This window comes from Actinokineospora sp. NBRC 105648, assembly GCF_030269645.1.
Classification (GTDB): Bacteria; Actinomycetota; Actinomycetes; order Mycobacteriales; family Pseudonocardiaceae; genus Actinokineospora.
In genome coordinates, this window is the sequence record NZ_BSTR01000032.1 from 1 (window position 1) to 90,365 (window position 90,365).

76 protein-coding genes and 1 tRNA gene are annotated in these 90,365 nt (G+C 71.4%); 26 read left to right on the plus strand and 51 right to left on the minus strand.

All coding sequences use genetic code 11. From position 1 onward, the window contains the following. Positions 1-65: 65 nt before the first annotated feature. The 10 genes from QSK30_RS24375 to QSK30_RS24420 all read right to left on the minus strand — a co-directional run bounded on the left by QSK30_RS24375 (position 66) and on the right by QSK30_RS24420 (position 12,796). Positions 66-692 carry an IS5 family transposase gene (locus QSK30_RS24375; RefSeq protein ID WP_352231612.1) on the minus strand — a complete coding sequence of 209 codons (627 nt, stop codon included), beginning with the start codon at positions 690-692 and terminating at the stop codon, positions 66-68. A 25-nt stretch (positions 693-717) separates the two neighbouring features. Continuing rightward, a complete protein-coding gene (locus tag QSK30_RS24380; protein ID WP_285506112.1) occupies positions 718-1,662 on the minus strand; it encodes a type 2 periplasmic-binding domain-containing protein in 945 nt (314 codons plus the stop codon). 42 nt (positions 1,663-1,704) lie between these two features. Further along, positions 1,705-2,655 (minus strand): substrate-binding domain-containing protein, encoded by a 951-nt coding sequence (locus QSK30_RS24385; RefSeq protein ID WP_285506113.1) that lies wholly within the window; start codon positions 2,653-2,655, stop codon positions 1,705-1,707. A gap of 568 nt (positions 2,656-3,223) precedes the next feature. Beyond that, positions 3,224-4,462, minus strand: coding sequence for an aspartate kinase (locus QSK30_RS24390; RefSeq protein WP_285506115.1), 1,239 nt, complete (start codon positions 4,460-4,462; stop codon positions 3,224-3,226). A gap of 1 nt (position 4,463) precedes the next feature. Continuing rightward, complete coding sequence (locus QSK30_RS24395; protein ID WP_285506117.1) at positions 4,464-5,813, minus strand: aspartate aminotransferase family protein; 1,350 nt, start codon at positions 5,811-5,813, stop codon at positions 4,464-4,466. A gap of 17 nt (positions 5,814-5,830) precedes the next feature. Then, complete coding sequence (locus QSK30_RS24400) at positions 5,831-10,003, minus strand: Pls/PosA family non-ribosomal peptide synthetase (RefSeq protein ID WP_285506119.1); 4,173 nt, start codon at positions 10,001-10,003, stop codon at positions 5,831-5,833. Between the two features lie 528 nt (positions 10,004-10,531). Next, a complete protein-coding gene (locus tag QSK30_RS24405; protein ID WP_285506121.1) occupies positions 10,532-10,777 on the minus strand; it encodes a DUF2630 family protein in 246 nt (81 codons plus the stop codon). A 40-nt stretch (positions 10,778-10,817) separates the two neighbouring features. Next, entirely contained in the window at positions 10,818-11,714 is an 897-nt protein-coding gene (locus QSK30_RS24410) for a DUF3558 domain-containing protein (protein WP_285506123.1), read from the minus strand. Positions 11,715-11,928: 214 nt separating this feature from the next. After that, a complete protein-coding gene (locus tag QSK30_RS24415) occupies positions 11,929-12,324 on the minus strand; it encodes a hypothetical protein (RefSeq protein ID WP_285506125.1) in 396 nt (131 codons plus the stop codon). A 64-nt stretch (positions 12,325-12,388) separates the two neighbouring features. Further along, the gene (locus QSK30_RS24420; RefSeq protein ID WP_285506126.1) at positions 12,389-12,796 is read right to left on the minus strand and encodes a type III secretion system chaperone family protein; all 408 of its coding nucleotides are present in this window, start codon (positions 12,794-12,796) and stop codon (positions 12,389-12,391) included. Between the two features lie 124 nt (positions 12,797-12,920). On the opposite strand from QSK30_RS24420, the gene QSK30_RS24425 reads away from it, so the two are divergent. Next, entirely contained in the window at positions 12,921-13,304 is a 384-nt protein-coding gene (locus QSK30_RS24425; protein ID WP_285506128.1) for a hypothetical protein, read from the plus strand. Between the two features lie 10 nt (positions 13,305-13,314). On the opposite strand, the gene QSK30_RS24430 is transcribed toward QSK30_RS24425, so the two are convergent. The 7 genes from QSK30_RS24430 to hpaD form a co-directional block, all read right to left on the minus strand. Continuing rightward, positions 13,315-14,103, minus strand: a complete 789-nt coding sequence (locus QSK30_RS24430) for an SDR family NAD(P)-dependent oxidoreductase (RefSeq protein WP_285506130.1) — start codon at positions 14,101-14,103, stop codon at positions 13,315-13,317. Continuing rightward, positions 14,100-14,759 carry an SDR family NAD(P)-dependent oxidoreductase gene (locus QSK30_RS24435; RefSeq protein ID WP_285506132.1) on the minus strand — a complete coding sequence of 220 codons (660 nt, stop codon included), beginning with the start codon at positions 14,757-14,759 and terminating at the stop codon, positions 14,100-14,102. The genes QSK30_RS24430 and QSK30_RS24435 overlap by 4 nt, the downstream gene beginning before the upstream one ends. A 99-nt stretch (positions 14,760-14,858) precedes the next feature. Beyond that, the gene (gene hpaE, locus QSK30_RS24440; protein WP_285506134.1) at positions 14,859-16,358 is read right to left on the minus strand and encodes a 5-carboxymethyl-2-hydroxymuconate semialdehyde dehydrogenase; all 1,500 of its coding nucleotides are present in this window, start codon (positions 16,356-16,358) and stop codon (positions 14,859-14,861) included. 87 nt (positions 16,359-16,445) lie between these two features. Continuing rightward, positions 16,446-17,369 (minus strand): 4-hydroxy-tetrahydrodipicolinate synthase, encoded by a 924-nt coding sequence (gene dapA, locus QSK30_RS24445; RefSeq protein WP_285506135.1) that lies wholly within the window; start codon positions 17,367-17,369, stop codon positions 16,446-16,448. Positions 17,370-17,406: 37 nt separating this feature from the next. After that, complete coding sequence (locus tag QSK30_RS24450; protein ID WP_285506137.1) at positions 17,407-18,078, minus strand: GntR family transcriptional regulator; 672 nt, start codon at positions 18,076-18,078, stop codon at positions 17,407-17,409. Next, positions 18,075-19,472 carry a fumarylacetoacetate hydrolase family protein gene (locus tag QSK30_RS24455; RefSeq protein WP_285506138.1) on the minus strand — a complete coding sequence of 466 codons (1,398 nt, stop codon included), beginning with the start codon at positions 19,470-19,472 and terminating at the stop codon, positions 18,075-18,077. The genes QSK30_RS24450 and QSK30_RS24455 overlap by 4 nt, the downstream gene beginning before the upstream one ends. Further along, positions 19,469-20,335 (minus strand): 3,4-dihydroxyphenylacetate 2,3-dioxygenase, encoded by an 867-nt coding sequence (gene hpaD, locus QSK30_RS24460; RefSeq protein ID WP_285506139.1) that lies wholly within the window; start codon positions 20,333-20,335, stop codon positions 19,469-19,471. The genes QSK30_RS24455 and hpaD overlap by 4 nt, the downstream gene beginning before the upstream one ends. 264 nt (positions 20,336-20,599) lie before the next feature. On the opposite strand from hpaD, the gene QSK30_RS24465 reads away from it, so the two are divergent. From QSK30_RS24465 to QSK30_RS24480, 4 genes are all read left to right on the plus strand, one after another. Next, positions 20,600-21,565, plus strand: a complete 966-nt coding sequence (locus QSK30_RS24465) for an AraC-like ligand-binding domain-containing protein (protein ID WP_285506141.1) — start codon at positions 20,600-20,602, stop codon at positions 21,563-21,565. A gap of 152 nt (positions 21,566-21,717) precedes the next feature. After that, positions 21,718-22,488: a DUF1828 domain-containing protein gene (locus QSK30_RS24470; RefSeq protein ID WP_285506143.1), complete on the plus strand. Its 771-nt coding sequence runs from the start codon at positions 21,718-21,720 to the stop codon at positions 22,486-22,488. Positions 22,489-22,723: 235 nt separating this feature from the next. Further along, positions 22,724-24,172 (plus strand): aldehyde dehydrogenase family protein, encoded by a 1,449-nt coding sequence (locus QSK30_RS24475; protein ID WP_285506145.1) that lies wholly within the window; start codon positions 22,724-22,726, stop codon positions 24,170-24,172. Further along, positions 24,169-25,596 (plus strand): aldehyde dehydrogenase family protein, encoded by a 1,428-nt coding sequence (locus QSK30_RS24480; RefSeq protein WP_285506146.1) that lies wholly within the window; start codon positions 24,169-24,171, stop codon positions 25,594-25,596. Before QSK30_RS24475 ends, QSK30_RS24480 begins: the two co-directional genes overlap by 4 nt. Before the next feature lie 140 nt (positions 25,597-25,736). Here QSK30_RS24480 and QSK30_RS24485 read toward each other — a convergent pair whose 3' ends face one another. The 3 genes from QSK30_RS24485 to QSK30_RS24495 form a co-directional block, all read right to left on the minus strand. Next, entirely contained in the window at positions 25,737-26,447 is a 711-nt protein-coding gene (locus tag QSK30_RS24485) for a L,D-transpeptidase family protein (RefSeq protein ID WP_285506147.1), read from the minus strand. Between the two features lie 157 nt (positions 26,448-26,604). After that, positions 26,605-27,015 (minus strand): type II toxin-antitoxin system VapC family toxin, encoded by a 411-nt coding sequence (locus QSK30_RS24490; protein ID WP_285506149.1) that lies wholly within the window; start codon positions 27,013-27,015, stop codon positions 26,605-26,607. Continuing rightward, positions 27,008-27,871: a hypothetical protein gene (locus QSK30_RS24495; RefSeq protein ID WP_285506151.1), complete on the minus strand. Its 864-nt coding sequence runs from the start codon at positions 27,869-27,871 to the stop codon at positions 27,008-27,010. The genes QSK30_RS24490 and QSK30_RS24495 overlap by 8 nt, the downstream gene beginning before the upstream one ends. A 256-nt stretch (positions 27,872-28,127) precedes the next feature. Here QSK30_RS24495 and QSK30_RS24500 point away from each other — a divergent pair, with 256 nt between their 5' ends. Both QSK30_RS24500 and QSK30_RS24505 read left to right on the plus strand, forming a co-directional pair. Next, positions 28,128-28,898 (plus strand): MBL fold metallo-hydrolase, encoded by a 771-nt coding sequence (locus tag QSK30_RS24500; protein ID WP_285506153.1) that lies wholly within the window; start codon positions 28,128-28,130, stop codon positions 28,896-28,898. A gap of 10 nt (positions 28,899-28,908) precedes the next feature. Continuing rightward, the gene (locus QSK30_RS24505; protein WP_285506155.1) at positions 28,909-29,412 is read left to right on the plus strand and encodes an SET domain-containing protein; all 504 of its coding nucleotides are present in this window, start codon (positions 28,909-28,911) and stop codon (positions 29,410-29,412) included. 37 nt (positions 29,413-29,449) lie between these two features. On the opposite strand, the gene QSK30_RS24510 is transcribed toward QSK30_RS24505, so the two are convergent. The 12 genes from QSK30_RS24510 to QSK30_RS24565 form a co-directional block, all read right to left on the minus strand. Beyond that, a complete protein-coding gene (locus QSK30_RS24510) occupies positions 29,450-30,481 on the minus strand; it encodes a helix-turn-helix domain-containing protein (protein ID WP_285506156.1) in 1,032 nt (343 codons plus the stop codon). A gap of 152 nt (positions 30,482-30,633) precedes the next feature. Continuing rightward, complete coding sequence (locus tag QSK30_RS24515; RefSeq protein ID WP_285506157.1) at positions 30,634-31,602, minus strand: aldo/keto reductase; 969 nt, start codon at positions 31,600-31,602, stop codon at positions 30,634-30,636. Continuing rightward, positions 31,599-32,570: a LipP1 family hormone-sensitive lipase gene (gene lipP1, locus QSK30_RS24520; protein WP_285506158.1), complete on the minus strand. Its 972-nt coding sequence runs from the start codon at positions 32,568-32,570 to the stop codon at positions 31,599-31,601. Before lipP1 ends, QSK30_RS24515 begins: the two co-directional genes overlap by 4 nt. Continuing rightward, positions 32,571-34,727 carry a N,N-dimethylformamidase beta subunit family domain-containing protein gene (locus QSK30_RS24525; protein WP_285506160.1) on the minus strand — a complete coding sequence of 719 codons (2,157 nt, stop codon included), beginning with the start codon at positions 34,725-34,727 and terminating at the stop codon, positions 32,571-32,573. 7 nt (positions 34,728-34,734) lie between these two features. Beyond that, complete coding sequence (locus QSK30_RS24530) at positions 34,735-35,490, minus strand: SDR family NAD(P)-dependent oxidoreductase (RefSeq protein ID WP_285506162.1); 756 nt, start codon at positions 35,488-35,490, stop codon at positions 34,735-34,737. Then, the gene (locus tag QSK30_RS24535; RefSeq protein ID WP_285506164.1) at positions 35,487-36,467 is read right to left on the minus strand and encodes a methyltransferase; all 981 of its coding nucleotides are present in this window, start codon (positions 36,465-36,467) and stop codon (positions 35,487-35,489) included. The genes QSK30_RS24530 and QSK30_RS24535 overlap by 4 nt, the downstream gene beginning before the upstream one ends. Next, entirely contained in the window at positions 36,464-37,594 is a 1,131-nt protein-coding gene (locus tag QSK30_RS24540; RefSeq protein ID WP_285506167.1) for a zinc-binding dehydrogenase, read from the minus strand. Before QSK30_RS24540 ends, QSK30_RS24535 begins: the two co-directional genes overlap by 4 nt. Before the next feature lie 71 nt (positions 37,595-37,665). After that, positions 37,666-38,532, minus strand: a complete 867-nt coding sequence (locus QSK30_RS24545; RefSeq protein ID WP_285506169.1) for a branched-chain amino acid ABC transporter permease — start codon at positions 38,530-38,532, stop codon at positions 37,666-37,668. A gap of 42 nt (positions 38,533-38,574) precedes the next feature. Further along, on the minus strand, positions 38,575-39,735 hold the full coding sequence (locus QSK30_RS24550; RefSeq protein ID WP_285506171.1) for an ABC transporter substrate-binding protein: 1,161 nt from the start codon (positions 39,733-39,735) through the stop codon (positions 38,575-38,577). A gap of 71 nt (positions 39,736-39,806) precedes the next feature. Beyond that, positions 39,807-41,567 carry a branched-chain amino acid ABC transporter ATP-binding protein/permease gene (locus QSK30_RS24555; RefSeq protein ID WP_502871880.1) on the minus strand — a complete coding sequence of 587 codons (1,761 nt, stop codon included), beginning with the start codon at positions 41,565-41,567 and terminating at the stop codon, positions 39,807-39,809. A 30-nt stretch (positions 41,568-41,597) separates the two neighbouring features. Further along, entirely contained in the window at positions 41,598-42,299 is a 702-nt protein-coding gene (locus QSK30_RS24560) for an ABC transporter ATP-binding protein (protein WP_285506175.1), read from the minus strand. Between the two features lie 221 nt (positions 42,300-42,520). Next, a complete protein-coding gene (locus tag QSK30_RS24565) occupies positions 42,521-44,470 on the minus strand; it encodes a primary-amine oxidase (protein ID WP_285506177.1) in 1,950 nt (649 codons plus the stop codon). Positions 44,471-44,645: 175 nt separating this feature from the next. Here QSK30_RS24565 and QSK30_RS24570 point away from each other — a divergent pair, with 175 nt between their 5' ends. Beyond that, a complete protein-coding gene (locus QSK30_RS24570; protein ID WP_285506178.1) occupies positions 44,646-45,386 on the plus strand; it encodes a nucleotidyltransferase domain-containing protein in 741 nt (246 codons plus the stop codon). 314 nt (positions 45,387-45,700) lie between these two features. Here QSK30_RS24570 and QSK30_RS24575 read toward each other — a convergent pair whose 3' ends face one another. Continuing rightward, positions 45,701-46,777, minus strand: coding sequence for a glycosyltransferase family 2 protein (locus tag QSK30_RS24575; protein WP_285506179.1), 1,077 nt, complete (start codon positions 46,775-46,777; stop codon positions 45,701-45,703). Beyond that, positions 46,774-48,429, minus strand: coding sequence for a sugar nucleotide-binding protein (locus tag QSK30_RS24580; protein WP_285506180.1), 1,656 nt, complete (start codon positions 48,427-48,429; stop codon positions 46,774-46,776). Before QSK30_RS24580 ends, QSK30_RS24575 begins: the two co-directional genes overlap by 4 nt. Before the next feature lie 207 nt (positions 48,430-48,636). On the opposite strand from QSK30_RS24580, the gene QSK30_RS24585 reads away from it, so the two are divergent. After that, entirely contained in the window at positions 48,637-49,764 is a 1,128-nt protein-coding gene (locus QSK30_RS24585; RefSeq protein WP_285506182.1) for an MsnO8 family LLM class oxidoreductase, read from the plus strand. A gap of 373 nt (positions 49,765-50,137) precedes the next feature. Here QSK30_RS24585 and QSK30_RS24590 read toward each other — a convergent pair whose 3' ends face one another. After that, positions 50,138-50,785 (minus strand): serine/threonine protein phosphatase, encoded by a 648-nt coding sequence (locus QSK30_RS24590; RefSeq protein ID WP_285506184.1) that lies wholly within the window; start codon positions 50,783-50,785, stop codon positions 50,138-50,140. Between the two features lie 81 nt (positions 50,786-50,866). Further along, positions 50,867-52,606 carry a sensor histidine kinase gene (locus tag QSK30_RS24595; protein ID WP_285506186.1) on the minus strand — a complete coding sequence of 580 codons (1,740 nt, stop codon included), beginning with the start codon at positions 52,604-52,606 and terminating at the stop codon, positions 50,867-50,869. A gap of 215 nt (positions 52,607-52,821) precedes the next feature. Here QSK30_RS24595 and QSK30_RS24600 point away from each other — a divergent pair, with 215 nt between their 5' ends. The 7 genes from QSK30_RS24600 to QSK30_RS24630 all read left to right on the plus strand — a co-directional run bounded on the left by QSK30_RS24600 (position 52,822) and on the right by QSK30_RS24630 (position 63,831). Continuing rightward, positions 52,822-54,546, plus strand: coding sequence for a PAS domain-containing sensor histidine kinase (locus QSK30_RS24600; protein WP_285506188.1), 1,725 nt, complete (start codon positions 52,822-52,824; stop codon positions 54,544-54,546). Next, positions 54,543-55,235 carry a response regulator transcription factor gene (locus QSK30_RS24605; RefSeq protein ID WP_285506189.1) on the plus strand — a complete coding sequence of 231 codons (693 nt, stop codon included), beginning with the start codon at positions 54,543-54,545 and terminating at the stop codon, positions 55,233-55,235. The genes QSK30_RS24600 and QSK30_RS24605 overlap by 4 nt, the downstream gene beginning before the upstream one ends. Before the next feature lie 333 nt (positions 55,236-55,568). Then, entirely contained in the window at positions 55,569-56,942 is a 1,374-nt protein-coding gene (locus tag QSK30_RS24610; protein WP_285506190.1) for a helix-turn-helix domain-containing protein, read from the plus strand. Between the two features lie 267 nt (positions 56,943-57,209). Then, positions 57,210-60,722: a M20/M25/M40 family metallo-hydrolase gene (locus tag QSK30_RS24615; protein ID WP_285506192.1), complete on the plus strand. Its 3,513-nt coding sequence runs from the start codon at positions 57,210-57,212 to the stop codon at positions 60,720-60,722. A 187-nt stretch (positions 60,723-60,909) separates the two neighbouring features. Next, on the plus strand, positions 60,910-62,739 hold the full coding sequence (asnB, locus tag QSK30_RS24620) for an asparagine synthase (glutamine-hydrolyzing) (RefSeq protein WP_285506193.1): 1,830 nt from the start codon (positions 60,910-60,912) through the stop codon (positions 62,737-62,739). A gap of 51 nt (positions 62,740-62,790) precedes the next feature. Beyond that, positions 62,791-63,258 carry a MarR family winged helix-turn-helix transcriptional regulator gene (locus QSK30_RS24625; RefSeq protein WP_285506194.1) on the plus strand — a complete coding sequence of 156 codons (468 nt, stop codon included), beginning with the start codon at positions 62,791-62,793 and terminating at the stop codon, positions 63,256-63,258. A gap of 117 nt (positions 63,259-63,375) precedes the next feature. Beyond that, on the plus strand, positions 63,376-63,831 hold the full coding sequence (locus tag QSK30_RS24630) for an RICIN domain-containing protein (RefSeq protein WP_285506195.1): 456 nt from the start codon (positions 63,376-63,378) through the stop codon (positions 63,829-63,831). Between the two features lie 772 nt (positions 63,832-64,603). On the opposite strand, the gene QSK30_RS24635 is transcribed toward QSK30_RS24630, so the two are convergent. From QSK30_RS24635 to QSK30_RS24645, 3 genes are all read right to left on the minus strand, one after another. Then, positions 64,604-66,571: an APC family permease gene (locus QSK30_RS24635; RefSeq protein WP_285506196.1), complete on the minus strand. Its 1,968-nt coding sequence runs from the start codon at positions 66,569-66,571 to the stop codon at positions 64,604-64,606. Positions 66,572-66,737: 166 nt separating this feature from the next. Continuing rightward, positions 66,738-67,355 (minus strand): response regulator, encoded by a 618-nt coding sequence (locus QSK30_RS24640; protein WP_285506198.1) that lies wholly within the window; start codon positions 67,353-67,355, stop codon positions 66,738-66,740. Further along, on the minus strand, positions 67,352-68,440 hold the full coding sequence (locus QSK30_RS24645) for a sensor histidine kinase (protein ID WP_502871881.1): 1,089 nt from the start codon (positions 68,438-68,440) through the stop codon (positions 67,352-67,354). The genes QSK30_RS24640 and QSK30_RS24645 overlap by 4 nt, the downstream gene beginning before the upstream one ends. Positions 68,441-69,023: 583 nt before the next feature. Between QSK30_RS24645 and QSK30_RS24650 the strand changes: the two genes are divergently transcribed. Together QSK30_RS24650 and QSK30_RS24655 are read left to right on the plus strand one after the other, a co-directional pair. Beyond that, positions 69,024-69,968, plus strand: a complete 945-nt coding sequence (locus QSK30_RS24650) for an ABC transporter permease (protein ID WP_502871882.1) — start codon at positions 69,024-69,026, stop codon at positions 69,966-69,968. Continuing rightward, positions 69,965-70,636 (plus strand): ABC transporter ATP-binding protein, encoded by a 672-nt coding sequence (locus tag QSK30_RS24655; RefSeq protein ID WP_285506201.1) that lies wholly within the window; start codon positions 69,965-69,967, stop codon positions 70,634-70,636. Before QSK30_RS24650 ends, QSK30_RS24655 begins: the two co-directional genes overlap by 4 nt. A gap of 3 nt (positions 70,637-70,639) precedes the next feature. On the opposite strand, the gene QSK30_RS24660 is transcribed toward QSK30_RS24655, so the two are convergent. From QSK30_RS24660 to QSK30_RS24680, 5 genes are all read right to left on the minus strand, one after another. Next, positions 70,640-72,172 carry a substrate-binding domain-containing protein gene (locus QSK30_RS24660; protein WP_285506202.1) on the minus strand — a complete coding sequence of 511 codons (1,533 nt, stop codon included), beginning with the start codon at positions 72,170-72,172 and terminating at the stop codon, positions 70,640-70,642. A gap of 87 nt (positions 72,173-72,259) precedes the next feature. Next, the gene (locus QSK30_RS24665; RefSeq protein ID WP_285506205.1) at positions 72,260-72,805 is read right to left on the minus strand and encodes a hypothetical protein; all 546 of its coding nucleotides are present in this window, start codon (positions 72,803-72,805) and stop codon (positions 72,260-72,262) included. Between the two features lie 200 nt (positions 72,806-73,005). Further along, on the minus strand, positions 73,006-73,449 hold the full coding sequence (locus QSK30_RS24670) for a L,D-transpeptidase (protein WP_285506206.1): 444 nt from the start codon (positions 73,447-73,449) through the stop codon (positions 73,006-73,008). A 61-nt stretch (positions 73,450-73,510) separates the two neighbouring features. After that, positions 73,511-74,743 (minus strand): RNA polymerase sigma factor, encoded by a 1,233-nt coding sequence (locus tag QSK30_RS24675; RefSeq protein ID WP_285506208.1) that lies wholly within the window; start codon positions 74,741-74,743, stop codon positions 73,511-73,513. Beyond that, positions 74,740-75,081: a YciI family protein gene (locus tag QSK30_RS24680; protein ID WP_285506210.1), complete on the minus strand. Its 342-nt coding sequence runs from the start codon at positions 75,079-75,081 to the stop codon at positions 74,740-74,742. Before QSK30_RS24680 ends, QSK30_RS24675 begins: the two co-directional genes overlap by 4 nt. Positions 75,082-75,278: 197 nt before the next feature. Between QSK30_RS24680 and QSK30_RS24685 the strand changes: the two genes are divergently transcribed. Next, positions 75,279-75,911, plus strand: a complete 633-nt coding sequence (locus tag QSK30_RS24685) for a DUF998 domain-containing protein (RefSeq protein ID WP_285506212.1) — start codon at positions 75,279-75,281, stop codon at positions 75,909-75,911. 218 nt (positions 75,912-76,129) lie between these two features. Here QSK30_RS24685 and QSK30_RS24690 read toward each other — a convergent pair whose 3' ends face one another. The 3 genes from QSK30_RS24690 to QSK30_RS24700 all read right to left on the minus strand — a co-directional run bounded on the left by QSK30_RS24690 (position 76,130) and on the right by QSK30_RS24700 (position 79,253). Then, positions 76,130-76,870, minus strand: coding sequence for a S1 family peptidase (locus tag QSK30_RS24690; RefSeq protein WP_285506214.1), 741 nt, complete (start codon positions 76,868-76,870; stop codon positions 76,130-76,132). A 386-nt stretch (positions 76,871-77,256) separates the two neighbouring features. Then, positions 77,257-77,898 (minus strand): TNT domain-containing protein, encoded by a 642-nt coding sequence (locus QSK30_RS24695; protein ID WP_285506216.1) that lies wholly within the window; start codon positions 77,896-77,898, stop codon positions 77,257-77,259. Between the two features lie 161 nt (positions 77,899-78,059). Then, positions 78,060-79,253: an AGE family epimerase/isomerase gene (locus tag QSK30_RS24700; RefSeq protein WP_285506217.1), complete on the minus strand. Its 1,194-nt coding sequence runs from the start codon at positions 79,251-79,253 to the stop codon at positions 78,060-78,062. Between the two features lie 275 nt (positions 79,254-79,528). Here QSK30_RS24700 and cmk point away from each other — a divergent pair, with 275 nt between their 5' ends. The 3 genes from cmk to der are packed head-to-tail and all read left to right on the plus strand — an operon-like array spanning position 79,529 to position 82,258. Further along, positions 79,529-80,215, plus strand: coding sequence for a (d)CMP kinase (cmk, locus tag QSK30_RS24705; RefSeq protein WP_285506236.1), 687 nt, complete (start codon positions 79,529-79,531; stop codon positions 80,213-80,215). Next, positions 80,212-80,856: a lysophospholipid acyltransferase family protein gene (locus QSK30_RS24710; RefSeq protein WP_285506219.1), complete on the plus strand. Its 645-nt coding sequence runs from the start codon at positions 80,212-80,214 to the stop codon at positions 80,854-80,856. The genes cmk and QSK30_RS24710 overlap by 4 nt, the downstream gene beginning before the upstream one ends. Continuing rightward, positions 80,849-82,258 (plus strand): ribosome biogenesis GTPase Der, encoded by a 1,410-nt coding sequence (gene der / locus QSK30_RS24715; protein ID WP_285506221.1) that lies wholly within the window; start codon positions 80,849-80,851, stop codon positions 82,256-82,258. The genes QSK30_RS24710 and der overlap by 8 nt, the downstream gene beginning before the upstream one ends. Before the next feature lie 46 nt (positions 82,259-82,304). Here the strand turns inward: der and QSK30_RS24720 are convergent, their stop codons facing one another. Further along, on the minus strand, positions 82,305-82,946 hold the full coding sequence (locus QSK30_RS24720) for a hypothetical protein (protein WP_285506222.1): 642 nt from the start codon (positions 82,944-82,946) through the stop codon (positions 82,305-82,307). Positions 82,947-83,196: 250 nt separating this feature from the next. Between QSK30_RS24720 and QSK30_RS24725 the strand changes: the two genes are divergently transcribed. Then, entirely contained in the window at positions 83,197-85,281 is a 2,085-nt protein-coding gene (locus tag QSK30_RS24725) for a putative Ig domain-containing protein (RefSeq protein ID WP_285506224.1), read from the plus strand. 60 nt (positions 85,282-85,341) lie between these two features. Here QSK30_RS24725 and QSK30_RS24730 read toward each other — a convergent pair whose 3' ends face one another. After that, complete coding sequence (locus tag QSK30_RS24730) at positions 85,342-86,136, minus strand: alpha/beta fold hydrolase (protein ID WP_285506226.1); 795 nt, start codon at positions 86,134-86,136, stop codon at positions 85,342-85,344. 75 nt (positions 86,137-86,211) lie between these two features. Here QSK30_RS24730 and QSK30_RS24735 point away from each other — a divergent pair, with 75 nt between their 5' ends. The 3 genes from QSK30_RS24735 to QSK30_RS24745 all read left to right on the plus strand — a co-directional run bounded on the left by QSK30_RS24735 (position 86,212) and on the right by QSK30_RS24745 (position 88,228). Then, the gene (locus QSK30_RS24735) at positions 86,212-86,859 is read left to right on the plus strand and encodes a response regulator (protein WP_285506227.1); all 648 of its coding nucleotides are present in this window, start codon (positions 86,212-86,214) and stop codon (positions 86,857-86,859) included. 23 nt (positions 86,860-86,882) lie between these two features. Further along, complete coding sequence (locus QSK30_RS24740) at positions 86,883-88,001, plus strand: sensor histidine kinase (RefSeq protein ID WP_285506229.1); 1,119 nt, start codon at positions 86,883-86,885, stop codon at positions 87,999-88,001. 150 nt (positions 88,002-88,151) lie between these two features. Beyond that, positions 88,152-88,228 (plus strand) — tRNA-Pro (locus QSK30_RS24745). Here the strand turns inward: QSK30_RS24745 and QSK30_RS24750 are convergent. Both QSK30_RS24750 and QSK30_RS24755 read right to left on the minus strand, forming a co-directional pair. Then, positions 88,191-89,975 (minus strand): recombinase family protein, encoded by a 1,785-nt coding sequence (locus QSK30_RS24750; RefSeq protein ID WP_285506231.1) that lies wholly within the window; start codon positions 89,973-89,975, stop codon positions 88,191-88,193. The two genes, QSK30_RS24745 and QSK30_RS24750, sit on opposite strands and share 38 nt — an antisense overlap. A 51-nt stretch (positions 89,976-90,026) precedes the next feature. Further along, positions 90,027-90,188: a hypothetical protein gene (locus QSK30_RS24755; RefSeq protein ID WP_285506232.1), complete on the minus strand. Its 162-nt coding sequence runs from the start codon at positions 90,186-90,188 to the stop codon at positions 90,027-90,029. Positions 90,189-90,365 lie beyond the last annotated feature (177 nt).

A 90,365-nucleotide genomic window follows, 5' to 3' on the forward strand; every position in this document is an offset into this window, starting at 1 on the left:
CAGCACCCGGTCCGGTCGTGTCCGGGGGCGACCGCCGCCGGGGCGGGGCACCCGGATTCCCTCGATCACCGCCACGAACCGCGGACTGTCACCCCGCTGCCCCGCGGTGAGCAGCAACGACAACGGCCTGCGCCCCTGCTCGCACGCCAGATGCAGCTTGCTGGTCCACCCACCCCGCGACCGGCCCAGGCCATGATCGGCCGGCTCGTCCCCACCGGCCGGGGTATCGGGTGGTTCGACCCGCAGATCCCCCTTTTCCTGGCCCCCGCGGCATGCTGGTGGGCGCGGGTGATCGTGGAATCCACGCGGACGTCCCAGACAACCTGCCCGTCGGCGTCGGCACGGGCCTGCAACGCGGTCAGGATCACCCGCCACACCCCGGCCCGCTGCCACCGACGGAACAACCCGTAGACGGTCTGCCACGGGCCATACTCGGGCGGAACGTCCCGCCACGGGGCACCCACGCGGACCCGCCATCGGATCCCGTCGATCAACTGTCTTCTGCTCCACTTCGGCGGGCGCCCGGGCTTGCGACCGGCAGGCAGGAGTGGCTGCAGCACAGCCCACTGCGCGTCGGTCAGATCGGCCCGGCCCGTCGCCGCTACGCTGGCCACGAGGTCTCCGGTATTGGGGTTCGCTTGGTCGCTTACCCGTCTACCGGAGACCTCGCCACGTCCCGGGCACCGACACACCCAAGATCCACATCTGAAACACGGCCTAGACCGCCTTGCCGCATTGGCCGACGGGCAGTTGGTTGAGGCCCCGCGCGGTGATGGCGGGTCGGGCCTGGGGCCCGCAGACCCACCCGACGTCCGTGCCGTCCGGGCCCGGGATGCCGGTGCCGAAGAGCGGCTGGAGCGCCGCCGGGACGCCGCCGTTGCCGCGCGGTCCGCCGTTGGTGTCGCGGACGACCACGTAGACCCGAAGCGGTGCCCGCACCAGGTCCCACAGGCGGACCGGTTTCGCCGGGGGCAGCAGCTTGTACGCGCTCTGCGCGAACGGCCCTATCCGGTTGGGGGCGCCCGCGAACGGCGCCGGGTCGTTCTCCGCTACCTCGGTGACGCACGCGCCGGGCGTGGTCACGTTGATCTGGGCCAGGAACGCCCGCCTGGTCCCGGTGTCGGCGCGGGGCAGGACCGGTTCGATGGTCTGACCGGACTGCCCGGCCCGCAGCTGGTGCCAGGTGGTCGCCGTGCACTCGAAGACGCGTTTGAGGTCGGCGGCCAACAGCAGGCCCGGCGAGTTCGTGGTGGGGGCCGTCACGTAGCCCACCCAGTCGGAGGCGAACGGCAGGTGCAGCACGCCGAACCCCGGATCGGCCACGCTCAACGAGTCCACCCTGCGGACGAAGTCGACCGTGCTGCCTGCTCGGTTGAGCTCGGCGACCCCCGCCGCGGTGCCACCCGGGCGGTCGATCGGGTCGGCCCCGTCGCGCGGGACGATGGGCGAGGGCCCCGCGGCGTCCCAGTTGGCGAGGAGGGCGGCAGGCGCACCGCCGTTGTAGGCGAGGGCCAGCGCGTCGAACAGCGGTTGGGCCTGCCCACCCCCGACACCGACCACGTCGTCGGCGTCAGGGAGCGCGACCGGGTCAGCCGCGGCGGGGACGGCGAACGCGAACGCGCACACCGACAGCAAAGCGGCTCTGCGCAACAGGGAACGCACGGGGACGGCTCCTTCGTCAGAGGTTCACTGGTTCGTCAGGGTTCACTGGGCCCGGCCGCAGGACTGCGCGGCGGTCAGCTGGGTGAAGGCGTTGCTGGCGATGGGCGCGAGAGCGGTCGAACCGCAGATCCACCCCGCGCCCACGCCGGTGGGGGTGGGAAGACCGTTGCCGAGGAACGGTTGCAGGGAAGCCTCGACACCACCGTTGGTCGGGCCGCCGCCGTTGACGTCACGGACCACGGTGAAGACCTTGTACAGAGCGGAGAAACCCGTGGTGTTGAGCTGAACGGGTTTCGGTGACGGCAACAGCGCGTGGGCGTGCTCGGTGAACGGGCCGATGCGGTTGGGGTTGCCCGAGATCGGCGTCGGGTCGTCCGCGGCCACGTCGACCACGCACGCCCCCGGGGTGGTGAGGCCGATCGCGGTGAGGAAGACCGGGCGGGCGCTGTCCGAGCCCACCGGCAGCACCGGTGCGATGGTCGCCGACGACCCACCCGGGCGCACGGCGCTCCACGTCGTGGCCGTGCAGTTGTAGATCGAGAACAGCTCGGTGGAGCTGAGGTTCACCGGGGCGTTCGTGGTGTTGGCGACGGCGTACCGGACGACATCGCTCGCGAACGGCAGGTACAGCACCGGTTCGGCGGCGTCGACCCGCTTGCGCGACGACCGCGCGAAGTTCGTCGCGGTACCCGCGCGCTTGAGCTCGGCGATCCCCTGGTCGGAGTTCCGCGGCCGCGGAATCGGCGCGGCGCCCTGCCTCGGCGTGATGGGCGACGGACCATCGGCGTCCCACGAGGCGACCCGGACGACGGGATTGCCTGCGTTGTAAGCGATCGCGAGGGCGTTCAGCGCCCCCTGCGCGGACCGGGCACCGGTACCGACGGCGTCGTCCGCGTCGGGGAACGGACTCCCCGGCGGGTCGGCGCCCGCGGGTACGGCCATGAGCACGACCGCCGCCACGACGGCCAAGCCCCGGCGGAACGTTGCGCGCATCAGCGAACTCCTCGTCACCGGACCGCGTGCCGGGGGCAGATCGCCGCCGGACAGGTTGTCATTGCGGGACAGTTGTCATTGTGGGATAAGGGGAATCGCCCTTCCACCCCCGCACGGGTCAAGTTCGCGCACCGACCCGGTGAACCAGCACCCAACGGTCACCGCCGTTAGCCGCCGAACCCCGCTACCGTGGGCGACGGACCCAACGGGCAACCCGAGCGCCGCCCGGGGCCCGCGGCCAAGTGACTTCGTGGTCTTGTGCCGGGGGTGTCGCGGCCAGACCCGGGGAGTGGGCGGGCAGATGCGCGGACCGTCCTACTCGGACCAACAACGACCGACCGGTCGCACGGCGAGAGCGGCGGCACGCGGCTCGGTCTCGACGACCGCGCGCCGTGTACGCGCGCGGCCCGACGACGATCACGTCTTCGGCGCCACCGGCGCCGGGGAAGAGGGAGCGGCCCCGTCCAGCTGATCGGGGGGCTGTCAGAAGACTTGGCCGGGGCCGCTACCCAGCAGGTCGCACCACGCGGTCGTGCTGTTACACGCCCGTCTTAACCGGGATTTCCCATCACCACCCGCGGCCGCTGCCCGCGTACACCACGGCCGGGTCGGAGCTGCCCAGCTCGAACGCCTCGTGCAGGGCGCGGACCGCCCGGTCGAGGTCGACCTCGCGGCACAGCGCGGAGATCCGCAGCTCAGAGGTGGTGAGCAGGTCGATCGCCACGCCGTGGTCGGCGAGGACCGCGCAGAAGGTGGCCGCGACCCCCGCCTTGACGCCCGCGCCGACCACCGAGATCTTGCCTATCCCGGCGTCCGCCGTGACGCTGGTGAAACCGAGGTCGGCGCGGTGCGCGCGCAGGGCGGACACCGCCGCCTCCGCCATCGCCCTGGGCACGGTGAACGACAGGTCCGCGCCGCCGCGCACCGGCATGTCCACCTCGACCTCGGTGTCGGCGAGCACCCGCAGCACGCCCGCGACGTGCCCGGGCAGCCCGGCGACGGTGACCAGGGCGGCGCCGCGGTCGTGCGCGATGGCGGTGACGGCCGGCTTCTCCACTGTGGACTCCTCCGGGTCGCCGGCCACCAGGGTGCCGGGGTCGGTGGTGAACGACGAGCGCACGTGCAGCGCCACGCCGTGCCTGCGGGCGTACTCGACCGAGCGCGGCATCAGCACCTTGGCGCCGTTGGCCGCCAGCTCCAGCATCTCCGCGTAGGACACCCGCTCGAGCAGCCGCGCGGTGGGGACGATCCGCGGGTCGGCCGAGCAGACGCCGTCGACGTCGGTGTAAATCTCGCACACGTCGGCGCGCAGGGCGCAGGCCAGCGCCACCGCGGTGGTGTCCGAGCCGCCGCGGCCCAGCGTCGTGACGTCGTCGGTGTCCTTGGACAGGCCCTGGAAACCGGCGACCAGCACGACCTGGCCGCGGTCGAGCTCCTGGCGGACCCGGGTCGGCAGCACGTCGACGATGCGGGCCCGGCCGTGGTCACCGGTGGTGAACACCCCCGCCTGCGGGCCGGACAGCGAGCAGGCGGGCAGGCCGAGGTCGGTGAGCGCGATCGCCAGCAGGGCGTTGGCGACGCGCTCGCCCGAGGACAGCAGCATGTCCAGCTCGCGGGGCGGGCCGGGCGCGCGGGACACCCGGTTCGCCAGGTCGAGCAGCTCGTCGGTGGTGTCGCCGATGGCCGAGGCGACCACCACCACGTCGTGCCCGGCCGCCCGGGTCTCGGCGACCCGCCGGGCCACCCGCAGGATCCGCTCGGCGCCACCCACCGAGGACCCGCCGTACTTCTGCACCACGAGGGCCATGTCAACCGCGTCCCGGGTGCGGCAGCCGCTCGATCTCGGCCACGATGATGTCGCAGGCCAGGTCGACGACCTCGGCGGTGACGTTGAGCGGCGGCAGCAGCCGCACCACCCGGTCGTCGCGGCCACCGAGCTCGATGATGAGGCCCTGGCGCAGCGCGCGGTCGCGCACCGTGGCGGCGTCCGCGGGGTGCACCAGCTCCACCCCGCACATCAGGCCCAGCCCGCGCACGTCGTGCACCAGCGGGTGGCCGGCGACGACCGAGAGCCTGCGCGCGACCTGCTCGCCGCGCAGGCGGACGTTGGTGAGCACGTCGTCGCGGCGGATCACCCGGATCGCCTCGGTGCCCGCGGCGAAGGCGAGCTGGTTGCCGCGGAAGGTCCCGGTGTGCGCGCCGGGCTGCCAGGTGTCGAGTCTCTTGTCGTAGAGGATCAGCGCGACCGGCGCGCCGACGCCGCTGAGCGCCTTGGACGCGACGACGACGTCCGGCTCGATGCCGTACTGCTCGAAGGCGAACCAGGTGCCGGTGCGCCCGCAGCCGGTCTGCACCTCGTCGACGATCAGCGGGATGTCCAGCTCGGCGGTCACCGCCCGGATCCGGCGGACGAACTCCGGCCGGGCGGGCACCACGCCGCCCTCGCCCTGGACCAGCTCCATGATCACCGCGGCGGGCCTGGGCAGGCCGCCGTTGGGGTCGCGCAGCGAGCGCTCCAGGTACTCGACGCAGTTGGTCGAGCAGGTGTCCGGGCGCAGGCCCAGCGGGCAGGCGGCGCACGAGGAGAACGGGAAGAAGTGCACGCCGGGCATCGGGTTGGCCACCGGGGCCTTCTGCGACACCAGCCCGGTCAGCGCCATCGCGGCGTGCGTGGCGCCGTGGAAGCCGCCCTGGAACGAGACGATGTCGCCGCGCCCGGTGGCGGTCTTGCACAGCTTGATGGCCGCGTCCACGGCGTTGGCGCCGGTCGGGCCGCAGAAGTGCACCCGGGTCCGCTCGCGCATGGTGGCGGGCAGCATGGACAGCTGGGCCTCGAGGAAGGCGTCCTTGGCCGGGGTCGGGAAGTCCAGGCCGTGGGTGAGCACGCCGAGCTGCTCGACCACGGCCGCGACCAGCTCGGGGTGGTTGTGCCCCAGGGAGAGCACCCCGGCCCCGGCCAGGAAGTCGATGAAGACGTTGCCGTCGACGTCGCGGACGAAGCTGCCCTGGCCGCGCTCGATGGCGATCGGGAGGTTGCGCGGGTAGCTGCGGGCGTTGGACTCGGTGCGCTCCTGGCGGGCGAGGTAGCGCGCGGACTGCTCGCCGGGCAGGTTCCCGTCGACGTGCGGCCTGCTCAGCTCGACGATCATGTCGGACATGTGGTGGCTCCCGTGGGTCACGGCAGGGTGGACAGGGACGACGGGGACGCCGCGGGATCGACCGCGGTGGACCCGGTTGTGCGGTGCTCGGGTGGGACGGGACCGGGTGGCGCGGGCTCGGTCGAACCCGCGGGCTCGAGCGCCGGGGAGTCGGCCGGGGCGAGGGCGGCGTGGCCCGGGGTCAGCTCGACCGCCGGGTTGCCCGCCCAGCGGGCGCCCGGGTCGACCTCGCCGCCCTTCATCAGGAACGAGTCGGCCTCGAGCACCGCCCGGTCGCCCACCCGCACCCCGTAGTGGGCGAACGCGGCGACGCCGAGGGTCACCCCCGCGCCGACCTGGACGCGGTCGGACTTGAAGGTGCCGTCCTCCAGCGAGTGCCCCTGGATCACGCTGCTCGCGTTCAGGACGGCGTCGGCGCCGACGGCCACCAGGGACTTCTCCGGGATGCCGCAGCCGTCGTCGAAGACCCGCGGGCCCATCCGGACGCCGAGCAGCCGCCAGATCAGCACCTTGAACGGGGTCCCGTTGAACACCGCCAGGTAGCGGCCCGCGCTGAGCTTCCAGAAGCGCTCGTGCCGCCAGAACACCGGGTCGTAGATGGAGCAGAACCTCGGCCGCAGCGCGCGGAACCCGGTCACCGCGCGCTCGACGAACACGCCGAAGGCGACCACGAACAGGTAGGTGGCCAGCAGCCCGGCCGCCGTGGCGAGGGTGCCCAGCCGCGGGTACAGGCTCGCCGCGATCAGGTTGATCACCACGACCGCCCACAGGTCGACGCACCGGGTGAGCAGGAACAGCGCCACCGTGGCGGTGTTGTGCCGGTTCTTCGCCCGGAGCAGCCGCCGGAACTCCGCGCCGGTCTTGAGGTGGTCGAACGAGGCGTCGCGCCGCACCGAGCGCGGGATGGCGAACGCGGGCGAGCCGAGCAGACCGGTGTCGGCGCGCACCTCCCCGTCGAGCGGCACCATCACCTTGGTGGCCAGCAGAACGTTGTCGCCGGTGCGGCCGCCCGGCGGGTAGACGATGTTGTTGCCGAGGAAGTTGCGCGGGCCGAGTTCCGTGCGCCGCACCCGGAACGCGGTGCCGGAGTAGTCGGCGTTCACCGTGGACAGTCCGTCCGAGACCATGGTGCCGCTGCCGATCGTGGTGAGCAGCGGCGAGTCGTGCTTGACGTCGATGCCGAAGTTGGACCCGGTCTGCACGATGGTGCCCAGGTCGTACCCGAGCAGCCGCAGGTAGTGCACGATGTAGGAGCTGTCGCCGAAGAGCTGGGTGTAGGTCCGCAGGTTGCTCAGCCGGGTCACCGTGCGCTGCAACGAGTACCGAACGCCGTAGAGCGGGTACACCGCGTCGGGGACGAGGAAGGCGCTGAGCAGTCGCGGCACGGTGAACGCCAGCACGAGTCCGGCCAGCAGACCGCCGAGGTAGAGCACCGCCACCCCACCGAGCTGGACGGCGTAGAACAGCGGGCTGCCCGGGTCGACCGGCATCGCGCCGCGCAGCAGCTCGGTCACCACGTCGCCGACGAGCAGTCCCAGCGGGAGGTAGATCGCCGCCGTGTTGAGCAGTTGGGTGAGGCAGTAGACGAACCGCCGCCACCGGCTCGGCGGGGCCGAGATGTCCGCGCGGTAGTCCACTGTGGCCGGTTCGGCGGGCGAGCCGTGCCAGCTCTGCCCGGCGGGGACCGAGGCGCCCGCGGGCAGGCAGGACGCGTGCCCGAGCTGCGCGTGGTCACCCAGCTCGGTGTCGATGTCCAGGGTGCTCAGCTCACCGACGAACACCTCGCGGCCCAGGGTGACCGGACCGGTGACGACGCGACCGGCGTGCGCCCGGTAGCAGCTGAGGAGGGTGTCCTTGCGCACCACCGAGCCCGCGCCGATGGTGAGCAGGTCGGTGCACACCGGCACGTTCGACGACAGGACGATCACCCCCGGGCCGACCTTGGCGCCCAGTGAGCGCAGGTAGAGCACGTAGAGCGGCGAGCCGACGAACAGCCGGATCGGGTTGAACCGGGTGAGCGAGCGCACCACCCAGAACCGGAAGTAGGCCAGGCCCCACAGCGGGAACTCGGTCGCCCGCCACCGTCCTATCAGGACCCATTTGAGGATCACCGGCACCGTGCAGGCGACCAGGAAGCCCACGCCGCCGAAGGCCACGGCCCGCAGGTAGGTCGCCACGACGCCCGAGGCGCCGACCACCCACCCGATCCCGATGTCGAGCACCAGGGCCGAGAAGTACAGGTACGCCAGGAAGAACGCCGCCTGCGCCGCCCCGCACAACAGGTAGCGCCACCCGCGCACGGGCTCGACCTGTTCCACCGCAACCGTTTGCACCTGCTCGACGCGGGCGGGCAGCGCAGCGGCGAGCGACCGGACCGTCGGGTGGTCGTAGACCTGGCGCATCGACAGCGCGGGCAGGTCGTCGCGCCTGCGCACCCGGGCGCAGAACCGGGACATCAGCAGCGAGTCGACCGCGAGCTCGTCGAAGAAGTGCCCCTCGACCGACACCTGGTCCAGGCCCAGCACCCGCGCCAGCTCCGCCGCCAGTGCCTGTTCGGCGGGGGTCTCGGGCGCGACGTGGTGGGCGCTCGCGGCGCGGCGCGGACCGCTGGGCGCGGGCAGGTTCTTGCGGTCGGCCTTGTTGCTCGGCGTCATCGGGATCAGGTCGAGCCGCTCGAGGTAGGCCGGGACCATGTAGGCGGGCAAGCGTTCGCGCAGCACGCCCAGCAGCTCGTCGTGGTCGAGCGGATCGGCGTCCTCGCGCAGCGTGTAGAAGGCGACCAGCTCGACGGTGTCCGGGTCCGGGCGGTGGGTGTCCACCACCGCCTGGGCGATCCCGGGCACGCGCAGTAGCACCGACTCGATCTCGGTCAGCTCGATCCGGTAGCCGCGCACCTTGACCTGGGTGTCGATCCGGCCCAGGTAGTGGATGTTGCCGTCGACGCCGACCCGGCCCAGGTCGCCGGTGCGGTAGATCCGGCCCGACGGGTTGTTGTCCAGGCTGAGGAAGTCGTCGATGAACGCGCGCCCGGTGAGGTCGTCGCGGTTGAGGTAGCCGCGGGCCAGCCCGATGCCCGCGATGCCGATCTCCCCGGTCTCCCCGCGCGGCAGCGCGTGCGCCCGCTCGGGGTCGAGGATCACGACCGAGTAGGTCGGCAGCGGCAGGCCGATCGTCACCGGCCGGTCCGGGTCCAGTGTGGTCCAGGTGGCGGTGACGGTGGCCTCGGTGGGGCCGTAGACGTTGAGGAACCGCCTGCCCGGCCGGTGCCACCGGGAGATCAGGTCCTGCGGGCACGCCTCCCCCGAGACCAGCAGGAAGCGCAGGTCGGGCAGGTCGTCCTCGACGGTGGCCAGCAGGGTCGGCACGCAGCACAGCGCGGTGATCCCGTTGGTGTGCAAGAACTCCCAGAGCTCGTGCCCGACCAGCGCGGTCCCGCTGGGCCGCGGCACCAGGGTCGCGCCGACCAGCCACGGCACCCAGATCTCCTCGACGGAGAAGTCGAAGGCGATCGTCATGCCCTGGTAGACCCGGTCGTCCTGGTCGAGCCCGTAGACCTCGCCCGCGACCCGGACGAAGTTGCAGATGCCCGCGTGCTCGACCGCGACGCCCTTGGGGCGGCCGGTGGAGCCGGAGGTGTAGACGATGTAGCACAGGTCGTCCACCGGTTCGCCGCGCTCACCGGGGCTCAGCGGCAGCTCGCTGAGCTCGTCGACGGGTTCGGTGTCCACACTCGACGCGGCCAGCCCGGGCAGCCCGCCCGCCAGGTGCGCCTGGGTCAGCACCAGGCGCACGTCGGCGTCCTGGGCGATGTAGCCGATCCGGTCGGCCGGGAAGGCCACGTCCAGCGGCACGTAGGCGGCGTTGACCTTGAGCACCGCCAGCATCGCCACGTAGGACCGCCAGGCCTGGTCGAAGAGCAGGCCGACCCGGTCGCCGGACCGCACGCCGCGGCGCAGCAGGTGCCGCGCGAGCTGGTTGGCACGCGCGTCGAGCTGCGCGTAGGTCAGCCGGACCGGACCGGCGTCCACGGCGAGCCGGTCGCCCGCCGCGGCGCACCGGTCGCTGAATAAGTGCTCCAGCCGCTCCCCCGGCCGCCACCGGGCGCGGTGGCTGGCCCCCGGGTCGACCAGGACGGTCCCGGTGTCGTCGGCGCGGACCTGGGCGACCGCCACCGACTCCGGCTTGATCATGAATAATGTTCCCTTCCTCGACCGGGAATTACCAGGTTCACCACTCGACATTCACAGCGATTCACAGTTACGCGGATGTCGGCGATACCGGAAAGATAGCTGTTGTTAAGCAATGAGAGGTAGGCCAGTCGAGGTAGAAGAATTCACAACCGGACACCCGAAGGGAGTAGTCCAACCGGGAAGCGACCATTCCGGACCACCGGCACCAATGTCCGCATACGAAATCTTGTTCGTCGAATGGACAGCTACATAACATGGCGGCATAGCGCGCGGTGATACCCACGTCCGACCGGCCGGACGTATCGGCCCGAATGAACCAACTCGGTCAGCCGTCTGCCCATAATTCGGCGTATTAGCGGGTCGACACTAGAGGATCTGCCCGAATTGTGGACACCGCGCACCGTCGAAGTGCGCACCGGCACTGGATGCGCGAAGATGCCTCGGGCGCCGTGGGCGGGAAATTGTGCAGTCTCGCGAAAATGCGACGGGTCGACACCAGCAGGTGCCGACCCGTCGAATAGTGGACTACTACTGTCGGTATCCCTCGACCTCGGCCGCGGGCCGGGCACTGGCCTCATCGGGGTTCTGCCCGGCCTCCCGACGGGCCCGCCGCTGGCGCAGCAGGTCCCAGCACTGGTCCAGCGCGACCTCCAGGGCGTCGAGCCGGGCCTGCTCCTCCTGCGGGGTCACCGCGCCGTGCTGGGCGCGCTCGCGCAGGGAGTGCTCCTCGGCCACCAGGGCGCTGATTCGGGTGTGGATCTGCGTGTCGTCCATGCCCGCCACCATAGGCGCTGGGCACCGCGCTGGGCCGCGCCTAGCTGCCGGGCACCGCGATGGGCCGCTGCGGCGCCACCTGCGGCGGGTCGGTCCGGTAGGTGTCCAGCACCGCGGGCGCGAGCTCGGCGGCGGTGCCGCAGTCGGGGGCGCGCACGCGGATGACGAGGTCGCCGAGGTCGGGGAACGGCGAGCCGGACGGCCCGGCGGTCCACGCGTACTCGCAGTCGCGGGCCCTGGTGATCGTGACCTCCCGGCCGTTCAGCCGGTCCTGGCTGGGCGCGGGGCGGCCGTAGCGGAGCTGCACGAGGTAGACCTGCTCCCAACCGCCGGGGACCGCGCGGCGGGCTTGGCAGTTGTCCAGCCCGTAGTTGGCCTCGTCGAACCGCAGCTCGAGCCCGTCGAGCCGGTTGCCCGCGGCGCGGTGGAGCAGGTCGCAGGCGTCCCGGCGGGAGTCGGTGCTCACGCTCTCCGGCCGGGCGAGCCTGCCCACGACGGTCTTGGCCGCGGCGGTGGCGTCGTCGCAGCGGTTCCGCTGGGTGCGCTGCGACGTGCGACCGGTCTCGCTGGTAACGCGGATCGCCAGGTCGGCGCCGACCGGGATGGCGACCTGGCACCCGGTGTCGAGGGACCGGCGGTAGCCGCGGGCCCCGTCGAGCGCGATCTCCTCGTGGGCGTCGCGGGTGGCCTGGTCGAACTGGGCACCGACGACGAGGAAGAGGTAGTCGGCGCCGCCCTGGCCCTCGAACCGGCAGCGGTGCGGGCCGAGCGCGACCTGGTTCAGGCCCGCGGTGGCGCCGAGGAGGCACGGGTCGAGGGGCCGCAGGGCGGCGGTGACGGCGGAGAGCGGGCGGTCGTCGCTCGGCGCCCGCGGGCCCTCGGGCGCGGCGGTGCAGCCCGCGACGAGGGCCAGGGCGAGCAGCAGCGACGATCTCACCGGATCAGGGTAGTGGGAGCCGCCGGTGACCGGGAGCGGTCACGCGTTCCGACTACAGTGGACGGCGAGAACTGTTGGTACGGCGGCATTCCACGGCTCCGAGCGGCACTCCGACTGGCGCGTCCGACCGGCGGACGGGCGCGCCGCTGTGCTCAGTCGGGGAAAGCGGCGACGGAGACCTCCCGGCTCAGGGGCCGCGCGAGGTAGCCGCCCGTCACGGGGACGAAGACGCCGTGACGGGCGCCGGGGTCGCCCACTGGGTCTGCAGGTCGTCGTGCCGGATCGCGGTGATCGTGGCGTCGCTGGTGGCGTAGGCGAGCCCCGACGCGTGCTCGAAGTACTCCGAGGGCAGCGAATCGCGGTGGGCGGAGGGGGTGGGGTCGCGGGGTGAGTGCAGGGCGGCCGAGTGGCCCCAGGTGACGAGCATGTGCACCTCGCCGTTGAGGCGCACGGCCGTGCAGGTCCCGGTCCCGTCCCAGAGCACGGACCCGTCGCGGAGATCGATGACGTGGAACTCACCGCCGGTCTCGTTGTCCGCCACGACCACCGCGGTGGTGTCGTCGAGCCGGTCGCCGCCCTCCCGCACGAGGGTGCCCTCCTGGACGGTCACCGCCTCGGGGGACCGCCACAGCTCGGCGCCGGTTCCCCGCTCACCCGAACAAGGTCAACCCCGACTAGTACTGGTCCCCGCCGAAGAACATCTCCTCGATCTGGTCCGCCGTGCCCGCCAGCAGCTCCAGCGGGTCGGTGAACTCGTGGATGTCGAGGTCCTTGAGCGGCAGCGAGTGCCGCAGCACGACGTGCTCGCCCATGATCGCCGCGCCGCAGGCGATCGAGGACAGGCCGATCTCGGTGAGCAGCGCCTTGAGGTCGGCGCGCTCGACCAGGCCGACCGGGGTGGCCAGCTGCACCCACTCGTGCTTGGCGTCGAGGATCTCGCGGGCCAGGATGATGATCTGGGTGCGCTCGTCCTCCTCGTTGACGTCCTCGAAGTTGACCTGGATGCGGATCTCCTCGTCGTTCTCGGAGATCACCTCGTACTCGCCGCGCACGAACCGCGCGAGATCAGCCCACGTAGCCATGCGATGAGCGTATCGCCGAGTCGATCACCCACGATCGGGTGAAGGGACCCCGGGCGGACGTAACGCGGGTCACACCCATTCGGACGTCACTCGCAAGGGGCTGACCGAGCGAGCGGAGTGCGACATGGAATGGCTCAACACCGGCATCCGCGCCCTGATCACGCTGGCCCTGGTGGGCGTGGTGATGTGGTGCCTGATCCTGGTCTCCAACCAGCTGTTCGCGGGCGCGTTCACCGACAGCGCGGGCAACACCGTCGATCCCCACCAACGGGCGAAGGACCTGCTGCTGGTGGTGATGCCGCTGGTGACCACCGTGCTCGGCTTCTGGTTCGGCACCCGGGACCAGGACCGGGTGCGCGCCTCGGCGGCCGTCCAGGTGGAGCAGGCCGAGAACCGGGCCGCGGCGGCCATCGACAAGCTGACCACCGTGACCGCCGTGTCCACCGAACCCGACCTGCTCCCCAGGGCGCGGACCCTGCGCCCGGACCTGTTCGCGCCGAACAGCTAGTCCAAGGCGATCAGTCGAAGGCGATGGTGGGCAGGTCGACCGCGCTGGCGCCCGCGTCCGCGGTCACCACCGCGCCGCTGACGATCGCGGCGTCGGAGGAGGCCAGGAAGGCGATCACCGAGGCGATCTCCTCGGGCTCGGCCGGGCGGCCCAGCGGGGTGTTCTCGGTGACGAGCTCGTAGGCGGCCGCCCGGTCGATGCCCTTGCCCGAGCCGAGCTCGTCCATCTGCTCGTCGGCCATCGGGGTGCGCACCCAGCCCGGGCACACCGCGTTCGCGCGCACGCCGTGCTTGCCGTAGTCGCGGGCGATCGAGCGGGTGAGGCCGATCAGCCCGTGCTTGGTGGTCACGTAGCCCGCCACCGCGGGCCCGGAGAACAGGCCGGCGAGCGAGGACACCAGCACCACCGAGCCGCCGCGCACCGACAGCGCGGGCAGCGACTCGCGGATGGTGACGAACGCGCTGGTCAGGTTGACCTCGATGGCCTTCTGCCAGCCCGCGTCGTCAGTGTCGGTAGCTGTGCCCAGGCCGTGGCCGCCCGCGTTGGCGACCACGTTGTCCAGCCTGCCGAACCGCTCCAGCAGCGCCGCCACGATCCCGCGCACCGCGGTCGAGTCCGCTGCGTCGCCGGGGAGCACCAGGGCCAACTCGCCCAGTGACTCGGCCACCTCGCGCAGCGGGGCCTCGCGCCTCCCGGTGAGCACGACCCGGCCGCCCTCGGCGACCAGCCGACGGGCCGTGGCCGCGCCGATTCCCGTGCCCGCCCCGGTGATCAGGGTGACCGTGTCCGCGAACCTCATGCGCCAGTTCCTCTCGTCTTGATCGTCTGTCCACTCAGGTGGGCGCCCTCCGGACCCGCCAGCCAGTGCACGGCCGCGGCGATGTCCTCGGGCACCAGGAAGTCCGCGCACTCCGGGGCGACCGCACCGACCACGATCCCCAACGGCGCGACGTCGCGCGCCACCGACGCGGTGAACGCGCGCATCGCGCCCTCGACCGCGCTGTGGTGGGCCAGGTGCGCGCAGTCGGCCGAGATCGACACGATGACCCCGCTCCGCTGGCCGCGCATCGCCCGCAGCGCGGCCCGGGTGCCGTAGAAGGTCCCGTCCAGCCGCAGCCCGAGCGCCGAGTGCCACTGCTCGTCCGTGATGTCCATTGTGGACCCCGGGGCGGCCGGACCGCAGTCCCAGCCGCCCGCGTTGTTCACCAGCACGTCCAACCGCCCGAAGTGCTCGACCACCGCGGCGACCGCGGCGTCGACCTGGGTCGGGTCGGCCACGTCGGCCCGCACGACCATGCCGTGCCGCAGCACCCGGGAGGCCAGCTCGGCCGCCGTGGAGTCCCCGTCGAGCACGGCCACCGTGGCGCCCTCGTCGTCGAAGCGCCGCGCGATCGCGGCCCCGACGCCCGAGCCCGCCCCGGTGACCAGTGCCACCCTGCCGTCCATGCTGCCCATAGCCGCGCACGCTAATTCGCCGTTGGCCGGTTTCCGACGCGGCGAAGTCCACTGTGCGCAGCCGTACAACGAATGTTCGCCGTCGGGCAACTACAGCGATTACCTGCCGAAGCGCGGTGCCGCGAGGTCCCCGACGGCCACGTGCACGGCGCGCACGTCGCTGTAGAAGTCGATGCTGTGCACGCCGCCCTCCTGGCCGACACCGCTGGCCTTGATGCCGCCGAACGGGGTGCGCAGGTCCCGCACGTTGTGCGAGTTGATCCACACCATGCCCGACTGCACCGCGCGGGCGACCCGGTGGCCGCGGGCGAGGTCGCTGGTCCAGACGTAGCCCGCCAGGCCGTACTTGGTGGCGTTGGCCAGCTCGACGCCCTCCTCCTCGGTGTCGAACGGGGTCACCGCGACGACCGGGCCGAAGATCTCCTCCTGGAAGATCCGGGCGTCCGGGCGGACGTCGGCGAACACCGTCGGCTGCAGGAAGTTGCCCTGCGGCAGGTGCTCCGGGCGGCCGCCACCGGCGACCAGGCGGGCCTCGCGCTTGCCGATCTCGACGTACTCCAGCACCCGGGCGTAGTGCTCGGGGTGGATGAGCGCGCCGACCTCGGTGGTCGGGTCGGCGGGCATGCCGACCCGCACGGCCGAGGCGCGCTCGGCCAGCGCGGCGACGAACCGGTCGTAGATCCCGCGCTGGACGATGACCCGCGAGCTGGCCGTGCAGCGCTCGCCGTTGAGGGAGAACACGCCGAACACGGCCGCGTCGACGGCGCGCTCGAAGTCGGCGTCGTCGAAGACCACGCACGGGGACTTGCCACCGAGCTCCATCGACACCTCCTTGAGGTTCTCCGCCGAGGACCGCATGATGATCTGCCCGGTGCCGCTCTCGCCGGTGAAGGAGATCCGCGGCACGTCGGGGTGCGCGACCAGGGCGGCGCCCGCCTGCTCGCCGATGCCGTGCACCAGGTTGAACACGCCGTCGGGCACGCCCGCCTCGGCCATGATCTCCGGCAGCAGGCTGGCCGAGAGCGGGGACCACTCGGCGGGCTTGAGCACCACGGTGCAGCCCGAGGCCAGGCTGGGCGCCAGCTTCCAGGTCTCCAGCATGAACGGGGTGTTCCACGGCGTGATCAGGCCCGCCACGCCCGCGGGCTGGCGGATCGCGTAGTTCACCTGCTTGTCGCCGACGATGTAGGCCTCCTCGTGCAGGGCCACGATCACGTCGGCGAAGTAGCGGAAGTTCTCCGCGGCGCGGTGCGCCTGGCCGCGGGCCTGGGTCACCGGCAGGCCGGTGTCGAAGGTCTCCAGCTCGGCGAGCCGCTCGGCCCGGACCTCGATGCCGTCGGCGATCTTGTTCAGCACCTTGGCGCGCTCGCGGGCGGTCAGCCGCGGCCACGGGCCGTCGGTGAACGCGCGCTTGGCGGCCGCGACCGCCAGGTCGATGTCGGCGGTGTCACCGGCGGCGACCCGGCCGTAGACCTCGTTGGTGACCGGGTCGGCGACCGGGAAGGTCGCCCCGTCCACACTGGACGCGGGCTTGCCGTCGATGAAGTGCCGCAGGTCGCTGGGCAGATCGGCCGGACGGGGGACGGCTGACTCGGTCATGGTGGTGCTCCTCGTCGGAATGACACGGGCGTGTCGGAGGGTGAGCTGGCGGCGGTGGGGAACGGGGGTGCTGGTGGGGCTGGGTGCTCAGGCGGGCTTGACGAGCAGGTGCTCGGCCTGGGCGCGCAGGGCGTTGATCCGCTCCAGGCCCTTGGCGGTCGGCTCGATCAGCGGGGCGCGGACGAAACCGCTCTCGATCAGGCCCAGGTCCTTGAGCACGTGCTTGGCAGGCGCCGGGTTGGTCTCGACGAAGAGCAGCTCCACCAGCGGGGCCAACTGGTAGTGCAGGTCGATGGCGGCGTCCTGGTCGCCGGAGACGTAGAGCTCGTACATCCGGGCGACCGCGGCCGGGGCGATGTTGGCCAGCGCGCTGACGAAGCCGATGCCGCCGATGGCCAGCAGCGGCAGGCAGAGCAGCTCGATGCCCGACCACATCAGGAAGTCGCGCCCGCACTGGGCCAGCACGTGCGAGAAGTGCTCGAAGTCCTTGGTGGTCTCCTTGATGCCCACGATGTTGTCGTGCGCGCGGCGCAGCCGGGCGACGGTCTCCGGGGCGATGTCCACCGCGGTGCGCGAGGGCACGTTGTAGATCACGATGGGCTGGTCGGGGAACTCCCGGGCGACCGCGCCGTACCAGGCGACCAGGCCGTCCTGGGTGGGCCTGCTGTAGTACGGGGTGATGACCAGGGCCAGGTCGGCGCCGAGCTTGATCGCGGCCTCGGTCAGCTCCAGGGTCTCGTCCAGCTTGGTGGAGCCGGTGCCGGGCAGGAACGGCACCCGGTCGCCGATGACCTCGGACACCGCGGTCATCGCGGCGATCCGCTCGGCCACGGTCTGCGCGCTGGGCTCGCCGGTCGAGCCGCCGATGGAGATGCCGTGCGAGCCGGAGTCGAGCTGCCAGCGCACGAGCCTGCGCAGGCCGTCGAGGTCCACCGCCCCCTCGGCGGTGAACGGGGTGACGACCGGGGCGATCGAGCCCTTGATCTGGGCGGGGTCGGAACGGAACTTCATCTGGGTCTCCAGGCTTGGGACGCCGACTCGGGCGGTGTCAGTGGAACTTCACGGCGGGACCGGACGCCGAGGACACGGCGGACACGGTGTTGAGCTTGTGCTGGCGGGCGAACGCCTCGACCTCGGCGGCGGGCGCGCCGGTGCGCAGCAGCCGCAGCAGCTCGTCGTGCTCCTCGACCGACTCCCTGGCCCGACCGGGCACCAGGGCGAAGGTGGAGCGGCGGAGCACGTCGAGCAGGTTCCACTCGCGGGTGATCAGGTCGCGCAGGTGCGGGTTGGGGCAGCCGCCGCAGAGCAGCAGGTGGAACTCCCGGTTGAGCCGGGTGAAGCCGAGCGGGTCGAACTCGGCCAGCGTGTCGCGCATCCGGTCGTTGAGCCGCTGGGCCTTGGCCAGCAGCGCCGGGGTCACCCTCGCGGTGCCCATGGCGTGCCCCTCCAGCAGCGCGAGGGTGTGCATGGCGTGCCGGTACTGGTCCGGGTCGACCCCGGCCACCTGCGCGCCGACGTTGCGCTCGAAGACGACCCAGCCCTCGGCCTCCAGCCGCCGCACCGCCTCGCGCACCGGCACCGGGCTGACCCCGAGGTCGCGGGCGATCCGGTCGAACACCAGCCGGGTGCCGGGGCCGTACCAGCCCTCGACGATGCGCTGCTTGAGCGTCTCGTAGGCGTACTGGGTCTTCGACCGCCCCTCGAGCGCCGGGGCGTTCACTCCCCGTCCCACTTCTCGTACTCCGCGCGCCAGCGCGGACCCAGCGGGTAGAGGCCGTCGACGGACTCGCCGTCGTCGACCCGGGCCAGGATGAACTTCTCCTGCCGCTCCATCTCCAGCGAGTCGGCGGCGACCTCGTCGACGATGGCGGGCGGGATCAGGATGACGCCCTCGCCGTCGCCGACCAGCACGTCGCCCGGGCGGACCAGCACGCCCGCGCAGGCCACGTCCACGCCGATCTCCCAGGGCACGTGCTTGCGGCCCAGGACCGCGGCGTGCGCGCCCGCCGAGTAGGTCGGGATCTCCAGCGAGCCGAACGAGGGGCTGTCGCGCAGGCAACCGTCGGTGACGATGCCGACCGCGCCGCGGCGGGCCGCGCGCAGCGCCAGGATGTCGCCGATGGTGCCCGCGCCGTGCTCGTCGCGGCAGTCGATGACCAGCACCTGGCCCGGGCCGATCGCCTCGACGGCGCGCTTCTGGGCGTTCATGCCGCCGCCGCGCTGGTCGAACATGTCCTCGCGCAGCGGCAGGTAGCGCAGCGTGTGCGCGGTGCCGAGCAGCCGCAGGTCCGGCCGCGCCGGGGCGAGCCCGGTCAGGAAGGTGTGGTTCAGACCGCGCTTGCGCAGCTGGCTGGAGATCGTCGCGGTGGACACCGCGTTGAGCGCCGCCGCGGTCTCCGGGCGGATCGCGGGCACGTCGTTGCCGTAGGCCGCGGCCCGGTCGACCGCGCTGACCTGCGGGCGCGCACCCGGCTTGGGCAGCTCGGCGTCGGCCTCGACCACGGTGTTGACCAGCCGCTCGGTGTCGCCGAGGGCCACCTCGACCACGTCGCCGGGTTCGACCACGGTCGCGCCGGTGGGGGTGCCGCACAGGATGAGGTCGCCCGGCTCCAGCGTGATGGTGCGGCTGAGGTCGGCGATCAGGTAGGCGAAGTCGAAGAGCAGCTCGTCGACCTTGGCCTCCTGGACCAGGGTGCCGTTGACCCAGGTGCGCAGGGTCAGGTCGGCGGTGCGCGGGTCGAGCAGCGCGGGCCCGACCGGGGTGTAGCCGTCGGCGCCCTTGCTGCGCAGGTTCGAGCCGCGGTCGGCGTAGCGCAGGTCGTGCACGCCGAAGTCGTTGGCCGCGGTGACACCCGCGACGTGGTCCAACGCCTCGGACCGCGGCACCTGGTAGGCCGTTTTCCCGATCACCACGGCGATCTCGCCCTCGAACGCGGAGAGGACAGTGCCCTTGGGACGGACGAGGTCGCGCCCGGACCAGGACAGCGAGGACGGCGGCTTGACGAAGTAGGACGGCTCGTCCGGGAACCGGCCGCGCTCGGCGGCCCGGCTGCGGTAGTTCAGGTGCACCGCGATGATCTTGGTCGGCGCCAGGCCGAGCGGGTGCGCGCTCATGCCGGGACCGGGAAGTCGACGATGACCTGGCCGGTGCCGCTGCTGGGGAAGTAGTCGCAGAGCTGCTCGCCGCTGCCGGTGTAGGCGTCCCAACCGAGCAGGCCGAAGAGCATGGCGGTGTCGGCCATCGCGGCCTCGCCGGTGAAGCGCTCGTTGTAGGTGGGCAGGGTGGCCAGGAACTCCGGGACCCTGCCGCCGGTCCACTGCTCCAGCACGACCCGGTCGGCCTGCTCGTTGAGCGGGTTGCTGATCTTGTTGAGGTACTGCGAGGAGATCTCGTTGGTGGGGAACTGGTGCGAGAGCGACCCGCTGGCCAGGAAGGCGACCTTGCGGTCGGAGCGCTTGATGGCGCGCAGCATGGCCTCGCCGACCCGGCGGTTCTCGTCGATGGTGGAGTAGATGTTGCAGCCGATCGGGACGACCGCGAGCTGCCGCGCGCCCTCGGTGTTCTCCGGGCGGTTCATGAAGTGCATCGGGACCAGCGTGGCGTACTCGAGGCCGAGGTCCTTGACGTCGTGCACCATGGCCTTCTGCCCGCCGGCGTTGATCTCCTCGCCGATGAGGGTCGCCAGCTCGGGGCCGCCCTCGTAGTCGTACTCGAGGTCGGCGATGAAGTGCGGCAGCTCGTGGCTGGCGTAGCTGCCGTGGTGGCGGGCCTTGCCGTTGAGGTGGAAGCTCATGCTGTTCATCCAGTGCGAGTCCGCGACCAGGAACGTGTCCGCGCCGCGCTCGCGCGCCCGGCGGCCGACCTCGGCCAGCCCCTGCTCGGCGGGCTTGCGGATGCCGTGGTTCTTGCCGGGCTGGATGGACAGCCAGATCGACGGCACGTGCGTGATCTTCGCGGCTAGCACCAGTTCACCCATGGTGACCTCCTGCATCGGCTTTCACCGCGGGAATCGTGTACCGGATCGCATATGATTCCCACGCGGACGGCGGCGGACGGCCGTCATGGGAACAGGTCTACCCACTCCCGGCGTTACTTCCTTGGCCGGCCGCGCACAGCGGTTGACTGCGAGCGCATCGAGTGTTGCGGGCGGGTCTCGGAGCCGGGCGTACCCTTGACGGGGATGAGGCGCGGGGCACAGTGTTCACAGTCACGCACGGTCATCTGGTGATGGAGGTCAGCGTTGACGTACTCGGTGACTACGGCGGGCGCGCCTGCGGCGCAGCAGTTCGACCTGTGGGAGTCCGCGGTGTCGCAGACGTTCGTCCCGCTCGAGGCCGCGCCCGGTGAGCGCGCGGCATTCCGCGGCAGGCTGCGCGGGCAGAACCTGGGCAGCGTCGCGGTGTACGAGGCCACCGCCGACGCGCACACCGTGCGCCGCACGCAGCGCGCGATCGCGCGGTCCAACCCGGAGCTCTACAAGCTGGGCCTGCAGCTGCACGGAACCGCGCGGCTGAGCCAGGACGGCCGCCAGGCGGCGCTGGACCCGGGCGACTTCGCCATCTACGACACGACCCGACCGTACACACTGGCCTTCGACGACGTGTCGTCCACTTTGGTCTTGATGTTCCCGCGCGACATGCTGTGCCTGCCGTCGGGCCACGTGGAACAGCTGACCGCCACGCGGTTCAGCGGCGGGTCCGGGGTCAGCGGGATCGTGAGCTCGATCCTGGTGCAGCTGGCCAGGAACCTCGACGACCCGCAGGTCTACGGCAGCGTTCGGTTGGCGCGCAACGTGGTCGATCTGCTGGGCACGGCCCTGGCGGACCGGGTGGACTACTCCGGCGTCCCCACCGAGTCCACCCGCGGCGCCCTGCTGGTGAAGATCAAGTCCTATGTGGAAACCCACCTGAACGACCCGTCGCTGAGCCCGACCGAGATCGCGGCCGCCCACCACATCTCCACCCGCTACCTGCACAAGCTCTTCAGCGACGCGGGCGTCACGGTCTCCGGCTGGATCCGCCAACGACGGTTGGAGAGGTGCGGACAGGACCTGGCGGACCCGAGCAAGCAGCAACTGGCCATCGGCGCCATCGGCGCCCGCTGGGGCCTGGTCGACGCCTCTTACCTGAGCCGAGCCTTCAAGACCGAATACGGCCTAAGCCCCAGCGAATACCGCCAACGCAGCGTCGTCCACCGCGGCGACTGACCAGCCTCACCACCCACCCGCCGCCCCTCGGCGACCTACTGTGACGCGCACGGCCCAGTGGAAAGCATGACGAAACCAAGCATGTCGTCCTGGACGTCCGGGAGCCGCGCCGAAGCCCGAGTGTTCAAATCCAGTCGTCAAGGATGCCTTCGGTGAGCACCCGCGTGGACCTCCTTGTCGACTCCTACCTGTCGTGGATTCAGCGTTCGGTATCGGCGCGAGAACTGGACTCCGGGGTGCACGAGCTGACGACCCCGTTCCTGGACCGGCACAACGACCACCTGCAGATCTACGCTGAGCAGCACGCGCAAGACCTGATCCTGCTGACCGACGACGGCTACATCATCGCCGAGCTCAAGTCGAGCGGCGTCGACAGCCGTGGTCCGCGCAGGCAGGCGCTGCTGGAGCAGATCCTCGGCGGCTACGGGATCGAGATGCGCGACTCGGAGTTGCGGGCCACCGCCACGCTCGACCAGCTCGGGCACCGGTTGCACAGCCTGGTGCAGGCGATGCTCAGTGTCGACGACCGGTTCGTCCTGGCGCAGAACACCGTCGGAACGATCTTCGCCGAGGATGTGGCCCGCTACCTCGACCTGCGCGACATCCGCTACACGCCGAGGATCAAGTTCCCCGGGAAGAGCGGTTTGGACCACATGATGGACTTCGTGGTCCCCAAGTCGACCCGGGCACCCGAGCGCGTCGTCCAAGTCGTGAACTCGACCAGGCGCGATCGGGTGGAGAACGTCCTCTTCGCGATCAACGACGCGCGCGCCCTCCGCGGACGCGACACCGAGTACTTCGCCGTGGTCAACAACGGGGAGGTCGGGATCTCGTCCGAGGTGCTCCAGGCCTTCGACACCTACGACGTCAAGGCTCGACCGTGGTCGGCCAAGGAGCAGTTGACCACGGAACTGGCCGCGTAGCGGGGATCTCGGGTTCGCCCGCCGTGGTGAGTGCGCGCAGCGCCCGTCCAGGCCAGTTCGTCACTTGGCGTGACGACCATCGCGGCGGCGGCCGGGGTTCGGTGTCGCCCGCCACACCGCCAGGTCACCGGGCACGGCGGATCAACGGCCATGCGCTGACAGGCAATCACGGAAGGGTCTCCCCGGCCGACACTGGCTACCGCGTTCGTCCAGTGGCGGCAAGGAAGGGGAGCCGATGCGCACCGAGAGTCTGTACATCGATGGGGAGTGGGTTCGGCCGTCGGGGGCGGGCGAGTTCACCACGCACGACCCGGCCACCGGCGAGGCGATCGCGACCCTGGTCGACGCGGGGGACGCCGAGGTCGACGCGGCCGTGGCCGCCGCGCGGGCGGCGCTGCCCGGGTGGACGAGGTTCCCGGCGACCGAGCGGGCCCGGCTGCTGTGGAAGATCGCCGACCTGATCGAGGCGCACGGCGACGAGATCGCCGCCCTGGAGACGCTGGACCAGGGGCAGCCGCTCGGCGTCGCCAAGGCGGTCAGCGTGACCGGCGCGGTGGAGCACTTCCGCTACTTCGCCGGGTTCACCACCAAGATCGACGGTGCCGTCCGGTCGGTCTCCTTCCCGGACACGCTGCAGTTCGACAAGCGGGAGCCGGTCGGGGTCTGCGCGCTCATCGCGCCGTGGAACTTCCCGTTGATGATCATGGTGTGGAAGCTGGCACCGGCGCTGGCCTGCGGGAACACCGTGGTGCTCAAGCCCGCTGAGCAGACCTCGCTGAGCGCGGCCTACCTGGTGCGCCTGTGCGAGCAGGCGGGCGTGCCCAAGGGTGTGGTCAACCTGATCACCGGCGGGCCTGCCGCGGGCAAGGCGCTCGTGCGCCACCCCGGCGTGGACAAGGTCTCCTTCACCGGGTCCACCGACGTCGGCAAGGACATCGTCGCCGCCTCCGCGCACGACCTCAAGCGGGTCACCCTCGAGCTCGGCGGCAAGACGCCGACCGTGATCGCCCGGGACGCCGACATCGACGCCGCGGTCAACGGCGCCGTCGCGGGCGGGCTGCTCAACAGCGGCCAGGTGTGCGCCGCGTTCGCCCGCCTCTACGTCGACTCGAGCCGGGTGGACGAGTTCGCCACCAAGCTGGGCAAGGCCGTCGACGGCCTCAAGATCGGTCCCGGCAACGCCGCCGACACCCAGCTCGGCCCGCTGGTCACCGCCGAGCACCTGGCCAAGGTCGACTCCTACGTGCGCGGTGGCGTCGACGCGGGCGCGCAGCTGGTCGCGGGCGGCTCGCGGGTCGACGGCGACCTGGCGGCGGGCAACTTCTACCGGCCGACCGTCTTCTCCGGCGTGTCCGACGACATGGCGATCGTCCGCGAGGAGATCTTCGGCCCGGTGCTCACCGTGCTGGGCTACGGTGACGAGGACGAGCTGCTGCACCGGGTCAACGACTCCCCCTACGGCCTGGCCGCCTCGGTGTGGACCGACGACGTGCGCACCGCCCACCGGCTCGCCGACGGCATCCGCGCGGGCGCGGTGTTCGTCAACATGCCGTGCATCCCCGACGCGGTGGCGCCGTGGGGCGGGTTCAAGTCCAGCGGCTGGGGCCGCGAGATGGGCCCGTACGCCATCGAGGCCTACACCGAGGTCAAGGGCGTGTGGATGCACTACGGGGCAGGCCTGTGAGCACTCCGTACTGGGTCGCGGGCAAGCCCCGCACCTCCGACTCCCCGGTGACCGTGCGCAGCCCGTATGACGCCGCGGTCACCGGGGTCACCAGCAACGCGACCGCCGCCGACATCGAGGAGGCGGTGGCCGCGGCCGCCGCCTGCCGCGACGAGGTGGCCGCGCTGCCCGCGCACGTGCGCGCCGACGCCCTCGACCACGTGTCCCGGCGGCTGGCCGAGCGGTTCGACGAGGTGGCCGCACTGATCACCGCCGAGTCCGGCAAGCCGATCACCTGGGCGCGCACCGAGGTCAGCCGCGCCATCGGCACGTTCCGCTGGGGCGCCGAGGAGGCCCGCCGCTTCTCCGGCACCGTGCAGCGGCTGGACACCGAACCCGGCTCCGAGGACCGGGTGGCACTGGTGCGCCAGGTCCCCCGCGGGCCGGTGCTGGGCATCACCCCGTTCAACTTCCCGGTGAACCTGGTCGCGCACAAGCTGGCCCCGGCCATCGCCGCGGGCTGCCCGGTGATCATCAAGCCCGCCCCCGCCACCCCGCTCTCCGCGCTGCTGCTCGGTGAGTTGCTCAGTGAGACGGACTTGCCCGCGGGCAGCTGGTCGGTGCTGCCGATGACCAACGAGCAGATCGCCGGGCTGGTCGGCGACCCGCGCCTGCCGGTCATCTCCTTCACCGGCTCCGACGCGGTGGGCTGGCGGATCAACGACGCCAACCCCCGCAAGCACGTGCTGCTGGAGCTGGGCGGCAACGCCCCGGTGCTGCTGTGCCCGGACTGGACCGACGTGGAGGGCGCGGCCGCCCGGGTGGCGGCCTTCGGGACGCACCAGGCGGGCCAGTCGTGCGTGTCGGTGCAGCGGGTCTACGCGCACACCGACGTCTACGACGCGTTCGTGCCCGCGCTGGTGCGGCACGTGCGCGAGCTGGGCACCGGCGACCCGGCCTCGCCCGAGACCCACGTCGGCCCGCTGATCAACGCCGACGCCGCCCGCCGGGTCACCGACTGGGTCACCGACGCGGTCGCGCGCGGGGCGAACCTGCGGACCGGTGGCCCCCGGGAGGGCAACGCCCTGGCCCCGATCGTGCTCACCGACGTCCCGGCGGACTGCGCGGTGGTGACCGAGGAGGTCTTCGGCCCGGTCGTCGTGGTGGTGCGGGTCGAGTCGGTGGACGAGGCGATCGCGCTGGCCAACAGCTCCCGCTACGGCCTGCAGGCCGGGGTGTTCACCCACGACCTGCGGGTGGCCGCCTACGCCACCGCCAAGCTCCAGGTCGGCGGTGTGGTGATCGGCGACGTGCCGACCTACCGGGCCGACCAGATGCCCTACGGCGGCATCAAGGACTCCGGCGTCGGCCGCGAGGGCGTGTACTCGGCGATGCTGGACCTCACCGAGCCGAAGGTCATGGTGCTGACCGAGTTCGTCGCCTAGTGCCGCCTCGTGCTGATAGAGGCCTGCGGTGGGCGCTGTCCCACCGCAGGCCCTGCTTTTCCCGACGCGCTCCAACCGGGTCCGGGTTCATCGTCTGAGCCGGGACTTGGGCGCGACCGAGCACCGGTGAGGTGCCTGGGTCAGTTCCGGAAGCCGCCGACGCCGATGTCGATCACCGGGTGGGCGTTCGGGTCGAGCCAGGTGAGCACTGAGTCGAGCGCTGCCGCCGGGATGCTGACGCAGCCCGCGGTCGGCCCGCCGGTGCTGACGTGCAGGAAGAACGCCGACCCCCGCCCGGACACCGCCGGGTTGCGGTTGTAGTCGATGACCACCGCGCGGTCGTAGGCGTAGCCCACCTTGCCGAGGTCCTCCCCCGCGGCCTCGTTGAACGGGCAGGTGCCCGGGGCGCACCGCTGGTAGGTGTTGTAGAGCGGCGAGTGCACGTCCGACACCCACCAGTCCGAGTCGTCCACCCGCCGATAAGGCAACCGCGTCCCATTCGACGGCTTGTGCCCGAACGCCTCGGTCAGGGTGTGCACACCGACCGGCGTCCTGGTCGACCCCTCACTGGCGATACCGATACCCGCCGACCCGACGAAGGCGCTGACCGGCCCGATCTCGGCGACCCACCCACCCTCACTGCGCCGCCACCCGGTGAGCACCGCGGACTGCGACCCCGCCGTCTTGGCGACCACGGTGATCAACTGGCCGGCGTCACCGGTGTACACCAACGGCAACTGGTCCACCCGGGCCGAGGGCAGCGTTGGCCCACCGCCGGGCGCGGCCGCGGCCACCGCAGGCGGCACGACCAGCCCAACGGCCACGAGCAGCGCCAACACACGACCTCGCACAATTCCTCCCGGTTTCAAGCCTGGAAACCAAGGTAGCGGAGCCGCGCCGACTCCCCTCGAAGTTCCCCCGATGATCTACAGTACTTGCCCCATCGAGGTGAAGGCCAACGAGATCGACGGGCCGGATGACCCGGGATGCAGTACGCGAAACCTGAGATCAGGGCCTGATCAGCGTCAAACCCGGCATACCGTCGAAATGTCGCACGTTGTCCGTCATCAACGGGGAATCATGAAAGATCGCCGTGGCGCAGATCCACAGGTCATTGGTGTGCTGGGCCTGCCCGAGGGAATGCCCGGTCTTGCGCGCACGACTCTTCAAGTCGGCCCAGAGAACCGCGATCTCGGGAGTGTAGGGCGCGATGACATAGCGGCGGATCGCCGCTTCCAGTTCGGCCCGTCGTCTCTGCCCCCAGTTGGCATAGCTGGCGCCAAAATACGCCTCCGCTACTGAGGTGAACGAGAGCACTGGGGTAACGCCGCGCAGGGCGCTCACATACGCGGGCGCAACCTTCCTGTTCTGCCAAAGACGGGAGAAGACATCCGTGTCGACGACGACGAAACTACTCATCAGAGCCGCGGGCGATGCGGATGCCTTCGAGGAAGACGTCGACGTCGTCCGTTTCAACACCGCGCAACTCGCCGATCCAGCGCAACGGAGTCACACCCTGCTCTGCGGCCAGTTCGCGCAACGAGGCCGAACGGGAACTCTCGATGACGGAAAGGCCGGTCAGGTGCAGAAGCCGAACGGAACCGTCGGAGTGCAATTCGGCGGACCCAGTCGCCATGACCAGGTGATCCAAGCTGTTCAGCACGTCATCTCGCAGGTCGATGTCGAAATCACACCAGATGCTGCCCAGGTTCGTGTCGACTCGACATCTCAGTGACAAGGGCTCGAAGTCACCCATGTGCAACCGGCCGACAATGGTGGTCTCGGCTTCCAGGTTCGATCTCTGAATGCGCCTGAGGTGCCGCTGGATCTCCCCGTCCAAGGTGAAGTGGACGTCCGCCCCGGTCTTGAACTCGATCGCGGTCAGGTTCGATTCACCGATACCGCCGCACAACGTGACCAACCCGTTGAGCACCGATGTGCTGAAATGGCTCTCCACCTCGCCTGACGGGCGTTCCCCGCTGGCTCGGATCTGCCGGATCCCCTCCACCAGCGTGGTGAACGAGGCGTCGAGGAGCCCGTCGAGCGAGGCCTTCTCCGCCGGGCGCAGGGCCAGCACCGCGGACCCGTGGGAGAACCCCACGAAGTCCATCCGCACCGACTCGGCGATCTCCACCGGGCGCCTGCCCGATCGCGGGCGGGCCCCAGTGATCGACATCGCGATTCGCTCAAGTGTGGCCTGGAGGTTGGACGCGATGCGGGCCAACTCGGTCAGCGAGATGCGGTTGCCCGCGGTGGCCGGGCCCGCCGCCCGCACGGTCAGGCCGCCATCGAGTGACGTGGCCATCTCCCTCACCTCCAGCACGGCGTCGTTCAGGCCATCAGCTTAGAGGCATTGGAGACGTGGCACAGACATTCGAAAGTCGATCACCCGATGGCGCGCGAACATCGCGAGCCGGACTGCGCGACGTCACACCTGCCAGGAAAGAGTGGGATCGGAAGCGCACCCTGTCCAGACCAGTGGGTACCGGGCATGATCGTCAGGATACCCAGCCCAGGCCGGAGGACCGCGGATGACGACCACCCTGACCCACATCGGCGGCCCCACGGTCCTGATCGAGGTGGACGGCTGGCGGCTGCTGACCGACCCCACGTTCGACCCGCCCGGGAAGCGCTACGCGTTCGGTTGGGGGACCTCGTCGGTGAAGGTCGCGGGGCCCGCGGTCGCGGTGGCGGGGCTGCCCCCGATCGACGCGGTCCTGCTCACCCACGACCACCACGGCGACAACCTGGACACCGCGGGCCGGGCTCTGCTGGCAGGCGTCCCGGAGGTGGTCACCACCGTCGCGGGCGCCCGCAGGCTGGGCACCGGGCGCGGGCTGGCGCCGTGGGCGACCACCCGGTTGGACAAGCCCGGGCTGCCGCCGTTGGAGATCACCGCGACCCCGGCGCGGCACGGGCCCCCGCTGAGCCGCCCCATCACCGGCGAGGTGGCCGGCTTCGCCCTGCACACCAGCACCGGCGTGGTGTGGGTGTCCGGCGACACGGTGCTCTACCCGGGCGTGCGCGAGGTGGCGTCCCGGCTGGATGTGGACGTCGCGCTGCTGCACCTGGGCGGGGTGCGGTTCCCCGTCAGCGGTCCCCTGCGCTACACGATGACCGGCGCGCAGGCCGTGGAGCTGACCGCGCTGCTCAAGCCGCGCGTCGCGGTGCCCGTGCACTACGAGGGGTGGCAGCACTTCCGGGAGGGCCGCCCGGGCGTCGAGGCGGCCCTGGCGAACGCGACGGCCGACGTGCGCGACCGGTTCCGCTGGCTCGAACCCGGGGTGCCGACCGCGGTGTAGCTTCGGAGCTGTGGATCATCGTTCGACCGCGGACCACTGCGAGCTCTCCCCCGCCGTCCGCGTCGGGGACTCGGCGATCGAGGGGCTCGGGCTCTTCGCCCGCGCCCCGATCGCGACGGGTGAGGTGGTGGAGCGGCTCGGTGGTCAGGTGATCGATGACGCCGAGCTGGCCGCGCTCACCCCGCCGTACAGCAGTCTCACCGTGGCCCCCGGGGTGCACCTGCTGATCGACCCGGCGCACCCGGTCCGCTACGGCAACCACTCCTGCGCGCCGAACCTGTGGCACGCCGACGCCACCACGGTCGTCGCCCGCCGCGACATCGCCGCGGGCGAGGAGCTGACCATCGACTACGCGACGCACACCGGGGTCGAGTCGTGGTCGATGGTGTGCCGCTGCGCGGCCGCGGGCTGCCGGGGCACGATCACCGGCGCGGACTGGCGGTCGCCGGAGCTGCGCAGGGTCTACGGCGACCACTGGAGCCCCGTGCTGCTCGACCGCATCCGGGCGCTCTAGGCGACAGAGCCCGCAGCGGGGAGCACCGCGACCGGCTTCACGGCCAGTGCGGTTCCGCACCCCGGGTGAGGCGGTGCAGGTCGCCGACGCCGCCGGGGCCCGGGGTCGGCCGGACGATGCCCGCGCGGGCCGCCACCCCGGCCGCCTCGCCGCGGGACTGGCAGTCGAGCTTGCCCAGCAGGCGCTCGACGTAGGTCTCCACCGTGCGGCGGCTGACGACCAGCCCCTCGGCGATCGCCTGGTTCGACAGGCCCGCCACGATGCCGGTGGCGACGTCGACCTCGCGGGCGGTCAGGCCCAGCGCGTTCGCGTACGGGGCGCTCGCCAGGATGACCCCCGTGCGGACGCCGTCAGTCACGCGGAGCAACCGGACCCGGTACCAGCCCTCGCGGCCCGGCCAGAGGAACGCCACCGTGCCCACCGACAGGTCGGCGAAGACCGCGCCGAGGGCCTGGATGGTGGGGTCGTCGGCGAGCGGGGACGGCGCGCGGTCGGCCAGCGGCAGCGGCGAGCCGCCCGGGACCAGCCTGCTCGCGGTCCACTCGGGACCGAACCAGGCCTCGAAGCGCGGCGAGCGCAGCGGGTCGACCCGGCGGGCCAGCGCGGTCTCCAGCTCGTGGACGAAACCCCGGGTGCGCTCGCCGAAGGAGTCGCGGACCGAGGCGTTGATGTGCAGCATGCCGACCACCCGCTGCGGACCGAGGCGCAGCGCCGCCGAGAGGCCGTCCTCCAGGCCCGCGGGGCGCAGCATCTCCTGGTAGTGCGGGGAGTCGCGGAAGTTGTGCGGGGCGTCGTCCATCAGCAGCGGGACGTCGGAGTCGAAGAGCTGGCCGCCCCAGCGGGTGCGCGGCAGCTCGTGCGCGAGGTCCTGGGAGATCGACCGGGTGTAGCCGCGCTCGGCCAGGATCACGAACCGCCGGGCGACCGGGTCCCAGCCGACGACCTGGGCGGCGCACAGCGTGGGCACGGCCCCGACGATGGCGTCGAAGACCTCGTCCCACTCGACGTCGGCGCTGGTGCCCAGGGCGGCGCCGATCCGCACCGCGGCGGCCACCATCGTGGGATCCATCGCGCCCTCCCTCAGCCCGGCCGCCAGCCTGGAAAACCTACGGCCATTGAGCCGAACGGGGCAACACCGCGGGCCGAGCAGACCCGGAGCACACGCGCACCGTGCGCTCCGGGTCAACCCCGCGTTCCCCACCGGACAAGGTGGGGTGACGGTCAGTGACCAGTCGGATCCACGACGTCGCGGTCGAGCCACAGGTCGGCGACGGCCGCGCGGATCTCGGCGCCGTGCTTCTCGGCGAGTTCGACCGCGCCCAGGTTGGCCTCCAGCTGGGCCAGTCGGGAGGTTCCGAACAGGACGGTGCTGACCAGCGGGTCGGCCAGGCAGAAGGCGATGCCCGCCTGGGCCGCGGTGGCGTCGAAGCCCTCGGCGATGGCGGCCAGCTTGACCGCCGCGTCGGCGACCTGCTCGCGGATGCCGCCGGGGTCGCGGCCGACCATCCGGTCGGGCACCAGGTTGCCCGCCAGGATGCCGCCCTCGAACACGTCCGAGGCCTGGATGGTGATGCCGATGTCGTCGGCCAGCCGGCGGAACGGCTCACCGTCGGGGATGGACCGGCGCACCACGCTGTACTTGAGCTGGGCCATCGACGGCCCCGGGATGCCCTGGGCCGCGGCCGCGTCGTGCGCGGCCCGGATGTCGTCGACCGACCAGTTGTTCACGCCCCAGCCGCCGAGCTTGCCGGACTCGATCAGGTCGCCGAGCCCGCGGGTCAGCGCGGTCATGTCCGGGGTGGTGCCGAACAGGTCGCCGAGCACGGTGTAGTCGGCGTGCTCGACCCCGACCCTGGCCAGCAGCGGGTCGAGCTGGTCGGCGAACGAGACCTCCGGGAACGCCTGGATCCAGAGCTTGACCGAGAGCAGCCAGTCCGCGCGCGGGATGCCCGCGACGGCCACGGCCCGGCCGAAGATGATGTCGGTGTAGGACTCCTGGACGGTCTTGCCGTCGATGGTGAAACCGCCGTAGTAGCCGACGTCGAACAGGTTGACGCCCGCGTCCACGGCGCGGCGCACCATCTGGACGGCCTCTTGGAACGGCATCCGGTCGTAGATGTGCCACGAGCCCATGGAGAGCACGGACACCTCGGGACCGTCCGCCCCGATCTTGCGGCGTGGAACCGTCATGACTTCCTCTCGGTGCTGGAGTACGGGGTCAACCCCCGGGTGAAGGCCTTGCGCAGGGTGTCGATCGCGCGCTGGTGGGCGATCTCGGCGATGCTGAGCCGGTCGACCAGCAGCGCGAAGAAGCCGTGGACCTGGCCGTGGTAGCGCACCAGCTCGGTGGGCACGCCCGCGTCCATCAGCCGGTGGGCGAACTCCTCGCCCTCGTCGCGCAGCGGGTCGTACTCGGCGGTCATCACCAAGGCCGCCGGGAGCCCGGTGAGGTCGGTGGCCGCCAGCGGGTCGAGGTAGGGGTTGTTCAGGTCCGCGGCGTCGCGCGCGTACTGGGCGAAGAAGAAGTCCATGTTCGCGCGGGTCAGGAAGTGACCCACCCCGTAGTCCACATAGGACGGACGGTCGCCCGGCGGGGCGATCACCGGGCAGGCGAGGACCTGCACCAGCGGCAGCCGACCGCCGCGGTCGCGGACCATCAGGCACGCCACGGCTGCGAGGTTGGCGCCCGCGCTCTCCCCGGCCACCGCGATCCGGGTGGTGTCCACACCCACCTCGGCGCCGTGCTCGGTGACCCAGGTCAGCGCGGCGTGGGCATCCTCGGCCGCGGCCGGGAACGGGTCCTCGGGGGCCAGCCGGTACTCCACCGACACCACGACGGCCTCGGCCTCGGCGCACAGCGTCCGGCAGGTCTGCTCGTTCTCCGCCAGGGAGCCGATGACCCAGCCACCGCCGTGGAACCACACCACCGCCGGGAAGGGACCGTCGCCGCGCGGCTCGTACACGCGCACGCGCAAGTCAGCCGCCGGACCGGGGATGGTGCGCTCGTAGACCCGGCCGACCGGAACCGGGTTCTCCGGCATCCGCCAGCTCGCCGCGAACGCCGCGCGCATCTCGGCCGCGGAGACGCCCTCGGGGATGAGCCCGCCCTGGGCGGCGGTCGCCTCGATGACGGCCTTGGCCTCGGGGTGCAGTGCCACTCAGAACTCCTTTCCGGTGAAGGACCGTAAGACGGCGGCGGTGAGCTTCGAGACGTCGTTGGCGTCCCCGGCGTGCGAGAGCGCGGCGCACCAGCCGATCGACCCGGTGGCGAACACGGTGCCGCCGCCGGGGGTGTCCAGCAGGGTCAGGTCGGACCGGCGGTGGTCCACCGGGTCGGCCATCGGGTGCCGGGTGGTGGGCCCGGTGTCGGCGGACATGTAGGACTCGCCGAGCAGCGCGCGGGCGATGAGCCTGGTGTTCGGCGGACTCCCCTGCAGGAGGTCGAAACCGTCGGTCTCGAAGGAGGCCGCGCCGCCGAGCAGCGCGCCGAACGCGCCCAAGGGGGCATTCCGGTCCACACCGCGCAGCAACCGGTCGATGACCGGGTCCCCGAAGCGGGCCAGGACCTCGTACGAGCCGCCGGTCGTCAGACCCGCGGCGGTGGTGCCGATGCCGAAGAGGCGGTGCGGCGACCGGCCGCGCTCGGACCACAGGCCGCCGGGCTCACCGGTGCTCGCGAGCACCAGCTCGCCCGGTTCGCTCTCCCACATCCGCACGCCCGCGTAACCGCGGCGCAGCTCGGCGACGTGCGGCTTCTCCGGGTGCACCGCGGTGACCCAGTACGCGCCGTTGCCGCCGAGGTAGGCGAGCTTGCCGCCGCCGTGCAGATGCGCGGTGGCGGCGTCGAGCATCGACCCGGTCCAGTACTCGGGGTGGCTGCCGGTGACCACGGTCGAGTAGCCGTCGAGCGCCGCGGCGCCCTCGCGGTCGAGGTCGTGGTCGGTGACCAGGTCGAACTGGAACCCCTGGCGGCCGAGCCAGCCGACCAGGTGCAGGTCCTCGCTGTACTGGTGCGGGCCGCTCGCGTGCCGGAAAACGTGGTCGTCGCGCACCCCAAGCAGCGGCCTGCGCAGCGAGGCGGTGGCCGCGCCGCTGCCGTCGCGGTGGCGGTCGTAGAGGCTGTGCAGGCTGTTGCGCCGGGCGAACGGCGCGGCGACCTCGGCCGGGTCCTCCGGCAGGAACGCCATGTGCACGTGCTCCAGCGCGTACGCCAGGTAGCTCAAGGTGGGCACGAGGAAGGCGATCGGCGCGCGGGGGGCGTCCTCCGGGGGGCGGACGAACAGCGGCAACCGGTCGACGCCCAGCGGGCTCGCAAGCTCGACGGCGTAGCAGCCGCCGGGCAGGTCCGCGGGCAGCTCGACGGTGAGCACCGGGTCCCAGCCCGCGTCCTCGAGGTCGTCGGAGTGGAAGTGCACGGCGCCGTAGCCGGTGTCGGCGAAGCGCCAGTCGAGCACCTCGCCGGTCCAGTCGTGCGCGGTGACCCCGCGCAGCGGTCCGTTGTGGAGGGTGCCGTGCAGGCCGTCGACCAGGTCGAGCAACCGGTCGCCGCCGATGTCCTGGGCCAGGTCCCACTGCGCGCGGGCGCCGCGGTGCCAGGCCCCGGTGGTGTCGGCGGCGAGCTCGGTGACCTGGGCGGCGTCGAGCGCCCGGTCGAACACGCACGGCGCGCTGAGCTTGCCGTCGTAGTGGTCGGTGACCACCCGGTCGACCGACCGCGCCGCGAACACCAGCGGAGCGTCCGAAGTGGACAGATCACCGCGGGCCGGGGAGACGACCACGGTGGCGGGCCGCTCGTCCCCCAGCGGGGCGCCCGGCCGGACCTCCAGCCGGACGCCGCGCTCGGAGTACGAGCCGGTGAGCAGGTACCAGCGGCGCACCCGCAGCGGCGCCGACGCGGTCACCGTGACCGCGCCCTGCCCGGTGTGCGCGGTGAAGCCGACCCGGCCGTCCGCGTCGAGCACCAGCTCGGCGACCCCGGCCTGGGTGAGCAGACCCGCGCGGCCCTCCGGCAGCGCGGTCGGCCACACCCAGACCGCGAAGGTCACCGCCCCGTCGAACACCGGCGGGGTGGGCACCAGGCCGTAGGAGCCCAGGGCCAGCTCCTGGTGCGGCACGGTGACCCGCTCCGGCAGCCCGGCGGCGACCGGCACCCGCACGGCGGCGGTCCCGTCGTGGTCGATCAGCAGCAGCCGCACCCGCACATCCGGGTCGGTCGAGCTGGCGTGCACGCGCACGCGCTCGCCCGGCCGGACCGAGAGCCGGTCGGTGTAGCCCACTACGGGCGCGTCGGTGTGGTCGACCGGGCGACGAGTCACGCCGTGGTCATCCCTTCAGGAGTTGGCCGCCGTCGACCGGGAGGATGGTGCCGGTGATGTGCCGGGCATCCGCCGAGGCGAGCAGCAGGATCTGCGGGACCAGGTCGGCCGGGGTGGCGATCCGGCCGAGCGGGATCCGCTCGGTCCAGAACGCCAGCGCCTCGGGCGGCGCGGCCGAGAAGTTGGTCATCGGGGTGTCGACCGGGCCGGGGGCCACCGCGTTGACCCGGATGCCGTGCTCGGCCAGCTCCAGCGCCGCGGAGCGGATGAGCGCGTTCATGCCCGCCTTGGTGGCCTCGTAGTGCCCGAGGCCGGGGGTGGGCGAGAACGCGCCCGCGGAGCTGATGTGCACCATCGCGCCCTTGGTGCCCGCGGCGATCATCGCGTTCGCGACGGCCTGGGTGATCAGGAACGTGCCGCGGAAGTTGACCCGGCTGACCGTGTCGAACACCTCCACCGGCAGCCCGTTGAGCGGGCCGCCGCCACCGACGATCCCGGCGGTGTGCACCAGGACCCCGATGGGGCCCAAGGCGTCCGTGGCGGTCTTGACCGCGGCCGCCACGCTGTCGGCGTCGCCGACGTCGAGGCCGACCGCCAGCCCGCCGATCTTGTCCGCGTGCGCCTTGGCCGCCTCCTCGTTGAGGTCGGCGACCGCGACCTTGGCGCCCCGCTCGGCCAGGGCGGTGGCCACGGCGCCGCCGATGCCACCCGCCCCGCCGGTCACGAAGGCGACGACGCCGTCGAAGGAGCCCACCGCGGTCACACCGCTTCCGCGATGATCACGCGCGGCGAACCGGGCAGCGGACGGGTCTCGACCCAGCGCCAGCCGGTGGCCTCGAGCCAGCCCTTGACCTCGTCCTCGGGGTAGACCACGGTGCCGTCGATGACCAGGTACTCGCCGGCGAGCACCGCGTCGAGGCGGCGGCCGTCGGAGGCGTCGAGCAGGAAGTCGAGCACCAGCAGCGCGGCGCCGACGTCGACGGCCTCGCGCGCCCGGGTCAAGATGGTCTTGTTCTCCTCCGGGGTGAAGCGGTGCAGCACGTGCTCGAGCAGCACCGAGTCGTAGTGCCCGGGGACCGCGGTGGTCAGCGGGTCGGCCTCGTGGAACTCGACGAAGTCGCCGAAGCCCGCGGGGGCGCCGCCCTTGGCCATCTGCAGCATCATGTCGGTGCTGACGAACGCGCCGCGCAGCTTGGGGTTGCGCTTGTGCGCCTCGTCCAGGAACGCCGTCGACAGGCCCGCGAGGTCGAGCAGGTTCTCGTGCTGGGTGAAGTCGTAGTTCTCGGCCAGCATCAGCGCGTGCAGCGAGTTGTAGGTCTGCACACCGCCCATGAAGACCTCCATCCGCTCGCCGCCCATGTCGAACGGCGCGGGCTCGGCGGTGCGCATGGACTCGGTGTAGGAGAGCCAGTGCGGGTAGCTCAGGCCGTCCCAGAAGCCCAGCCACGGGCGCAGGTCCAGGCCCTCGCCACCGGCGAGGTAGGCCGCGGTGGCCTCGGTGTTGGTGTACTGGCCCTCGGCGTAGGACAGCAGCTCCAGGCCGACCATGGCGTCGGCCAGGATGCGCACCGAGCGCTCGGGCGCGCCCGTGGTGGCGGCGATCTGCGCCGTGGTGGCCGAGCCGGTGCCGATGGCGGCGAACAGACCCAGCTCGCTCGCGGCGAACAGCTGCTTGGCCGCCATGAAGCCGCTCGCGACAGCCGCGAGTCGGCTCGGGTCGGCGGCGGGGGTGGTGGTCATGCGGATATCTCCTCAAGATCGAGTGCTGGGTTGACGACGGCCTTGACGGCCGCCATGGAGGCCATGTCCTTGATGGCCTGGTCCGCGCCCGCCAGGCCGACCGGTTCGCCGAACATGGCGTCCCAGTCGAAGCGGTGGGCGAAGGAGTTCAGGAAGCGCAGCGAGCGGTCCAGGTCGGACACGTCGCCGTTGAGCGAGCCGATGACCTGGATCTCGCGCATCATCACCACGTCCATCGGCACCGGCAGCGCCCGCGGGCCCGCCAGTCCGACCACGACGTGCTTGCCGCGGTGCCCGCACATCAGCACGCCCTCGCGGTTGGCCGAGGGCGAGCCCGCGAAGTCGAACACCAGGTCGGCGCCGCGGGCCTCAGTCAGCTCCTCGACCCGGGCCACCCGCTCGTCCGGGTCGGGGACCTCCTCGACCGCGATGGTGACGTCCGCGCCGAACTTGGCGGCCACGGCGAGCCGGTTGTCCGGCCCGCCGATGGTGATCACCTGGCCCGCGCCGGAGGCCCGGGCGAACGCGGTGCCCACCAGGCCGAGCGGGCCCGCGCCCTGGATGACCACAGTGGACTCCGGGCGCACGCCGCCCGCGTTGGCGAACGCGCGCAGCACGGTCTTGACCGCGCAGCCCGCCGAGGCGGCCCAGGTGTCGGGCATCTCCTCGGGCACCACCAGCCGGTGCGCGCCCGGGGGCAGGTAGGTGTACTGCGAGAGGCCGCCGATGACGAACGGCCACTTGTCCGCGCGCTGGCGGAACCCGTAGCCGCGGTTGACGCAGAGCACCGGCACGCGCAGCACCGTGCAGGGGTGGCAGCGCCCGCAGACCGACTCCGACCACACCAGCTTGGTCCCGACCACCACCGGCCGCCCCAGCGCGTCCTGCTCGGCGTACGGGCCGAGCGCGACGACCTCGCCGACCATCTCGTGGCCCAGCACCATCGGCAGCCCGACGAAGGGCATGACGCCCTGCCACAGGTGCGCGTCGGTGCCGCACAGGGTCGTGCGGGTCACCCGGACCAGCGCCGAACCCGGCGGCAGGTCCGCGGGCAGCGGCAGCTCCTCGATCTCCAGCGGTGCGCCGAACTCGCGCAGCACCGCGGCCATCGTCGTCTTGGGGCGCATGCGGACTCCTCTCGAGCGTGTTGGCCGGTGCCTCATCAGTCCACAGTGGACGGTGTGGTCCGGCGGCGGACCTAGGAGGGCTCGTCCCAGCGGTCCCCGCGCCGGGTCCAGACCAGCACGACCAGGATCACCACGAACGGCAGCACACCGCGGTACTGCTGGAAGGACTGCCAGGTGCTGGCCAGGCCCTGCAGCACGCCGAGGGCGAGGCCGCCGACCAGGGTGACCGGGAAGCTGCGGAACCCGCCGATGAGCACCGCGGCCAGCGCCGGGGTGATCAGCGCGGCCTGCGAGCCGAAGTCGCTGGCCAGCTGCGGGGCGATGATCATGATGGCCAGCGCGCTGGCCGCGCCCGCGATCGCCCAGACCACCATGGACAGCCGCGGCACCCGGATGCCGATCAGCTCGGCGGTGGTCGGCCGCTCGGCCTGGGCGCGCAGCAGCAGGCCGATCCTGGTGCGGCGCAGCAGGACCGCCGGGGCGATGGCGAACAGCACGGCCAGCACCATGGTGACGATGGCGGTCCAGGTGACCACCACGCCGCCCGCGGTGAACGCGGGCGAGTCGAACGGGCTGGGGAAGCGGTGCGGGTGCTGCGCCCCGAACAGGCGCAGCCCCACCGCGGCCAGGCCGGTGTAGATCGCGATGGTGACCGCGGCCTTCACGCCCTCGCCGGACTCCGAGAACCAGCGGACCATGATCGCGCCGAGACCGCAGTGCAGCAGCGCGCCGACGGCCATGCCCGCGGGCACCGCGAGGATCAGCGGCAGGCCCTCCTCGTAGAGGACGACCATGGAGAACGCGCCGAACGCGCCGACGGCGGCCTGGGCGAAGTTCACCACCGACACCAGGCGGTAGGTCAGCAGCGTGGACAGCCCCATCAGGGCGTAGGCCCCGCCGGTGACCAGTCCCGCGATGGCCGCGGACAGTTGGAGCACGACAGCCTCCGGATCAGGAGTTTCTCAGCTCTGGCGGGGGAATCAGGAGGACGGGACGGTGATGAAGTCGCCGATCGGGTTCCACTTGGAGTCCTTGAGCTCCACGATCTTGGAAGCCTGGTTCGGCGCGTGCCGGTCGCCGGGGCCGAAGAGGAACGGGCTGCCCACCATCGGGTTGCTGATCGGCTGCATGGTCTTGAGCGCCTGGTTCACCGAGTCCCGGGTGATGTCGCCCTTGATGCCCTTGAGCACCTGCACCATGAACGTCGCGGCCAGGAAGCCGCCCTGGGAGAACGCGCTGGCCGGGGCGCCCGCGCGGGTGACCGCGTCCTTCCACGGCGCGTTGGCCGGGCTGTCGGCGGTGAACGGCTCGAACTCGCTGCCCGCGTAGATCTTCAGCCCGAGGCCGCCGACGGCCTTGGCGACGCTGTCGGTGTAGGCCGGGGCCAGCAGCAGGAAGTCCACATCGGACATGCCCTGGGTCTGGGCCGCCTTGAGGAAGGGCACCACGAGCTGCTCGCTCGGGTTGAACATGATCGCGTCGCAGCCCGCCTGCTTGGCCTTGAGCAGGTACGGGGTCAGGTCACCGCTCTGCTGGACGGTCATGTCGTTGACCGCGAGCTGCTTGCCGGTGATCTTCGTCCACTGCTCGAGGGCGTTCTTGACCGCGTCCTCGGAGCCGGGCAGCACGACGGTGAAGTTGCAGAGCTTGTCGTCCTTGAGCGTCTGCGAGGCGTAGAGCAGCTCGGCGGTCATCAGGGTGAACGGGCCGACGTTGACCGGCGCGATGTTCGGGCTCTGGAAGCACTTGGGGGTGGCCGCGACGGCCATGATCGAGCTGATCTTCTGCTGCCGGTAGAAGGCGTCGTTGACGTCGCAGTCGGTGAAGCTGGCCGAGCCGGTCATCGCCACCACGTCGGCGTCGGCGAGCTCGCGCGCCACCTGGGCGGTGCGCTGCGGGTTGCCCGCGTCGTCCTTGACGATGTAGTCGATCTTCTTGCCGTTGATCCCGCCCTGGTCGTTGACGTCGTCGAAGACGCGCTTGGCGGTCTTGATGACGTCATCGGTGATAAAGGCGCCGGTGAGGCCCGCGATGGCCCCGATCTTGATCTCGCCGCTGTCCGAGCTGCCGCAGCCCGCGAGGACGGTGGTGGCCAACAGGGCGGCTGTGGCCACCCCGCCTATCTTGGTGATCGCTCGCATGTGTCTCTCCTGGGACGGGAAGTGGCTCGGAAGGCGTCGGTGGGGCGGGCGGACGTGGGCGGCCAGCGGGCTCAGCGCGTGCTGTCGCCGAGGTAGGCGGCGATGACGGCGGGGTCGGAGAGCACCTGCTCCGGCGGCCCGGAGGCGATCACGCTGCCGAAGTCGAGCACCACGATCTGGTCGCAGACGGCCCTGACCAGCTCGATGTCGTGCTCCACCAGCAGCAGCGAGGTGTCGAACCGCTCCGGGATCTCGGCGAGCCGGTCGACCAGCAGCCGGGTCTCGTCACTGGAGTGGCCCGCGGCGGGCTCGTCGAGCAGCAGGACCCGCGGCCGCCCGACGGCCAGGCCCGCGACCTCGAGCAGGCGCCGGGTGGCCACGTCCACGACCTCAACCGGGGTGTCCGCGGGCGGGCAGCCGAACAGCGCGAGCTGCTCGTCGATCGCCTGCCTCGTCAGCGTCGCACCCGCGGCGACCTGCAGGAACATCCCGACCGAGATCGAGGTGGGCACGCGCAGCTGCTGGAAGCTGCGGCGCACGCCCGCCCGGGCCCGGCGGTGCGCGGAGAGGTCGTCGACCGGCTTGCCGTCGAGCAGCACCTGGCCGGTGTAGCGGCCGGTGAACCCGGTGACGGTGTTGATCAGCGTCGACTTGCCCGCGCCGTTGGGGCCGACCAGGCCGACGACCTGCCCGCGCGGGAGCACCAGGTTGACGTCGTTGACCGCGACCAGGTTGCCGAAGGTGACCCGCAGGTCGCGCACCTCCAGCGCGGGGGCGCCCCGGCGGACGATCCGGGCGGGGCGCTGCCGGGGGAAGACCTGGACCGGGGGCGCCTGGATCGGCGGCAGCGGGTTGCGCTCGGCCCGCTTGCGGCGGCGCTGGGTGCGCAGCAGGTCGGTCTGGCTCATGCCCAGCCGCAGCACCTGGATCGCGCCGACGCCGAAGAGCAGCGAGGCGAGGTCCTGCGGGATGCCGATCGCGTCCATCAGCACCGGGACGAAGGCGCCCATCACCCCGCCCGCGATCGCGCCCTCGATGTTGTTGGTGCCCACGAACAGCGCGATGGCGAACATCGCGACCGAGGCGAAGGAGGAGAAGTTGCCCGCGGTGACGATGCCCAGCTGGCCCGCCATCAGACCGCCGCCGACGCCCGCGACGAACGCGCTGAGCGCGAACGCGGCCAGCTTGCCCTTGGTCACGCTGATGCCGTGCGCGGCCGCGGCCCGCTCGGAGTGCCGGATCTCCACCAGCGCGCCGCCCAGCCTGCTGCGGTCGAGGAAGTAGAGGCCGACGAAGATCACCGCGACGACGATGGCGGTGAAGACGAAGTAGGCGGCGTCGGTGTCGAACAGCTCCGGCCTGCGGACGAAGTTGTAGTCGTTCTGGCCGGGGAAGCTCAGCCCGCCGAAGACGACGTCGAGCGCGATGGCGAAGGCGAAGGTGGCCACCGCCAGGTTCACCCCGCGCAGGCGCAGCGCGGGCAGGCCGATGAGCAGACCGGCCAGCACCGCGACCAGCCCGCCGAGCAGCAGCCACACGTACAGGCCGCCGGGCACCTCGTGCACGTTGGCCCAGCCGACCGTCCACGCGCCGATGGCGGCGAAGGAGAGCTGGCACAGCGAGATGACCCCGGCCCGACCGGTGATCAGGCCGTAGCTCTGCATGAACACGACCGCCACGGCCGCGGCGGTGAGGTTGAACAGCATCGAGCTGCTCGACACCGACGAGAGCACGATGACCACCACCGCGGCGGCGATCAGGGTCAGCGGCAGCGGCTTGCCCAGCGGGCCCGCGGCGGCCAGGAGCCCACCGCGCTGTCCGGGCTTGCGCAAAGTCTCCACTTTCTTCGACTCCAGTCGCCGTCAGTTGTGGGTGTCGCCGAGGTAGAGCGCCCGCAGCAGCGACTCGTCGGCCAGCAGGGCTGCCCCGTCGCCCGCGAAGACCATCTCGCCCTTGGCCATGACGTAGGCGCGGTCGGAGATCCCGAGCGCGAGGGTGGCGAACTGCTCGACCAGCAGCACGCCGACGCCGGTGTCGGCGAGCCTGCGCACCGCGCGCGCCAGCCGCTCCACCACGATCGGGGCCAGGCCCAGCGACATCTCGTCGATGAGCAGCACCCGGGGCTCGCCCAGCAGCGCCCGGCCGACCACGAGCATCTGCTGCTCACCGCCGGAGAGCAGGCCCGCGGGCGCGGCGATCTGCTTGCGCAGCTCGGGGAACAGGTCCAGCACCGCGTCGATGGAGCCACCGGGGCGGCAGGCCGCGCGCAGGTTGTCCTCAGTGGACATGTCGCGGAACACGGTGCGGTTCTGCTCGACGTGAGCGAGCCCGGCGCGCGCCCGGCGCCAGGCCCGCAGCCTCTCGATCCGCGCACCCCCGAGGGTGATGGACCCGCCCGAGACCGGGATGGCGCCGGAGACGCCCTCCAGCAGGGTGGTCTTGCCCGCGCCGTTGGCGCCGAGCAGGACGGTCACCTCGCCCTCGGCGACCGAGACCGTAGCGCCGCGCACGATCGGGAGACCGGATCGCTCGACGCTGACGTCCTCAATGGACAGAACACTCACGGGTGAACACCATCCTTGGGATAACGGGGGGTGGCGGTGTGTCGAACAGCGTGCGCCTGTGCTCTGGGCCACGGTGTCCGTAGAAATACCGAAATACGGTGGGACGGCTGGACAAGATCCGCACGGCCGTACCCGGACACACGAGATACCCGCCCTGAAATGTCCAGGGCGGGTATCATTCTCGTCGCTATTTCGCTAGCTCGGCAACTTATACCCGGTTGTCAGTGATTGCACGCGCACTGACCCGGCGGGCAGTGTGCGCGGGAAGCGGTTCCGTCGGGCAGGTCCAGCGCCGGGTTGCGGTCGCAGAACCCGTGCGGGCGGAGCATGAATCCGCTGTAGTCGACCGGCATGACCGGCCAGTCCTCCGGCCTGGGCACGTGCGTCGGGCCGAATACGTGCCAGAGGACGAGGTCCTCCTCGGTCAGTTCCCGATCGGCCCTCGTCCAGACCGCCAAACCGTCGTTGCCGGGGTTCTGGTTCGGGTAGTCGCCCGCCGGGAAGCGCTCGGCGTCGTCGTGCCGGGTCACCCACAGGTGCTTGGTGGCGAAGGCCGCACGGGTGGCCACGGTGGCCTCCGGCTGGGCCAGCAGGGTGGGGCCGGGGTTCGGCACCAGCTGGTAGGCGCGCGGCTTGCCGAGCCGGTTGCGGCTGTCCTCGTTGCGGATGAGCCAGGACCGCCCGCGCGCCGGGTCGGCCAGCCGCTGGGCCTGCGACTCCCTGGTCAGCGGGGTGACGGTGGTGGTGAAGGCGTTGCCGTAGGGGTTGTCCGGACCGATCGGGATCCCGACCACGTCGACCTCGTCGACGGTGTTGCGCTCGCCCGCGACCTCCATGTCCAGCCGGGCGCAGAACAGGTGCTGGTGCACCGGGGCCATCAGGCCCGGGGCGATCTCCGCGGCGTACGGCGAGACCGTGCCCGGCTCGGCGGACCCGCAGAACACGATCCCGGTGGCCTTGGCCTCCAGCTGGATCGTGCCGTCGAGGTAGAAGTACCAGAAGAAGCCGTAGTCGTAGTTCCCGATCGTGGCGAAGAACGAGACCACCAGCCGCCGGGAACGCCGGACCTCGGTGGCGCCGGTGAGGATGTTGGTGTGTTTCCAGAGGATTCCGTAGTCCTCCTCGTGCATGCAGATCGCCTGCGGGATCGTGACCGGGTTCGAGTGGTCGTCGGCGACGACGGCGTCGAAGTAATGGATCACGCCGAGGCAGTCGCAGCCTAGTTTCAGCGAGTTCGCGTTCTTGCCGAGCAGGTACTCGCCCGCGTCGAAGTAGCTGATCCAATAGCGCCACGGCGCCGGGTCGCCGTAGGGCACGACCATCTCCGCCATCGACGCGCGGTTGATGACCGGCCGGTGCTCGCCGCTGTTCTCGGCGAACTCGACCCGGTGCAGCGTCAGGCCCTCGCGGGCGTTGAAACCGACCCGGAAGCGCCAGTTCTCCCAGGTCACCTCGTTGCCCTCGACGGTGAAGCTGACCCCGTCGGGCTGGGTGATCTCGATCGGCTTGAGCGTGGTGCGGGCGGGGCCGACGTGCTCGGCGTCGAAGTTGCCGTGCTCGTGCGGGACCGGGACGTCGCCCTCGTCGACCACCGAGATGACCTCACCGGAGATGAGGTCCACCTTGGCCAGCAGCCCCTCGACCGGGTGCGCCCACGGGCTGTCCTCCACGTGGTCGCGCAGGAACGTCAACGCCCGGAGAACGCGGCGGCCGCGTTCCTCGGGGTGGTCGAAGAAACCGGGCGAGAGCGGCGCGACGAAGGCGAGGGAGAAGTCCTCGACGCCGCGGCGGCGCAGGGCGGCCTGCCAGCGCGGGTCGGCGCGCACCAGGTCGGCGCTGCGGTCGTACTCCTCGAACAGCACGGCGGGCTGCCCGGTGCCGGGCGCCAGCTCGCGCCAGTCCACGAGCGCACCGGCGACCAGGTCGACGACGGCCTCGGCGGCGGCACCGGTGGCCGTGTCGAGCAGGACGGCCTGCGCGCGGCGGCTGATGAGCGCGCCGTCGGTGAAGGCGCGCACCTCCGACTTCGGCGGCTCCAGCAGCAGCACGCTGGGAAACCGCGTGCTCTCCCCTACCCGACCGGCCTCGACGAGCACCGCGCGCACGCGCGCGATCTCCTCGCCGGAGAGCGGGTCGAGAGGATGCCGGACCAGGGGTGTCGTCGCCGTCATTCCGCGAGTATCGGCCGACCGGCGCGCGGGGTCTTGCCCTGCGACGTACAGCGGTTGACCGGCAGGGAACGGCCCGACACGGCGGCGACCGTGCTCGACCAGGCAACCCGGGCTGCGCGCTGACATCAGCCAACTGCCCGTGGATCACTCTTCCGGGTGGTTATCCTCAGGCGCCGTGCTGCCTGCCGTCACCGAGATCACCGACCATTACCTGCGCGTGGCCGACGAGGTCGCCCCCGGCCTGGTCACCGGCCTGCACCTGACCGGCTCGGTGGCGCTGGGAGCGTGGCGACCACCGCACAGCGACATCGACGCGGTCGTGGTCACCAGCCGCCCCGCCGACGCGGTGGAGCTCGCGGCGGTGCACGCCCGGGTGCCCGCGCTCCTGGAGTGCGTCTACCTCGACGAGGAGACCTTCGCGACCCAGCCCGCGGATGGGCGAGTGGTCCCGTTCAGCGTCGACGGCAAGATCGTGACGGACCGGCCGTGCGGCAACCTGAACCCGGTGCAGTGGCTGACGCTGCGCCGCTACGGGATCGCGGTGCGGGGTGAACTGCCGGACTACCAGGTCTCACTGGCCGAGCTGTGGAACTACAACCTGGTGAACCTGCGGGAGTACTGGGCACCCCTGGCCGAACGCGCCCGACGCACCTGGCCCGCCGACGGCGACGCGATCGCCTGGCTGGTGCAGGGACCGGCACGGCTGCACTACACGCGGGCGAAGTCCGACGTGATCTCCAAAGCGGCGGCGGGACGGTACCTGGCAGCGCTGTTCCCGCAGTGGGCGGCGTTGGCCGAGCGGGTGGAGCGGTTTCGGGAGAACCAGGTGGAAATGTTCACCGAGCGTGACCTGGACGCCGCTGCTGATTCGGTCGAGGCCATGGTCGAGGACGCCTGGGCGCAGTGGGGCCGCTAGACGCCCGGGCCGCTAGACGCCCGGGCCGCTAGATGACTGGGTGCGGTGGGCCCGCTGGTGGATGACCCCGATGACGTGCCCGGACAAAAGCGGTGGTGCTCGATTGGGTGGACTGCCTTCGCGCGGGGCCCCTAGAGCACCGCGGTGGGGAAAAAGCGTGGGGTGAAGGGCATCCCCACACACGGCCAGTTTAGCGGTGCTCTCCCCCCACACGAAGGCAGTCCACCCAATCGAGCACATCCGTAGCGGGGCCGCCGGTCCCAGCGGGCATGGGCTCAGGGAGTGAAAGAATTCGTTGGTGTGGCCTGGATTGGTCAGTGTTTAGCGCGTGAGCCCAGGTAGGTGGCCAGCGGCGTGATCAGAGGGCGTGCGCCAAGGGCCGCAGCTCGCTCACACAGAGTCGCCACCCGGTCCGGCTTGCCCGCTCGTTCCCACAACCGGGTCTCGGCCAGGGCCAAACCCGCCGGCTTGCCGCGGCGGACCACCGTTCCCTCCCCCGCGCCGTACACGCACGCGGCCGGGAATCGCCAGGCCAATGTCTCCAACTGGGCCCGCGCGTCGGCTGCTGGGGTCACCGACGGGTCCACCACCAAGGTGTACTCAGCCGCCGGCCGTCCGACCTCGCGCAGCCGGGACGCCCGGGCCCACCCTGTGGTCGATCGCAGTTTCCCGGCCGCGAGTACCGCCGCGAAGCCGGGTAGGTGCGGCCAGAGCCCAGGTCTGCGGGCCACCACTCGCAGGTTCCCAGTCCGATCGACCGACGGTGAGGTCTCCAGTGCCGCGTTCCCGGACCTCCACCGTCGCACAACATCCACCAGCTCGCGTCCCTCTGGCAACACCAGCAAGAACGCTCCCTCCCGCACCACCACGCGTTCGTCCGGGGCGAACAGCGTCCGGACGAAGGCGTCGTCGGCGACGATCGGGGGGAACTCCGACCAGCGCTCCCGGCCGGCCGCGGACACCGCGTAGCAGCCCGCGCCGATCACGTCGCCCTCGACGCCGGGCAGTCGTGTCCACACGGCCGCGAAGTCCCGGCCCAGGCGTCCGGTCGGGCGGACCAGGAGTGGGCGCGGCGCGGCCAGCAGCGGGCGCGGGGTGTCCAGCACTCGGGCCAGGGCCTCGGTGGTGCCGGGGGTCAGGACGGTGTCGGCGTCCAGGAAGACGACCGCGGCACCGTCCCGGCACCGGCTCAGGCCCGTGTTCAGCGCCGCCGCTTTGCCCCGCGCGGCCGTCTCCACGACCTCCGCGCCCGCCTCGGCGGCTCGCTCGGCGGTGTCGTCGGAACAGCCGTCGGCCACCACGACCACTCGCACGCCGGGTGCGGACACCGACCGCAGGCAAGCGCCGATCAGCGCGCCCTCGTCGCGTGCGGGGACGACCACGTCGATCACCGGCGCCACCGGTCGGCCACGGCGGCCGCCGCGTGCACGGCCAGGAACACCGTCGCCGCGGCCGGGCTGCGCAGCAACGCGCCGATGACGCCGCGGTGGCGGGCGGCGCCGTCGCCGTGGGCCATGTTCAGGCCGTCGAGCTCGTCGTTGCCGCGCTGGTAGCGCAACCGGGCCCGCACCAGTTCCCGGGCGCCCTGCGGGACGATCACCTCGTAGGACGCCGACACGACCGCCCGCTCCGACGGCGCGAAGTGCCAGCGCACCCACTTGTCGTCCGACCGGACGCGCGCGAACCGCCCCCAGCGCGTGCGGCCGCTCGCCGAGACCGCGTACGCGCCCATGGTCACCGGCGACTGCCGCACGTACGGAAGGCTCCGCCAGGCCCGGAAGTAGGCCCGCGACACCCGGCTCCCGGTCGAGATCCGGACGGCGGGCACCGCGAAGTGCACGCCGCCACCGGGGGCCAGCGCCTCGGCCAGCCGGGTCAGGCCGTCCGGGGAGAGCACCGCGTCCTGGTCGAGGTAGAGCCGGGGCCCCGGGGGCAGCACGGCCTCGGCGGCGTCGATCGCGGCCACCCGCCCGGGCTCGGAAGTCAGGACGGTGCAAGCGATCCCGGCCGAACGGAGTCTCGGCGCCAGCCGTTCGGCCGCGGCGGTGGTGCTCGCCTCGCCGTCGTTGACCGCCACCACGACGTGCACCTCGCCGGAGTAGGTCTGCGCCACGAGCGAGTCCACGCTGCGCCCCAACACATCCGCGCCCCGGTAGGTCGGGATCACCACGCCGAACACCGGACCGGACCGCATCGGCCGCGGTGCCAGCGCGGGCCAGTGGCGTGCCAGCAAACCACCGGACATGGCCATGTTCCGCGGCCGGGGTAGACCACCCGGCAGATCACGCCGCGACACCGCGCGCAGCGACGGCTCGACCCCGAGTCCGGCGGCGATCCGCACGACCATGTCCCGCGCGGTCAGCACCTCGGGGCCCGCGACGTGCACCAGTCCACGTACCCGCCGCTCCCCCAGACCGACCACGACCCGAGCGGCGTCGACGAGCGAGACCGGCGTGCGGTACTCGTCGACGCACACCGGAACCTCGTCACCCGCCCGCAGCGCGGCTTCGATCCGCGTCCACGTGGTCTGCCTGGGGCACAACGGAAGGCCGTAGAGCAACGAGAGCCGCACGACCAACCCGACGCCGCGCACCGCGCGCTCCCCGTCGAGCTTGCTCGCGGCGTAGGCGGTCAGCCGCGACGGTGTATCGGTCTCCAGGTAGCGCCGTCCCGCGACGCCGTCCCAGATGAAGTCGCTGGACGGGTAGAGCAACCACGCATCGGACTCGCGCGCGTAGTCCGCGAGCTGACGGGTCACACCGGCGTTGAGCGCCCAACCGGCGAACGGCTCACTAGCGACCCGCGCGGGCGAGGACATCCCGCCAAGGTGCGCGATGTGCGTCGGCCGGTAGCGGCGCAACACGGCGTCGAGGTCCTGACCGCGGCGCAGGTCGAGGGCGACGACAGAGGCGTGGTCCCCCGGGCAGTCGCGATGACCGATCCCGAGCACCGGCACCCCGCGACGGGCCAGCTCCGCGGTCACGTGCGCGCCCAGCTGCCCGCAGCAGCCAGTCACCAACCACCGCTCCGATAAACCGGACACCGCGATCTCCCCCCGGCAATTCCGCCACCCACGGGAAGATCGTCAGCACCCCCCGGGCCGATACTGCGCCGAACGGGTCGACCTTGCCGCAACCGCGCCGGGCGGCCGGGTATTCCGGCTGTCCCACATCCCGGAAACCGCTGGTCGGGACCGACCTCGCGGGTAGCGTCACAGGGGTTGGACCAGGGAAAAGGGGAAGGGGAACCCATGTCGACTCCACTGTCTATTTTGGACCTAGCAGTGGTCGCCGAAGGCCGCTCACCCGCTGACGCGCTGCGCGAGAGCGTCGACCTGGCCCGACAGGCCGAGCAGTTCGGCTACCACCGCTTCTGGGTCGCCGAGCACCACCTGGCCTCCGGCGTCGCGTCGTCGTCCCCCGCCGTCCTGATCACCCTGATCGCCGACGCCACCGAGCGGATCCGGGTCGGCTCAGGCGCGGTGCTGCTGGGCTACTACGCCCCGCTGTCGGTCGCCGAGCAGTTCGGCACCATCGCGCTGGCCCACCCCGGCCGGGTCGACCTGGGCCTGGGCCGCTCCGGCCTGGTCAAGGCCAAGGACCTGGTCAAGCGCTTCGCCGCGCCGAGCGCACCACCGGAACCGTCGAGGGTGGTCGACGGCCTGCTGATCCCCGGCACCGCCAAGTCCGCCTTCGGCCAGCCCGAGACCCTGGCCCGCCTGGAGGCGGGCCAACGCCTGCTGGGCGCCCGCGAGGACTCCGGCGGCGACTACACCGGGCAGGTGCGCCAGATCCTCGACTTCCTCACCACCGGCCACACCAACGCCGAGGGCACCGAGTTCCACGCACCGACCGCGGAGGGCGCCGACGCCCAGGTGTGGGTCCTGGGCTCCAGCGCGGGCCCCAGCGCCAAGGCGGCGGGCGAGCTCGGCCTGCCCTTCACCGCCAACTACCACGTGAGCCCCTCCACGGTCCTGGAAGCGGTGGGCGCCTACCGCGAGGCATTCGTCCCCTCGGCGAACCTGGCCCACCCGCACGTGATGGTCTCGGCCGACGTGGTGGTCGCCGAAGACTCCGCCACCGCGAAGGAACTCGCCTCCCCCTACGCCAGGTGGGTCCTCAGCATCCGCGCGGGCGACGGCGCCATCCCCTTCCTCACCCCCGAGGAGGCGGCGGAGTTCCCCTGGACCGACGACCAACGCGCCCTCGTGGCCGACCGGGTGGCAACCCAGTTCGTGGGCACCGCGCAAGAGGTCACCGAGCAGCTGCACATCCTCCGCAAGGCGACTCAGGCGGACGAGATCATGGTCACCACGGTCACCCACGCCCACGCCGACCGGGTCCGCTCCTTCGAGCTGCTGGCCAAGGAATGGCAGTGACCATCCACTAAGGACTTTCGGTTGGTCGCTTTGGTATGGCTCATGTCCGGGTGGGCTGCTCGATCGGGTGGAGTGGCTTGCGTTGGGGTTGGGTTGGCGGGGTGGGCTCGATTGGGTGGAGTGGCTTTGTTCGGGGCCCCTAAGAAAAGAGGCGCCGGGGTGAAGCGGGTGGGAAAGGGATCACCCACGCCGAAGCCAGGCTAGCGCCTCTTTTCTCCCCGAACAAAGCCACTCCACCCAATCGAGCAGGACCGCCGGCCGGGTGCGGTTTCGTTGTGGTGCAATCGGTTCCCTGTGACCGGTGGTCGATGGTCGATGGTCGATGGTCGATGGTCTTAGCGTCCGGTGACCCAGCCAGCCCCAGCAACCAGCGTCAAGCCGCCAGGGCCACAACCCCAGCGCCCTCAACCACAATCGCCGTGGCGTTGTCCGCACTCCCAGTGGCCCGAACCAAAGCAGCGGCCGGGTCTCCCGCGTACCGCAGGATGTTCGCCAGTTGCGCCAACGGCACCGACACCCCGTCGCTGGCCAGCACCAAGCTCGCCACCGAGGGCACCGACACCACTCCGACCCCGGCGCGCTCGACCGCCCGAGCGCTCGCGGTCACCACGTGCTCCAAGCGCGGCCCCACCACCACCCCGCGGTCGCGGAAGTACTGCGCCACAGTCTGATCCACCGTCACCTGCCGCACCTCGGCCCCGTTCCAGGCGTAGGCGCGGGCATCGCCGACCCAGGCCACCTCGTACCCGTCGTCCACCGGTACCGCCACCACCAGCACGCAGTCCCCGGCGGGCAGCGCGCGCAACGCCACGCCCGCGGCCAGTACCGCGGCCACCGCGCCACCGCCTGCGGACACCGCGGCCGAGGCCGCCACCCGGGCGGCGGTGGCCGCCACCTCGTTGTCGCCGATCCCGTCGGCCAACGCGAAGACCAAGTCCCCCGAGGCCGACCGCGCCGACGCCACCGCGTCCGCGTTCACCCGTCGCCCGCCCTGTGCCCCCGCCACTCGCCACGTCCGCATGACCCGCTCCCTCCGACACCACCCAGCCTCGGCCGAGACCCTGTGGAAACGCTGTGCGGGTGCTGACCGGACCCTGTGGGATCAAACAGCCAGCGGGAGCTCCACCCGGACGGTCGTGCCGCCCTGGCGCGCGGGCCGGAGGTAGACCGCCCCACCGTGCCGCTCGGCGATGGCCCGGGCGAGCGCGAGACCCAGCCCGGACCCGATCAGCGGGTCGCCCTCCCGGTCCCCGCGCGGCACCGTGGTGAACAGCCTGCCCGCGTCGACGGTGAGCGGGCACTCGTCGGTCACCTCCAGCACCCAGCCCTCGGGCTCGCGCGCCGAGCACACCCGGACCGTGGCCGAGGGCGGCGAGCTGCCGATCGCGGCGGCCAGCACGTGGTGCACCATCCTGGCCAGCAGCTCGCGGTCGCCGGGCACGACGGTGACCGCACCGGGCTGCTGGTGCACCACCAGCACCGAGCGGGTCGAGGCGTGCGCGGCCAGCGCCGCCACCTGGGCGCCGACCAGCGGCTCCAGCCGGGTCGGCACGATCTCCAGTTCCCGGCTGCGCGACTCGACGGCGGCCAGGAACAGCAGCGTCTCCACCAGCTCGGCCAGCCTGGTCACGTTGCGCTCGACCGCCTGGGCCAGCAAGCCGTCGCCGCCGTCGGTGAGCATCGGGGTGAGCGTGGTCAGGGTGGTCAGCGGGGTGCGCAGCTCGTGCGAGACGGTGGCGATGAACTCGGTCTTGAGCGCCGCCAGCCTGGACAGCTCGTCGTTGCGCGCGACCAGCGCCCGCTGCAGCTCCACCTGCTCGGTGACGTCGCGCAGCACCCACAGCTGGCCGAGCCGCCGGTCGTCGAGGACCACCGGCACGAAGTCGACCTCGACGACCCGGTGGGCGCCGAGCGCGACCTCCGCGCCGTGCACCTCGACCCCGTCGGCCAGGCACCGCCTGCCCAGCTCATCGATCTCGCGGTAGTGCTCGGCAGGCATGCCGCGCAGCCCGCGCAGCTCCTCGGCACCCAGTCCGGCCAGCTCGGCGGGCGGTTTGCGTAGGTCGAGCAGGGTGGCCGCGGTCGAGTTGGCGATCAGCACGGTGCGGTCGGCGTCCTGCAGCAGCACGCCCACGTGCAGCGCGCCGACCAGCGCGTCCAGCCGGGCGGCGGTGAGCGCCAGGGTGTACTCGGTGTCGTGCAGGGCGGTGACGTCGCTGCTGAAGGTGATCAGCCCGCCGATGGCGGGGTCGTCCACCCGGTCCAGCACGATCACGTCCATCACGATCCAGCCGCCGTCGTCGCGGCGCACCCGGACGGTGTTGCGGATCTGGCCGCCGGGGTCGCGCTCGTGCAGCGTGGCCAGCGACTCGGCCAGCGCGCCCTGGTCGCCGGGGTGCACCAGCGCGGTGATCGCCGAGATCTGGGTCTGGCCGTAGGCCACCCGGGTGCCGTCGGGCCACTCGACCACGTTGGTCCACAGCAGCAGCCCGTCCGGGCTGAACAGGGCGATGAAGGTCGGCATCTGCGCGATCAGGGCGTCGCGGAAGTCGACGCCCGCCGGGGCGACGGCCTCAAGGGTGGCCGCGACGGTGTCCGCCAGCGGGGCCAGCCGGGGGTCGGCCGGGCCCGAGCAGCTCAGCGAGAGGGTCTGCCCCGAGGCCATCGGCACGACCACCTCGGCGCCCGGCACCGGGTCGCCGACCACCGCGTCGAGCACCCCCGGCAGCGCCCGCAGCAGGCCGGTGGCGACCGGGGTCGCCTGGCCGGCGCGGTCGGCCCTGGTGATCGCGCGCACCGCCGCGGCGTGGTTCCACGGGCGGTCCGCAGAGGTGTGCGGCATGTGGCCTCCTGAGTCGTGATCCAGTGTCCCCGGCACCGGCGCGCGAGCCCGCCGGGACAACCGTTCCGCACCGGTTTCACTACCCGATTCGGTGAAAAAGGCAGCCCTGGCACCGGATCACCCCGAATGCGCGCACGCCGCTCGTAGGCTGGCGACGGTGGACCACGGCGATCCCCGGACCGCCGACCAGCTCCGGACCGCCAGTGGAGAGCCCCATGTCGTCGGATCAGGCACGCAGGCGAGCGGGCACCCGCCCGCCGCTGGCCGGGCTGCTCGACGAGGCGGGCCGGGCGGCGGCCGAGGACCCGGCCCTGGCGGCGGCCCTGCTCGAGGAGGCGGTCGGCTCGGGTCTCGGCGCGGCCGATGCCGCGGTGGTCCGCTCGGTGCTCACCCTGCTGCGGGCCGTGCACACCCCCGCCCTGGGCGCCGACAAGAGACACAGCACCGAGGGGACCGACCGAACCGACAACCTGGATGGCGCCGTGCCCGCGCCGCGGTCCGGGGTGTTCCCGGTGGTCGACCGGGCGCTGGTGGTGACCATCGACGCGCTGGGCACGATGACCGCGACCCCGGACGCGGTGCGCGACCTGCTCGGCTACCCGGTCGGCGAGGTCCCGGCCGACGGCATGCGGGCCCTGGTGCACCCCAACGACCTGCCCGCCGTGCAGCGCGCGTTCGAGTCGATGGTGCGCGCGCCGGGCAGCCAGGTCGAGGTCGACGCCCGGGTCCGGCACGCGGGCGGCCACTGGCTGGTGCTGGGCATCAGCATGGTCAACCTGCTCGACATCACCGGCATCAACGCGGTGGTGGCGCACGCGCACAACGTCACCGAGCGGCGCGCCGCCGAGCGGGCGCTGGCCACCGAGCGGTCCCGGCTGCGCGAGCTGGTGCTGCACCTGGCGGGCGCGGTGGTCGTCGACGACGGCCTGCGGGTGATCATGGACAACGCCGCGTTCGACAGGCTGCTCGGCACCGGCGGCGCCACCGGGCTGGCGGTGGCCGAGTTCGTCGACCTGGTCGCCACCGCCTCCGCCGACCGCGCGACCACCCAGGAGCTGCTGGCAGGCCTGGTGCGCTCGGGCACGCCGCACCGCGGCGTCCGGCTGGCGCTGGCCGACGGGCGGATCGCGACCTGCGACGTGGTCCCGCTGCGCGCGGGCACGCTCTGGTACTTCCGCGACGTCACCCGGGAGACCCGGGAGTCCGCGGCCCGCTCGGAGCTGGAGGAGACCAACCGGGCGCTGGAGGAGGCGGCCGCGCTCAAGGGCCGGTTCGTGGCCACCGTCTCGCACGAGCTGCGCACCCCGCTCACCGCGGTGCTCGCGTTCGGGGAGATGCTGGCCGACTCCCCCGAACCGCTCACCGCGGAGCAGGCAGGCCACCTGCGGGTGATCAGCCGCAACGCCGAGCGGCTGCTGCGGCTGGTCGACGACCTGCTGCTGCTCTCCCGGCTGGAGACCAACCAGCTGTCGATGGCCTTCACCGAGGTCGACGTGGCCGACCTGGTGGGCAAGGCGGTCGAGGACCACGCCGCGGTCGCCGTGCGCACCGGCACCGCGGTGACCGCCGAGGTGCGGCCCGGCCCGCCGATCCACGGCGACCCGGCCCGGCTCACCCAGGTGCTGGGCAACGTGCTGGCCAACGCGATCAAGTTCACCCCGGCGGGCGGGGCGGTGCGGGTCAGCGCCACCCCGGCCCGCTCGGGCTGGGAGGTCGCGGTCAGCGACACCGGGATCGGCGTGCCCGCCGCCGACCTGCCGAGGCTGTTCGAGGCGTTCACCCGGGCGTCCAACGCGAGTGAGGCGGGCATCCCGGGCAGCGGGCTGGGGCTCTCGATCTGCAGGCAGATCGTGGCCGCGCACCAGGGGTCGATGGGGATCGAGAGCACCGAGGGCATGGGCACCACGGTGCGGATCACCCTGCCGGGGGCGCCGCGATGAGCACCGTGCTGGTGGTCGAGGACGAGCCGGACATCGCGCTGGCGCTGCGGGTCATCCTGGAGCGCGCGGGCCACCAGGTGCGGGTGGCGCCCGACGGCCGGGAGGGTCTGCGCGCGCTGCACGAGACCCGGCCGACGCTGGTGCTGCTGGACATCGGGCTGCCGGTGCTCGACGGCTGGGCGGTGCTCGAGCGCATCCGCGACGTCAGCGACGTGCCGGTGCTGCTGCTCACCGCGCACGGCATGGAGGCCGACAAGGTCCGCGGCCTGCGCGGCGGCGCCGACGACTACCTGACCAAGCCGTTCTCCACCGCCGAGCTGCTGGCCAGGATCGAGGCGGTGCTGCGCCGCGCCGACGGCGCCGGGCAGTCCGACGGCCCGGTCGAGGTCTACGACGACGGCGCGGTCCGGATGGACCACCGGTCCCGCCGGGTGTACGTGTGCGGGGTGGAGGCCGAGGTCAACGCCACCGAGTACCGGTTGCTGGCCACCTTCGTCGCGCACCGGGGCGCGGTGCTCTCGCCGCGCCAGCTGCTGGCGCTGGTGTGGAACGACCCGACCGGCATCGGCGCGGAGCGGGTCAAGTTCGCCGTGCTCCGGCTGCGCCGCAAGCTCGGCTGGACCGCCCAGGACTCGCCGATCCGGGCCGCGCGCGGCATGGGCTACCGCTACGACCCGCCCCGGACCTGACTCGGACTCACCTGACCCTGGCCCGGCGTGGCGCCCGCGAAGGTGACCTTGAGTGAGGCCGACAAAACGCCCATAATTCGCACGCACTCATCGCTAATCGGGCCGACAAAGTCCGTCCGATCGCGAAAAGATAGTGACGGAAGCTAACGAAAGACAACTGATACACCGTATTGACACGCGCCGCCGCCAGATTTCCCGGCACTGTTTATTTCCCAGGGATCCAGTGTGAACCAGGACACATGGCGAAGGTAAAGGCCGATGTTACGATCCGCGCTCGCACGGCCCGGGCACCGGCTCGGGCCGCCACCGGTGGACGCGCGACCGGGAGGGGCCATGGCCACCGACACCACCCGGGACCCCCGCCAGTGGCACGAGTTCGGCAGGCGGCTGCGCGACTGGCGCAGGCGCGCGGGCCTCACCCAGGCCCAGCTCGGCCTGCGGGTCGGCTACCACCACAGCCTGATCTCCAAGCTGGAGAGCGGTGTGCGGGTCCCGCCCGCGGGTCTGGTGGACCGCCTCGACGACTTCCTCGGCGCGGGTGGCGAACTGGTCGCGCTCTGCCGCGAGCCCGCGCACGAGCCCGACCCTCCACAACGGACACTGCTGTCGGTGCTGCCCGGCGCCGCGGCCGAGCGGGCCGAGCTGGCGATCCGGTTCTGGCCGACGACGCTGCCCGCCGACGGCCTGGGCTGCCCGCTGCACGGCCCGGTCGAGTGCCCGGTGCCCGACCTGGCGACCGCGCGCGACCTGCTGGCCCTCATCGGACCCGGCCGGACCCCGCCGCGCGGCACCGAACCGGACCTGACGCACGCGCTGACCGCGCTGCTGGCCGAGTACACCCGGCTGAGCCTGGAGAGCCACTCGGACACGATCCTGGAGTCGGTGGAGTGGCTGCTGCACGCGCTGGCGAGGCTGGGCGAACGCGGTGAGCCCGCCCCCGCGCACGTCCGGCTGGCCGCCTACTTCGCCGCCATCGCGGGCAGGCTGCGCCTGCACCGGGGCAGGCGCGCGCTGAGCATGGCCTGGTTCGGCCACGGCCTGCGCAACGCCGACCTGGGCGGCGACGTGGGCGCCCGGGTGCGGCTGCTGGCCGAGCTGACCGCGCTGGCCCGGCTCGACGGCGACGTGGACACCGCGCTGGCCTGCGGGCGGGCGATGGCCGCGGCCGACCCGGGCCGGGCGTGGACCGCCACCCTGGCCGACCTGGCGCTCGCCCGCGGCCACGCGCTGGCCGGTGACGACGTGGAGTGCCTGCGGCACCTGGCCGGGGCCGAGCGCGGGCTGGGCAGGCTCGACGAGCGCGACCGGCTCGAGGTGCCCTGGCTGGCGGGCTCGATGGGCAGGCTGCGGGTCGACTCGGCGGCCGGTGGCGCGCTGCGCGACCTGGCCGCGCTCACCGGCGACCGGGCGCTGGCTCGGCGCGCGGTGGCGGTGACCGCCGAGGCGGTCGACCTCGTGCCGGAGCGGATGCGCCCGGCGTACCTGCTGCTGGTGCTGCGGCTGGCCGACGCGCACGCCTGCGCGGGCGAACCGGACGCCGCGGTGGCGGTGGCCGAGCCGGTGGCCCGCGAGGCGGAGCTGGCGGGTCGGGCCACGATCAGCGCCGAGCTGGGTGGTCTTCGGGCGCGCTTGGGGCGCCGTTGGGGCGCGGTGCCCGAGGTCCGGGCGTTCACCGCGGAGCAGCGACCCCATACGACTTGGCCATAACTACTTTGCGCGTCCGGAAATCGAACACCCGCTTTCACCTCACCATTCACGGCGGCGCGGGTAAATGCATCCCACTCCCCGGTGTATGGGGATTTGCCGGAAGTTGACAATCGGGCGTTCCCAGCATGGATTCCATTGACTGTCACATGGCCATATCTGAATGCTTCGCTGCGCTCGGTGACGTCCGCGTTCCCACCGGCGGTGCGCTCTGCCCACAAGGCGGGGCCCGGCCGTACTGAGCACCACCCTGCCCACAAGGAGCACTCGATGAAGCGCAGAACGATGACAGCCGGGGTCGCCCTGGCTGTCTTCGCTGGGACGGCGGTCGCCTTGACCGTCAGCCCGGTGTTCGCCAGCCAAGAGCAGCAAGCCCAGACCCAGGACCGCCAGGCCCTGGCCGTCTCGGCCGCCGACCGCGCGGCCGCCAGCGGCGCGGACGCGCTGGCCAAGGGCCCGGACGAGACCTACTCGCGTGACCTGGTCACGCCCTACACCGCCGACCTCTACTCGGTGAGCTACCAGCGCAGCTACCGCGGCCTCCCGGTCGTCGGCGGCGACGCCACCGTGCTGGCCGACGGCCAGGGCCGCGTGCAGGCCATCATGGCCGCGACCAAGTCGAAGGTGGCCGTCCCGTCCACCTCGGCCCGCGTCGGCAAGGCCGCCGCCGAGCAGACCTCCCGGGGCCTGCAGGCCAAGACCGACAAGGTCGAGTCCAGCCGGCTGGTCGTCAAGGTCGTCAACGACGCGCCGAAGCTCGCCTGGGAGCACGTGCTCGTCGGCAGCTCCAAGGAGGGTGGCCCGAGCCACCTCAACGTCTGGGTCGACGCCAACACCGGCGCGGTCCTGGACAAGGTCGAGGACGCCGCCCACGGCACCGTCAACGGTGAGTGGAACGGCAACGTCAACATCGACACCACCAACTCCGGTGGCACCTACCGGCTGGTGGACCCGAACCGCCCCGGCCTGCAGTGCGCCGACTACACCGGTGGCACCGTGTTCTCGAAGTCCTCGGACTCGTGGGGCACCGGCTCGGAGACCAGCAAGGAAACCGGCTGTGGCGAGCTCATGTACGCCGCCCAGCAGGAGTGGAACATGCTCCGCGACTGGCTCGGCCGCACCAGCCACAACGGCTCCGGCCGCAGCTGGCCCGCCAAGGTCGGCCTGAACGAGCAGAACGCCTACTGGGACGGCTCCCAGATCACCATCGGCAAGAACTCCGCGGGCAAGTGGATCGCGTCCATGGACGTCGTCGGCCACGAGTACGGCCACGGCCTCGACCAGAACACCCCCGGTGGCACCTCCTCGGAGGCCGGCCTGGGTGAGGGCACCGGCGACATCTTCGGCGCCCTGACCGAGGCGTACGCCAACAACGCCAAGGACACCCCGGACTACCTGGTCGGCGAGACGATCAACCTCGTCGGCAACGGCCCGATCCGCAACATGTACAACCCGTCGCAGGTCGGCAACAACCCGAACTGCTACAGCTCCTCGATCCCCAACACCGAGGTGCACGCGGCCGCGGGCCCGCTGAACCACTGGTTCTACCTGCTGGCCGAGGGCAACAACCCCGGCGGCGGCAAGCCCACCAGCCCCATCTGCTCGGGTGGACCGTCCTCGGTCACCGGCGTGGGCATCAAGGACGCCGGGCGCGTCTTCTACGGCGGCATGCTGCTCAAGACCAGCGGCATGACCTACAAGAAGTACCGCGTCGCCACCCTGACCGCGGCGAAGAACCTCGACGCGACCTGCAACCTGTACAACCGCACCAAGGCCGCGTGGGACGCCATCACCCTGCCCGCGCAGTCCGGTGAGCCGACCTCCTGCACCCCGCAGGGCGGCAACGAGTTCTCCCTGTCGCTGAGCCCGGCCTCGGGTTCGATCGCCAAGGGCGCCTCGGGCACCTTCTCCGTCGCGACCCAGACCACCTCGGGCTCGGCGCAGAACGTCTCGCTGTCGGCGACCGGCCAGCCCTCGGGCGTGACCGTCTCCTTCAACCCGTCCTCGGTGCAGTCCGGTGCCTCCTCGACCGCGACCGTCTCCGTGGGCGCGAACGTCACCGCGGGCTCGTACACCATCACCGTGACCGGTGCCGGTGCGACCAGCCACACCGCGACGTACAACCTGACCGTGACCGGTGGCAACGACCCCGACCCGAACCCGACCGCGCCGAACATCGACGTGGCCGCGGTTCAGGCGCACCTGTCCCAGCTCGGCACCATCGCCTCGCAGAACGGCGGCAACCGCCGCGCCGGTAGCGCGGGCTACACCGCGTCGGTCGCGTACGTCAAGAGCAAGCTGACCGCCGCGGGCTTCACCGTGTCGGAGCAGGTCTGCACCACGTGCACCTACCGGTCGAACAACATCATCGCCGACTGGCCGGGTGGCGACGTCAACAACACCTACATGTTCGGTTCCCACCTCGACGGCGTGGCCGCGGGCCCGGGCATCAACGACAACGGCTCCGGTTCGGCCACGCTCCTCGAGGTCGCCCTGCAGCTCGCGGCGAAGAACCCGACCCTGGCCAAGCACATCCGCTTCGGCTGGTGGACCGACGAGGAGCAGGGCCTCAACGGCTCGAAGTTCTACGTCAGCCAGCTGACCTCGGCGCAGAAGACGGCGATCAAGGGCTACTACAACTTCGACATGGTCGCGTCGAAGAACGGTGGCTACTTCATCAACAACATCAACACCGCCGTCGCCACCCCGCTCAAGGAGTACTGGAACAGCCTGAACCTGTCCCCGGAGGAGAACGTCGAGGGCGCAGGCCGCTCCGACGACTACTCCTTCCAGCAGGCGGGCATCCCGTCCTCGGGCTACGCCACCGGTGCCTCGGCCCGCAAGACCTCGGCCCAGGCCACCAAGTGGGGCGGCACCGCGAACGCGGCGTACGACGCCTGCTACCACAGCTCGTGCGACACCACCAGCAACATCAACGCCACGGCTCTCGACCGCAGCGCTGACGGTGTGGCGTACACGATCTGGAAGCTCGCGGTGACCAGCACGCCGAACCCGACCAACGACTTCTCGGTGTCGTTGAGCCCGACCTCGGGCACGGTTCAGCCGGGCAACTCGGCCACCACCACGGTGTCGACCCAGACCACCTCTGGTTCGGCGCAGAACGTCACCCTGTCGGCCACGGGCGCTCCCTCGGGCGTGACCGTGTCCTTCAACCCGAGCTCGGTGCAGACCGGTGCCTCCTCCACCGCGACCATCAACGTCGGTTCGTCGGTCGCCGCGGGCACCTACTCGATCACCATCTCGGGCGTGGGCAGCACGACCAAGTCGGCGACCTACACGCTGACCGTCGGCGGCACCAACCCGGGCAACTGCACCGGCGCGAACGTGATCGCCAACGGTGGGTTCGAGAGCGGCACCTCGCCGTGGACCACCACCTCCGGCGTGATCGACGCCTCGGCGCAGGAGCCGGCGCACGGCGGTTCCTACAAGGCGTGGCTGAACGGTTGGGGCTCCGCCCGGACCGACTCCGCCGCGCAGTCGGTGACCATCCCGGCCGGTTGCTCGAACTCGACCCTGTCGTACTGGCTGCACATCGACACGGACGAGACCGAGAACGTCGCCTACGACAAGCTGACCGTCACGGTCGGCGGCACCACGGTGGCGAGCTACTCGAACACCAACGCCAACAGTGGCTACCAGCAGGTCAACGTCAACGTCGGCCAGTTCGCCGGCCAGACGGTGACCGTCAAGTTCAACGGTGTCGAGGACGCCAGCCTGCAGACCAGCTTCGTCATCGACGACGTGTCCCTGCAGACCAGCTGAACCAGCACTAGCTAGACCCACCTGAGGCAGGGGTGGGGCGCTCCGGCGCCCCACCCCTGCTTCTTTTGGCGGCCCACCCGGATCGGACATCCAGGGCATTAGTCACTTTTAGTAGCTGTTCGATTGCGCAGAAAACATATATTGGCTACCAATGTAGTTGGAGGCACGACACACACGGGGAGGCACGATGTGCGGGATCGTCGGCTGGGTGGGCTTCGACCAGGACCTGACGCAGGCGCGGCCGGTGCTCGCGGCGATGACCGAGACGATGGCCTGCCGCGGCCCCGACGACTCGGGCACCTGGCTCGCCCGGCACGCCGCGCTGGGGCACCGCAGGCTCGCGGTGATCGACCTGCCCGGCGGCGCGCAGCCGATGGCGGTGGACACCCCCGAGGGCGCGCTGGCCATGGTCTACAGCGGTGAGGCCTACAACTTCACCGAGCTGCGCGCCGAGCTGGCGGGCCGCGGCCACCGGTTCCGCACCGACAGCGACACCGAGGTGGTGCTGCGCGGCTACCTGGAGTGGGGCCCGGCCATCGCGGAGCGGCTCAACGGGATGTACGCGTTCGCGATCTGGGACGCGCGCACCGAGCGGCTGGTGATGATCCGGGACCGGATGGGCATCAAGCCGTTCTACTACCACCCCACCGCCGACGGGGTGCTGTTCGGGTCCGAGCCCAAGGCGATCCTGGCGAACCCGCTGGCCGAGCCGGTGGTCGACGCGGCGGGGCTGCGGGAGCTGTTCACCTTCACCAAGACCCCCGGCGCCGCGGTGTGGGCGGGCATGCGGGAGGTGCTGCCGGGCACGGTGGTCACCGTCGACCGCGGCGGCGTGCGCGAGCACACCTACTGGCGGCTCGACGCCCGCGAGCACACCGACGACACCGAGACCACGGTGGCCACCGTCCGCGAGCTGCTCGACGACATCGTGCGCAGGCAGCTGGTCGCCGACGTGCCGCGGTGCGTGCTGCTCTCCGGCGGCCTGGACTCCAGCGCGCTGACCGCGCTCGCGGCCGGGCAGCTGGGCGCCGAACAGGTCCGCAGCTTCGCGGTGGACTTCGTCGGGCAGGCGGAGAACTTCGTGCCCGACGAGCTGCGCGCCACCCCGGACGGGCCGTTCGTGCACGACGTCGCCGAGCACGTCGGGTCGGCGCACGAGGACATCGTGCTGGACACGAGCGCGCTGGCCGACCCGGAGCTGCGCCGCAGGGTGGTCACCGCCCGCGACCTGCCGTTGGGGCTGGGCGACATGGACAGCTCGCTCTACCTGCTGTTCAAGGCCATCCGGCAGCGCTCCACGGTGGCGCTGTCCGGCGAGTCGGCCGACGAGGTGTTCGGCGGCTACAAGTGGTTCCACCAGCCCGAGGTGCAGCGGGCGGACACCTTCCCCTGGCTGGCGGCGCAGTCGATGATCCCGACGCGCAGCGGGCTGGTGCCCGAGGTGGAGGCACTGCTCGACCTCCCCGGCTACGTGGCCGACCAGTACCGCTCGGCGCTTGCCGAGGTCGACCACCTGCCCGGCGCGGACCCGCACGAGCGCCGGATGCGCGAGATCTGCCACCTGCACCTGACCCGGTTCGTGCGCACGCTGCTCGACCGCAAGGACCGGATGAGCATGGCCGTGGGGCTGGAGGTACGGGTGCCGTTCTGCGACCACCGGCTGGTCGAGTACGTCTACAACACCCCGTGGTCGCTCAAGACCTTCGACGGCCGGGAGAAGAGCCTGCTGCGCGCGGCCACCCGGGACGTGCTGCCGCGGTCGGTGGCGGAGCGGGTGAAGAGCCCGTACCCGTCCACACAGGACCCGAGGTACACCGTGGAGCTGCAGCAGCAGGTGAAGGAGCTGGTGGTCGCCCGCGACCACGCGCTGTTCGACCTGGTGGACCACCGCGCGGTCGAGGAGATGGCCCAGCTCGACCCCGCGAGCATCGGCCAGATGGCCCGGTTCGGCCTGGAGCGGGTGCTCGACCTGGCGGTGTGGCTGGACATCTACCGCCCCCGGGTGCGACTGTCCTGACCCGACGGCGGGACAGCCCCCGCCGCCCGCGGCGGCCCCGGGAGGCACACGATGGCGGCGGACGGTGCGCACGACCAGGCCGCGCTCGACTTGGTCGTCGCGCTGCACCGGGTGATCCGCAGCCTGCGCGGCGGCGCCGGCCTGTCCCCGACCCAGCTGGTAGTCCTCTCCACCCTGGTAGAACACGGCCCGCTGCGGGTCGGCGAACTGGCCGCGCGCGTGCACAGCTCCCAGCCGACGGCCACCACCGTGGTGGCCGCGCTGACCGCGGCGGGCCTCGTGGAGCGCACCCCGGACCCGGACGACGGCCGCGCCGTACGCGTCCAGCTCACCGAGGAGGGCGAGCGCCGGATCCGGTCGGTGGCCCACAGCGAGGCCGACGAACTGGCCGCCCGCCTGCTCCAGCTGACGCAGGCGGAGGCCGACCAGGTGCGCGCCACCATCCCGACCCTGCGCAAGCTGGCCGACCTCCCGTCACGCACCGCACCGGGCCACGAACGAGGCCACCGACCCGGGTGACTTCCGACATGCGGCAGCATGACGGCGGGCGGGAACGCGACCGTGGCGCGGGTTCCGGGGCCGAGAATCCTCTGCGGCGCTCCCCCGGGCGCCGGAGGATCTCACCGAGGAGTCCAGATGAGACTGCGCGCGTTGATCGTGCTGCTGTTCACCGCCGTGTCGCTGGGAACGGCACTACCCGCCTCGGCCGACGTGGCCGCCGACAAGGTCAGGATCGAGAACTTCGCCACCGGCCGCGCCCTGGACACCGACGTCCAGGGCAACGTGTTCAGCAACCCGGCGCAGCCCAACAAGTTCCAGAAGTGGGTCCTGGAGGACGCGGGCCACGACACGGTCCGAATCCGCAACGTCGCCACCGGTCGCTACCTGGAGAGCAACGAGACCGGCACCGTCTACACGAGTCCACGGTTCGTCTACACCTACCAGAAGTGGATCATCCACAAGGCGGGCGCAGGCACCCGGCGCATCGAGAACCTGGCCACCGGCTTCGTCCTGGACACCGACCGAGCGGGCTACGTCTTCACCAATGCCGAATACCCGACCAACACCCAACGCTGGATCCTGGAAGACTGACAACTCCCGCACCGAACGGTCCGCACCGCACCGCCACACCGCACTCACTCACTCACTCACTCACCAGCTCACTCACTTTGCCCGCTCACTCATCCCCCAACTCCAGCCACAATTTCTATGCCCAGCCCACCCCCTCATCTTCACCCCTATTCTATATCCCTATCTTTATCTCTGTCCCTCAATCTCTAATCCCATCCCGCTGGAACCGCCGGCCCCGCTACGAATGTGCTCGATGAGGTGAACCGCCTTCGTGTGGGGGGAGAGCACCGCTAAACTTGCCGTGTGGTGGGGATGCCCTTCACCCGCCCTTTTTTCACCACCGCGGTGCTCTAGGGGCCCCACACGAAGGCGGTTCACCTCATCGAGCACCCATGCTTTAATCCGGCTGCCCATGTGGAGCGCCAACCCGCGGGTCGACCCCGGCACGAGCCAGGCACGTCGCCCCGCACGCAGCACATACACATGGGCTGCCCGAGTAAAGACGGGGCTCGATCTAGTGAACTCACTTCGCGCGGGGCCCCTAGAGCACCGCGGTGGTGAAAAAAGGGCGGGTGAAGGGCATTCCCCACCACCGGCAAGTTTAGCGGTACTCCTCCCCCACACGAAGCGAGTCCACTAGATCGAGCATTCGTAGCGGGCGCTGTCTTCCAGCGAGGTCGGCTTTACCAAAACTACAACTGAAACTAACACCGCGACTGCAACTGCAACTGGACAGCGAAGATACCTGCAACCGCTGAAGTATCTTTGCCGCACTAACATCACCAACCGACAATCAACCGACGTGGATGCCTGGTCTGCGGGTCGGGTCCGATTCCGCCGCCCGGATGATTTCCCTGGTGACCGGTGCGGTGTCGCCCTGTCCCAGGATCAGGTACCTGAAGACGTGGTGCAGCGGATTGCCCTCTGACCACTCGAAGTGGCAGTGCGGTCGGACCCCGGTCGCGTCGCGCAGGGCCAGCAGGATGGCGGCGATGGCGTTCGGTGCTGCCGGGCTTGCCGCGCGCAGGATTCGGAATCCCGCCACCTCGACGCCGGTGACCCGCAGGATGTCGCTGAACTCGGACGGGTCGATGACGTCGATCTCCAGGAAGATCACGTCAGCGGCGCCGGGGACCGGGTTGAGGTCGCGTTGTTCGGCTTCCTTGGCCCGGTACTCGGCCTCGTCGCCCGCCTGGCGCTTGTTGGCGATCAGGTTCAGTTTGCCGTCGTAGTCGAGTGAGTCGGTGATGAACCGCCGGGCCTCGTCGTCGAACTCGATGTGGTCGGCGCGCAGTTCGGTGGTGCGGGTGACGCGGGAGACCAGGGAGATCAGGATGACGCCCGCGACGAACATGGCCGAGATGGTGATGCCGTCCGGCTTCTCGATCACGTTGGCCACCAGCGCGTAGAGCAGCACCAGGGTCAGCACCGTGAAACCGATGGCCGAGCCGCGGGCCTTGCGGCGGATGGCGGAGACGGTGACGGCGAAGGCGCCGGAGACCATCATGGCCAGGATGCCGGTGGCGTAGGCGCCCGCCTGGGCGTTGACGTCGGCGCCGAAGGCGATGGTGATGACGATGCAGATCGCGGTGTAGACCAGGACCACCGGGCGCACGGCGCGGCCCCACTCCGGGGCCATGCCGTAGGACGGCAGGTAGCGCGGCACGATGTTGATCAGGCCGGCCATCGCGGACGCGCCCGCGAACCACAGGATCAGGATGCTGCTGACGTCGTAGACCGTCCCGAAGACCTCGCCCAGCTTGGCGTGCGCCAGGTACGCCAGGGCGCGGCCGACGGCCTGGCCGCCCGGTTCGAACTCCTTCTTCGGGATCAGCACCGTGGTGATCAGGCTGGTGGACACCAGGTACACCGACATGATCAGCGCGGCCGTGGTGAGCAGCTTGCGGGTGTTGCGCACGCGCGAGGCGAGTCGCTCCTTGGCGTCCGCGCCGGAGGCGGCGACCAGGGGCATCATGCTCACGCCGGTCTCGAAGCCGGATAGGCCCAGCACCAGCAACGGGAACGCCAGGATGGCCGGGCCCGCGATGTTGCCGCCGGAGGTGAGCGCGCCCCACCAGTCCGACACCAGCTCGGGGTGGGCGACCAACTCCACCACGCCCGCCACCACGATCACCGCGTTGAGCGCCAGGAACACCCCGACCAGCGGGATCGCCACGATCACCGCCTCGCTGAAGCCGAGCAGGAAGACCCCGCCCAGGATCAGCAGCAGCACCACGGTGACCAGCACCTCGCGCCCGTGCAGGAAGGACGGGAAGAACGGGTTCTCCACCATGTGCACCGTGGCGTCGGCCGCCGACAGGGTGATGGTGATGATCCACGAGGTGGCCACGAAACCCAGCAGCACCAGCACGAACACCTTGCCGCGCCAGAACGGCAGCAGCTTCTCCAGCATCGCGACCGAGCCCTGGCCGTTGGGGCTCTCCTTGGCCACCCGCCGGTACATCGGGAGCATGCCGAACAGGGTGAGCACCACGATGAGCAGGGTGGCGATCGGCGAGAGCGCGCCCGCCGCGACGGCGGCGATGGCGGGCAGGTAGGACAGGGTGGAGAAGTAGTCGACGCCGGTGAGGCACATGACCTTCCACCACGCCTGCGGCTGCCCGTGCTCCTCTTCCCCCGCCCGGCCGACGGGCGCGACCCGGTGCTCCATCAGCCACCGGTTGAGCCGCCCGCGCGGTGGTCCGCCCTTGGAGTGGGACTCGACCCTGGTGGGGAACGCGTAGTCGGGCGGCGTGGTCATCGGGGTCCCTCGCGGTGCGCAGTGGCGTGGCGGTGACAGCATGCCCCAGCCGGGGCCGCCATCGGCGAAAGACCCGCCACAGATGGATGTGGCGACCACCGCCCGCACGAGTGCGTCGCGTCCTCAATAGACCGACAATTCGCCCATCTAGCCGCGAATGCCGCGATCAGCGCTCGATCAGCCCACGACTCGTGGCCACGGCCACCGCAGCGGTGCGCGAGTCGACGCCGAGCTTGGCGTAGACGTGCACCAGGTGGGACTTCACGGTGGCCTGGCTCAGGTGCAGGGCCCGGGCGATCCGCTCGTTCGACAGCCCCGCCGCCACCAGGCCCAACACCTCGATCTCGCGCAGGCTCAGTGCCTCGGTTGGGGTGCGTACCCGGTCCATCAGCCGGGCCGCGACCGTGGGCGCCAGGGCGGAGCGACCTGCGGCTGCCGTGCGCACGGCAGCCGCCAACTCCTCCGGTGGCGTGTCCTTGAGCAGGTAGCCGGTGGCGCCCGCCTCGATCGCGGTGAGGATGTCGGCGTCGGTGTCGTAGGTGGTGAGCACCAGGACCTTGACCGCGCTCCCCCTCGCGGTGATCCGGGCGGTCGCCTCGGCGCCGGACATGCCCGGGCCGAAGCGCAGGTCCATGAGCACGACGTCGGCCTCGTCCGCCCGCTCGAGCGCCTCCTGCGCGGTGCCGGCCGCGCCGACGACGAGCAGGTCGGGCTCGGTCTCCAGGACCGCGCGCAGGCCCGCGCGGACCACCGGGTGGTCGTCGGCGATCAGTACACGGATCACGCCGGACGCCAGGGCAGGGTCACGACGACGGCGGTGCCCGCGCCCGGGGCCGACTCCACGGCCAGCGTGCCCGCGAGCGCGCGGGCCCGGGCGCGCATGGCGGCCAGGCCGAAACCGCTCCCCGACTCGGGCGGGGTGGACAGGCCGACGCCGTCGTCGACCACGTCGAGGGCGACCTCGTCGTCCATGTAGCTCAGGGTCAGCTCGACGGAGCCCGCGCGGGCGTGGGTGACCACGTTGGCCAACGCGGACTGGGCGATCCGCAGCAGCGCGACCTGGTGGGTGGTCGGCAGCGCGGTCTCGGTGCCCGAGACGTGGCAGCGCACGGCGAGCCCGGACGCGGCGGCCGTAGTGGCGCACAGCCTGCCCAGGGCGGCGGGCAGGGAGCCACCGTCGAGGTCGGGTGGACTCCAGTCGCGGACGAACCGACGGGCCTCGGCCAGGTTGTCGGCGGCGGCCTGACGGGCGGCGCGCACGTGCGGTAGCGCAGGGCCTACTGCGGTCCGCTCAGCGGCGGTGAGCAGCAACTGGATGCTGGCCAGCCCCTGGGCGACGGTGTCGTGGATCTCCTGGGCGAGCCGCTCACGCTCAGCGAGCACCCCAGCCGCGTGCTGCGCGGCAGCCAGGTCGCCACGAGTGGCCGTGAGCTCCTCGATGAGCTCGCGCCGGCGCTCGCTCTCCCGGTGCAACCGCTGGTAGCCCAGCACGGTGGCCACCGCGACGGCGGCGCCCAGAGCGGGCCCGACCACCATGCCGAGGGTGAGCGCGTGCCGGTGCCAGCCGAACCCACCGATCGCGGCGGCAGCGGTGAGCACGACCGCGGGGACGGCCCAGCGGGCGGGGAGCAGCCGCAGGTGGGCGAAGTAGAGCGGGAAGGCGAACCAGATCCCGTCGGGGGTGAGCGCGAGCAGGACGAGCCAGAGGCCGGACAGCGGCGCCAGCCAGCCCGGGTGCCGAGTGGTGAGCGCGTAGGCGATGGCGGTGGCGGCGCACAGGGCTGCGGTGGCCAGGTCGCGGACGGCCGGGAGCACTAGCAGGGCGAGGGCTAGTAGGTGGGGGCAGGCGGTGAGTAGGCGCGTGGTCACAGTGGTTACCAGGGTAAACGTGGCTGTGGGGGTGGGCATCAATCGAAAGGTTGAAGGTCTAAGTGGACCCGCGTTGACCTGATGGGTGTTGCTGCCCTGAGTTGCCCGGCTTACAAGCGGGGCTCGATCTAGTGAACTCGCTTCGTGTGGGGCCCCTAGAGCACCGCGGTGGTGAAAAAAGGGCGGGTGAAGGGCATCCCCACCACACGGCAAGTTTAGCGGCACTCCTCCCCCACACGAAGCGAGTCCACTAGATCGAGCATCCGTAGCGGGGCCGCCGGAACCAGCGGGGTCGGCCTTCGGCTGCGGTACCAGCGATGGCGGGTTTCTTGTTCCGAGGTACCTCCTCCCCCTCTCTCTCCTCCTGCCCTCTCTCTCCACCCGCCCTCTCAATCGGAAGGTTGAGTGCCCTGTGGACCGTCTGGTTGGTGGGGTTCGATCTCGCGCGTGATGCCTTGGGCGGGTGTTTCCGGACAGGCTTGGTCTGGGCCGGGTGGTCCGGTCAGGGAAGGGAAGTCGAGTGTTCGTGGCGTGGCGTGAGCTGTGGTTTGCCCGGGGGCGGTTCGGGTTGATGGGTGGGGTGGTGGTGCTGATCACCGTGTTGGTGGGGCTGTTGTCGGGGCTGACCGCCGGGCTGGGGGCGCGCAACACCTCGGCGGTGGCGGGGTTGCCTGCCGATCATCTGGTGTTCGCGGCTGACGCCGGGTTCGCCGATTCGGTGCTTGGCGCGGACGTCGCGCAGGCTTGGGCTCGGGTGCCCGGGGTTCGGTCTGCGACGCCGGTGCGGATCAGCATGACTCGGGCGCAGGTCGATGGGCGGTCGGTCGGGGTCGCGGTGTTCGCTGTCCCCGACGGGTCGCCGTTGGCGCCGGTCAGGTTGCGGCAGGGGGTGGCGGTGGTGTCGTCCGGGGTTGGCGGGCGCAGCACACTGAGTATCGGGGCTGATTCCTACCAAGCAGTCCCAACATCCACAGAGGACTATTACAGCCATGCCCCGGTCGTGTGGGTCACCCTTCCCGCCGATGCGCCCGCGACCGTGTTGGCTCTGTCTACTTCAGACATCGACCTCGTGGCAGCCGACCGTTCCCTTGGTACGCACACGGTGGAACTGGGTGACTCGTTGGCCGAGATCGGGTCCTTCGCGGCGGAAAATGGTTCGCTGCAGCTGATGCGTGGGTTCCTCTTCGCGATCTCGGCGCTGGTCGTTGGCGCGTTCTTCACCGTCTGGACCATCCAACGCGGGGCCGATGTCGCGGTGCTGAAGGCGTTGGGAGCATCGACGCCCTATCTGCTGCGCGACGCTCTCGGTCAGGCGTTGGTACTGCTCGCCATTGGTGCGGTGGTGGGCACCGCGATCGCCTTGGGTCTGGGTGCGTTGGTGGGGTCCGCCGTGCCGTTCGTGCTGGACCTGCCGACGGTTGCTCTGCCCGGTGCGGTGATCGTGGTGCTCGGCCTGCTCGGTGCCGCGCTGTCCATCCGCCGCATCACCTCTGTCGACCCGCTGACCGCGCTCGGGAGTACTCGATGAGCCTGTCCCTGAACGAGGTCACGCTGACCTACCCCGACGGCGCCGGGCGGCTGACGGCGTTGGACGCGGTGACCCTCGAGGTGCCCGCCGGGTCGCTCACGGCTGTGGTCGGTCCGTCCGGCTCGGGCAAGTCGAGCCTGTTGGCGGTGGCCGCGACCCTGGTCCGACCGGACTCCGGGGAGGTGAGCATCGGCGGCACCACCACCGCCGGTCTGAGTCGCGCGGCGTTGAGCGCGTTGCGCAGGCGCGCGGTGGGGATCGTGTTCCAGCAGCCGAACCTGCTGCCCGCGTTGACTGCGGTCGAGCAGTTGCAGGTGATGGCCCACCTGGACGGCCAGTTGACTCGCGCGGCGCGGGCGAAAGCGTTGCTGCTGTTGGAAAGCGTCGGGATCGGCGAGTTGGCGCACCGGCGTCCGCACCAGCTCTCCGGTGGGCAGCGGCAGCGAGTCAACATCGCTCGGGCGTTGATGGTGAGCCCGTCTGTGCTGCTGGTCGACGAGCCCACCAGCGCGCTGGACCACGAACGTGGTGCCGCGATCGTCGAGCTGCTCGCCGCGCACACCCGGGCCGAGGGCATCGCGACCGTTCTGGTCACCCACGACACCAGCCACCTGGCGTCCACTGACGCGCTTGTGACCCTGGCCGACGGCGCCGTCAGATCCCAGTAAGGATCAGATCACGGTAAGGGTCAGGGTGGCCGAGTAGGTCCCGGCGGGTACCGAGGTGGCCACCCGCAGCTCGACGTCCGCGGTGAGGTGCGCGGTGCCCGCGCCGCGGGTCGCGGTGGCCAGGATCCGGCTGGTGGACAGGTCCGCGGGCGGGCCCGCGGTGACGACCTGGACGGGCGAGTGGTCGACCACCACGGGTTTCCAGGTCAGGTTGGCCGCGCCGATGGTGCCTTCGGTGCCGGTGAAGTCGGTGACCTGGCCGGACACCGACCAGCCCGGGTCGCCCGCGCGGGTGTCGGTCACGGTGATCGGGTTGAGCGAGCCCGCCGTCAGCCGGATGGCGCCGTCCGGTGTCATCGCGGGCGGCGGGAGCACGACCGCGCCGGGGGTGACCGAGATCAGCAGCTCCCCCGGCTGGACCACGGTGGTGATGTCCTGCCGCGCGGGCGGTTGTGGCCCGGCGCAGTCGCGCGGGCCTGCGGTCGCGCCGGGGATCGCGGTGAGCTGGTCGCGAGTGGCTCGGGCCTGCGCGGCGGGTAGCGGCGCGAAGCTCAGCCGCGCCACGTTCTGCTGCCCGTCGCACACCGCGTAGGACACGAAGTCGGCGAGGGCGCGCCCTTCCTCGGCGGTGAAGCGCGGGCCGAGAGCGGTCGGCACGACCAAGTAGGTGTAGCCCGACAACGGGTACGCGGCCGGGTCGAGGCTGCGCAGGACTGGCGAGTAGTCCACCGATCCGTCCACACCGGACGTGGCCGAGGCCAGGGCGGCGGTGACCGCCGCGGGGTCGGGGGCGGCGTAGGCACCGGAGGCGTTGGCCAGGGCAACGGTCGGCAGGGCGGCGTTGAGCGCGTAGGACCGCTCGACGTAGCTGATCGCGCCCGGTCGCTGGCGGACGTAGTTGGTGACCCCGATCGAGCCGGACTGCGCGACGACCCCGCCCACGCTCGGGAAGGACGTGCTCGGCACGCACGACGGGCACAGGTCGTCCCACCCGGGCGCCTGCGCCAGCCAGCGGGTGAACGCCAGCGTGGTCGGGGCGGAGTCCGCGCGCACGACCGGGACGATCGGCAGCGACGGCAGCGCGAGACCGGGGTTCTCGGCGGCGATGGCCGGGTCCGACCAGTCGGTGACCGCCCGGGTGAAGACCTTGGCCGCCAGCTCGTCGGACAACCGCAGTTCGGTGACCTTGCGGCCGCCGACGGTCAGGTTGACCGCGAGCACGGTGGCCGACGCGGCGACCGGCAGGTACCGCAGCGGCCGCGCGGGCGGCGGCACGCTGGACTGCGGGTAGGTCAGCTCCGTGGCGGCGAAGTGCGTCTGGGACGCCGCGAACTGGGTCAACCCGTCGGTGCTACCGGTGCCCACGTAGTTCACCCGCAGACCGCGCTGGTTCAGCTCGAACCGCCACTGGTCGACGAGGTTGAACGCCGCCGTGGATCCTGTCCCGGAGATCGACGGGTAGGCCTCGGCCGCCGCGGGCAGGACTCCCGCGACCAGCGCGGCGGACATGACGGCACCCAGGACCGCGATACGCACCAAAGCACACTCCCCAGTTGTGACTGTCCGTGACGCTCGCACGCAGGGGTGAACGGCCCGCCCACGGCGGGTGAACGACGGACGGCGCTAGATGACGGTCAACGTCAGCGTCGCCGCGTAGGGGCCGGGGGCGCGCACCAGCAGGTGAAGACCAGCCGTCAAGTGCGCCGTCCCGCGCCCGGCGTCCGGCCCGGCAAGGGCGAGCACCCGGCTCGAGCCCAGCCCCGCCATCGACGGCCCGGCCGTCACCACCTGCACCGCCGACTGGTCGACCACCACCGGCGACCAGGACAGCCACTCGGCACCGACCGTCGCCGACTCCCCGACCAGCTCGCTGAGCTGCCCGGACGCGCTCCACCCCGGATTCCCCGCCCGCGTGTCGGTGACCGTCACCGGGCTCAGCACCCCGGAAGCGGTGTACCAACCGCCCTCCCGAGCCACCGCCGGGAGCCGCAACGGCCGCAGGTCCACCGAGATCACCAGCTCTCCCGGCACGACCGCCACACTGATCGACTCGACCGAACCCGCCACCTCGACCGAACCCGCCGCGCGCACCGAAACCGGCTCGGCCCCCGCCGGGCTCGCGCCCAGCAAGACCGCCAAGCCGACACCCACCACGAGCGCACCACGCATGCTGTTGATCTCCCGAACGCCGACACCGATCGCCGGACGTTCCCAGGGGGAAGTGAACAGCGCCCCCGCCCGGGCCGAACAACGGACGTCCGGCACACCCACTGGCGACGGGAACCCCCGGGTGGTCGAAGTCCGGAGCACGGGGGGTGGGCGCGCGGAAAGGGCCCCGGACGCGCCGTCCGGGGCCCTCTTCGCCGTGGCTAGGCCACTACCTGCACCACATCACCCGGTGCGAGGTTGTTGTAGAACATCTTCGCCGCCTCGTGCGAGAGGTGGATGCAGCCGTGCGACTTCACCGTCAGGCTGCCCTCGTGGAAGGCGATGCCGCTCCTGGTGAAGAACACCGAGTACGGCATCGGCCCGTTGAAGGCCTGGCTGTAGTGGTCGATGTCCTTGTAGGTCACGGTGAACGTGCCGGGCGGGGTCAGGTAGCCCGGCCTGCCGCTGGTGATCGGGACCGAGCCGTAGGTGACGGCCCCGTTCCGCATCAGCCACGCGGCGTTCGCGCCCAGCGAGACGCACGCCCTCGCCTGCTTCCCGCACGGTGCCGCCGAAGCGCTCGCCGCGGGTGCGGTCAGCACCCCCGCGGTGCCGATCGCCGCCATTATCGTGGCGACGCCGAGGGTCTTGCGCAGCGTTCCCATGGTCGACCTCCCATCCGCCCGCCGTGGGCGGGCTCGTGTTTGGCGCTGTCTCAGGTATCGATCATGTACCCCGTCCGGTCCGCGGCCAACCCCCCAGCCGGGAACGCCGCCGGATCAGGTGACGCCGCAAGCCTTCCTCGTGCGCGAGCCCCACCGCCCGGGCGTACGCCTCGTCTGCCTCGATCGGGTGACCCAAGCGGGCCAACCACTCCGCGCGGGCGGCGTGCCACAGTGGATAGTCAGTGAGCCCGGAAAGGCTTTCCACCTCGGACAACCCGGCCGCGGGGCCGTCGAGCTCGCCGGTGGCCACCGCCCGGTTGAGGCGCACGACCGGGGTGTCCAACACGGTGAGCAACACGTCGTACCAGGAGCGGACCGCGGCCCAGTCGGTCGGCTCCAAGGCGTGGCAGGCGGCGATCGCGGCCTGCACCACGTACGGGTCCGGGCGCCCGGGCGAGCGCCGCAGCCCCTCCCCCACCAGGACAACCCCCTCCGCCACCAGCTCCGGGCGCCACCGCGACCGGTCCTGGTCGGCGAGCAGCACGGGGTAGCCCTCGGCGTCCCACCGGGCGGCCCGCCGCGAGTGCTGCAGCAGCATCAGCGCCAGCAGGCCGAGCACGGCGGGCTCGTCGGGCATCAGCTCGCGCAGCAGCCTGCCCAGCCGCAGCGCCTCGTCGGCCGCGGCGGCGTTGTCGACCGCGTCGTAGCCGGTGGTGAACAGTAGGTACACCGTGGCCGCGACGCCGCGCAGCCGGTCGGGCAGCTCGTGCGCTTCCGGGACCCGGTAGGGGATCCGGGCGAGGGTGATCTTCTGCCGGGCCCGGGTCAGCCGCTTGGCCATCGCGACCTCGGGCACCAGCAGCACCCGCCCGACCTCCGCGGTCGACAGTCCACACAGGACCTTGAGGGCGAGGGCCACCTGGGTGGCCTCGGCCAGGCTCGGGTGGCAGCAGGTGAACACCAGCCGCAGCAGGTCGTCGCGGACGGCGGCGGCGGGCTCCGGCTCGGGCGGGCGCGGGTCCACGGCGGCGGCCTCCTTGCCGCCGCGGGCCGCCTCGCGACGCAGCAGGTCCACCGCGCGGCGGCGCGCGGTCAGCGTGAGCCAGGCCCGCGGCTCGGGCGGCACACCCAGCCGCGGCCAGGTCTCCAGCGCGCGCAGGACCGCGTCCTGCACGGCGTCCTCGGCCAGCCGCAGGTCGCCCAGGACCCGGACGAGCGTGGCCAGCACCCGCCTGCCCTCGTCGCGCACCAGGCGGACGAGGGCGGCGGTGGCGGCCGGGTCGGGCGGGGTCACATCGGGATGACGGGGCGGACCTCGACGGTGCCGGACCAGGCCGACGGGATCCGCGCCGCGACCGCGACCGCCTCGTCGAGGTCGGCGCACTCGAGCAGGTAGAACCCGGTGAGCACCTCCTTGGTCTCGGCGAACGGGCCGTCGGTGGTGATGACCTCGCCGCCCTTGCCCTTGACCCGCACCGAGGTGGCGGTGGCGGTCGGGTACAGCGCCGCGCCGCCGCGGATGACGGTGGCCGCGGCCGCGCCGAACTCCTGGTAGGCCGCGGTGGTCTCGGCGCGCGCGGGGTCGGACCAGTCGACGTCGGCGGTGTAGATCAGGGCCGCGTAGGTGGGCATGGCGTGCTCCTCGGGTGTCGCGTCCGGCCGCGTCGGCCGGACCTCACCCTAGGTACGAACGGGCGGCCCGCTCCAGGACACCTCCGGGGCGACTGTTTTCCGTAACCATCCGGTGACAGCGGACCGCGGCCCGCTTGTGGTCCGCGACCATGGTCGATCAAGCGATCACCACAGTCCGAGTCCCCCCGGGAGGCCGCATGGACACCCTCGTCCACTCCTACCTCTACCTGCGCCGCGCGATCGGCGTGATCGGTCTGGCGCTGCCGGTCGTGCTCGTCGTCGGGAACCTGCTCGCCGACGGCGGCATGCGCAACTCGATCAGCGGCTACTACTACAGCGACGTGCGCGACATCCTGGTCGGCGCCATGTGCGCGGTCGGCGTGTTCCTGTTGTCCTACCGGGGTTACGGCCGCGTCGACGACATGGCGGGCAACATCGCGGCGGTGGCCGCGGTGGGCATCGCGCTGTTCCCGACGCTGCCGCCGAACCCCACCGGCGGCGACCGGGTGGTCGCGGCCCTGCACATCGCCTTCGCCGCGGTGTTCTTCCTGACGCTGGCGTTCTTCAGCCTGGTGCTGTTCCGCAAGTCGGACGACCCGACACCGGACCGGCGCAAGCGGCAGCGCAACGCGGTCTACCTGGTGTGCGGGATCGCGATCCTGGCGTGCCTGGCGCTGATGGCCGTGCTCGGGTTCTTCCTCGACCCGCAGACCGCCCACCTGCGCCCGGCGCTGTGGCTGGAGGCGGGCGCGATCCTGGCCTTCGGCGTCTCCTGGCTGACCAAGGGCGAGGCGATCCTCGGCGACCTGCGACCGGGGCGCGACCGGTAGGCCGCCGCGACCAGTGCGCCGCCCCGGCCACCGGGGATGTGGTGGCCGGGGCGGCGCGGTGACCGCCCGGGGCGCTCCCGGCCCGCACCGTCCTGCGAGTGGGTCCGCCCCGGGCGGCCGATCTGGGACGAGCCGGACGCCGGGGGCCCGGTGGGGACCCCCGGCGTCCGACTACCGCCGTCGCCGCGTGCGAGGTGCGGCGGTAGCGCGTGACCGGGCTAGCTGCCGGTCTGCTGGCGGATCCAGGTCACGTTGGCCGCGATCCCGGTGTAGAGCGTGGTGGTGGCGCACTCGCCGCCGTTGTCACCGGGGCCGTGGGTCTCGCCGACCAGGGTCCAGTTGCCGCGGGTGCCCACGACGGCCGGGCCGCCGGAGTCGCCGTGGCAGGCCGAGTGCGTGCGGTCGCCGGAGACGCAGATGTCGGTGGACGTGCCGCCACCGGCGTAGCACCGGCTGGCGGGCAGCAGGGTCAGGTCGATCTCCTGCAGGGTGGTCGGGGTGCTGCAGGACGGCCAGTTCAGGCAGCCCCAGCCCAGCAGCCGCACGCCGCCGCCGGAGGCGGGGTTCGAGGTGGCCAGCTTCACCGGCGCCTTGGTCGAGGCGGTGGACAGGTGCATCAGGGTGAGGTCGGTGCCCGACTTGGTGACGCGCCGGTCGATGCGCAGCAGCTCACCACCGGAGTTCTTGTTCGTCGAGCCGATCCGGCCCTGCGACGCGCTGCCGCAGTGGTTGGCGGTGACGATCCACTGCGGGGCCACCAGGCTGCCACCGCAGCCGTTGCTCAGCGAGACCATCCACGAGTAGGTCTCGGTCGCGTTGTGCCCGCCGATGATGCTGGGCTGCATCTCACCGGTCTGGCTGGCCGAGGCCGAGCCGACGATCGAGAGCACCGCCGCACCGGCGACGGCCAGGGCCGCGATAAATCTGCGCATAAGAGTCTTCCAATCGGCGTTGTGCACGCCTTGCAGGGTTGGACGAGGACATATGGCAGGACAGGACATATAACGGGACAGCAAGCGAAATACCGACGCAGCCAAGTCGTAATCACGTCGATCGTTTTCGCCCCACGAATATGCACCGATCCGTGATCTGAGCGCAAGCCCGTGGATACCATTATCTGGGACGGTTTTTCACAGTTGAGCCGCTATTCGCCTCGGTTATCGCCACGCCTTATGACCCGAATGGACGCCCGAAAGGTCCGGTTTGACCAGGGATGTCGCCAATCCGACGAAGGTAGCGGTCACCAATTCGCGGTCGAACACAATGCCGATCGGGGAAAGTGTCCGAAAAACGAACAGCGGGAACCCGGCGTGCCGGATTCCCGCTGTCCGCAGTCTGGTAAATGTCAGCGCAGGCGCTGCAGATATCCGTTGTCGATCAGCCAGAGCACGTTTACCGTCGCGGGGGCGCCCGGAATGAGCGTGCCGTTGAGCTGGTACTGCAGGCCGCCGCCGGTCTGGTAGAACCACGGCGCGATCGGGCCCGCGTAGACGGTGAACGCCTTGAGCACCCGGTAGTCGTGGTAGTTGCACCCGGCCGCGGGCGTGCCCACCAGGTTCGACGGCGGGATGGACCGGGTCGTGTAGGGCAGCCCGGTCGGGGCCAGGAACGAGCCGTACTCGCTGCCGTAGCGGTCCATCCGGGTGCCCGGCCGCAGCGACTGCGACCACTTGACCGGCGCGCCCGAGTGGTCGAGCACGTACCCGTCCTGCGGCGGGTAGCGCCACGAGCTGGTGCCCGCGTCGTAGTACTCGGCCAGGAACTGCTCGGTGGGCCGGTAGCCGCTGCGGTTGTACCCGAGCAGCTGCAGGCCGACCTGGCCGAGCAGCGGGAGCTCCTGCGGGCCGAGCCGCCGGTCCCCCTGGTACAGCTCGGTCGAACACTCGGTGAGCGAGGCCGGGGCGGCCTGCGCCGCCACCGGGGTGACGGTCGCGAAGACCGTCAGCAGACCCGCGAGGACAACGCCGAGACGCCGTGTCCAGTGCACTCAAGACCTCCGTGAAACCGTTGTGGCACAGCCATGATCCCCCGATCGAGGCATGACGCTAGCCCGATGGGTGGCCACACCGGAACGCGCGGGCGCCGGTTTCACCCGTCCGCCTCGGACACGACGACAGCGGGTAGACCGGTCTCACCCGAGTGGACGAGTCACAAAGTCCACTGTGGATCGCGAATCGCCTTCGCGGCCGCGGGTGCCAGGGGCAGCAACGGGAAGAGGGTCGCCTGGTAGGCGTGGTAGGTGTCGGGTTTGCCGGGCCACACGGTCTCGGTCGGGGTGCCGTCCGGCGACAGCTCGTGCCGCCAGCCGCCGCGCTCGGCGTCGATGTGGTGGGCGCGCGCGTAGTCCCAGAAGACGCCGTACCAGCGGGCGTAGTCGTCCACCCCCGTCCGCTTGCGCAACGCCGACGCGCTGAGCACGGCCTCGGCCACGACCCAGTGCATCCGCTCCCGCACCACCGGGCGGTCGTCCCAGTCGAGGGTGTAGACGAAACCGGGGTGGCCGTCGACGGCCCAGCCGCGCCGGACCGCCGAGTCGAACAGCGCCCGCGCGTCGGGCAGCAGCCAGTCCGGGGCGTCGGCGCCCAGGGCCGCCTCGAGGTGCAGCAGGAGGCGGGCCCACTCCAGCCAGTGCCCGACGGTGCCGCCGTAGGGGCGGAACGGGTGGCGCGGGTCGGCCCGGTTGTAGTCCAGGTCGGGCGCCCAAGCGGGGGTGAAGTGCTCCGGGATCCGCCAGTCCAGGCCCGCGGCGACGCCGTGCACCAGCCGCTCGGCCATGCCGAGCGCGCGCCGGTGCCACACCGGGTCGCCGGTGACGTCGCCCGCGGCGAGGAACGCCTCGACGAAGTGCATCGTGCTGTTGGCGCCGCGGTAGGGCTCCGGAGTGGACCAGTCCGCGTCCCAACTCTCGAACGGTAGGCCTACCTCGTCGTCCCAGAAGTAGCGCTCCACGACGTCAAGAGCCTCTGATAGCAGGGCCTCCGCGCCCGGCCTACCGGCGGCCTGTCCCCCGCACGCGGCCAAGAGCACGAAGGCGTGCTCGTAGGCGGCCTTGGTGGAGTCCTCGACCGAGCTGAACCAACCACCGTGCTTGTCATCGTGCAACGGCCCTCTTAGCGCCGCGATGCCGTGGTCGACAAACCGTGCCGCGTCAGCGTCACCGAGCCCCTCTTCCAACGCGAACACGTGCGTCATGCGCGCCGTGATCCACGTGGCCAGCGGCTTGTCCGGCAGCGGGACACCGGCCGAGTCCAGCCAGGCGAAACCCCCGCCGGGCAGCAGCGACCCCGCGGCGAAGTCGACCAGCGCACGCCGCTGCGCGGCCAACCAGGTGTGATCGGTCACGGGCGGTCCTCACGCTCGACGGTTACCCGCCCATTGTGTCGCCCCGCCCCAACCCCCGGGACACCGCCGCACGGCACGGACCCGGTGGTCACGAGCCGATCGGCCACCTGATCGGCGCTTCCCCGCGGGCCGGGCGGCGGTTCCCGATCCGGCGGGATCGAAACCCCGCGTCCGGGTGCGGCGGGGCCGTCCAGGCAGAATGGTGCGCCAAGAGCGGGTCGGGGCGAACTGGAGGCAATGCGGTGGGACAGGGTGAGCTGCGTGGCGTCGTCGCGATGGACGGCCCCTCGGGCACCGGCAAGTCCACCGTCGCCCGCAGGCTCGCGACCGCGCTCGGCGCCGCCTACCTCGACACCGGCGCGATGTACCGCGCGGTCACCCTGCAGGTGCTGCGCGGCGGGGTCGACCCGACCGACAGCGCCGCGGTGCTGCGCTGCGCCGAGTCCGCCGACCTGCGGATCGGCACCGACCCGGCGGTCGCCGAGGTCCACCTGGGCGAGGTCGACGTCGCCGCCGAGATCCGCACCCCCGCGGTCACCCAGGCGGTCTCGGCCGTCTCCGCGGTGCCCGCCGTGCGCGAGCTGCTGGTCGCCCGGCAGCGGCAGCTCATCGGCGAGGCCAAGGCGCGGCTGGGCGGCATCGTGGTCGAGGGCCGCGACATCGGCACCGTGGTGGTCCCCGACGCCGGGCTGAAGGTCTACCTGACCGCCTCGGCCGACGCCCGCGCCGCGCGCCGCACCGCGCAGGACAGCGCCGCCGGTCTCCAGTCCACTGTGGACGCGACGTTGGCCGACGTCGCGCGCCGCGACCACCTCGACTCCACCCGGGCCGCCTCGCCGCTGCGCCCGGCCGTGGACGCCGTCGAGGTCGACACCACCGAGCTCGACGTCGCAGGCGTGCTGGCGCACCTGCTGGCCATGGTGCGCGACCGCGGCCTCGACCACGCGGCGGCCGGCCGATGACGCAACTGCCCCAGGGCGCACTGCCCTGGCTGCACGACACCTGCCGGTTCATCGGCCGGTTCGTGTTCCGACCGGCGTTGCGGCTGCGCGTGCGCGGGCTGGCCGGGGTGCCGCGCACCGGGCCGGTCGTGCTGGTCGCCAACCACAGCTCGATGCTCGAACCGCAGATCATCTTCGGAATGCTGCCGCGCCGCTCGGTGTTCCTGGTCAAGGAGGAGCTCTTCACCGGGCTCCCCGGCCGCGGCCTGCGCGGCATCGGGCAGATCCCGGTGCGCCGGGGCGAGGTCGACCGGACGCCGCTGACCACGGCCCTGGCCGTGCTGCGCGACGGCGGCCTGGTGGGGATCTTCCCGGAGGGCACCCGCGGCGCGGGCGACGTCACCGCCGCCGAGCAGGGCGCGGCCTGGCTGGTCCGCGGCTCCGGCGCCGTGGTGCTGCCGGTCGCCACCCGCGGCACGCACCGGCCCGCGGGCACCCGGCGGCGGTTCCGACCGGTGGTCGACGTGCTGGTCGGCGAGCCGTTCGAGCTCGCCGTCGGCAAGGGGCGCACCGGCCTGGCCGAGGCCACCGAACAGATCCGGGTCCGCCTCGCGGGCCTGGTGCACGAGCTGGATGTCGTACGAAAGCAGAGTCATGACTGAGCTGGATGGAACCTGGTCGGACGAGTCCGAGTGGGCCGAGATCGCCGACGGGATCGGCGGGGACGGTGCCGGGGACAACGCCCCGCAGCCGGTCCTGGCCATCGTCGGGCGGCCGAACGTGGGCAAGTCCACGCTGGTCAACCGCATCCTCGGCCGCCGCGAGGCGGTCGTGCAGGACATCCCGGGCGTCACCCGCGACCGGGTCGCCTACGACGCGCTGTGGAGCGGCCGCCGCTTCACCGTGCTCGACACAGGCGGCTGGGAACCGGGCCTGGAGGGGCTGCCCGGGGCGATCGCCGCGCAGGCCGAGTACGCGATGGCGCACGCCGACGCGGTGGTGCTGGTCGTGGACGCCACCGTCGGGGCCACCACCACCGACGAGGCCGTGGCCCGGGTGCTGCGCCGGTCCAAGCAGCCGGTGATCCTGGTCGCCAACAAGGTCGACGACGAGCGCCTGCTGGCCGACACGGCCGCGCTGTGGTCGCTGGGCCTGGGCGAGCCGTTCCCGGTCAGCGCGCTGCACGGGCGCAACTCCGGCGACCTGCTCGACCGGATCCTGGCCGAGCTGCCCGCCACGCCCAAGGAGGTCTTCGGCGCCGTCGGCGGCCCGCGCCGGGTGGCGCTGGTCGGCAAGCCGAACGTGGGCAAGTCCAGCCTGCTCAACCGGCTCACCGGCGAGAACCGCGCGGTGGTCGACTCGGTGGCGGGCACCACCGTGGACCCGGTCGACTCGCTGGTCGAGCTGGACGAGCAGGTGTGGCGCTTCGTCGACACCGCGGGCCTGCGCAAGCGGGTCAACTTCGCCAGCGGCACCGAGTACTACGCCTCGCTGCGCACCAAGGCGGCCATCGAGTCCGCCGAGGTGGCCATCGTGCTGCTCGACGCCGCCGAGCCGATCGCCGAGCAGGACCTGCGGGTGCTCTCGATGGTGGTCGACTCGGGGCGGGCCTGCGTGCTGGCGTTCAACAAGTGGGACCTGGTCGACGAGGACCGCCGCTACGCCATGGAGCGCGAGCTCGACCGCGGCCTGGTCCGGGTGCCGTGGGCGGAGAAGGTCAACGTCTCGGCGCTGACCGGGCGCTCGGTGCGCAAGCTGGCCCCGGCCCTGCGCACCGCGCTGGACTCCTGGGACCACCGGGTCTCCACCGGCCAGCTCAACTCGTGGCTGTCCGACCTGATCGCCGCCACCCCCCCGCCGGTCCGCGGCGGCAAGCAGCCCAAGATCCTCTTCGCCACCCAGGCGCAGACCCGGCCGCCGACGTTCGTGCTGTTCACCAGCGGCTTCCTGGAGGCGGGCTACCGCCGGTTCATCGAGCGCAAGCTGCGCGAGCAGTTCGGCTTCACCGGCAGCCCGGTGCGGATCTCGGTGCGGGTGCGGGAGAAGAAGGCCCGCAAGTCCTAGCGGTGGTCGGGCCGCGGCCGGTGGGTCCCACGGGCCGCGGCGCCCGTCACGGGCGGAACTCGGTGCGCAGCCAGTAGACGCCGCGGGCGGTGGCCAGCAGGAAGTAGACGCCCAGCAGGCCCCCGCTGACCCACGGCGACGAGCCGCGGTTGGCCTCCACGGCCCCCGGGACCTCGGACCCCAACACCCGGTCGGGGTCCACGAGCAGGGTGAGGCGCTCGCCGGCGTTCGCCTGGACCGAGGGGTCGGTGTAGCGGGTCGGGTAGCCACCCACGCACTCGAGGTCGTGGTCGTAGACCGTCCGCGTGGAGTTCCCGCTCGTCTCCTCGCGCTCGGTGATGCGAGTGACCTCGCAGGTCACCGGTGGCGCGCGGTCGAGTGTCAGCTGGGCCCAGGTCCCGACGCAGGCGAACACCGCGGCGACGAGCAGCACCCAGGCGCACACCTGGCCCACCCCGGCGACGTCGCTGTCGTCGAGCATCGAGTACACCGCCCAGGCGGCGGCAGCGCCCGCCAGCAGGGTGAGCAGCGCGCACAGGGCCGCCAGCAGCCAGCGCCACCAGCCCAGCTGCGCGGCACCGAGCACGAGCGTCGTCCCGACCGCCATCGCGACGACGACCGCGGGCAGCACCGCCGCGATCAGCACGACCCGACCGAGACCGTGCACCAGGTACCGCCGGACCGCCATGGGACCCATGATCGCGCATTCCCGGTGACCGCGGTGGCACTTTGGGTCACTTCGCATATTCCCCGCGAACCAGACACCGGACAAAGGTATTTGCGCTGGTCAATGCCCGATTTGCCGGTGAAGGCGGATTACACCGCGACAATTGCGGCAAAGTCGTTCCCAGGGAAAAACACGTCGTTGAACACTGTGCACCCGGCGGACAACCCTGTGCCTGGCCCCTGACGTTCCCGGGCCGGGAAAGGACGAACCAATGAGAAGAAGAGCGCTCCCTGCTGCGCTCGGGCTCGCCGTCGGCCTGGTGGGGGTGGCCGTCGCGGCCATGCCCTCGGCGCAGGCGGCCGCCTGCGGTGACCAGGTCATCGTCAACGGTGGCCTGGAAAGCGGTACGACCCCGTGGACCCAGACCAGCGGCGTGATCTCCGCGGCCACCACCGCCGAGCCCGCGCACGCCGGGACCAAGGACGCCTGGCTGGACGGCTACGGCTCCGCGCACACCGATTCGCTGTCGCAATCGGTAGCACTACCCGCCGGATGTACATCCGCGACGCTGAGCTACTGGCTGCACATCGACACCAAGGAAACCGAGAACGTCGCTTACGACAAGCTGACTGTTCAAATCGGTTCAGATACGGTGGCCTCTTACTCCAACGTGGATAAGAACACCGGATACGCGCAGAAGACCGTGGACGTCTCCCGCTACGCCGGGCAGACCGTCACGCTCAAGGTCACCGGCATCGAGGACTCGAGCCTGGCCACGAACTTCCTCCTCGACGACTTCTCGCTGACGACCTCCGGCGGCGGCGGCTCGCAGAACCCCACCGTCACCAGCCCGGGCAACCAGACCACCCCGGTCGGCCAGGCGGTCTCGCTGCAGGTGCAGGCCAGTGACCCGCAGGGCGACGCGCTGACCTACAGCGCCACCGGCCTGCCCGCGGGCCTGTCGGTCGCCGCGGCGACCGGCAAGATCACCGGCTCGCCCACCACCGCGGGCACCTCGAACGTCACGGTGACCGCCAAGGACCCCGGCGGCAACAGCGGGTCGGCCACCTTCACCTGGACCGTCGGCGGCACGCCGCCGTCGGACACCACGCGCACGCCGGTCAACCCGGCGTACACGGTGAGCCTGACCTCCAACACCGCGGGCGACACCTGGACCGGCCACCAGTCGGTCTCGTTCACCAACGCCTCGCCGACGGCGCTGCCCGAGGTCTACCTGCGGCTGTGGGACAACTACCACGGCAGCTGCCCGTCGACGCCGATCACGGTCACCAACGTCACCGGCGGCACCCCCGCGGCGCTGAGCGTGAACTGCACCGCGCTCAAGGTCACCCTGCCCAGCCCGCTGGCGCAGAACCAGTCGGCCACCATCGGCTTCGACCTCAAGATCGTCGTGCCCAGCGGCGCCGACCGCTTCGGCCACGACGGCGCGTACAACATGGTCGGCAACGCCCTGCCGGTGCTGGCGGTGCGCGACGCCGCCGGGTGGCACCTGGACCCCTACACCAACAACGGCGAGTCGTTCTACACGCTGATCAGCGACTTCGACGTGACCCTGGTGCACCCGACCTCGCTGCTCACCCCGGCCACCGGCACCTCGACCGAGACCACCAGCGGCAGCACCACCACCACGCGCGCCACGGCGTCGAAGGTGCGTGACTTCGCCTGGGGCGCGGGACCGTTCTCGAAGGTCTCGGGCACCTCGGCCAAGGGCTTCAAGGTCAACGTCTTCGGCGTCAGCGGGATCTCGTCCACGGACGCGAACTCGATGCTGAACCTGGCCAAGGACGCCCTGGACGTGCACTCGGGCCGCTTCGGCGACTACCCGTACCAGGAGATGGACGTCATCCTCGACAACAACTTCTGGTTCGGCGGGATGGAGTACCCGGGCTTCGTGCTGGACCTGGTGTCCACCACGGCGCTGCCGCACGAGCTGGCCCACCAGTGGTTCTACGGCATCGTGGGTGACGACGAGTACAACGCCCCGTGGCTGGACGAGAGCTTCACCGACTACGCCACGGACCTGTACAAGGGCATCACCGGCAGCGGCTGCGGCATCACCTGGCAGTCGAGCGCGGAGAAGCTGACCAACTCGATGGCGTACTGGGACGCGCACTCGTCGCGGTACTCCACGGTGATCTACGGCTACGGCAAGTGCACGCTGCACGACCTGCGCAGGACCATCGGCGACACCGCGATGGCCAACCTGCTCAAGACCTACGCGCAGTCGCACTGGTACGGCGTCTCCACAACCGCGGAGTTCAAGGCCGCAGCGCAGGCGGCGGCGGGCTCGAAGGACCTGACGTCCTTCTGGGCCTCGCACCGCGTCGAGGGCTGACGCACCGGACGTGGTGGGCGCCGGGCGTGCGCCCACCACGTCCTGGGTCATGTGGGCGGCCTAGCCGTTGACCGCGTGTGCCCTGACCAGCTCGGCGGTCAGCTCCGGGCGTTCCAGCCAGAACAGGTGCCCGACGCCGTCGAGCTGCTCCAGGCGCGCGCCCGGGACGAGTCCCGCGACGTGCGGACCGTTGCCGGGGGTGATCATCTCGTCGGCACTCCCGTGGATGACCAGGGTCGGCTTGTCGAACTCCCGCAGCCGCGACTCGGCGTCGTGGGCCAGCGCGGCCCGCATCTGCATCATGATCACCGGCGCGGGCACGCGTTCGGCCAGCGTGAGGTCGAGGAACGCGCCGAAGTGGTCACCCTCGCGGTAGGCGGGAGACAGGTTGGCCTCATAGCTGGCCTGGAGCGAGAGGCGCGCGTCGCCGGAGTGGATCGCCTCGAAGAGCCTGCGCGGACCAGGTGCTTCCAACGTGCCGCCCGCGGGACCGGCGTAAGTGCAGCCGAGGGTGAGCGTGCGGATCACGTCAGGGTGCCTTACCGCGAGCTCTTGCGCGATCATGCCGCCGAGCGAAATACCCAAGACGTGCGCGTCGTCCCACCCAACAGCTCTTAGAACACCCGCCGCATCTTCGGCGAGATCTCCTACCGTGAACTCTTCGTCCGCGCGATCGCTTGCGCCGATACCGCGGTGGTCGAAGGCGACGATGTCGAAGTCCGCCTCGAGCAGGCTGAGGAACCGCTCGCCCCACATGCGGTGGTGGCCCGCCATGCCCTGGATGAGCAGCAGCGGCGCACCGGTGCCGCGGCGGACGTAGTGCAGCCTGCGTTCACCCAGATCGGCGAAGGGCACGGGAAAACTCCTGTCCGAGATGCGTTAGACCTGGTCAAGGTTAGGCTGAACGCGCCGCGGACCAGGGAGGTGGGCATGGCCGTGCGGGTTGTCCTCGCCGACGACGAACAGCTGCTCCGACACGGCCTGCGGGTCCTGCTGGAGGCGGGCGGGCGCATTGAGGTCGTGGCCGAGGCCGGCGACGGCGCGAGCGCCATCGAGGCGGTCCGCGCGCACCGACCGGACGTGCTCCTGCTGGACGTCCAGATGCCCGGCGTCGACGGCCTAGAGGCGCTGCGCCGGTTGGCGACCCTGCCCTCGCCCCCCGCGACGGCCGTGCTGACCACCTTCGACCTGGACGACTACGTGGCCACGGCCCTGGAACTCGGCGCGCAGGGCTTCCTGCTCAAGGACGCCGAACCGGAGATGCTCGAGCACGCGGTACTGGACCTGGCCGCGGGCGGCGCGGTGCTCGACCCGCGCATCACCGCCCGCCTCCTCCCGAAGCTGCGCGGCGCGAGCATCGGCCTGGGCCGCGCGCGGGCGGTGTCGACGTTGAGCGGCCGCGAGCGGCAGGTGCTCGAACTGCTCGCCGACGGCAAACCGAACGCGGCCATAGCGGCGGTCCTGGGGCTGACCGAGGCGACGGTGAAGAGCTACGTGTCGACCGTGCTGACCAAGCTGGGCGTCCAAAACCGGGTGCAGGCGGCGCTGCTGCTGCACGGGGTGACGCCGTCAACGTGACTTGATGGTTCCTGGGGGGCTAGATGATCCGCATACTCATCGGCGAACTCTTGGCCGTCGGAGTCCCTCTTGGCGCGGTACTGCTCTCCCACCCCACGGGCTACGCGTTCGCCCTCCCAGCAGCGGTTATCGCGTGCATCCTCTTGCCACTACGCCTCCGCTACCCCCGCCTGGCACTCGTGGCCTGCCTACCCGCCCTAGCGGGGGGCCTCGGCTGGCCCCCGGTAGGCGTAGCCCTGTACCGCGTAGGACGCACCTCCCACCGCGTCCGCCACGCAGCCGCTTGGGTCGCCGTAGCCTTCTTGACGGCCGCGGTCCCCGTGCAGATAACCGTCGCCGACTCAACCGCCGACCGCGTGATGAGCCTGGCGTTCACCCTGGTCCTGGCAGGCGGCCCAGCAGCCCTGGGCGTCCTGGTCCGGCTGCGGGGTGACCTGACGGCCAGCCTCGCCGAGACAGAACGAGCCCGCCGAGCAGAACTGGCGGCCCGCCTAGACCGCGCCAGGGCAGACGAACGAGCCCGCATAGCCCGCGAGATCCACGACGCCGTAGGACACAACACCACGCTCATAGCGGTACAGGCAGCGGCACTCGCCACCACAACCACCGACCCAGCAACCGCGGAGACCGCCCACCGCCTACGCGAACTCGCCAAACACTCCCTAGACGAGATGCGGGCAGCCCTAGGACTACTCAACTCAGGTACCCCTACCACCGAGGGATTGGCAGGCCTACCCACCCTGATCACGCGCGCCCGCTCAGCAGGCGTCCAGGTAGCCGCAAACACCCCGGCGGTAAGCGCCACCCCATCCGTAGGCCGCGCCATCTACCGGGTAGTCCAAGAGGGCCTCACAAACGCCGTCAAACACGCCCCCGGCGCCCCCGTAACCGTATCGGTCACCCCACACACAGACCACGTGACGGTGGCAGTGGTCAACGGCCCCACCACAACACCCACAACACCCACAGACGGCGGAGCGGGCCTCGAGGGCCTCACAGAACGGGCCCACAACGCCGGCGGCACCTGCACAGCAGGCCCCACCCCCGACGGCGGCTTCAGACTTGAGGCCCGACTACCGACCAAAGTAGACCCCAAACCCCCCACTCCCGGCGGTAGCCGAAAGACCCACGCCAGGCCATAGTCGGCCCCGCGCCACTGATCGGGGAGGGGCGCCACCAGGGGGAAGGGTGTGGGGATCACCAGCAGGAAGGTCCCCACACCCTCCCCCGATTACTCCCCAAACCCACCCGTGCGCTACGCTTTCCGAGCACCCGCCAAGAGCGGATGCGGCCGGGCTGTGGCGCAGTTTGGTAGCGCACTTGACTGGGGGTCAAGGGGTCGCAGGTTCGAATCCTGTCAGCCCGACCACCCAGGTGTTACTTGAACCGCTGGTCACAGCGGTTCGGGTGGCCTTGGATGGTGTTCGTGTGGGGGCGGTGTCGGTGACGACACCGCCCCCACACGTGTCCGTAGCGGTGTCTGGTGCGCGGCGGGGGTGGGGTAGGTCGGTCAGGTCCGCGAACGGCTCCGCTAGGTGGGTGGTGGGTGTCACGACGGTCCCGGTGTCCTGGCTGGTGTCGACATACACCTTCCCGAACATGGTTTTCACCAACAGGGTTTTCACCGGGTCGCTGCCGATGTCGTAGACCTGTCGGGGCTGGGTGAGCATGTCCACCGCGATGGTCACTACGTCCCGGCCGGTATCCCGCTCGGCGTGAAGGGCCGCGAGCGCCCGGGTAGCGGCGATGTGTTCGGCGCGGATGGTTCGCATCTGTTCGGTCAGCTCGGCGTGATCCCATTCGGGGTGGCTGGCAAGTTGCGTCAGCCGGGCGCGGCGGGCCTCTAGCTCGGTGATGGTCGTGGTGAGGGTGTCGCGGGAATGGGCGGTCAGGGCGTGGCGGCCTTCTAGCGCGGCGTGGATGTCGGCCAGGATCGCCTCACGGTCCAGTGGGGGCATGGTGATGGTGTCCAGGTGGGCGCTGACGGCGGCGGTGACACCGTCGGCGGTGAGGTAGGGCAAGTCACACGTCTTGTGTTGCCGTCCCATGCACATCATGTAGCCGTAGGTGCCGCCGTTGCCGGTGGCGTTGGTGATCACCAACCGTCGGGAACACCGCGAGCACCAGATCAAACCCTTCAGGGGGTGGGAATGCACTCGTCTGCGGATTCCACTATGGACGTTGGTGGCGAGCACTCGTTGGACCGTGTCGAAGGTTTCCGGGGTCACCAATGGTTCGTGGCGACCGTCGTATTCGATTCCCTGATAGGTGACATACCCCAAGTAGTAGGTGTCGGTCAGGATTTTCCCGATGGTTCCGACCGCGATCGGTGTCCCATGCGGACGTTTCTTCGTGGGCCGGGTGCGCAATCCCTTTGTGGTGACCAGCTCGCGGATGTCGGCGAAGCTGTGCAGGCCCGTGGCGTAGAGGGTGAAGATGTCCGTGACGTAGGGGGCGCGGTCGGGGTCGACCGCGATCGTGTTCACCGCCCGCCCCTCGAAAGTCCTGCGCACGTTGAGATACCCCAATGGGGCGTAGCCGATGGTTCCCCCGGTTTGTGCTTTGTGGGCGAGCTTTTCCCGGATATCGACGCTGGATGCCTCGGAGGAATATTGGTTGATGACCGCGAGCATGCCGCGCATCATCCGCGTGGCGGGGTCTTTGCCGTTGACGGGTTCCTTCGCGGAGATCACCGTCACTCCCAGGCGTTCCAATGTGAGCCCGACGATGGCGTCCTCGAAACGGTTGCGGCTCAGTCGTGAGAGCATGTAGACGAACACGAACTTGACGTCTTTCTTGGTGACGATACGATCGAGCATCTCCCGAAACTTCGGTCGTTGATCCAGCGGGAGCGCGGATATGCCCGGTTCGATATACCAGTGGGTGATGGTCACTCCCATCGCGGCGGCGGACCGTTCGATTGCTTCGCGTTGAGTGGCGATGGAGTTTCCATCCGGGTCGTGGTCGGCTCCCGTTTCCAACTGGGTTTTATCGGACACGCGCAGATATCCCACCGCCTCATGGTCGAGATCGGTCGCGGCATCACATGCGGGATGGGGATCGAACGCTCCCGTGGCCCCCGCGAGGCTTGGTAGGTGTCGAGAAAGGAAATCCATTGTGCTCTCCTTAATGGTAGTTGCGTGGCGCTGATGGGGGAGTGTGCCGGCTTACGGGTCGCCATTGTCGGCGGGTTCATCGCTGGCGTTGTCCTCGCGTTGCGTCCGGTCCGCCAAATGCTGGGCGAGCATGATCGCGATGTGCGCGAGGCGCTGGCGTTCAAGATCGGCGATGGGTTCGGTGTGGATGTCGATCCGGCGGTGTTCGCCCATAATGGGAGCCTCCTTCGGTGGGTGTGCTAGGCGCTAGGTGCCTCGTCAGGGGGACTGCTCCGAGATTGGTTGACACCTGACCTGTGAGGGCTCGCGTCCTCGCTGGAAGGATGTCTCTGTGCCCAAGCCATACCCCAGGGAGTTCCGCGACGATGTCGTCGCTGTCGCGCGCAAGGG

Bases quoted from the DNA above. Each gene is read 5' to 3' on its own strand.
- QSK30_RS24385 (WP_285506113.1), bottom strand. From the start codon at position 2,655: ATGCGCGCAACGTTCCGCCGGGGCTTGGCCGTCGTGGCGGCGGTCGTG.
- QSK30_RS24390 (WP_285506115.1), bottom strand. From the start codon at position 4,462: ATGGCCCTCGTGGTGCAGAAGTACGGCGGGTCCTCGGTGGGTGGCGCC.
- QSK30_RS24395 (WP_285506117.1), bottom strand. From the start codon at position 5,813: ATGTCCGACATGATCGTCGAGCTGAGCAGGCCGCACGTCGACGGGAAC.
- QSK30_RS24400 (WP_285506119.1), bottom strand. From the start codon at position 10,003: ATGATCAAGCCGGAGTCGGTGGCGGTCGCCCAGGTCCGCGCCGACGAC.
- QSK30_RS24405 (WP_285506121.1), bottom strand. From the start codon at position 10,777: ATGGACGACACGCAGATCCACACCCGAATCAGCGCCCTGGTGGCCGAG.
- QSK30_RS24420 (WP_285506126.1), bottom strand. From the start codon at position 12,796: ATGGCTACGTGGGCTGATCTCGCGCGGTTCGTGCGCGGCGAGTACGAG.
- QSK30_RS24425 (WP_285506128.1), top strand. From the start codon at position 12,921: ATGGAATGGCTCAACACCGGCATCCGCGCCCTGATCACGCTGGCCCTG.
- QSK30_RS24430 (WP_285506130.1), bottom strand. From the start codon at position 14,103: ATGAGGTTCGCGGACACGGTCACCCTGATCACCGGGGCGGGCACGGGA.
- QSK30_RS24435 (WP_285506132.1), bottom strand. From the start codon at position 14,759: ATGGGCAGCATGGACGGCAGGGTGGCACTGGTCACCGGGGCGGGCTCG.
- hpaE (WP_285506134.1), bottom strand. From the start codon at position 16,358: ATGACCGAGTCAGCCGTCCCCCGTCCGGCCGATCTGCCCAGCGACCTG.
- dapA (WP_285506135.1), bottom strand. From the start codon at position 17,369: ATGAAGTTCCGTTCCGACCCCGCCCAGATCAAGGGCTCGATCGCCCCG.
- QSK30_RS24455 (WP_285506138.1), bottom strand. From the start codon at position 19,472: ATGAGCGCGCACCCGCTCGGCCTGGCGCCGACCAAGATCATCGCGGTG.
- hpaD (WP_285506139.1), bottom strand. From the start codon at position 20,335: ATGGGTGAACTGGTGCTAGCCGCGAAGATCACGCACGTGCCGTCGATC.
- QSK30_RS24475 (WP_285506145.1), top strand. From the start codon at position 22,724: ATGCGCACCGAGAGTCTGTACATCGATGGGGAGTGGGTTCGGCCGTCG.
- QSK30_RS24490 (WP_285506149.1), bottom strand. From the start codon at position 27,015: ATGAGTAGTTTCGTCGTCGTCGACACGGATGTCTTCTCCCGTCTTTGG.
- QSK30_RS24500 (WP_285506153.1), top strand. From the start codon at position 28,128: ATGACGACCACCCTGACCCACATCGGCGGCCCCACGGTCCTGATCGAG.
- QSK30_RS24510 (WP_285506156.1), bottom strand. From the start codon at position 30,481: ATGGATCCCACGATGGTGGCCGCCGCGGTGCGGATCGGCGCCGCCCTG.
- QSK30_RS24515 (WP_285506157.1), bottom strand. From the start codon at position 31,602: ATGACGGTTCCACGCCGCAAGATCGGGGCGGACGGTCCCGAGGTGTCC.
- QSK30_RS24535 (WP_285506164.1), bottom strand. From the start codon at position 36,467: ATGACCACCACCCCCGCCGCCGACCCGAGCCGACTCGCGGCTGTCGCG.
- QSK30_RS24540 (WP_285506167.1), bottom strand. From the start codon at position 37,594: ATGCGCCCCAAGACGACGATGGCCGCGGTGCTGCGCGAGTTCGGCGCA.
- QSK30_RS24550 (WP_285506171.1), bottom strand. From the start codon at position 39,735: ATGCGAGCGATCACCAAGATAGGCGGGGTGGCCACAGCCGCCCTGTTG.
- QSK30_RS24565 (WP_285506177.1), bottom strand. From the start codon at position 44,470: ATGACGGCGACGACACCCCTGGTCCGGCATCCTCTCGACCCGCTCTCC.
- QSK30_RS24585 (WP_285506182.1), top strand. From the start codon at position 48,637: ATGTCGACTCCACTGTCTATTTTGGACCTAGCAGTGGTCGCCGAAGGC.
- QSK30_RS24590 (WP_285506184.1), bottom strand. From the start codon at position 50,785: ATGCGGACGTGGCGAGTGGCGGGGGCACAGGGCGGGCGACGGGTGAAC.
- QSK30_RS24595 (WP_285506186.1), bottom strand. From the start codon at position 52,606: ATGCCGCACACCTCTGCGGACCGCCCGTGGAACCACGCCGCGGCGGTG.
- QSK30_RS24600 (WP_285506188.1), top strand. From the start codon at position 52,822: ATGTCGTCGGATCAGGCACGCAGGCGAGCGGGCACCCGCCCGCCGCTG.
- QSK30_RS24605 (WP_285506189.1), top strand. From the start codon at position 54,543: ATGAGCACCGTGCTGGTGGTCGAGGACGAGCCGGACATCGCGCTGGCG.
- QSK30_RS24610 (WP_285506190.1), top strand. From the start codon at position 55,569: ATGGCCACCGACACCACCCGGGACCCCCGCCAGTGGCACGAGTTCGGC.
- QSK30_RS24615 (WP_285506192.1), top strand. From the start codon at position 57,210: ATGAAGCGCAGAACGATGACAGCCGGGGTCGCCCTGGCTGTCTTCGCT.
- asnB (WP_285506193.1), top strand. From the start codon at position 60,910: ATGTGCGGGATCGTCGGCTGGGTGGGCTTCGACCAGGACCTGACGCAG.
- QSK30_RS24625 (WP_285506194.1), top strand. From the start codon at position 62,791: ATGGCGGCGGACGGTGCGCACGACCAGGCCGCGCTCGACTTGGTCGTC.
- QSK30_RS24630 (WP_285506195.1), top strand. From the start codon at position 63,376: ATGAGACTGCGCGCGTTGATCGTGCTGCTGTTCACCGCCGTGTCGCTG.
- QSK30_RS24635 (WP_285506196.1), bottom strand. From the start codon at position 66,571: ATGACCACGCCGCCCGACTACGCGTTCCCCACCAGGGTCGAGTCCCAC.
- QSK30_RS24655 (WP_285506201.1), top strand. From the start codon at position 69,965: ATGAGCCTGTCCCTGAACGAGGTCACGCTGACCTACCCCGACGGCGCC.
- QSK30_RS24665 (WP_285506205.1), bottom strand. From the start codon at position 72,805: ATGCGTGGTGCGCTCGTGGTGGGTGTCGGCTTGGCGGTCTTGCTGGGC.
- QSK30_RS24670 (WP_285506206.1), bottom strand. From the start codon at position 73,449: ATGGGAACGCTGCGCAAGACCCTCGGCGTCGCCACGATAATGGCGGCG.
- QSK30_RS24680 (WP_285506210.1), bottom strand. From the start codon at position 75,081: ATGCCCACCTACGCGGCCCTGATCTACACCGCCGACGTCGACTGGTCC.
- QSK30_RS24685 (WP_285506212.1), top strand. From the start codon at position 75,279: ATGGACACCCTCGTCCACTCCTACCTCTACCTGCGCCGCGCGATCGGC.
- cmk (WP_285506236.1), top strand. From the start codon at position 79,529: ATGGACGGCCCCTCGGGCACCGGCAAGTCCACCGTCGCCCGCAGGCTC.
- QSK30_RS24710 (WP_285506219.1), top strand. From the start codon at position 80,212: ATGACGCAACTGCCCCAGGGCGCACTGCCCTGGCTGCACGACACCTGC.
- der (WP_285506221.1), top strand. From the start codon at position 80,849: ATGACTGAGCTGGATGGAACCTGGTCGGACGAGTCCGAGTGGGCCGAG.
- QSK30_RS24720 (WP_285506222.1), bottom strand. From the start codon at position 82,946: ATGGCGGTCCGGCGGTACCTGGTGCACGGTCTCGGTCGGGTCGTGCTG.
- QSK30_RS24725 (WP_285506224.1), top strand. From the start codon at position 83,197: ATGAGAAGAAGAGCGCTCCCTGCTGCGCTCGGGCTCGCCGTCGGCCTG.
- QSK30_RS24735 (WP_285506227.1), top strand. From the start codon at position 86,212: ATGGCCGTGCGGGTTGTCCTCGCCGACGACGAACAGCTGCTCCGACAC.
- QSK30_RS24740 (WP_285506229.1), top strand. From the start codon at position 86,883: ATGATCCGCATACTCATCGGCGAACTCTTGGCCGTCGGAGTCCCTCTT.
- QSK30_RS24750 (WP_285506231.1), bottom strand. From the start codon at position 89,975: ATGGATTTCCTTTCTCGACACCTACCAAGCCTCGCGGGGGCCACGGGA.
- QSK30_RS24755 (WP_285506232.1), bottom strand. From the start codon at position 90,188: ATGGGCGAACACCGCCGGATCGACATCCACACCGAACCCATCGCCGAT.